The organism is Thermoactinospora rubra, assembly GCF_002093975.1.
In the GTDB taxonomy this organism is placed as follows: domain Bacteria; phylum Actinomycetota; class Actinomycetes; order Streptosporangiales; family Streptosporangiaceae; genus Nonomuraea; species Nonomuraea rubra_A.
In genome coordinates, this window is the sequence record NZ_KZ084329.1 from 166,854 (window position 1) to 268,172 (window position 101,319).

The following is a 101,319-nucleotide window of genomic DNA, read 5'->3' on the forward strand; positions in this document are numbered from 1 at the left end:
GACGACCCGGCCGCGCGCGAGCACGTCGCCGCCGTGTGGGGCGTGCGCCCCGAGGACCTGCCCGGCCCCGGCCGCTCGGCCTACGAGCTGCTCCAGGCCCTCGGCACCCCCGAAGGCCCCCGCGCGCTGCTGCTGTTCGGCTCCAACCCCGTCGTCTCCGCGCCCCGCTCGCTGGCCGTGGCCGAGCGGCTGAGGTCCCTGGACCTGCTGGTCGTCTCCGACCTGGTGATGTCGGAGACCGCGGCCCTGGCCGACGTGGTGCTGCCCACCACCCAGTGGGCCGAGGAGACCGGCACCATGACCAACCTGGAGGGCCGGGTGCTGCTGCGCCGCAAGGCCGCCGAGCCTCCGCCCGGCGTCCGCTCGGACCTGCAGATCATCCAGGGCCTGGCCGTACGGCTGGGCCACCGCTTCGCCGCCGAGCCGCGCGAGGTCTTCGACGAGCTGCGCCGCGCCAGCGCCGGCGGCATCGCCGACTACTCCGGCATCACGTACGAGCGGATCGAGGCCGAGACGGGCGTGTTCTGGCCCTGCCCCTCTCCCGGCCACCCGGGCACGCCCCGGCCGTTCCTGGACTCCTTCGCCACACCCGACGGACGCGCCCGGTTCGTTCCCGTCGAGCACCGCGCCCCCGCCGAGGAGACTTCGGAGGACTACCCCGTGTACCTGACCACCGGCCGCGTCCTGGCCCAGTACCAGAGCGGCGCGCAGACCCGCAGGATCGGCCCGCTGGTGGAGGCGGCGCCCGAGTCCTTCGTGGAGCTGCACCCCTCGCTCGCCGCCCACCTGGAGATCGACGCCGGCGACCGGGTGCGGGTGACCAGCCGCCGGGGCAGCGCCGAGGGCGTCGCCAGGATCACCGACGCCATCCGGCCCGACACCGTCTTCATGCCCTTCCACTGGGAGGGCGCCAACCGCCTGACCAACCCCGCGCTCGACCCCACCTCCCGCATGCCCGAGTTCAAGGTGTGCGCCGTGCGCCTGGAGGCCGTCCGATGAGGATCGTCGTGGTCGGGAACGGCATGGCCGGGTCCCGCTTCGTCAGCGAGGTGCGCGCCCGCTCGAAGGAGGCGCGGATCACCGTCTTCGGCGCCGAGCCGTGGCAGCCCTACAACCGGGTGCTGCTGTCCAACGTCCTGGCCGGGAGTTCGGGGCCCGACCAGGTGCGGCTGCTCGACCCGGCCTGGTACGCCGAGCACGGAGTGCGGGCCGTGCTCGGCTGCCGGGTCGAGCAGATCGACCGCGACACCCAGGCGGTCATCACCGAGGACGGGCGGCGGGAGCCGTACGACGTGCTGGTCCTGGCCACCGGCAGCGACCCCATCGTGCCGCCGATCCCGGGCGTGGAGCGGGCCGTCCCGTTCCGCACGCTCGACGACTGCCGGCGGATCCTCGCCGCCGCCGAGAACGGCTCGCGGGCCGTGGTCGTCGGCGGCGGCCTGCTGGGCGTGGAGGCGGCGCGCGGGCTGGCCGGGCGCGGCCTGCCGGTGACGCTGCTGCACCTGGCCGGGCACCTGATGGAACGCCAGCTCGATCCCGAGGCCGGGCTGGTGCTCAGCGAGACGCTGGCCGGGCTGGGCATCGAGGTCCGCACCGGCGTGCAGGTCAGCGAGGTCCTGCCCGCCGGGGTACGGCTGGCCGGCGGCGAGGTCGTCGGCGGCGACCTGGTCGTCCTGGCCTGCGGCGTGCGCCCGGTGACCGCCCTGGCCGCCCAGGCCGGCCTGGAGGTACGGCAGGGCGTCGTCGTCGACGACGAGATGCGCACCGACGACCCGTCGATCTTCGCGATCGGGGAGTGCGCCGAGCACGACGGCACCGTCTACGGCCTGGTCGCCCCCGCCTGGGAGCAGGCCGAGGTGGCCGCCACGGTCATCACCGGCGGCAAGGCCCTCTACCGCGGCTCCCGCCTGGTCACCAGGCTCAAGGCGCGCAGCGTCGAGCTGGCCGCCATGGGCGAGACCCACCTGACCGAGGAGCAGGCCGAGGTGGTGCGCTTCAGCCACCGCGCCCGCGGCACCTACCGCAAGCTCGTCATCAGGGACGGCCGCCTGGTGGGCGCGATCCTGCTCGGCGAGAGCGACGTGGTCGGCACGCTCACCCACCTGTTCGACCGCGGCGGGCCGCTGCCGGGCGACCGGGCGGACCTGCTGTTCCCCGGCCTTGCGGGCCGGGCGGTGGCCGACAGCCCCGTGCGCATGCCCGACTCGGCCAAGGTCTGCCACTGCAACAACGTCACCAAGGGACAGATCAGGGCCTGCTGGGAGGCCGGCGCGCGGGACGTCGCGGGCGTCGCCGCCGCCACCCGCGCCACCACCGGCTGCGGCACGTGCAAGGACGCGGTCGAGGGGATCGTCGGCTGGCTGTGCGAACAGGAAGGGGTTTCAGCGTGAGGGTTGTCGTCGCCGGGTACGGGCCCTCGGCCCACCGCCTGATCGAGACGCTGGTGACGCGCGGCTTCGACGGGGAGATCGTGGTCGTCGGCGAGGAGCCGCGCCCCGCCTACGACCGGGTCCACCTGACCTCCTACCTCACCGAGGGCGCCGACCTGGGCTACCCGGTGCCGCCGGGCGTCACCACTTTGCTGGGCGCCCGCGTCACCGGGATCGACCGGGACGGCAAGGCCGTCGTCACCGACGACGGGCGGCGGGAGCCGTACGACGTGCTGGTGCTGGCCACCGGCTCGGCGCCGTTCGTGCCGCCGGTGCCGGGGGCCGAGCGGGCCTTCGTGTACCGCACCATCGAGGACCTGGAGGCCATCCGGAAGGCGGCCGAGTCCGCCCGCCACGGCGTGGTGGTGGGCGGCGGCCTGCTCGGCCTGGAGGCCGCCGACGCCCTGCGCGGCCTCGGGCTGAGCACCGCCATCGTGGAGATCGCCCCCTGGCTGATGCCCCGGCAGGTCGACGAGGGCGGCGGCGCCGTGCTCAAGGGCCACATCGAGGCGCTGGGCCTGGGCGTCCACACCGGCGTCATGCTGGAGCGCGTCGAGGACGGCCGGGTGGTGCTCAAGGACGGCGGCGAGATCCCGGCCGAGGTCGTGGTGTTCTCCGCCGGCATCCGGCCCCGCGACGAGCTGGCCCGCGCCGCCGGGCTGGAGGTCGGCGAGCGCGGCGGCATCGTCGTCGATGCGGGCATGCGCACATCCGACCCGTCGATCTACGCGATCGGCGAGTGCGCCCTGGCCGGGGGCATGGTGTACGGCCTGGTCGGGCCGTGCAACACCCAGGCGGAGGTGGCCGCCGACCGCATCATGGGCGGCGAGTCCTCCTTCGGCGGCGCCGACATGTCCACCAAGCTCAAGCTGCTCGGCGTCGAGGTCGCCCAGTTCGGGGCGATGGGCGGGGCGCTCGACGTCACCTACATGGACCCCGTCGGCGGCGTCTACAAGCGGCTGTTCATCAGCGACGACGCCCAGACCCTGCTCGGCGGCATCTGCGTGGGCGACGCCACGCCGTACACCAACCTGAAGGGGTTCGTCGGCAAGCCGCTGCCGGCCGCGCCCGCCGACCTGCTGTTCACCGGCTCGGGCGTGCAGCTGGACCTGCCCGACGACGCGCAGGTCTGCTCCTGCAACAACGTCTGCGCCGGCGAGATCCGCGAGGCCATCGCCGTCCAGGGCCTCACCGACGTCGGCGGGATCAAGAGCTGCACCCGCGCCGGGACCACGTGCGGCTCCTGCGTGCCGATGCTCAAGCAGCTGCTGGTCAAGTCCGGCGTGGAGGTCAGCAAGGCGCTGTGCGAGCACTTCGACCAGAGCCGGGCCGAGCTGTTCGACATCGTGCGGGTGCGCGGCATCACGACCTTCTCCCAGCTCATCGCCGAGCACGGGCGGGGCCGCGGCTGCGACATCTGCAAGCCCGCGGTCGCCTCCATCCTGGCCTCCCTGCACAACCAGCACGTGCTGGACGGCGAGCTGGCCGCGCTGCAGGACACCAACGACCACTTCCTGGCCAACATCCAGAAGAACGGCACCTACTCGGTCGTCCCACGCATCCCGGGCGGCGAGATCACCCCGGACAAGCTCATCGTCATCGGCGAGGTGGCGCGCGACTTCGGGCTCTACACCAAGATCACCGGCGGGCAGCGGATCGACCTGTTCGGCGCCCGCGTCGAGCAGCTGCCGCAGATCTGGAAGCGGCTGGTGGACGCCGGGTTCGAGTCCGGCCACGCGTACGGCAAGGCGCTGCGCACGGTCAAGTCGTGCGTGGGCTCGACCTGGTGCCGGTACGGCGTGCAGGACTCCGTCGGCCTGGCCATCGCGCTGGAGCTGCGCTACCGGGGCCTGCGCTCGCCGCACAAGCTCAAGGCCGCGGTGTCCGGCTGCGCCCGCGAGTGCGCCGAGGCCCGCTCCAAGGACTTCGGCATCATCGCCACCGAACAGGGCTGGAACCTCTACGTCTGCGGCAACGGCGGCTTCAAGCCCCGCCACGCCGACCTGCTGGTGTCGGACGTGCCCACCGACGAGCTCATCAAGATCATCGATCGGTTCCTCATGTTCTACATCCGCACGGCCGACCGCCTGCAGCGCACGGCCGCCTGGCTGGAGTCGCTGGAGGGCGGCCTGGACTACCTGCGGCAGGTCGTGGTCGAGGACTCGCTGGGCATCTGCGCCGACCTCGAGGCCCAGATGGAGCGGCACGTGGCCACCTACTTCGACGAATGGCGGGCCGTACTGGAGGACCCCGACAAGCTGCGCCGCTTCACCAGCTTCGTCAACGCCCCCGGCGTGCCCGACCCGTCGATCGTCTTCGAGACCGAACGCGACCAGATCAAGCCCGTCCTCGTCCCTCTGGAGGTGGTGCGCAAATGACCGAGCTTCTGATCGACCGGCCCATCGGCACGTGGGTCCCGGTGTGCTCCTACGCCGAGCTGATCCCCGAGCGGGGGGTGTGCGTGCTGGTCTCCGGGCGGCAGATCGCGATATTCCGGGACTTCGGCGGCCGCCTGTACGCCGTCGGCAACCTCGACCCCTTCAGCGGCGCCCACGTCCTCTCGCGCGGGATCGTGGGCACCCGCGGCAGCGAGCCGACCGTGGCCTCGCCGATGCACAAGCAGGTGTTCTCCCTGGTCACCGGCGTCTGCCTGGACGACCCGGCGGTGTCCGTCCCGACCTACCCCGTCCGCGTGCGCGAGGGACGGGTGGAGGTGTCGGCATGAGCGCACTGGCGGCCGAGACGCCCGCCACGCCCGAGACGGCCCCGGACGCGCTGGCCGGGTTCACCGTCGGGGTGACCGCCACCCGGCGCCGCGAGGAGTTCCGCGCGCTGCTCGAACGCCGCGGCGCCCGGGTGGTCAGCGCGCCCGCGATCCGCCTGGTGCCGCTGCCGGAGGACGCCGAGCTGCTGGCGGCCACCCGCCGGTGCCTGGCCGCCCCCGTGGACGACGTCGTGGTCACCACGGGGGTGGGCCTGCGCGGCTGGGTGGCCGCCGCCGAGGGCTGGGGCCTGTCCGCCCAGCTGCTGGAGCACCTGGGCGCGGCGCGCATCCTGTCGCGGGGGCCCAAGGCGCGCGGCGCGGTCAAGGCGGCCGGGCTGACCGACCACTGGACCGCCCCCTCCGAGTCGTGCGCCGAGGTCCACGACTACCTGATGGGCCAGGACCTGGCCGGGCGGCGCATCGTGGTCCAGCTGCACGGCGAGCCGCTGACGGAGTTCGTGGCCTCGCTGCGGGAGGCCGGGGCGGAGGTGATCGAGGTGCCGGTGTACCGGTGGCTGCCCTGCCGCGACCCCTCGCCGCTGCGCCGCCTCATCACCCAGACCATCGCCGGCGGCGTGGACGCCGTGGCCTTCACCAGCGCCCCGGCCGTCCTGGCCATGCTGGGCGCGGCCCGCTCCGAAGGCGTGGAGGAGGAACTGCTGGCCGCCTTCCGCGGGGGCGTCGCCGCGGCCTGCGTCGGGCCCATCACCGCCCAGCCGCTGGTCGCCCGCGACGTGCCGGTCATCCAGCCGGAACGCTCCAGGCTCGGCGCGCTGGCCCGCACGCTCGCCCGGCACCTGCCCGAGCACGGCGTCACCCGGCTGGTGGCCGGCGGGCACCGGCTGGAGATCCGCGGGCACGCCGTCGTCGTGGACGGCGAGCTGCGCCCGCTGCCCCCCGCGCCGATGGCGGTGCTCAAGCGCCTGGCCGACAAGCCCGGCCACGTCGTGCACCGGGCCGAGCTGCGCACGGTCCTGCCGGGCAGCCACACGCGCGACTCCGCCGAGCACGCCGTCGAGATGGCCGTCACGCGGCTGCGGCGGGCGCTCGGACCGGCGGGAATCGTCGAGACCGTGGTCAAGCGCGGCTACCGGCTCGCCACGGACCGGGACGGCGACCTGTGACGGCCTTCCCGCCGGCGCCGCCGTACGGGCCGCGAAGAGGACCGGCCCGGCCCGGCACGGCGGCGGGGCCGGTGCTCGTCCTGGCCGCGCACGGCACGCGCAGCCGGGCGGGGGAGCAGACCCTGGAACGGCTGGCCGGCGCCGTGCGCGCCCAGCGGCCGGGATACCGGGTCGAGCTGGCCTACCTGGAGATCAGCAGGCCCCTCCTCGCCGACCTGCTGCCCACGCTCCACGGGCCGGTCACGGTCGTGCCGCTGCTGCTGGCCGGGGGCTACCACGTCCACATCGACCTGCCGGCCGTCGTCGCCCGCACCCGGCCCGGCGCCGTCGTCACCCGCCACCTGGGGCCGCACTACCTGCTGGCCGAGTCGCTGGCGCGCCGCCTGGCCGGGGCCGGGCTGCGCCCCCACCAGCCGGTGGTGCTCGGCGCCGCCGGATCGGCCGACCCCGCGGCGCTCGCCGAGGTCCGCGCCACGGCCCGCCTGCTGGCCGCGCGCCTGGCCCGCCCGGTGACCGCCGCCTTCGCCGCCTCCGGGACGCCCGCCGTCGGGGACGTCGTCACCCCGGAGACGGCCGTGGCCTCCTACCTGCTGGCGCCGGGCTTCTTCCACGACCGGCTGCTGGCCGCGGGCGCCGGCCTGGTGACCGAGCCGCTGGGGGAGGAGGCGGCCTCGCTCGTGTGGATCCGCCACGACGCGGCTCACCGGGCCGGTCACCGGGCCAGGAAGTGCCAGCCCGCCCACCACCACGCCAGCACCACCAGCACCCGCCCCGCCGGGTGACCCATCGCCCAGGCCAGGCACTCGCCCGCCGTGGGCAGCGCCGAACCGGGCCGCCGGGCCAGCGCCTCCAGGACGATCAGCCCGCCTACGGCCAGGCCGTACGCCACCGCCATCGTCACCGGCGCACCACCCCCCACCCGGCCAGCAGCCACACGCCCCAGGCGAGCCCGCGCCACACCGGCTCGGCCAGGACCGGGTCCATGAGGTCGCTCACCGTCGGCTGCGCGGGATCCAGCAGCGCCCACGCCTCCAGCCCGGCGAACGCCGCGCAGGCGACCGCCCAGGGCCACCACAGGGCCGGCCTCTCGCGTGCCCGCGCGGTCCTGACGTGGGTACGGCAGGCCGCGCCGAGCACCACGACGCCGACCGCGATCACGGCGGCGTAGGTCGCGGGGGCGAACGACGGCAGGCCGGCGCCGGCGACGGCCGCGGCGGCGAGGAGGGCGGCGAGCAGGCCGCGCCGCGGCCACCCGCCCCGCGCCTGCTCGCGCCGCCCGGCCAGGCCTCCCGTGGGCTCTTCCATCCCGTGCCTCCGGCCGCCAGCGTATCGCCGCCCCCCGCACCGGGCCAGGCACCGGGCCAGGCACTGGGTCGTGTGCCCGACCATGCATCCGACCGAGGCCCCGCCCAGGCACACGGGCATGCGCTGCACCATGCGCCGACGTGTCGCCGTGGCCGGGCCGCGGGCGCCCTGGCGGCATCGCCCGGACCGCCCCTCGCGCGGCTGCGCGGCCGGCGTCTGCGCAGCCGCGCGAGGGGCGGAAATCGGGAACGCGGTCAGCCGCGGAAGAACTCCGTCACCGCGGCGGCGACGGCCTCGTCGTCGGCGCCGTGCCAGCCGCCGGGCAGGCTGCGCCGTACGCCGTGGGGGAGCGCCGCGGCGATCGCGGCGGTGCCGCCGGTGAGGTCGTCGGAGCTGCCCTGGCTGTCGAGCACCAAGGCCGGGACCCGCACCTCGCGGAGGAGGGCGTGGGTGGTGGCGTTGGAGATCTCGCAGTCGTAGACCAGGGTGTGGGCGACCGCCTCCAGCGCCGGGAGGGTGGGACCGAGCTCGGCCATCATCTCGGGCGGCACGCCGGTGGAGGTCAGGAACTCCCGGACCGCCTCGGCGCGTCGGCCGGCGGCCACCAGCTCGGCGATCCGCGCGGTGAAGGCGAGGTCCGGCGGCTCGTCCTCGCCTCGCACGGGCGGTTCGAACAGGGCGAGCCTGGTGATGGGCAGCCCGCCGGCCGCCGCGTGCAGGGCCAGCAGCCCGCCGGAGGAGAACCCGTAGACGCAGGCCGAGCCGCCCGCCTCGGCGATCACCGCGGCCAGGTCCTCGACCTCGCGCTGGACGGCGTAGGGCGGGGTGTCGCCGCTGGCGCCCCGGCCGCGCCGGTCGTAGGTGTGGACGGTGAAGTGGTCGGCGAGCAGGGAGCCCAGGCGCCGGATGGTGTCGAATCCGGAGTAGCCCCCGGCGGGATCCACCATCACCACCGCGGGCCCGCTGCCGGAGCGTTCGAAGGCGATCGGTGTGCCGTCGGCCGACTTGGCGACGTCCTGAGACGTGTGCATGACCTCCTCCTGGAGATGTGCGGCGTCCGATGCTGCCGTATAGACCGTGCGGCGGGCCGGAACTCATCGCCGCCCTGGAGGGCGGGCGTGACGGCGGGGAGGCGAGGCGCGGCCGGCCCGCCGGAACCGCTGGCCTTGCCCGCCGGCGGCTAATACGCTCCCAGCCTGTCAGCACAGCCGACCTGGCAGCAGGAGGGACCGGCAGCCATGCCCGACGAGGCGCACCAGCGGAGAGGAGTGCCCCTGTGACTGTCCGAGCGACGGGCCGGTTCGAGGTGAAGTGGGACGAGCAGCCCGCCTACGACGAGCGGGAGGGCGCCACGCTGTCCCGCGCCACCGTCACCAAGAGCTTCACCGGCGACATCGAGGGCTCCAGCGTCGCGGAGGTGACCAAGGCCGTCACCGGCGTGCCGGGCTCGGCCGGATACGTGGCGGTCGAGCGGCTGGAAGGCTCCGTCCACGGCCGCTCCGGCAGCTTCGTGCTGCTCCACACCGGCCTGATGGACCGGGGCGACGCCTCGCTGACCGTCAGCGTGGTGCCCGACTCCGGCACCGGCGAGCTGACCGGCATCCGCGGCCAGATGGTCATCGACGTGGCCGACGGGCGGCACTCCTACACCTTCGACTACACCCTCGGCGGCTGAGCCGTGGAGCGGTACGCGGCGCTGCTGCGCGGGATCAACCTGGGCAGCAGGATGCGCATGTCCATGGCCGACCTGCGGGACCTGCTGGCCGGCCTCGGCTACACCGACGTGGCCACCCACCTGCAAAGCGGCAACGCCGTGTTCACCGGCACGGGCGGCGAGCAGGAGGTGGCCGCCCGCATCGAGGCGGCCATCCGGGAACGGCTCGGCATGCCGGTGCGCTGCCTGGTGCGCGGGCGGCGGGAGCTGGCCGACGTGGTCGCCCGCGACCCGCTGCGGGAGGCCGTCACCGACCCGGCGCGCTACCTGGTCACCTTCCTGTCGGACAAGCCCGACCCCGGCCGGTACGCCGACCTGGACCCCGCCCGGTTCGCGCCGGAGACCTACGTCGTCGGCGAGCGCGAGATCTACGTGTGGCACCCGGACGGCATGCGCAACAGCAAGCTGACGCACGCCTTCTGGGAGAAGCGCCTGGGCCTGGTCGCCACCTCGCGCAACTGGAACACCGTCACCAAGCTGCTGTCCATGCTGGACTGAGCCCGGAGCCGCCGGCCTGGCGCGGGGTGACGGCGGAACGTTCCCGCGGTCACCCCTTCTCCCTCGACTTCTCCCTCAACGGCGGCCGCGCGGACGTGCTCGACGCGACCTCGAGGCCGTCACGGAGAGCCGACCTCCACCGGCTCCACCCGCAGCTCCCGCACGATCTGCGCCGCCGCCTCGTCGCGGCCGGGACCGAAGTCCTCGCCCACGAACATCTCGTTGTAGGCGTGCTGGAAGCAGCCGGCCAGCAGCAGCCGGGCGGTGGCCTGCGGGTCGACCTGGGGCGAGACGCGGCCCAGCCGCTGCTCGGCCTCCAGGTAGGCGGCCAGCGGCACGATCTCGGCCATGGGGCCCAGGCCGTTGTCTCGCACGGCCTGGCGGAAGCGGACGGTCACCGCGGGTTCGGTGAAGGCGGGCAGCGCCGCCGACTGGATCTCGGAGTAGTAATCGATGCCCGCACGGGCGACGAATATGAGGTTCTCCCGCACCTCGCCCCTGCCCGGGGTGAGGTTGTGGAGGATGCGGAGCCATAGGGGGAGCCGGTCCTGGAGAAGGGCGAGGAAATGATCCACCGGCCCGCCCGTGCGGTCCTCCCGCAGCGAGAGGGCCATCTCCAGCACTCGTCGTCTGGTGTCCTGACTTCTTTGGTGCGGATCTACATGGGAAGTCACCATGGTAGGCCTAACGTGCGCAGTCACAGGGGCATGATTCGACGTGGCACCGTTGGTTGTCGCCGAAGTTTGCAGAGCCGTGCTTCTCCTGGTTGTCCAATCGTTGCAAGCTGGGATCCCAACTTGGTGCAGATTTGTATGAACTTCGTGGGTCCCCGATTATTCCGCGAAACCGGTGCGAATACGCTGAAAATTAGCTGTCAGTGTTGTTGTTGCGGCGCCGGAGGTAACGCTCGAACTCCGCGGCGATCGCGTCGCCGCTGGCCTCGGGCAGCTCGGCGGCGTCCTTGCGCTCCTCGAGCTCCTTGACGTACTCGGCCACCTCGCTGTCCTGGGAGGCCAGCTCGTCGACCCCGCGCTCCCAGGCGCGGGCCTCCTCCTCCAGGTCGCCCAGCGGCATGGCGATGTCGAGCAGGTCCTCGATGCGGCGCAGCAGCGCCAGCGTGGCCTTGGGGTTGGGCGGCTGGGCCACGTAGTGGGGCACCGACGCCCACAGCGAGACCGCCTGCAGCCCGGCCTGGCCGAAGGCGTTCTGCAGCACGCCGACGATGCCGGTCGGCCCCTCGTAGCGGCTCAGCTCCAGGTTGATCGAGCGGGCCAGGCCCTCGTCGGTCGCCGCGCCGATGACCGGCACCGGACGGGTGTGGGGCGAGTCGTTCAGCAGCGCGCCCAGCATGACCGCCAGCTCGACGCCCAGCTCGCGGCACAGCTCGATGATCTCCTCGCAGAACGACCGCCAGCGCATGTTGGGCTCGATCCCGCGCAGCAGCACGACGTCGCGCGAGGACCCCGGCGGCCGGGCGTAGGACAGCCGCGTCGTGGGCCAGATGATGGCCCTGGTGTGGCCCTCGCCCATCTCGACGATCGGCCGGGTGACCTGGAAGTCGTAGTAGTCCTCGGGGTCGATGGCCGCCAGCGGCTTGGCCTGCCAGGCGCTCTCGAGGTGGGCGATCACGCCGCTCGACGCCTCGCCCGCGTCGTTCCAGCCCTCGAACGCGGCGATCAGCACCGGGTCGACGAGCTCGGGGAGCCCTTCGAGCTCGATCACGCGCCCTCCTCTCGCTGGTGTCTGGTTAAGCCTATGCGGTGCAACGGCCGGAGCGTCACGGTCCGCTTCGATCATCTTGTCCGCACGCCGGGTGGCGCGCCACCCGCCCAGGTCACCGGCGACAGAGGCGGCCGCTCAGCCCCGGCCGCCCGGAGTGGTGTGCACGATGAGCACGTCGCACCCCGCCCGGTGGGTGACGGTCGACGGCACCGAGCCCAGCAGCCGCCCGGCCAGGCTGTTGAGCCCCCTGTTGCCCACCACCAGCAGGTCGGCCCCGTGGGCGGCGGCCAGCGAGACCAGCACGTCGGCCGCGTCGCCCTCCTCGGCGGCCAGCACGACGTCGGCGGCCCCGGCCGCGACGGCGTGCTCGCGGGCGGCCCGCAGGGCGTCCTCGGCCGGGGTGGAGCCGCTCACCTTGTAGGCCAGCTCGCCCAGCCGGTCGGCGGCCGCGGCCCGCTCCCGCTCGCGCATGGGCAGGTAGGCGCAGGCCAGCACGAGCCTGGCGCCCGTGGCATGGGCGAGCGCGCCCGCGGCGGACACGGCGCGGAAGGAGGAGGGGGAGCCGTCGGTGCCCACGAGGATGGTGCGGTAGGCCATCGGAACCTCTCATTGGACGGAAGGTTCAATTACGGGGATGACTAAGCTTAGGGTCATGAGCCACTCGCCGTCCTTCCGTGATGTCCTGTCCCAGCGCGTCATGGTGGCCGACGGGGCCATGGGGACGATGCTGCAGTCCTACGACCCGTCGCTGGACGACTTCGAGGGGCACGAGGGCTGCAACGAGGTGCTCAACGTGACCCGGCCCGACATCGTGCGAGCCGTCCACGACGCCTACTTCGAGGCGGGCGTCGACTGCGTGGAGACCAACACCTTCGGCGCCAACTACGCGGCGCTGGGCGAGTACGGCATCAGCGACCGGATCTTCGAGTACTCCGAGGCCGGGGCCAGGATCGCCCGCGAGGCGGCCGACCGCTGGAGCACGCCCGAGCACCCACGGTTCGTCCTGGGCTCGATCGGGCCCGGCACCAAGCTGCCGACGCTGGGGCACCTGCCGTACTCCACGCTGCGCGACGCCTACCGCGACAACGCCGCCGGGCTCGTCGCGGGCGGCGCCGACGCCCTCATCATCGAGACCTGCCAGGACCTGCTCCAGCTCAAGGCCGCCGTCGTGGGCGCCAAGCGGGCCATCGAGGCGGCGGGGAAGGACGTGCCGATCATCGCCCAGGTCACCATCGAGACCAACGGGGCGATGCTGCTGGGCTCGGAGATCGGCGCGGCGCTGACCGCCATCGAGCCGCTCGGCGTCGACGTGGTCGGCCTCAACTGCGCCACCGGCCCGGCCGAGATGAGCGAGCACCTGCGCTACCTGGCCAGGCACAGCCGCCTGAAGCTGTCGTGCATGCCCAACGCCGGCCTGCCGGTGCTGACCGCCGACGGCGCCTACTACCCGCTGCGGCCCGAGGAGCTGGCCGACGCCCACGAGGCCTTCACCCGCGACTACGGCCTGGCGCTGGTGGGCGGCTGCTGCGGCACCACCCCCGAGCACCTGCGCCAGGTCGTCGAGCGCGTCCGCGGCCGGCAGCCCGCCCCGCGCAGGCCCCACCCCGAGCCGGGCGCCTCCTCCCTCTACCAGAGCGTGCCGTTCCGGCAGGACACCTCCTACCTGGCCATCGGCGAGCGCTGCAACACCAACGGCTCCAAGGCCTTCCGCGAGGCGATGCTGGCCGGCCGCTGGGACGACTGCGTCGAGATGGCCCGCGAGCAGGCCCGCGACGGCGCCCACATGCTCGACCTGTGCGTCGACTACGTCGGCCGCGACGGCGTGGCCGACATGAAGGAGCTGGCCTTCCGCTTCGCCACCGCCTCCACCCTGCCGATCATGCTCGACTCCACCGAGCCGGCGGTCATCCAGGCCGGGCTGGAGATGCTGGGCGGGCGCGCGGTGGTCAACTCGGTGAACTACGAGGACGGCGACGGCCCCGACTCGCGCTTCCAGAAGATCATGCGGCTGGTCCGCGAGCACGGCGCCGCCGTGGTCGCCCTCACCATCGACGAGGAGGGCCAGGCCCGCACCGCCGAGTGGAAGGTCCGCGTCGCCACCCGCCTGATCGAGGACCTGGTGACCAACTGGGGCATGCGGGTCGAGGACATCATCGTCGACTGCCTGACCTTCCCCATCGCCACCGGCCAGGAGGAGACCCGGCGCGACGCGCTGGAGACCATCGAGGCCATCCGCGAGCTCAAGCGCCGCTACCCGGGCGTGCAGACCACCCTGGGCGTCTCCAACGTCTCCTTCGGCCTCAACCCCGCGGCCCGGATGGTGCTCAACTCGGTCTTCCTCAACGAGTGCGTCAAGGCCGGGCTCGACTCGGCCATCGTGCACGCCTCCAAGATCCTGCCGATGGCGCGCATCCCCGACGAGCAGCGCCAGGTCGCCCTCGACATGATCTACGACAGGCGGCGCGAGGGCTACGACCCGCTGCAGCGGTTCATGGAGCTGTTCGCCGGCGTCGACGCCTCCTCCATGCGGGCGGGCAAGGCCGAGGAGCTGGCCGCCCTGCCGCTGTGGGAGCGGCTCAAGCGGCGCATCGTCGACGGCGAGCGCAAGGGCCTGGAGGCCGACCTCGACGAGGCCCTCGCCCAGCGGCCCGCCCTGGAGATCATCAACGACGTGCTGCTCGACGGCATGAAGACCGTCGGCGACCTGTTCGGCTCCGGCCAGATGCAGCTGCCGTTCGTCCTGCAGTCGGCCGAGGTGATGAAGGCCGCCGTCGCCTACCTCGAGCCGCACATGGAGCGCGTGGAGGGCGAGACCAAGGGCCGCATCGTGCTGGCGACCGTCAAGGGCGACGTGCACGACATCGGCAAGAACCTCGTCGACATCATCTTGTCCAACAACGGCTACGAGGTGATCAACCTCGGCATCAAGCAGCCGGTCAGCGCCATCCTGGAGGCAGCCGAGGAGAAGCAGGCCGACGTCATCGGCATGTCCGGGCTGCTGGTGAAGTCCACGGTGGTGATGAAGGAGAACCTCGAGGAGATGAACGCCCGCGGCCTGGCCCGCCGCTACCCGGTCCTCCTCGGCGGCGCCGCCCTCACCCGCGCCTACGTGGAGCAGGACCTGGCCTCGCTGTTCGAGGGCGAGGTCCGCTACGCCCGCGACGCCTTCGAGGGCCTGCGGCTGATGGACGCCTTCATGGCCGTCAAGCGCGGCGTGGCGGGCGCCCAGCTGCCGCCGCTGCGCGAGCGGCGCGTCAAGTCCGGCGCCGTACTGCAGCGCACCCCCGTCGAGGAGCTGCCCGCCCGCTCCGACGTGGCCACCGACAACCCGGTGCCCGCCGCGCCCTTCCACGGCGACCGCATCGTCAAGGGCATCCCGCTGGCCGACTACGCCGCCTTCCTCGACGAGCGCGCCCTGTTCCTCGGCCAGTGGGGGCTCAAGCCCACCCGCGGCGGCGAGGGCCCCGGCTACGAGGAGCTGGTGGAGACCGAGGGCCGCCCGCGGCTGCGCATGTGGCTGGACCGCATCCAGACCGAGGGCCTGCTGGAGGCGGCCGTCGTCTACGGCTACTTCCCGTGCGTCAGCGAGGGCGACTCGCTGGTCATCCTCGACGGCGACGGCGACGAGCGCACCCGCTTCACCTTCCCGCGCCAGCGCCGCGACCGCCACCTGTGCCTGTCGGACTTCTTCCGCCCCCGCGAGTCCGGCGAGACCGACGTGGTCGCCTTCCAGGTGGTCACCATGGGCTCGCGCATCGCCGAGGCCACCGCCGAGCTGTTCGCCAAGGACGCCTACCGCGACTACCTGGAGCTGCACGGCCTGTCGGTGCAGCTGACCGAGGCGCTGGCCGAGTACTGGCACGCGAGGGTCCGCTCCGAGCTGGGCATCGGCGGCGAGGAGTCGCTGGAGGACATGCTCAAGGTCAACATCCAGGGCTGCCGCTACTCCTTCGGCTACCCCGCCTGCCCCAACCTGGAGGACCAGCGGCAGCTGTTCGAGCTGCTCAGGCCCGAGCGCATCGGCGTCGCCCTGTCGGAGGAGTTCCAGCTCCACCCCGAGCAGTCCACCTCCGCCCTCGTGGCGCACCACCCGGAGGCCAAGTACTTCAACGTCTGAAGTCCCTGACGCAGCGGGAGAACCCCGTTACGGTCGGTGTCCGTGATGGTTGTCTCCTTCCAGAGCGTGGCCGAGGAGGCCGTCTCCCGGGCCAGGTACGACTGCGGCAACGTCCGGGACCTGGCCGCCCTGTTCACCCCCGACAAGCTCGCTGTGCTGCGCGAACAGGTCGGCGTGTGCTGCTTCCTGGCCTTCCACGCCCGCGGCGACCGGGAGATCGCCGGCTACGTCCGCTCCGGGACCATCGCCGACGACAGCGGGCCCGACATCCTGGTGCTGTTCGCCCTCGACGAGCCCGCCCCGATCGCCGTGCCGCTCGGCGGCGGCTCCTTCGAGCGGTGGGGCGAGGCCCAGCGGAGCGTGCACCCGGCCTACCGGCTGGTGCGGATGCTGTTCGACGGTGCCGCGCCGCCGCTGCCGGGGCTGGTGGTCTTCGGCGACATCGCCGCCGACACCGACGCGGTGTACCTGCCGCTGGGCCACCTGGCCGACGAACAGGAGGTGCGCACCCACCTGCGGCAGGTGTTCGCCGACATCGCCCACGCCCACGCGGCGGCCAGGTCCGGCAGGTTCCTCGACGACCTGGGAGTGGCGTGGACACGGCGCGGCCTGGCCTACGAGCGGACCGACCGCAGGCCCATGCGCGAGTGGCTGATCGAGGGCTTCCGCGTCGTGCGGGAGAACTACGGCGACATCGTCACCACCCTCGGGCTGCTGTGATGACGCTGTGATGTTCGTGACGACGATCCAGGTCGCGGGCGGTGACGTGCTCGTGGAGCTGACGGCGTCCCTGGTGCGCGAGGCGGCCCTGGCGAGCGCGGCCGACTCCACCGGCTGCGGCCTGTTCGCGGGGCGGATCCGTCTGCACGGCACGCTCGTGCGTGACGCCGAAGCCCTGGAGCGCGCCCTCGGGCTGCGCTTCGGGCCCGTGGAGCTGCCCTACCTGCTCCTGGTACGGCGGGGCAGCGATCGCCTCAACGGCTACCTCACCCCTGCCCACCCGCCACGCGATCGCGCTGCTGCTGCGCCGCGACCCCGGAGGCGCTGGTGCGGCTGTTCTTCGGCGCCGGGCTGCACCCGGCCGTCAAGGCGGTGTGCGGCCAGCTGGCCGAGATCGACGCCGACTACCACGCCGTCGCCGCGGTGCTCCGGCTGGGCGGCGCGCCCGTGATGACCTCCGTCCTGCGCGGCCAGCGGGACAGGCGGGAAACCTTCCGTCGCGCCGGGGACGTCTGCGGCGACCGGTTCGCGCGCGAACGCATGCTCGGCCCCCGCCACCTCCTCGACCACCGGGGCGAGCTGCCGCCCCCGTGGCGCGGTCCCGGCCGGCGGACCGCCTCGCTGTGGCCGCGCATGGGCCTCCCGTACGGCCTGCCGCCGCACCACGCCCTGGTCGTCTCGCCCACCGACCCCGGCCTGTGGCGTGACCTCGCGCGACACCTCCGCGACACGGGCGCCGCCCGGTCAGCCGCTCTGGCCGATCACATGGCTATGCTGACCGCCTCCGGCTGAAACGCCGCCGGGCAGGAATCTCCTCGCGCTCCGAGCCGTTGAATCCTGCCCACGACCGACACGAAACGGGGAGTCATGGAAGCGGTCTTCTTCGACATGGACGGCCTTCTCGTCGACACCGAGAAGGTGTGGCTGGAGCTGGAGACCGAGGTGATGGCGCAGCTGGGCGGCCAGTGGACGCCCGAGCACCAGGCGCACCTCGTCGGCGGCTCGATGGAGCGGACCGTCTCCTACATGCTGGCCGTCTCCGGCTCCGACGTGCCGCCGCAGACCCTGCGCCGCTGGATGGTCGACGGCATGGTGGCCAAGCTCGCCGGCGGGGTGACCCCCATGCCCGGGGCGCTGGAGCTGCTGGAGGACCTGCGCGGCGAGGGCGTGCCCGTGGGCCTGGTGACCTCGTCGCTGAAGGAGATCGCCGAGGCCGTGCTGACCTTCGTCGGGCGGGACCGGTTCGACGCCGTGGTCACCGCCGACGACGTGGCCAGGACCAAGCCGGACCCCGAGCCCTACCTGACCGCCACCCGCCTGCTGGGCGTCGAGCCGGTGCGGTGCGTGGTGCTGGAGGACTCGCCCAACGGCGTGGCCGCCGCGACCGCGGCCGGCTGCGCGGTCGTGGCGGTGCCCAGCCTGCTGCCGATCGAGCCCGCCCCCGGGCGGCTCGTGGTCTCCTCGCTGACCGAGGTCACCCCGGACGACCTGCGCGCCCTCCTGTGAGGGGAGTCCCCGGCCGCGGCGCCGCCGTCCCCTAGGGGATGATCCCTCCTGGCGGAGGAGCGCCGCCGGCGTACCCGCGTGCCAGGATGGAGAGGTACCGACACGAGGGGCGGCCGAGATGCTCAATCAGATCCCGTGGTTGCTGGTGTGCGGCGGGCTGACCGCCGCGGGGCTGGTGCTCACGATCCTGACCTTCCGCCGCAGGGGAGCGGCGCCCGCCATGCGGCTGGCGGCCTGGTCCCTGCTCCCCATGGCGGCCTACCTCACCGGCGCGATCGGCGCCCTGTGGACGATCGGCGCCACGGCGGTCGGGTTCGTGACCAACCTGGTGCTCAACCCCCTGGTCTGGGCCGGGGTGGCGCTCGCGGGCGTGTCGCTGGTCCTGTTCGTGGCCTCCGGCGTTCTACGCTCCAAGAAGATCGCCCAAGCCGGCGGGCGGCCGGCCAAGCCGAAGGCGGCTCAGGCCGCGCCTGACAGGCCTGCCGTACCGCAGAAAACGCAGAAGACCACGGAGGACGATTTTTCCGACATCGAGGAGATTCTGCGCCGTCGTGGCATCGGCTAGTGCTATGTCACAGTTCTGAGACGCAACCTAGACGGCGTGTTGACATTCCATCCAAGATCGATACGAATGCGTTTCGCGTCAATCACAGTTGAGCCACATCGGCGTCTGGGGGACTGGTCATACCAGCTCAGCGCATAGATTCTGCCTCCGGGGGTCGCGACAACGCGATCCGTGCAAGCATCACGTGAGTCCCGAACGGACAACGTCGTCTGGAAGCCCGGGGAGCCCAACATGCGCGAGCGCAGTCGATGCGGGGCGAGCCAGAGGAGGCACTATGGCTACGCCGCTTGACGCGCAAGGCACCACAGCGGAGGCGCAGCCGGAAGCGATCGTCTCAGGGGTCGACAAGAAGGCCATCCAGGGCCGTTCCCTCGGACAGATCGCCTGGATGCGCCTCAAGCGCGACAAGGTCGCCATGACCGGCGGCGCGGTGATCGTCTTCCTGATCCTGATGGCCATCTTCGGCCCGATGGTGATCCGCGCGATGGGCTTCGACCCGCTGGAGTTCCACCAGGACCTCATCGACCCCTCGACGCTGGCCCCCAAAGGCACCTTCGGCGGCATGAGCATCGAGCACCCCTTCGGCATCGAGCCGGTCAACGGGCGCGACATCTTCAGCCGCATCGTCGAGGGCGCCTGGATCTCCCTGCTGATCGCCTTCCTGTCGACCCTGCTGTCGGTGGTGATCGGCACCATCCTGGGCATGACGGCCGGCTACGTCGGCGGCTGGGTCGACACGCTGATCAGCCGCACGATGGACATCTTCCTGGCCTTCCCGCTGCTGGTCTTCGCGATCGCGCTGGTGGGCGTGGTGAGCCAGTTCGAAGCCGACCTGGACATCAAGGGCAACACGCTGCGCATCGCCCTGCTGATCTTCATCATCGGCTTCTTCAACTGGCCCTACATCGGCCGCATCATCCGCGGCCAGACGCTGTCGCTGCGCGAGCGCGAGTTCGTCGACGCCTCCCGCAGCCTGGGCGCCACGCCGTGGTACATCGTCTTCCGCGAGCTGCTGCCCAACCTGATCGCGCCGATCCTGGTCTACTCGACGCTGCTGATCCCCAGCAACATCCTGTTCGAGGCGGCGCTGTCCTTCCTCGGCGTGGGCGTCAGCCCGCCCACCCCCACCTGGGGTGGCATGCTGTCGGAGGCGGTGAAGTTCTACACCATGCCGCACTTCGCGCTCTACCCCGGTCTGGCGATCTTCATCACGGTGCTGGCCTTCAACCTGTTCGGCGACGGCCTGCGCGACGCCTTCGACCCCAAGGCCCGATGACTGCGTGACCCGCTCCGGGGCGACACATCCCGGCTCCCACCACAACAAGGAGTGGACAAGTTAGATGAAGAAATCCACCATCGCCACGGCGGCGGTCAGCGCCGCGCTGGCACTGGGTCTGGCGGCCTGCGGTGGCCCGACCCAGACCCAGACGGGCGGCACCGGTCAGCAGACCGGCGGCCAGGCCGCGGCCCAGGACGCCTTCAACGCCGCCAACAGCGGCAAGGTCTTCAACCCCTCCACCAAGAAGGGCGGCACCCTCAAGTTCGCCAACTCCGGTGACTGGGACTCCCTCGACCCGGCCAACACCTACTACGGCTACGCCTGGAACTTCGGCCGGCTGTACTACCGGACGCTGACCGTCTACAAGACGGCCCCCGGCGCCGAGGGCAACGAGGTGGTCCCCGACCTCGCCGAGAGCCTCGGCAAGCCGAGCGACGGCGGCAAGACCTACACCTACACGCTCAAGCAGGGCCTGAAGTTCGAGGACGGCACGCCGATCACCTCCAAGGACGTGGCCTACGGCGTGATGCGCTCCTTCGACAAGGAGACCTTCCCCAACGGCCCGACCTACCTCAATGACCTGCTGGACTGGCCGAAGGACTACAAGGGCCCCTACAAGACGCCCGACATGGACGTCAGCTCGGCCATCGAGACGCCGGACGACCGCACGATCGTCTTCCACTTCAAGCAGCCGTTCGCCAGCGTTGACTACCTGATGCAGATGTCGCCGACGGCGCCCGTGCCCAAGGCCAAGGACACCGGCACCAAGTACCGCGAGCACGTCATCTCCTCGGGCCCGTACATGTTCGAGGGCGAGGCCCCGGCGGGCAAGAACTTCGCGCTGGTGCGCAACCCGCACTGGGACCCGGCCACCGACCCCAACCGGCCGGCGCTGCCCGACCGCATCGAGGTCTCCGTCAACGTCGAGGCCAACGACCTGGACAACCGTCTCATCAACGGCGACATCCACATCGACATCGCCGGCAGCGGCATGCAGCCGGCCTCGCTCAGCAAGGTGCTGACCGACCCGGCGCTGAAGGCCCGCACGGACAACCCGACGCTGTCGCGCCTGTGGTACGTGTCGATCCCGACCACGGTCAAGCCGCTGGACAACATCGAGTGCCGCAAGGCGGTCATGTACGCGGCCGACCTGACCGGCTACCAGACCGCCTACGGCGGCCCGGTCAACGGCGGCGACATCGCCACCAACCTGCTGCCGCCCACGATCCCCGGCCACAAGAAGATCGAGCTGTACCAGACGCCGGGCTACAAGGGCGATGTGGAGAAGGCCAAGCAGCACCTGCAGGCCTGCGGCCAGCCCAACGGTTTCGAGACCAACATCGCCTACCGCGCCGAGCGGCCCAAGGAGAAGGCGACCGCCGAGTCGCTGCAGCAGTCGCTGGCCCGCGTCGGCATCAAGCTGACGCTCAAGCCGTACCCGCAGGGCGAGTACTTCGCCCAGTACGCCGGCAACCCCAAGTTCGTCAGGGAGAACAACATCGGCCTGGCGGTCAACGGCTGGGGCTCTGACTGGAACGACGGCTACGGCTTCCTGCAGCAGATCGTCGACAGCCGCGTCATCCGCGAGACCGGCGGCTCCTCCAACATCTCCGTCCGCATCCCGGATGTGGACAAGCTGCTGGACCAGGCCGCCAGCGAGACCGACGCGGCCAAGCGTGAGGCGATCTGGTCGCAGATCGACCAGCGCGTGATGGAGGAGGCCGTCGTCCTGCCGGGCGTGTGGGCCAAGTCCCTGCTCATGCGCGGCAAGGGCCTGACCAACGTCTTCATCAGCGACTCGCAGCAGATGTACGACTACGTCGCCCTCGGCGTGGCCCAGCCGTAAGTCTCCCGGTAATCACGATAGGCAGGTGAAGGCGAGCGGGGCCGGCCCGACCGGCCGGCCCCGGAGCCGAGAACTGTGATCACATTCATCATTCGGCGCCTTCTGGCATCCGTGCTGATGCTCGTGATTGTCAGCATGGTGACGTTCGCGATCTTCTTCCTCGTTCCGCGGCTCGTGGGCGCCACCCCTGAGACGATCGCCACCCGATACGTCGGCCGCACCGCCACCGCCGAGACGGTCAAGGACGTCGCCAGCAAACTCGGCTTCTACGACCCCTTCATCGTCCAGTACGGCCGCTTCCTCAAGGGCGTGGTGGCCGGCGCCGACTACAGCACCGGCCCGTCCGTTGAGTACTGCGCGCCGCCCTGCTTCGGCTACTCCTTCCTCACCCAGCGGCCGGTGTGGCCGGAGATCCTCGACCGCTTCCCCGTCACCTTCTCCCTGGCGATCGGCGCGGCCCTCATCTGGCTGCTGTCCGGAGTCGCGGTCGGGGTGCTGTCGGCCCTGCGAAAAGGGTCCCTGTTCGACCGCGCGGCCATGGGCGTGGCCCTGGCCGGCGTCTCGCTGCCGATCTTCTGGACCGGCCTGATGTCGCTGGTCATCTTCAGCTACGGCCTGCACATCACCGCCCCCGGCGGCAGCTACGTCCCGATCAACGTCAACCCCGGCCAGTGGGCCTACAGCCTGCTGCTGCCGTGGATCACGCTGGCGCTGCTGTTCGCCGCCGGTTACGCGCGGCTCACCAGAGCGGGCATGCTGGAGACGATGAACGAGGACTACATCCGCACCGCCCGCGCCAAGGGCCTGCGCGAGCGGGTCGTGGTCACCAAGCACGGCCTGCGCGGCGCCCTCACCCCCATCGTCACCATCTTCGGCCTGGACCTGGGCCTGCTGCTCGGCGGCGCCGTGCTGACCGAGACCGCGTTCTCCCTGCCCGGCCTGGGCCGCTACGCCATCCAGGCCATCACCGACAACGACCTGCCCAAGGTCATGGGCGTCACCATGGTGGCCGCCTTCTTCGTGGTGATGGCGAACCTGATCGTCGACGTCCTGTACGCGGTCGTCGACCCGAGGGTGAGGCTCGGATGAGTTTCCTTGAGGTCAAGGATCTGCGGATCCACTTCCCGACCGACGACGGCCTGGTCAAGTCCGTCGACGGGCTGTCGTTCTCCCTGGAGCGCGGCAAGACGCTCGGCATCGTCGGCGAGTCCGGCTCCGGCAAGAGCGTCACCAGCCTGGGCATCCTGGGCCTGCACAAGGGCGGCAACGCCCGCATCGGCGGCGAGATCTGGCTGGACGGCGAGGAGCTCGTCGGCGCCTCCGCCGAGCACGTGCGCGGGCTGCGCGGCAAGAAGATGGCGATGATCTTCCAGGATCCGCTGTCGGCCATGCACCCCTACTACACGGTCGGCGACCAGATCATCGAGGCCTACCGGATCCACCACGACGTCACCAAGAAGGTCGCCCGCAAGCATGCCATCGACATGCTCGCCCGGGTCGGCATCCCCCAGCCCGACAGGCGCGTGGACGACTACCCCCACCAGTTCTCCGGCGGCATGCGCCAGCGCGCCATGATCGCCATGGCGCTGTCGTGCGACCCCGAGCTGCTGATCGCCGACGAGCCCACCACCGCCCTGGACGTGACGGTCCAGGCCCAGATCCTCGACCTGATGCGTGACCTGCAGCGCGAGTTCAACTCCGCGCTCATCATCATCACCCACGACCTGGGCGTGGTGGCCGAGCTGTCGGACGACATCCTGGTCATGTACGCCGGCAAGTGCGTGGAGTACGGCACGGCCCAGGACATCTTCTACCGGCCCGAGCACCCCTACACCTGGGGCCTGCTGGGCTCCATGCCGCGCCTGGACCGCGAGCCCACCGAACGGCTGCTGCCCATCAAGGGCTCGCCCCCGTCCCTGATCAACGTTCCGCCCGGCTGCGCGTTCCACCCCCGCTGCCCCTACCTCGACCGCACCGACGGCAAGGGCGACACCGTCGTGCCCGAGCTGGTGCCCACCGAGCGCGGTCACCTCGTGCGCTGCCACATGCCCGCCGAGGAGCGGCGGAGCCTGTGGGAAAACGAGATCAAGCCAGCCCTGGAGACCCAGTGAACCCTCAAGAGCCGCTCCTTTCCGTCACGGACCTGCAAAAGCACTTCCCGGTGACCAAGGGCCTGTTCAAGAGGCAGGTCGGCGCCGTGAAGGCGGTCGACGGCATCAGCTTCGAGGTCTTCAAGGGCGAGACGCTGGGCCTGGTGGGCGAGTCGGGCTGCGGCAAGTCCACCACCGGCCGCCTGGTCACCCGGCTGCTGGAGCCCACCGGCGGCAAGATCGTCTTCGAGGGGCAGGACATCACCCACATGTCGCAGAGCAGGCTGCGCCCGCTCCGCCGCGACATGCAGATGATCTTCCAGGACCCCTACTCCTCCCTCAACCCCCGCCACACGGTCGGCGCCATCGTCGGCGCGCCCTTCCGCATCCAGGGCATCAAGACCGAGCAGGGGATCAAGAAGGAGGTCCAGGACATCCTCGCGATGGTCGGCCTCAACCCGGAGCACTACAACCGCTACCCGCACGAGTTCTCCGGCGGCCAGCGCCAGCGCATCGGCATCGCCCGCACGCTCGCGCTCAAGCCCAAGCTGATCATCGCCGACGAGCCGGTGTCCGCCCTGGACGTCTCCATCCAGGCCCAGGTCGTCAACCTGCTGGAGGACCTGCAGAACGAGCTGGACCTCACCTACGTGGTCATCGCGCACGACCTGTCGGTGGTGCGGCACATCAGCGACCGCGTCGCGGTCATGTACCTCGGCAAGATCGTCGAGATCGGCGACCGCAAGTCGCTGTACAGCTCGCCGATGCACCCCTACACCAACGCGCTGCTGTCGGCGGTGCCCATCCCCGACCCGGCCGCCCGCACCGAACGCGAGCGCATCCGCCTGGTCGGCGACGTCCCCTCGCCGCTCAACCCGCCGCCGGCCTGCCGCTTCCACACCCGCTGCTGGAAGGCCCAGGAGATCTGCAAGACGGTCGAGCCCCCGCTGGAGGAGCTGGCCAGCGGCCACCGGGTGGCCTGCCACTTCCCGGAGAACACCCCGGCGGTGCCCGCCCCCGCCGGCGACGCCGTCACCGCCTGACCGCCTTCTCGCCCTTTCGGCCGGCGTACGGCGCAGCCGCCCGCCCGGGCACCTCCCGGGCGGGCGGTGACGCCTGCCGTACGGCAGGCCCGGGCGGGACGCGGCGCCTTTTCCGGTCCCAGGCGCCTTTCCGGTCCCGGACGGCTTTCCGGTCACGGCGGCCCGGACCCCCGGGCGGTGCGCGAGGGGGCGGCTGGTAGCGTGACCTCCGGACAAGTCCCAGGTGGAGGCCCGATGACAGCCGATCGCCCCTCGCCGCGGCGCGAGCGCCTCAGCGCGGAGGAGGCCCTCCGGATCGCCGGCGGCGCGCCCGGCAGCACCGGCTTCTTCTTCGACTTCGACGGCGTCCTCGCGCCCATCCAGGCCGACCCCGCCGCCGTGCGGCCCACCCCCGGCGTGGTCGAACGGCTCGCGGACCTGGTCCGGCTCACCGCGAGGGTCGGGGTCATCTCGGCCCGCCCGGTGTCCTTCCTGCGCGACCGCCTCGGCGGCGTCCCCGGCCTGTCGCTCTACGGCCTCTACGGCCTGGAGAGCGCCCGGAACGGCGCCGAGATCGCCGTCGACCCCGAGGCCGAGCCCTGGATCCCGGCCGTCCGCCAGGCCGTCGACCGCGCCCACCGCGAGCTGCCCTCCGACGTCCTCGTGGAGGACAAGCACCTGGCCGTCGCCCTCCACTACCGGACCGCCCCCCACCACGCCCGCGAGGTCGCCGGCTGGGCGGCCGCCGTGACCGCCGAGCTCGGCCTGGCCGTCCAGGAGGGCCGCATGGTCGTGGAGCTCAAGCCCCCGGTCGCCCGCGACAAGGGCACCACCATCCGCCGCGAGATCGGCGACCTGGACGGCGCCTGGTACTTCGGCGACGACGTGTCCGACGCCCGCGCCTTCCAGGCGCTGGCCGACCGGGAGGCCGAGCGGCGCGGCTTCGTCGGCGTGCGGGTGGCCGTGGCCAACGACGAGACGGGCCAGGCGCTGAAGGACCTGGCCGACTTCGTCCTGGACTCCCCGGCGGCCACCCCGGCCTTCCTCGGCGACGTCGTCGCCCGCCTCACCTGAGCCGCCACGCAGGCGACGGCTACGGCAGCGCCCCCGGCGTGATCAGGCCGGTCTCGTAGGCCAGCACCACCGCCTGGACCCGGTCGCGCAGCCCCAGCTTGGTCAGCACGTTGCCGACGTGGGTCTTCACCGTGGTCTCGCTCACCACGAGCTTGGCCGCGATCTCGGCGTTGGACATGCCGCGCGCGATCAGCCGCAGCACCTCCAGCTCCCGCTCGGTGAGCCGCTCCAGCCGGGCGGGGGTGGCCTGCTCGTGGGCGGGCGGCAGCTTGGCGGCGAACCTGTCCAGCAGCCGCCGCGTCACGCTCGGCGCGACGATGGCGTCCCCGGCGGCCACCACGCGGATCGCCTGCACCAGCTCGTCGGGCGGCACGTCCTTGAGCAGGAAGCCCGACGCCCCGGCGCGCAACGCCTCCACGATGTACTCGTCCAGGTCGAACGTCGTGAGCACCAGCACCTTCGGCACGTGCGGCCCGGCCGCGCCCTCGCGCACGATGCGCCTGGTGGCCTCGATGCCGTCGATGCCGGGCATGCGGATGTCCATGAGCACCACGTCCGGCAGCAGCGCCCTGGTCTGGTCCAGCGCGTCCTTGCCGTCGCCGGCCTGGCCGACCACCGTGATGTCGGACTCGGCCTCGAGGATGAGCCGGAACCCGGTGCGCAGCAACGGCTGGTCGTCCACCAGCAGCACCCTGATCGTCATGCGGTCATGCTCCGCCCTCCGCGCGCCCAGACGGCCGCAACGGGAACCTCGCCTGGATCTCGAAACCGCCGCCCGGTCGCGGCCCGACGCTCAGAATTCCACCATAGAGAGCGACGCGCTCGCGAATGCCGACCAGGCCGTGCCCGCCGCCCTCGACCTCGCCGTTGCGGGCGCCCCTGCCGTCGTCCAGGACGGCGACCTCCAGCTCGGCGGGCGCATGCCGTACCGTCACCGTGGCCTGCGCGCCCGCGCCCGCGTGCCGCAGGGTGTTGGTCAGGCCCTCCTGGATGAGCCGGTAGGCGGCCAGGTCCACCCCGGCGGGCAGCGGGACGGGATCGCCTTCGACCTCCAGCCGCGTGGGCAGCCCGGCCTCCCGCATCTGCTCCACCAGCGTCGGCAGGGCGTCCATGCCCGGCTGGGGGCCGCGCTCGGCGGGGGTGCGCAGCAGGCCGACCAGCTCGCGCATCTCGCGCATGGCGATCCTGCCGGTGGTCTCGATCGCCGTGAGGGCCTCGCGGGCCTGCTCGGGGTCCTCGGCGAGCACGCGGCGGGCGGCGGCGGCCTGGACGGTCATGACGCTGACGTGGTGGGCGACGACGTCGTGCAGCTCGCGGGCGATGCGGGAGCGCTCCTCGGCACGGGCGGCGCGCGTGTCGGCCTCCCGGGCGGCCTCCAGGCGGGCGGCGCGCTCCTGCAGCTCGCGCAGGTAGGCGCGGCGCAGCCGGGCGGCGCGGCCCGCCGCCCACATGGCCAGCAGCAGGACGACCCACACCAGGGCGCCGTTCCAGGTGACGGGCAGCGGCCACAGCGTCACCGTGGCGAGCGTGGCCAGCAGGGCGCAGGCCAGCCCGAGCAGCGCCACGGCCAGGCCCCGGCCGCCGGCCACCGAGTAGGCCAGCACCAGCCCCGCGGCGCCGGGGAAGCCCCACAGGTAGCCCAGCACCGCCAGCACGAGATGGGGCACCGTCGAGGCGCACAGCGCCGCCAGCGGCCACCTGCGGCGCGCCGCCACGGGCAGGCAGCCGAGCCCCACGAGGACAGCGCCCAGGACGTCCGGCCCCCGGACGCCCGCCGTGCCCTGCCAGGCCCCGGCCGCGACCGGGTCGGTCAGCCAGAACGCGGCGACCGAGGCGGCCGCCACCATCGCGGCCAGCACCGAGTCGAGGAGCAGGGCCCGGCGGTTGCGCACGCCTTCACTGTAGGCGCAGGTGGAAGGGCTGCTCCTCCTCCCGTGGGAGGATCCGGCCGTCGGCCGTTCCGGGGGGTGCGCGCCCGTGCTCGGCGGCGCCGGAGGTCAGCGGGACGCCCGGCTCACAGCTCGTCGGTCGCGGAGCGCCGGTTGCTGCGCAGCGTGTCGCCCGGCTGGCGGTCGGGCACGGGCGGGGGAGTGCCGCCGAACTCGGGGCACAGCGCCTGGTGGTCGCACCAGTCGCACAGGCGGGAGGGCCGGGCCCGCCACTCGCCCGACTCCAGCGCCCGCTGGATGGCCTGCCACAGCGCCTGCACCTTCCGCTCGGTGGCCCGCAGGTCGGCCTCGTCGGGCGCATAGCGCAGCACCTCGCCCTGCCCGCCCAGGTAGACCAGCTGCAGCAGCCGCGGCACCCGCCCGTGGAGCCGCCACAGCACCAGCGCGTAGAACTTCATCTGGAACAGCGCCTTGGCCTCGAACTCCGGCCCCGGCGCGCTGCCGGTCTTGTAGTCGACCACGCGCACCTCGCCCGTGGGCGCCACATCCAGCCGGTCGACGTAGCCGCGCAGCAGCAGCCCGCTGTCGAGCACCGCCTCCACATACAGCTCCCGCTCGGCCGGCTCCAGCCGGGTGGGGTCCTCCAGCGTGAAGTAGCGCTCCAGCATGGCGCGCGCCTCGGCCAGCCAGGCGGCCTGGTCCTCCTCGCCGGCGAACATCTCCGCCAGCGCGGGATCCTCCTCCATCAGCCTGCGCCACTGCGGCTCCACCAGCTCCAGGGCCGCCCGCACCGAGCGGGCCGGGGCCGGCAGGTCGAACAGCCGCTCCAGCACCGCGTGGACCAGCGTGCCGCGCACCGCGGCCGGGGACGGCTTCTCCGGCAGCTGGTCGATGACGCGGAAGCGGTACAGCAGCGGACACGTCATGAAGTCGCCCGCCCGCGAGGGGGAGAGGGCTCCGATGATCACGGGCTCGGTCAACGTCATGCTCCGCACTGTAGGCCAGGACCCCGACAGATTCGCCCCCCGATCCCCGGCGCGCCATCGGGTCCGCCCGCCGGGGCGCGTAGCATCGAGGCAACAGCGGCCCCGACGATCAGATGGAGTTGGTGACAGCCGGTGAGCGAGCAGAGCCAGCGGCAGGAGTTCTCCGGTATTCCCATGGGCAGGCCCTTCGGCATTCCAATCTACGTCTCCTGGACCTGGTTCATCGTCGCCGCCGTCATCACCGTGTGGTTCGCCGAGGACTTCCGTGTCTGGGCGCCGCACCTGAGCGTGGTCGGGTCCTACCTGGTCGCCTTCGCCTTCGCGGTCCTGCTGTATGTGTCGGTCCTGCTGCACGAGCTGGCCCACAGCGTGGCGGCCAAGCTGTACGGCCTGCGCGTGCGCCGCATCACCCTCTACCTGCTGGGCGGGGTGTCGGAGATCGAGAGCGAGCCCAGGTCGCCGGGCCGGGAGTTCGTCATCGCGGCCGTGGGCCCCCTGCTGTCGCTCGGCCTGGCCGGGATCGGCTTCGTGGCCGACGCGGCCGTGTTCGACGGCGGCGGCATCGCCGAGCTGCTGGTGCGCCAGCTGTGGCTGGCCAACCTCATCGTCGGCGTGTTCAACCTGCTGCCCGGGCTGCCCCTGGACGGCGGGCGCATGCTCCGCGCCGGGGTGTGGAAGGTCAGCGGCGACCCCGCAGCCGGCACGACGGCGGCCGCCTGGGTGGGCAGGGCGCTGGCGGTGGTGCTGGTGGTGGGCCCGTTCGCGCTGTCCACGATGAGCGGCCAGCCGCTGGACATGCGGTTCGTGTGGTCGCTGATCCTCGGCGCCTTCATCTGGATGGGCGCCGGCCAGGCGCTGCGCGTGGCCCGCGTGCGGGCCCGCATCCCGCAGGTCAACGCCCGCGCTCTGGCGCGCAGGGCGATCCCGGTGACCGCCGACGTGCCGCTGTCGGAGGCGCTGCGGCGGGCGGCCGAGCAGCGCGCGGGCGCCGTCGTCGTGGTCGACCACGAGGGCCGCCCGATCGCCATCCTCAACGAGGCGGCCGTCGAGGCCACCCCCGAGCACCGCCGCCCGTGGGTGAGCGCCGGCTCGCTGGCCCGCACGCTGGAGCCGTCCATGGTGCTGGCCGCCGACCTGGCCGGCGAGCCGCTGCTGGAGGCCATGCGCCAGGCGCCCTCGGCCGAGTACCTGCTGGTGGAGCACGGCGGGGAGGTCTACGGCGTGCTGTCCACCTCCGACGTCAACCGCGTCTTCACCGGCGTGTGACGGCCGGGGCGGGCCTTTGGGATCGTGGCGGGGATCATGGCGGGACCGCGTCTGCGATCAAGCCCCTACCGGCGCGCTGACCATTGCCGATAGGGTTGTCGCGGGTCCTTGGGGTTCACCGAAACGAGACCGTCCGTGGGCGTCACGTGACCTGCGGTTTGGGTATGCGTAAGGCTGTGGTCCGCGGGACCTGGTTGCCGTGGTGTGCCGCGGCGGGTGCTGTTGCGGGGAGGAGACTTCAGTGACCGACCAGGGCTTCGGGGTGGTGCGACCGCTCCCGGGCAACGGGCTGGTCGCCCACATGGGTGGCCTGCTGCTGGTGTGCGACGCGACCGAGGCGGCAGGCGAGGAGCTGCTCCAGGCGCTGCGCGAGACGGCCGCCTCCGGCGGCGACGGCAGGGCGCTGGCCCGCCGCGCCGCGCAGGTCCTGGCACGCTCGATGACCGGCGACCCCGCGACCTGCGCGGTGGCCGGCCCCGGCGGCGAGGGCACGGTGGCCGTGCTGGTCAGCGGCGCGGCCTCGGCCCTGGTCCGCACCGGCGACGGCGAGCAGCGCCTGTCCGGCAGCGACGCGCTCACCTGGACCGACCGGCTCATCAAGGGGCCGGTGCTGCGCGTGGAGCTGAGCCTGCCCGGCGCCGGTCCCGCCCATCCGGCCGTCCGGCTGGACGGCGGCGTGGTCGTCGGCGGCGGTGTGGTGCTCGACCTCACCGAGCAGGGGCCGGGCCTGCCGGTCCCGCCGCCGCCCGCGCCTTCCCGGCCGCTGACCGCCGAGCTGCCCAACACCGCCTACCACGTCGAGCCCGACCTGCTGCCGCCGCGCGAGAGCCGCCCGGAGCCGCAGGCGCCCGGGCCGATGTCCGGCCCCCAGCTCGCCGGGCCGCCGTTCCCCGGCGCCGAACGGCAGGAGCAGCCGCCCCCCGACCGGCCGCCGGTGCAGATGGCGCCCTACCCCCTGCAGGGCCCCTCCCAGCCGCAGGAGGTGCCGCCGCCCCCGCCGGAGCGGCAGCCGCCCTCCGGCCCGGCCGTCCCGGGGCCGCCCTCCGGGCCGATGCCGCCCCAGGGCCCGCCGTCGGGCCCCGTGCCGCAGCAGGGCCCCCCGCCGGGCCCGATGCACGGCGCCCCGCCGTTCGAGGAGCCGCGCGAGGCCACCGCTCCCGAGGCTCCCCAGCCCCAGCCGCAGGAGGAGCCGCAGGGCGAGGGCCCGCCCCTGGTCTACGGCGTGGACTGCAAGAACGACCACTTCAACGACCCGCGGCTGCCGTACTGCGCGATCTGCGGGGTGGCGCTGGTGCAGCGCACCCTGGTGCCCTACAAGGCCCCGCGGCCGCAGCTGGGCACGCTGGTGCTCGACGACGGGACCGCGTTGCCGCTCGACGGCGACTACCTGCTCGGGCGCGACCCGGAGCGGGCGCCGGAGGTCTCCGGCGGCGCCGCCCGGCCGGCCAAGGTCACCAGCCCCGACGGGTCGGTGTCGCGGCGGCACCTGCGGGTGGCGCTCGACGGCTGGGACGTCAACCTCGTCGACCTGGGCTCGGTCAACGGCACGCAGATCCAGCCGCCCAACGACCCCAACTTCTACGACATCCCGCCGAACGAGCCGGTGACCATCACCCCGGGCACCACGGTGCGGATCGGCGTGTCGCGGACCATGCGGTTCGAGCCGCGCAGGGGCTGACAGGCTTCGGCGGAGCCTCAGCGGAAGGCCTGGACGCCGCGCAGCATCCGCACGGCGGCCTCCAGGCCCCTGGCCGCCTCCAGCGCCCGCCCGGCGGCGGTGGCGAAGCGGCCCAGCAGGTGCTCGTCGGCGTCGTCGAAGCTCCGCCCGGCCGCCCACACGTACGCCTGCTCGAAGGTGGCCAGCGGCACGGGCACGGCCAGGAAGCCCGGCTCGCCCGCCGCCGCGTCGCCCGCCAGCCGGATCGGGCCGCGCCCGGCCGCCAGCACCTTCAGCACGCTCGAGTCGCGCAGCCAGGCGCGGATCCGCAGCGGGTCGCCGGGCGGCACGTGCACCCGCACGGGCCGGGCCAGCTCCTGCCGCACGTCGACCTCCACCAGCCCCGCGCAGCCGGTCCCGGCCACGGCCGCGGCGGTCAGGGCCAGCCGGTCGAGCACCTCCTCGGCGTCCACCCGGGAGAAGACGACGATGAGCTCCCGCAAGGCAGACGGCACGGTTCGTGTGGTCACGGGCGATCCTCTCGGCGCACGCCGGTTGATCACGAAAACGTCATGGGCGGTGACTCAGAGTCTCACTCCTGCGGCGGCCGTTGGCCAGACCCGAACGGGAAATCGCGGATTCCTCTCCCGCCCCTCCTCACGAGGCCCGCAGGCGCAGCCACACCAGCTCGTCGGAGCGCTCGCCGCCGGGCCGCGGGAACAGCTCCCGCTCCCGGTGGTGCAGCGTGAACCCGGCCCGCTCCAGCACCCGCTGGGAGGCGGCGTTGTCCACGTCCGTGCCCGCCAGCAGGCGGTGCAGCGGGGTGTGCTCGAAGGCCCAGTCCGCCAGCAGCCGCACCGCCCGCGTCATCAGCCCCCGGCCGCGGAAGCGCGGCAGCAGCGAGTACCCGACCATCGCCTGGTCCAGCTCCTTGACCACCTGCACCAGCTGCAGGTGCCCGGCGAACTCGTCCGTGGCCGCGTCCCTGACGGCCAGCTCGATCCGCTGGCCGGTCGCCCACCAGAAGCCGGTGTAGCGGCAGCGGCGGGCGATGTCCTCCAGCGAGGTCTCGCCGATCATGGACCAGCGGGCGGTGCTCGGCTCGGTCACGGTCTCGTGCAGGCGGGGCGCGTCCTCCTCGGCCAGCGGCGTCAGCCGTACCACGCCGTCGGTCAGTTCGGAGAAGAACGGCAGGTACGGCACGGCGGCCCGGCCGGCGTCGCGCGGCAGCCGGGCGAAGCGCACCCAGTCCGCCCTGCGCCCGTCGCGCAGCGTCTTGGCCTCGCGCTCCACGCCCTCCTGGGTGAACCCGGCGGCCAGCGCCACCTTCACGCTCGCGACGTTCTCCACCTCCGCCAGCAGCACCACCCGGGGCACGCCGCGGTCCAGCGCCCACTCCGTCACCGCCCGCGCGGCCCGGGAGGCCACGCCGCGCCCGCGCGCCCACGGCGCCACCCAGTAGCCGATCTCGTGCGCGCCCCACACGTCCGGAGCCGACAGGCCCACCACGCCCACCAGCTCCCCGTCGCGGGTGATCGCGAACTCCGCGCCGCCCTCGCCCCACCGGGTCTCGGCCTGGCCGATGTAGGATAGGGCGTCCTGCACGGTGTACGGCTGGGGCAGCCGGGACAGGAATCGGGCGGTCACCGGGTCGCCGGCCGCCCGGGCGATCATCTGGGCGTCGCCGAGGGCGGGCGGGCGCAGGACCAGGGGACCGGTGGAGATCACGTCACGGGAGAGCATGAGGGCACCTTAGCCCCGGCCGCGACCCAGTAGCCTTTGGCCATGGGTTTCCGCAGGCACGGGCCGTTCCAGCCCGGGGATCAGGTGCAGCTGACCGATCCCAAGAACAAGCGCCACACGATCACGCTGAAGGAGGGCGGGGTCTTCCACACCCACAAGGGCGCCATCCCGCACAGCGACCTGATCGGCCGGCCGGAGGGCTCGGTGGTGCGCTCCTCGGGCGGCACGCCGTACCTGGCCTTCCGCCACCTGCTGCAGGACTACGTGCTGTCCATGCCGCGCGGCGCGGCCGTGATCTATCCCAAGGACGCGGCGCAGATCGTCGGCATGGCCGACATCTTCCCCGGGGCCCGCGTGGTCGAGGCGGGGGTGGGGTCGGGCGCGCTGACCTGCTACCTGCTGCGCGCGGTCGGCTCGGAGGGCCAGGTGATCTCCTACGAGCGGCGCGAGGACTTCGCCGAGGTCGCGCGCAAGAACGTGGAGCGGTTCTACGGCGGCCCGATGGACAACTGGCGCCTGGTCGTGGGGGACCTGGTGGCCTCCATCGACGAGATCGACGTCGACCGGGTGATCCTCGACATGCTGGCGCCGTGGGAGTGCGTCGACGCCGCCGCCAAGGCCCTCACGCCGGGCGGGGTGATCTGCGTCTACGTGGCCACCACCACCCAGCTGTCCAAGACGGTGGAGGCCATCCGGGATCATGGAAGTTTCACCGAGCCCCATGCGTGGGAGACCCTGTCACGCGACTGGCATGTCGAGGGACTGGCCGTGCGGCCCGACCACCGGATGGTCGGCCACACCGGGTTCCTGGTCATCGCCCGCCGCATGGCGGAGGGGGTGCTCCCGCCGCCGAGACGCCGACGTCCGAAGGGGACCATCGAGGAAATATGACAATTCGGCTACGAGAGTGCTTCGATCCGCGTTGAGGGAACAGATCACTTCCCCGCTACGCTGCTACGACTAAACGCTCAAATGAGGACGTATTACCGAATACATACTGTCACTGGACGAATACGGCCCGGCCAGGTTACGGAAAGGCCCGAGATAGGTAAGGTCCTTAGTAGTCGCCCTCGACTGGGAAGGAGGTGACGGGGCGTGGCAGCTCGCGATGAGGAAGCTCGGCACGCGGCGCGTGATCGAGAGGTCGCCGAACTCACAACACAGGTCTCCTTCCTCCAGGAAGAGATCACCGCGCTGAGGCGGAAGCTGGCGGAATCTCCCCGTCAAGCCAGGGTTCTCGAAGAGCGCCTCCATGAGGCACAGGCCAACCTCGCGGCCGTCACCGCGCAGAACGAGCGCCTGGTCTCGACGCTCAAGGAGGCCAGAGACCAGATCGTCGCCCTCAAGGAGGAAGTCGACCGGCTGGCCCAGCCGCCGTCGGGTTTCGGCGTCTTCCTCGAGGCCCGGGAAGACGGCACGGTGGAGGTGTTCACCGGGGGCCGCAAGCTCCGCGTGAACGTCAGCCCTTCCGTTGACGTCGAGAGCCTCAAGCGTGGCCAGGAGGTCATGCTGAACGAGGCGCTCAACGTGGTCGAGGCGCTCGGCTACGAAGAGGTCGGCGAGATCGTGATGCTCAAGGAGCTGCTGGAGGACGGACAGCGCGCCCTGGTCATCTCCCACGCCGACGAGGAGCGTGTGGTGCGCCTGGCCGAGTCGCTGCTCGACCAGCCCATCCGCGCCGGCGACTCGCTGCTGATGGAGCCGCGCTCCGGCTACGTCTACGAGCGCATTCCCAAGTCCGAGGTCGAAGAGCTCGTCCTGGAAGAGGTCCCCGACATCTCCTACGAGGAGATCGGCGGCCTGTCCCGGCAGATCGAGCAGATCAGGGACGCCGTCGAGCTTCCCTACCTGCACTCGGACCTGTTCAGGGAGCACAAGCTCCGCCCGCCCAAGGGCGTGCTGCTGTACGGCCCGCCCGGCTGCGGCAAGACGCTCATCGCCAAGGCCGTCGCCAACTCGCTGGCCAAGCAGGTCGCCGAGCGCACCGGCCAGGAGGGCAAGAGCTTCTTCCTCAACATCAAGGGCCCGGAGCTGCTCAACAAGTACGTGGGCGAGACCGAGCGGCACATCCGCCTGGTCTTCCAGCGGGCCCGCGAGAAGGCCTCCGAGGGCACCCCGGTGATCGTGTTCTTCGACGAGATGGACTCGATCTTCCGCACCCGAGGCTCCGGCGTCTCCTCCGACGTGGAGAACACCATCGTCCCGCAGCTGCTCAGCGAGATCGACGGTGTCGAGGGCCTGGAGAACGTCATCGTCATCGGCGCCTCCAACCGCGAGGACATGATCGACCCGGCGATCCTGCGGCCCGGCCGCCTGGACGTCAAGATCAAGATCGAGCGGCCGGACGCCGAGGCGGCCAAGGACATCTTCTCCAAGTACCTCGTGCCCGACCTGCCCCTGCACCCCGACGACCTGGCCGAGCACGGCGGCGACCGCGAGGCCACCATCGCCGGGATGATCCAGAGCGCGGTCGAGCGGATGTACGCCGAGACCGAGGAGAACCGCTTCCTGGAGGTCACCTACGCCAACGGCGACAAGGAGGTCCTGTACTTCAAGGACTTCAACTCCGGCGCGATGATCCAGAACATCGTCGACCGGGCCAAGAAGATGGCGATCAAGCAGTTCCTGGAGAACGGCCAGAAGGGCCTGCGGGTGCAGCACCTGCTCACCGCCTGCGTCGATGAGTTCTCCGAGAACGAGGACCTGCCTAACACCACCAACCCCGACGACTGGGCCCGCATCTCCGGCAAGAAGGGCGAGCGGATCGTCTACATCCGCACCCTGGTGTCCGGCAAGCAGGGCTCCGAGGCCGGACGGTCCATCGACACGGTGGCCAACACCGGTCAGTACCTGTAGGGGAATTCGAGGGCGACGTACGGGGCCCGCGCGGCATGTGCCACGCGGGCCCTGTGCTGTCCCGGCCCCGAGGAGCGTGCTCAGCGGCAACAGGCTCCACGTCCCGCTCGAGGTGTTCCACGCCGGCGGCATCGCCGACGCCGCCCTGGGCGCTCAGGCTCTCCCCGGCTACCGGCTTGCCGTCGCTCGCCGCCCCGACGTCGCACTCGACCTGGTGGAGCACCGGCCGTACGAGCTGCCGGTGCCGCCGGCCGGGCACCGCGACGCGCGGCCCCGGGTACGGCTGGCCGACCCGGCCCGGCGAGCCGAGGACCACCGCCTTCGGGCCGAGCACCCGGCCTCCATCCGGAGCGCACCGGCGATCCGGTGCCGCAGCGACCCTGACGAGGTGACGATCCGCCTGGTTCGGGCCGGGCTTGGCGTCGCCCTGGCACCCAGCCCCGGGGTGCAGGGCGCCACCGGGGTGCACACCGTACGGCTGCGCACCCCCAGGCTGTTTCGCCGCATCTTCGCCGCATCTTCGCCGCATCGGGGCGGCCAGGCGCCCCGCCGCCCCACCCGGCCGCCCGCTCGTTCGCCGCCTACCAGCGCAGCGCCGTCGCCCAGCTGCTCAACCCCATGGGGCCAGAGCTGCGACGACCGTCCCGGCCTGCCGTACGGCGCGGGCCAGCCGGTCCTCCGACCCCGGCGGGCCGGCGGCGAGCACCGCGTAGGCGAGTCCCCCCGCGGCGCCGCCCATGATCCCCACGTCGGCCCGCACCCCGGCGTCCACGCCGGTCTTGTTGGCCAGCCAGCCGCCTTCCGGGTCGTGCCTGACCAGGGCGGGCACCAGGCTGTGGTCGGTGTTGGCGGTCATCCACCCCCGCAGGCGCGCCTGCCAGGCCCCGCCGGAGGCCACCAGCGCCGCCAGCCCGGCCAGCTCGCCGGCCGTGCCGAGGGCGAACGCCGGCGGATGCTCGGGCAGCCGCGGCTCCCGGATACGGTCCAGCAGGCGCGTACGGGTCAGGCCGATCGCCGCGGCGGCGGCGTTGACCCGGCCGAGCCCGACCGTGCGCAACAGCGCGTTGGTGGCGGTGTTGTCGCTCACCGCCGCCGTCAGCAGCGCCAGGTCGCCCACGCTCCAGCGGCGCGCGGACAACCCGACCGGCCCGGCCAGCAGGCCGGACCCGCCGCAGTAGTCCTCCTCCAGCAGCTCGACCGGCTCGCCCGCGTCGAGGACGCCGCCCTCGACGCCCATCGCCACCTCGGCCAGCAGCAGCAGCTTGCCCACGCTGGCCAGCGGCAGCTCCACGGCGGCGTTGAGCGACAGGACCGGCTCGCCGCCGAGGCGCGCCTCCACGGCGAGCGTCCCCGGACACTCGGCGGCGATCTTCTCCAGCGTCTCCAGCTCGGTCACAGCGTGACGATCCCTCCCCGTCGGGTCCCGGCCAGCGCTCCGTCGCACGCCACCACCTCGCCACCGGGGGCGGGGGATCGGCGAGGGCAGCGGCACCGCCCACCGTACCGGGGCCGAACACCACCAGGTCCGTGTGGGCGGGTTCGCGATGCGGGTCTGGTGGGGAAGGTCCGCGAGTGCGGGTCTCGTGGGGCGGGTCGCGTGGGGCGGGTCTGCGTGGGCGCCGTCGCGCAGCACGCCCCGCCTCGCCCCACCCTGCCCGCCCGGACCGTCGCCATGCCGGTCATCCCCTGCGCCGCCCGCTCGAGCGTGAGCAGCCCTTCTCACGGGCGTGGCGGTCCGGCTCGACGTGGTGGAAGAGCGGGTCGCCGTCGAGGCATCTCCTCGCGGACGGGCGGTCCGGCTCCCCGTGGGAAGGTTCCGGCGACGAGCGCGTACGGCCGCCCGGGGTACGGCCCGCCCGGGCTACGGCACGCCGTCCGAGCCGATCACTGCGCCGACCTGTACGGCGCGCCGTACACCGCCGCCCTGGTCCCGCGCCGCCCCCACGCCACTGCCCGCCCCGTCACCGTCGTCGGCGGGCGCTGCGAGAACGGCGACCTGCGCCGTGCGGCGGGCGGGCGCGCGTCGTCGTCCGGCGTGAGACCGAGGAGGACCCGCTGCGCCCGTACCCTCGACCGTCACCGCAGCACGGCCGCCGCCGGATGCATGAAGCTGTTGCTGACCATGAGCAGTTCCTCGCCGGTGAAGGTCAGCTGGCTGGTGTAGGGCATGAAGATCAGGTCACGGGGGTAGGGCGGCCCCATCGGCGTCGCCCTACCGTCCGACACCCGCATGCGGAACGCCTGGGGCGGCTCCTCCGCCGTCCCCGTGCGCATCGCGATCACCGTGTCGCCGTCGACGCCGACCGGGACCGCGGTGTTCTTCTCGCCCAGCGACCCGGCCCAGCGCACCTTTCCGGAACGCAGGTCGAAGGCCACCACCTGGTTGGTGTCGCGGATCTCGGTGACCTGGCGCTTGCGCGTCACCCCGACGAGCACGTCGCCGGAGACGGCCAGATGGTGGCGGGGGTAGTCCTGCGAGGTCACGCCGATCCCCGACAGGTCCAGCTCGCCGAAGTCACCCTTGGCGGGGATGACGTGCCGGACCTGGCCCGTCTCGCCGAGCGTGATCAGCCGTGCCCCGCCCTCCAGGGAGGAGTTCACCACCACCGGCGGATCGGCGGACAACAGGCGCAGGTTGACGCCGGAGTCGTCGCCCACGGTGTCCTCCGGCAGGTACACGCGCCACCGCTGCCGGCCCGAGGCCGGGTCGAGGGCGTACACCCCGAGCGGGTACGGCTCCTCGCACGCGGCCAGCAGCACGGCGGCGTCGGCCCGCGGCATCACGTCGACGAACGTGCAGCTGGAGTCGCCGTTCTTGGCGGGGACGTCCTTGACCTCCCACGCCCGCCCGCCGTCCGCGGCGTCCAGACCCACCACGCTCCAGCCGTAGGCGACCACCACCGTGTCACCGGCGCGCGACAGCGCGACCTGCTTGGGCGGCGAGCTGCCGATGCGGCGCAGCGTCCTGACGTTGAAGGTCTGCTCCAGGGACGCCTTCCAGCGCATGCGGCCCGTGGCCGGGTCGAGCATGGCCACGAACAGGCAGTCCTGGTGCTTGAACGCCGGATTCACGGTCGAGGCCCGCACCGGGCCGTAGGCCACGGCGATGCCGCCGTCCGCGTCTTCGCGGGTGACGCCGCAGAACCGGCCGCCGCCGGGCGGCCGCGTCTGCCACAGCGGCCTGCCCGAGGCGCGGTCGTAGGCGCGTACCGCCAGCTCGTCGGCCCTGACCACGGCCCGGTCGGTGAGCCAGCCGTGCAGAAGGGTCTCGACCGGCGAGCCGCCGCGGGGCGACTTGGGCAACTGCCAGGCGACCTTTCCCGACAGCTCGCCGGTGTCCTTCTCGCCGCCCTCGCCGTCGCCCGTGCCGTCCGAGGTCTCGCCGGTCTCGCCCTGCTCGCGGCCGGCCTGGACGCCGCCGGGGGAGTCCTTGCCCGGCAGGAAGACGACCAGGGCCGCCACGAGGGCCGCGACCAGCAGGCCGCTGACGACCGCCACGGGGATCAGCCAGCCGCGTGACCCCGCGGGCCGCCGCCCAGGTGGGGGCGGGCCGCCGGGTCCTGGATACAGCCCGCCGGGACCTGGATACGGGCCGCCGGGACCCGGGTACGGCCCGCCTGGGCCGCCTGTGCCGCCCGGCCATGGCGCTCCCGCTGGTGGCCGGCCTGGATGCGGACCTCCCGGGTGGGCGGGGCCGGGATGCGGGCCGCCTCCCGGATGAGGCGGCCCGGCCGGAGGACGCGGCTGCCACGGCGCCCCCTCCGGCGGCGGGCCGTACCCTTGCCCCTCCGATGGCGTGCCCTGCCCCCAGCCGGGCGGGCCGTACGGTCCCCCCGGCTGAGATCGCCGATCCTGCGCGTCGGTCACGTAGAACCCCCGTGGTGCCTCTGGTGCAGATGGAACCAATGTGACATATGTGGCGTCCAATGTGCGTGCACAAGCCCCTCCCCCCGGAGCGCCCGTGACGGCCCGGCACGCACGCGGCGACGGACGCCTCGCCGAGCTCGACCTCCTTCGTTTCCTCGCAGCCCTGCTGGTGCTGGCCTTCCACTACCTGGTCGCCTTCGCGTCCGTCTGGGGCGAGCGGCCCTCGGAGCTGTTCCCCGCCCTCGCGCCGCTGGCCGGGCTGGGCATCCTCGGCGTCGAGCTGTTCTTCATGATCAGCGGCTTCGTCATCCTCATGACCGTGTGGGGGAGGGGCCTCGGCTCCTTCGCCTGGTCCCGGTTCGTCCGCTTGTATCCCGCCTACTGGCTCAGCCTCGCCGCCGTCGTCGCCGTCACCGCCCTGGCCGCCGTCAAGGGCCCGGACGCCAGGCTCGACGCGGGGGAGTACGCGGTCAACGCCACCATGGTCCAGCGCCTGTTCGGCGTCCCCGACGCCAACGGCGTCTACTGGTCCCTGTGGGCCGAGCTGCGCTTCTACCTGCTCATGGCCCTGATGGTGCTGGTCGGCATCACCTACCGCCGCATCCTGGCCTTCATGGCCTGCTGGCTGGCCGCCGCCGCCGTCGTCGAGTGGAGTCCCCAGCTCGGCTCGCTCCTCGGCCTGGAGTGGCTGGCCGGCCTGGAGACGACCAAGCTCGTCACCGAGGCCGTCATGCCGCGCTACGCGCCCTACTTCGTCGCCGGCATGGCCCTCTACCTCATCCGCAGGCACGGCTCGGCCTGGCTGCCCTGGCTCATGGTCGTGGCCGGCTGGGTCATGGCCCTGCACGCGGCGCTCGAACGGGTCGGCGGCCGCATCGCCAAGGCGGGCTTCAAGGCCATGCCCGTCACCGACGCCGGCGTGATCGTCACCATCACCCTGATCTTCGCGGTCATGTCCCTCGTCGCCCTCGGACTGCTGCGGCTGCCCGCCTCCAGGGCGCTCACCGGGCTGGGCGGCACCACCTACCCGCTGTACCTGTTCCACACGCCGGTCGCGGTGGCCCTCATCCCGGCCCTCCGTGACGCGATGCCCCCCTGGCTCCTCGCCACCCTCACCACCCTGGCCGCGATAGGACTGTCCTATCTCGTCTACGCCTGCGTCGAACGCCCGATCCAGCGGCTGCTGCGGCCCCGCCGTACGCCCACGCCTCCCGTGGTGACGCGGGAAAAGGCTGCGGTGCCATAACTCTGTGGCCTCGGGGCACTGTGAAGGGCATAGGCTCGGGCATATAAACGGCGGAAAGACAGCTCAGGTGAGCTTCCGGTCGAACGGATGAGGGTGCGCATGACGGTGCGTCGGGTGATGGGCATCGAGACCGAGTACGGAATCTCCGTACCTGGCCAGCCAGGCGCCAACGCGATGGTCACCTCCTCCCAGGTGGTGAACGCCTACCTGGCGGCCTCCGCCGCCAGGGCGCGCAGGGCGCGATGGGACTTCGAGGAGGAGAACCCTCTGCGCGACGCGCGGGGCTTCGATCTGGCCCGCGAGGTCGCCGACCCCAGTCAGCTCACCGACGAGGACCTGGGGCTGGCCAACGTCATCCTCACCAACGGGGCGCGGCTGTACGTCGACCACGCCCACCCGGAGTACTCCACGCCGGAGTGCACCAACCCCCGCGCGGCGGTCATCTGGGACAAGGCGGGGGAGCGGGTGATGTACGACGCGGCCACCCGGGCCTCGGCCATCCCCACCAACGCGCCCATCCAGCTCTACAAGAACAACACCGACGCCAAGGGCGCCTCCTACGGCTGCCACGAGAACTACCTCATGCGCCGCGCCACGCCGTTCGCGGACATCGTGCGGCACCTGACGCCGTTCTTCGTCTCCCGCCAGGTCGTCGTCGGCGCGGGCAAGGTCGGCATCGGCCAGGACTCGCGCGGCGAGGGCTTCCAGATCAGCCAGCGGGCCGACTTCTTCGAGGTCGAGGTGGGCCTGGAGACCACGCTCAAGCGGCCGATCATCAACACCCGGGACGAGCCGCACGCCGATCCGGAGAAGTACCGCCGGCTGCACGTGATCATCGGCGACGCCAACATGTCGGAAATTTCGACATATCTGAAGCTGGGGACCACGGCCCTCGTGCTCGCCATGATCGAGGACAACTTCCTCACCCGCGACCTCACCGTCGACAACCCCGTCCAGGCGCTGCGGGCCGTCTCCCACGACCCCACGTGCCGCTACCAGGTCCCCATGCGCGACGGGCGCAAGCTCACCGCCATCCAGATCCAGATGGAGTACCTGGAGCAGGCCCGCAAGTACGTCGAGGAACGCGGCACCGCCAACGAGGAGATGACCAAGGACGTCCTGGACCGCTGGGAGTCCGTCCTCGCCCGCCTGGCCGACGACCCCATGCAGCTGTCCCGCGAGCTGGACTGGGTCGCCAAGCTCGAACTCCTCGAGGGCTACCGCAGCCGCGACGGCCTGGCCTGGTCCCACCCGCGGCTGCAACTGGTCGACCTGCAGTACTCCGACATCCGCCCCGACCGCGGGCTGTACAACCGGCTGGTCGCCCGCGGCCGCATGCAGCGGCTGGTCACCGAGGAAGAGGTCCAGCGCGCGGTGGAGAACCCGCCCACCGACACCCGCGCCTACTTCCGCGGCCGCTGCCTGGCCCAGTACAGCGACTCGGTGGCCGCCGCCTCCTGGGACTCGGTCATCTTCGACATCCCGGGCCGGGAATCCCTCCAGCGGGTCCCGACCCTCGAACCGCTGCGAGGCACCAAGGCCCACGTGGGCGAGCTGTTCGACCGCTGCCGCACCGCCGCCGAGCTGGTGGCCGCGCTGACCGGCGGCGAGTAGCCCCGGCCGCTCGATCCGGTACGGCGGGGCGATGCCGTACCGGATATGAATCTACAAAGTAAAGGCGTTCGGTTCAGAGCAAACCGATGCCGAGAAGCACCGTGCCCACCGCCAGGCAGGCGCCGCCGGCGAAGGTCAGCCAGATCAACCGGTTCGGCTTGGTGTCGACCGGGCGGACGACCGACAGGAAGAAGCCCAGCGGCATCAGGATCGGCGCGGCCACGATGAGGGTCCGCACCAGCGCCCGCATGCCGTCGGACAGGTCGGCCTGGTCGACGTACAGCATCGCCACCAGGCTGAACAGCACCAGCACGCCGGCGTGCGCGTGCCCGGCGCGCCACAGCCCGCGCCGCACGGGGTTGTCGCGGTAGCCGGGCACGTTGCGCATGAGGAACGTCAGCAGGGTGACACCGCCGTAGGCGATGCCGGGGACCGTGATGAGGAGCACGCCTGCGGTGCTCAGCGACGAGGGGGACATCTCGCACCTCCGCGTCCCAGTATTGGATAGTATAGCTATCCAGTCAAGTGAGGAAGATCGCGAGCCCGGCGACGCGAAACTGTCGTTAGGTTGGGGAAGATATCTGTGAGAAGCAGTCCCCCAAGCGGAGGTGGCAGACATGGCGACCAAGGACACCGGCGGCCAGAAGCAGGCCGGGCGGCGCGAGGGCGAGGTCGAGGAGACCGAGGCGACGGCGGCGGCCGATGTGCAGGAGCGGCACGAGAAGCTGACCGACGACGTCGACGCAATTCTGGACGAAATCGACGAAGTTCTCGAAGAGAACGCAGAGGAATTTGTCAGGAGCTATGTCCAAAAAGGCGGCCAATAGGGGAAATCGGACACACGAAGGGAGGTAAACCGGGTGGAAACACCGGAGGCTCTAAAGTGCTGCCCGGACTGCGGTGAGGAAAAACCTGTATCGGAGTTCGGGCTAAATAGGCGGATGGCCGATGGACGCGCTCGCTACTGCAAGGCCTGCTTCCGGCTGCGGTCCCAGTGCAGCTATCGCAAGCGCAAGGCGGAGCAGGGCAAGAAAGTGCGTGAGCGTGTAGAGGTTCCACCTGGACACAAATATTGTCCGCGCTGCAGGGAAATAAAGCTGCGCGATGAATTCGGCCGGAACAGGGCGCAGAAAGATGGGTTGGCGGCCTACTGCAAGCCCTGCCATACTATCGTGATGCGGGAAAACAAGATAAAGAAGTACGGGAGCGAGCGAAATTACATGCTCCAGTACCGCTATGGCATTACCGAGGACGATTTCCAGCGCATGCTCGCCCAGCAGGGCGGGCTGTGCGCCATCTGCCGCGACGTGGAGGCGACGCACGTCGACCACTGCCACGACACCGGGCAGGTGCGCGGCCTGCTGTGTTTCAACTGCAACAACGCGCTGGGGCACTTCCGCGACTGCGTGGCCACCATGACGTTGGCGGCGCTGTATCTGGAGGGCTACGACTACTGGCCGGACTTCGTGGTGCTGCCGAAGCAGCGCTCCAGGTCCACAGCCCGGACCCGGACGTATCACCTGACCCGGCGGTATCGGCTCCGTGAGGAGGACGTGGAGCGGATGATCGAGGATCAGCTTGGCCTGTGTGCCGTCTGCTGGTCGAATCCTCCCGAGCACGTCGACCACTGCCACGAGTCCGGCCTCGTCCGCAAGGCTCTGTGCCTGCCGTGCAACTCCGGTATCGGGCAGTTCAGGGACGATGCGCGGAACGCCTGGCAGGCCGTCTCGTATGTGGAGGGGCCGCCGCGGGAGGAGCTGGAGCTGTCGGAGGAGGAACTGGTCCGGGCCGCCGACGAGGAGCTGGTGAGGGTGCTCGATCACCTGTCCGAGGCGACGATGGTGTGACGGGCGGCTTTCCGGCCGACTGTGCGGGGGCGGTGGGGCGGGTCGGCGGTGGGGCGTGAGTTCGGTCCTTGCGGTGGGTCAGTTCTTGGGCTCGTATTCCACGCCGACGCCGATCAGCCGTACCGGCCTGGTGAGGTCGAAGCGGTCCAGGATGGCCACGGCCGTGGTGTCGACGGCGTCGGGGTCGGTGGTGGGGGAGGGGAGCTTGGTCTGACGGGTGAGGGTGTCGAACGGCCTGAAGCGGATCTTGACAGTGACGCGGACGATCCGGCGGCCCGCGTCGTCGGCCTCTGCGGCCAGGCGGCGCGCGAAGGCCGACACGTGGGCGGAGATTTCCTCCGGTGAGGTGAGGTCCTGGGTGAAGGTGGCCTCGCGGCTGTGGCCGCGGGGGATCCATGGGGTGTCGCTGACGGTGGCCTCGCCCTTGCCGAGCGCGAGGTAGCGCAGCCATGGCCCGTTGGTGGGGCCGAAGCGTTCGGCGAGGTCGGCGGGGTCGGCGGCGGCCAGCTGGTTGACGGTGTGGATGCCCATGGCGGCGAGTTTGGCGGCGGTCTTGTCGCCGATGCCCCACAGGGCGGTGGTGGGGCGTTCGCCCATGACGGCCGTCCAGTCGTCGCCGGTCAGGCGCGCGACTCCGGCGGGTTTGCGGAATCCGGCGGCGAGCTTGGCCTGGTGCTTGTTGTCGCCGATGCCGATGGAGCAGGTCAGGCCGGTGCGTTCGTGGACGGCGCGCTGGATGTCGCGGGCCAGCGCCTCGGGGTCGTCGGTGCGGCAGCCGAGGAAGGCCTCGTCCAGGCCCCAGACCTCCACGACGACGGGGAAGGTGCGCAGGACGTCCATGACCTGGGCGGAGACGGTTTCGTAGGCGGGCAGGTCGACCGGCAGGAAGATCGCGTCGGGGCATTTGCGGTGGGCGGTGCGCATGGGCATGCCGGAGTGCACGCCGTACTGCCTGGCCTCGTAGGAGGCGGTGGACACGACGGTGCGGGGGCGGGTGGGGTCGCCGTCGGCGCCGACGATCACGGGCCGGCCGCGGAGTTCGGGGTTGCGCAGGGTCTCGACGGCCGCCATGAAGGAGTCGAGGTCGACGTGGAGGATCCAGTTCCTCATGGCTCCCAGTGTTCAGCAAACCGGTCGTCGATGGAGACCAGGGCGCGGGTACGGCGTGGCACGGCCCGGGCGTGGGTGTAGCCGTCCGGGCCGGTGAGGCGGGGCCGGCCGGGTGGGGTACGGCGGCGCCGGCGGGGCCGGCCGGGTCAGCCCGCGACGTTGGCCGCGCCGCCGACGAGCCCTTCGAGCTTGGCCTGGTAGGCCGAGGCGGCCTCGTCGGGCGGGGTGCCGGAGACGACCGCCGCCGTGGCCTCCTGCACGGCGACCGACACCTGCGGGTAGACCGCCAGCGGCGGCCGGTAGGCGGTGATCGGCAGCACCTCGTCGGCGATGAACTTCAGCATCGGGTCCGCGCCCAGCACCTCGTCGTTGACGTCCTTGCGGGCGCTGATGCGGACCTGCCCGGCCAGCTCGGCCTTGGTGGCCTCCTTGGAGTGCATGAAGCTCAGCAGCTCCCAGGCGAGCTTGCCGTTCTTGGTGAAGGGGTTGAGCACCCGCACCGCGCCGCCGGACATGGACACGAAGTCCTGTCCCCGGATCCCGGCGCCGGGCTGCTTGGCCGGGATCTTGGCGTAGCCGACGACCTGATCGCGGTCGGCCATCTTGGCGATGCCCGCCTGCGGCTCGACGACGGAGCGCCAGAAGTAGTCGCTCTCGGCCAGGATGCCGATCTTGCCCTCGGCGAACTGGGCGAAGGACTTGTCGCGCCCCTTGGCCTCCTGCTGGAGCTTGGGGTCGCCCAGGCCGCTGCCGCCGTACAGCTGCCGGTAGAAGGCCAGGACGTCCTTCATGGCCTGGGAGGCGCCGGTCCACTTGCGGTCGGCGTAGATCTCCGCGCCCGCCCCGGCCAGCAGCGGCAGCACGCCCTGCATGGTGGTCGCCTCGCCCATGGCGGTGCCGGCGTTGATCTGGACGGGCACGGGCACGCCGGCGTCCTTGAGCCTGCGGCCGGCGTCCAGGATGTCCTGCCAGCTCGTGGGCTGCCACGTCTCGGGCAGCCCGGCCTTTCTGAACAGGGCCTTGTTGTAGAACAGCACCCGCCCGTCGGTGCCGAGCGGCAGGCCGTACTTCTTGCCCTCGAAGACACCCAGGCCCTGGACGGCCTGCGGGATCTGCGTCCAGCCCTCCCAGGAGTCGACGCCGGGGCCGCCCACCTCGGCCAGCGGCTTGAGGTAGCCGGCCTGGGCGAACTCGCCGACCCAGATGCCGTCGACGGCGATGACGTCGGCGCCGCGCCGCGACTTCAGGTCCAGGGCCAGCCTGGTCTTGTACTGCTCGTCGTCCACGCCGCTGGGCTGGAAGAGCACCTTGACGTTGCGATGGGTGCTCTCGAACCGGGGGATGACCCAGTTCTTGATCCAGTCGGCGCCCTCGGCGTTCTTGCCGCCGGAGATGGCGTTGGCGGTGATCGTCAGCGTCACGGTCTCCGGTCCGGCCGGTCCGCCGGTGCCGCAGGCCGGCAGCGCGAGGACCAGGGCGAGGGGCACGGCCACGGGCAGCGGTCTCACAGCGGCCTCCAGCGTGGGATGGACGTGCAGACATACCGACAATCGCACGGGCCCCCGCGGGCGTAAAGAAACGATCTGGTGAACACAGCCGGTTCGCCGCCAGCTGATCGAGACGAGTGCAAGCGGGGGCAGAAGATGAGTAGGGTCAAGCCTGTCGACGTATCGTTGGGAGGGAGTCGCGTGGCACCGCACAGGGATCTGCCCGCCGGATTGATGCACAACCTTTTCCAGAACACCGGCAACTCCTCGTTCACCGATTTTCTCGGGCACTACGCGCCCGAGCTGCTGCAGCGGCGGACGGAGCGGCTGGCGGCACCCATCGGCGACCAGGTCCCGCACGCCACCACGATCGCGGCGGCGACGTTCGCGGGCGGCGTGGTCATGGCGGGGGACCGCAGGTCGACCTCGGGGAACATCATTGCGCAGCGTGACATCGAGAAGGTGTTCCGCGCCGACGACTACTCGTGCATGGGCATCGCGGGCACGGCCAGCACCGGCATCGAGATGGCCCGGCTGTTCCGCGTGGAGCTTGAGCACTACGAGAAGATGGAGGGCCGCACGCTGTCGGTGGCCGGCAAGGCCAACCGGCTGGCCACGATGATCCGCGGCAACCTCGGCATGGCGATGCAGGGGCTGGTGGTGGTGCCGCTGTTCGCCGCCTACGACCCCGACCGCGACGCGGGGCGGATCTTCAGCTACGACGTGGCCGGCGGGCCGTACGAGAAGGACCGCTACGACGCGATCGGGTCGGGCTCGATCTTCGCCAAGGGCGCGCTGAAGAAGCTCTACCGCGACGACGCCGGCGCCGACGACACGGTGACGATGCTCATCCAGGCGCTCTACGACGCCGCCGACGACGACTCGGCCACCGGCGGCCCCGACGTGACCAGGAAGATCTGGCCGGTCGTGGCGGTGATCGACGACAACGGCTTCCGCCGCCTGGGCGACGAGGAGGTCGCCGAGGTCGTCCAGCACATGCTGGATGAGCGGATGATCTCCCCCGACGGCCCCATCGCCCCGCTGCGCTAGAAAGGATCACCTCCGGTGACCATGCCTTTTGGATACGCGTCCCCTGAGCAGATCATGCGGGACAAGGCGGACTACGCGCGCAAGGGCATCGCGCGTGGCCGCAGCGTCGTGGTGCTGCAGTACCAGGACGGCATCCTGTTCGTGGCGCCCAATCCGTCGCGGGCGCTGCACAAGATCAGCGAGATCTACGACCGCATCGGCTTCGCGGCGGTCGGGCGCTACAACGAGTTCGAGGAGCTGCGGCTGGGCGGCATCCGCTACGCCGACGTCAACGGCTACACCTACGACCGCTCCGACGTGACCGGCCGGGGGCTGGCCAACCTGTACGCCTCCTTCCTCGGCAAGGCCTTCACCGAGCAGATCAAGTCGCTGGAGGTGGAGGTGGTGGTGGCCGAGGTGGGCGAGACGCCCGACCGCGACGCCATCTACCGGCTGACCTTCGACGGCTCGGTGTTCGACGAGCACGGTTTCACGGCGATGGGCGGCCAGGCCGAGGCGGTGGCCTCGCGGCTGAAGGAGCGCTACCGGGAGGGCATGCCGCTCGCGGAGGCGCTGGAGGTCGCGCTGGCGGCGCTGACCGAGCCGGGCGGGGAGCGTCCGGCGGTGGGGCAGCTGGAGGTGGCGGTGCTCGACCGCAACCGGGAGCACCGCAAGTTCCAGCGCCTGGTGGGGCCGCGGCTGGAGCGGCTGCTGGCGCGCCCGGCGGGCCAGCAGCAGGCCCAGCAGCAGGCCCAGGAGCAAGCCCAGGAGCCTTCGCAGGAGCAGCCCGCTCAGCAGGAGGGCGGCCAGCCGCCGACCGCGCCCGAGGGGCCGCTGGACGACGGCTCGGGCGGCTGAGGGCCTGTCCGCGCAGGGAAAGGGGCCGTCCCCGTCGGTGGGGCGGCCCCTTTCGCGTGCGCCGGTGACGGGCTCGCGGGAGCCGTATGGCATGCCGCCGGAGGGGCGTGCCGAGCGCGGGCGGGAGCCGTACCGGAAAACCGGCGGAAAGAAAACCCGCGCCAAGATCTCTCCCGCCCGCCGATTCGGGGAACTAGTGTGAGGTGATGGATCGTCGCATCTTCGGGCTGGAGAACGAGTACGGCGTGACGTGCACCTTCCGGGGGCAGCGCAGGCTGTCGCCGGACGAGGTCGCGCGGTACCTGTTCCGGCGAGTGGTGTCCTGGGGCCGATCGAGCAACGTCTTTCTCCGCAACGGCGCGCGCCTGTACCTGGACGTGGGCAGCCATCCGGAGTACGCGACCCCCGAGTGTGACAACGTCGTCGAGCTCGTCACCCACGACAAGGCCGGCGAGCGCATCCTCGAGGGTCTGCTGGTGGACGCCGAGAAGCGGCTGCGCGAGGAGGGCATCGCCGGCGACATCTACCTGTTCAAGAACAACACCGACTCGGCCGGCAACTCCTACGGCTGCCACGAGAACTACCTCGTGGGCCGGCACGGGGAGTTCGGGCGCCTGGCCGATGTGCTGATACCTTTCCTGGTCACCCGGCAGATCATCTGCGGCGCCGGCAAGGTGCTGCAGACCCCGCGCGGGGCGGTGTACTGCGTCTCGCAGCGGGCCGAGCACATCTGGGAGGGCGTCTCGAGCGCCACCACGCGCAGCAGGCCGATCATCAACACGCGGGACGAGCCGCACGCCGACGCCGAGCGGTTCCGGCGGCTGCACGTCATCGTGGGCGACTCCAACATGAGCGAGACCACGATGCTGCTGAAGGTGGGCGCGACCGACCTGGTGCTGCGCATGATCGAGGCGGGCACGGTGATGCGGGACCTGAGCCTGGAGAACCCGATCCGGGCGATCCGGGAGGTCTCGCACGACATGACGGGCCGCCGGCGGGTACGGCTGGCCAACGGCCGGGAGGCCTCGAGCCTGGAGATCCAGCAGGAGTACCTGTCCAAGGCCAAGGACTTCGTCGACCGGCGCGGCGGCGACGCGATCACGACGCGGGTGCTGGACCTGTGGGAGCGGACGCTGCGGGCGGTGGAGACGGGCAACCTCGACCTGGTCAGCCGCGAGATCGACTGGGTGACCAAGTACCAGCTGATCGAGCGCTACCGCCGCAAGTACGACCTGCCGCTGTCCAGCCCCCGGGTGGCCCAGCTGGACCTGGCCTACCACGACGTGCACCGGCGGCGCGGCCTGTACTACCTGCTGCAGAAGCGCGACGCGGTGGAGCGGGTGGCCTCCGACGTGAAGATCTTCGAGGCCAAGTCGGTGCCGCCGCAGACGACGCGGGCGCGGCTGCGCGGGGAGTTCATCAGGAAGGCCCAGGAGAAGCGGCGCGACTTCACCGTCGACTGGGTGCACCTGAAGCTGAACGACCAGGCGCAGCGCACGGTGCTGTGCAAGGATCCGTTCCGCAGCGTGGACGAGCGGGTGGACAAGCTCATCGCCGGGATGTAGCCGCGCCCGTTTACCCCGGGCCTACGCGGAAGTCGGGTAGGGTGGCGCGGTCCGCATCGAGAGTCTGCCGAGGAATTCGTCATGCGCCGCGCTTTGGCCGTTGTGGCCGCCCTGCCACTGTTGTTCGCCGCCGCCTGCGGTTCGGGAGCGCCCGAGGCGCTGCAGGTGACGGGGAAGGTGGGGGCCAAGCCCGAGGCCACCTTCCCCACCGGCGCCCCCGCGAAGGTGTCCTCCTACCAGGTGCTGGACCCGGGCAAGGGGGCCCCGCTCGCCAAGGGCGAGACGGTCATGACCCACTACACGATCTGGACGTGGGACGGCAAGGACAACAAGGAGGAGATCTCCTCCTACACCGCCGACAACCCCGCCCCCATCAAGATCGACGACACGTTGCCGAAGGTCCTGGTGGAGGGCTTCACCAAGACGAAGATGGGCGGCCGGTTCATGGCCGTGGTCGCGCCCGACGCCCTCACCAAGGAGGAGGCCGAGCGGGTCAAGAAGCAGGGCCAGGACCCGAACAAGACCCAGGTGTTCGTCATGGACCCCATCTCGCTCATGCCGAAGGCCGCGCAGGGCAAGGAGACCGGCGAGACGGTCGAGGGGGTCAAGGTCGTCAACCCCGGCGGGGACAAGGCGCCCACGCTGACCACCAAGACCGATCTCAAGCCGCCGAAGGAGCTCGTGGTCAAGACCCTCATCCAGGGCACGGGCCCGAAGGTCGTGGCCACCGACACGGTCATCGCCCACTACACCGGCAAGATCTGGGGCACCGACAAGCAGTTCGACTCCAGCTGGAGCAGGGGCGAGGCGGCGACCTTCAGCCTGGACGGCGTGATCGCCGGGTGGCGTGAGGGGCTGACCGGGATCCCGCGGGGCAGCCGCGTGCTGCTGGTGATCCCGCCGGACAAGGGCTACGGCGACGAGGCCCAGAACGGCATCCCCGCCAAGAGCACGCTGGTGTTCGTGGTCGACGTCCTCTACGCGGGCTGACAATCCGTCCAATAGCGCTGTCCGTGGGCGGGGTCGCGCCGGTAGCATCACGGGGCATGCGCCGCTGGCTCGTGCTGCTGTCGCTGCTTGCCGCGTGCGGGTGCGCCCCGGGCGGCCAGGAGAAGGAGCTGAGGGTGGGCGGGGCGTTCGGCGCCAGGCCCACCGTCGTGTTCCCCTCGGGCGAGCCCGCGGGCAGGCTGCAGGTCGACCAGCTCGCCGAGGGCCGCGGGCCCGTGGTGCGGCAGGGCGACCTGGCGATCGTCCACTACACCGCCCACGTGTGGGACGGCCGGGACAACCGGCTGGTCGACTCCAGCTTCGCCCGGGGCGGCCCGGCCGCCTTCCCGGTCGGCAAGCTGCTGCCGGGGCTGGACCGGGCGCTGCGGGGCCGCAGGGTCGGCAGCCGCGTCGTCGCCGCCATCCCGCCCGCCGAGGGGTTCGGCGCGAACCCGCCGCGGGGCGTCGGGCCCGGCGACGACCTGCTCTACGTGATCGACATCCTGGGGACGCACGGCAAGGGCGTGCCGGGGAAGGCCGCGCGTTCCGGCGTGCTGGCCGGGGTGCGGATCAGCGGCGGGGCTCCCCCGCGGGTCGTCGTCCCGCGCGGGGAAGCGCCGGCCAGGTTCGCCGCCAAGGTGCTGGCCAGGGGCCGCGGGCCGAAGGTCGAGGCCGGGCGGCTCGTCGTCACCCAGTACGTGGGCGTGGTGTGGGCGGGCGGCCGGGTGTTCGACACGACCTGGCGGGACGGCCGGCCCAAGGCGTTCACCGTCGGCGACGGCGCCGTGATCAAGGGCTGGGACCGCGCGCTGGTGGGCGTCCCGGCCGGCAGCCGCGTGGCGATGGTGGTGCCGCCCGCTCTGGGGTACGGCAAGGCGGGCCTGCCCGCGGCGGGCATCCGCGGCGGCGACACGCTCGTGTTCGTGGTCGACGTGCTGGCCGCCTACTGACCGGTCGCGGGCGGGCGGGGGCGTCTGCCTCGGCATGCCGTACCGTGCCGGGACCGTCCTAGACTCGCCACGTGAGCCCTGAGGACCTCGACGCGCTGGCCTCCCTCCACGACCCGGTACGGCGCAGCCTGTATGAGCTGGTGTCCGCCGCCGGCGAGATCGGCAGGGCGCAGGCCGCCGAGGCGGTGGGGATCTCCCGCACGCTCGCCGCCTTCCACCTCGACAGGCTCGTCGAGGCCGGCCTGCTCGAAAGCGGGTTCAAGTCCCCCGCCCGCAAGGGCCCGGGCAGCGGCCGGCCCGCCAAGGTGTACCGCAGGGCCAAGGCCGAGCGGGTGGTGAGCCTGCCGCCGCGCGACTACGGGGAGCTGGCGGCGGTGCTGGCCGAGGTGGTGGAGGCGCTGGGCGCCGACGAGCGGGCCGAGGAGGCCGCCAGGCGGGCGGGTGAGCGCCTGGGCAGGCGACGCCGCGGCGAGCCCGTCACCGACGTGCTCAGGGCCCGCGGCTACGAACCCTACGCCGAGGGCGAGTCCGTGCGGCTGCGCAACTGCCCGTTCCACGCGCTGGCCGAGCGCCACCCGGTGCTCGTGTGCTCGATGAACCTGGCGCTGTGCCGGGGCCTGCTGGAGGGCCTGGGCCAGGACCCGGAGGCGGCCGTGATGGACCCCAGACCCGGGGAGTGCTGCGTGGCCCTTTCTAAAACAAACGAAAATTGACATAGTGGTGCCATGCATCTCGCCCAGCTGAACGTGGCGCGCCTGCGCGCCCCCATCGACAGCCCCACCCTCGCCGAGTTCGTCGCCAATCTGGAGCCGATCAACAAGCTGTCCGACGCCGCGCCCGGCTTCGTGTGGCGGCTGAAGGAGAGCGAGGAGGACCCCACCCTCACCGTCCGGCACGACTACGGCGACGACCTGCTGATCAACTTCTCGGTGTGGGAGTCGCGCGAGACCCTGTGGAACTTCGTCTACAAGTCGCGCCACCTGGAGTTCCTGCGGCGCCGCCGCGAGTGGTTCCGCCACATGGCCGAGCCGTACACGGTGATGTGGTGGATCCCGCAGGGCGTGATCCCCACGCTGGCGGAGGGGATGGAGCGGCTGGCGCGCCTGCGCGAGCACGGCCCCACCCCGCACGCCTTCACCTTCAGGGACTTCTACGAGCCGGCCGAGGTCGCCGGGGAGGCCACCGCGACGCCCAGGCACATCTCGTCCTGGGTGCCCTCGCCCCAGACCACGTAGCGGGGCGGCAGGTCGCGCAGCAGCGGCAGTTGCGCGCGCAGCGAGGCGTCGTGGGTGCAGGTGACCCTGATGACGTCGCCCCGCTTGACCTGGACCGGTTCGGCCAGCGGCCGCAGCGTCTGGTTGTCGAAGTCGTAGTCCGGCACCTCCAGCAGCTTCTTCGCGCCGGGCTTGCCGGGGTTGAGCTCCATGGAGATCGAGCGGCCCAGCAGGTGCATGTGGCCCAGCACCGCGTGGATGGTGGCGGGCTGCTCGACCGGGATGTCGCAGTGCTGGGTGTCGCCGGGGACCGGCTTGCCGCCGGAGCACAGCTGCGCCAGCTGGTCGGCGGCCTGGCCGGCCTCGGCGCCGAAGCGCTTGGCGACGTCGGCGATCGCGGCCGGCCGCTCGCACAGCGGGCCCTTCTCCTGCGGCGTGCAGGGCAGCTCGATGGGCGCCGGGAAGGTGGCGGTGCGCAGCGGCGTCAGCTTCCCCGAGGCCAGGCGCAGCCGCACGCTGGACTGGTCGGCGCCGGCCGGGCGGTCGCCCAGCGCGAGCGTGCTGTAGTGGATCTGCATCACCAGCGCGCTGCCGGCCGGCATCGGGTAGCCGAGCTTGGGGTCCAGCAGCACCTCGGCCACGCCGGGCGCCCACTGGCCGATCCACTCGCCCTCCTCGACCCCGGCGTCACCGAAGCACGTCCAGCCCTCGCCGGGGGAGGCGGCGTCCATCCGCCGCGCCTCGCCGGTCCTGTCGGCGTCCAGGCGGAACAGGATGGCGTGGTGCACCACCTCGGTGTTGCGCGGCTGGAACTGCGCGCCGGTGAGGAAGGTGTCCTCGCCGCTCAGCTTGGGGTCCAGCAGGAAGCAGCGGTACTCGTCGGTGCCGCCGGCCGGGGGCTTGGGGGTGTAGGCGGCGGGCATCGTCAGCGTGGCGAAGCGCTCGCCCGGCCGCAGTGGCTGGGCGGCCGGCGTGGTGGCGGCATGGTGCATCCCCTGGGAGGCGCTGGGGGCGGGGCTGGCCGCCGCGTGGGGGGAGGAAGACGCGTGATGGGAGGGCGTGCGCGTGGCGCCGCAGGCTGCCAGCGCGGGCAGCACGGCCAGGGCGGCCAGGGCGGCGGCGACCCGGAGGGACGTCCTTGTCATGCCTCCACGCTGCCGCGCGGGCGGCCGCGGCGGCGTCCTCCCTGGGGATGGACCGCCTCCGCCGTTCGGATGATCCCGTGAGGCCGCCGGTCGTAGCAGGGGCGGGCGGTCCCGTCAGCCGGCCGGGCGCAGCAGGCTCGCGGCGTGCCGCCCGGCCGCGGCCGAGGCCAGGAACGCGGCCGGGTCCTCCTCCAGCCCGCGTCCCATGGTCGACAGCCGCACGGGCGAGCCGGCCAGCGCCTCGCGCAGCCCGTCGACGGGCACGTGGACCAGCTCGTGCCGGCCGGCCAGCGCCTGGGCCTGCTCGCGCACCCGCGCGCCGAACTCGCCGGGCAGCTCGGGCACCACCACCTGGGCGCGGGCCAGCGCCACGCGGCCGTAGGCGGTCAGGGAGTGGTGGGAGACGCCCCGGTGCCGCTCGCGGGCGTCGCCCTCGCTGACGCGCAGCGCCGCCACCGGGCGCCCGCCCAGGACCGCGGCGGCGTTGACCGCCTCGCCCGCCGACACGCCGGAGAACCCCCACCGGGTGCCGGTGCCCAGGTTGCCCGGCCCCTGGGCGACGATCGCCACGTCCGCCTCCAGCACGTGCCGGGCGGCCAGCAGCCCGGTGTGGGTGGTCACCGCCTCCACGTCGCCGCCGAAGGCCTGCCCGACCGTCACCACCCCGGCCAGCCAGCCGGTCTCGCGCAGCCGGGAGCACGACATGGAGAACCACGCCGGCAGCGCGCCGCCGTCGAGCATGACGTAGACGGCGCGAGCCGTACGGGGCAGGCCGCACAGGATGGCCGGCAGTGCCGAGTGCAGGTCGGCCACCACCACCGGCATGCCGTCCAGGGAGTCGGCCTCGCGCAGCACCTCGTGGTACGGCGAGCCCTGCTCGTCGGCGCCCAGCACCGTGGCCTGCAGCGGCGTGTAGCGGGCCTTCACCAGGTGCCCGGGGCCTTGCGGATCTTCCGGCAAACGGTTCGGCACGGCCACCACCATGGCGTAGCCTCCCGTACCGAGACCCATCGCGAGCGCGGTCGTGTTGAGCAGCACCTCGTCACCGGGTTCTGGCCGGCCCACCAGCGCCGGGTAGGCCAGCGCGCGGACCTGGCCCCCGTCGGCGGGGACGGCGACGTCCAGCTCGACCGCTCCGTGCCACTCGCGCCGGATCCGCGCGACCTGCCCTGTGCGCCATCTGATCACGCAAGGCAGGGTAGCGTCGCTTTAGACAAGGAGGGGGCAGATGTCGCGCCGTAAGACCGAGCGGTTGCTGAACCTGGTGATCTGCCTGCTCGCCACCCGGCGTCCGCTGTCGGCCGAGCAGATCCGCCACGCGGTGCCCGGCTACGACCGCGAGAGCGACGAGGCCTTCCAGCGGATGTTCGAGCGCGACAAGAACGAGCTGCGCGAGATCGGCATCCCCATCGACGTGGTGCGCGATCCGTGGGAGGACGAGCCGGGCTACCGCATCGAGCGGCAGTCCTACGAGCTGCCGGAGATCACCCTGGAGCCCGACGAGGCCGCGGTGCTGGGGCTGGCGGCCCAGGTGTGGCAGCGGGCCAGCCTGGCGGAGGCGGCCTCGGGGGCGTTGCTGAAGCTGCGCGCGGGCGGGGTGGAGGCCGACGCCGCGCTGGGCGGGGTGCTGGAGCTGCGCGTCGACAGCAAGGACCCGGCCTTCCCGCCGCTGTGGGAGGCGGTGCGCGACCGGCGCGTGGTCCGCTTCGACTACCGTGGCGCCGGCAGCGAGAACGTCCGCACCCGCACGGTGGAGCCGTGGGGGGTGGTGAGCCGGCGGGGCCGCTGGTACCTGGTGGGCTTCGACCGCGACCGCGAGGCGCCGCGGGCCTTCCGGCTGTCGCGCATCGTCGGCCAGGTCGACACGGTGGGCAGGCCGGGCGCGGTGACGGTGCCCGAGGGGGTGGACCTGCGCGCCATGGTCGGCTACCCCGAGGAGCCGATGGAGGCCCGCACCGCCGTGGTGGCCGTGCGGAAGGGATCGTGCGAGGGGCTGCGCCAGGTGGCCGGGGCCGTGCATGCCGGGGAGGGGGAGTGGGACAGGGCCGAGCTGTCCTTCGCCGACCCCGAGCGGCTGGCGGGCTGGCTGGCCAGCCTGGGCGCGGACGTGCAGGTGGTCGAGCCGCCCGACGCCCGCGAAGCGGTGATCCGACGCCTGAAGGGGGCCCTGACGTGAAGGAGCAGCCATGAGCGCCGCCGCCGACCGGCTGCCGAGGTTGCTGGCGCTGGTGCCGTACCTGATGTCGCACCCGGGCGCGCGGGTGGACGAGGTGGCCCGCGTGTTCGGGCTGAGCGAGAAGCAGCTCATCGACGACCTGCAGCTGGTGTGGATGTGCGGGCTGCCCGGCCACACCCCCGGCGACCTGATCGACGTGTCGTGGGACGGCGGCGAGATCCTCATCGACAACGCCGACACCATCGCCCGGCCGCTGCGGCTGGGCATCGACGAGGCCAGCGCCCTGCTGGTGGCGCTGCGGATGATCGCGGCCATGCCGGAGCTGGCCGGGGCCGTGCAGGGCGACGCGCTGCCGCGCGTGGTGGCCAAGCTGGAGCAGGCGGCGGGCGCGGGCGCGGCGGCCGTCAGCAGCCAGGTGGCCGTCGACGTGGAGGCCGCCCCCGACGCGCTGCCCCGGGTGCGCGAGGGGCTGCTCAAGGGGCGGCGGCTGTCGCTGCGCTACTACGTGCCGGGCCGCGACGAGGTCACCCCGCGCGAGGTGGACCCCACCCGGCTGGTGGTCGCCGACGGCCGCACCTACCTGGAGGGCTGGTGCTACCGGGCCGAGGCGATGCGGCTGTTCCGGCTGGACCGCATGCTGAGCGTGGAGGTGCTGGACGTCCCGGCCGACCCGCCCGAGGAGGCCGAGCCGATCGACGTGACCCAGGGCGTCTTCCGGCCCTCGCCCACCGACGAGCTGGTGGAGCTGGAGGTCACCCCGGCCGGGCGGTGGGTGGCCGAGTACTACCCGTGCGAGCAGGTCACCGAGCTGGGGGAGGGCCGCCTGCGCATCGCGCTGCGGGCCCGCGACGAGGACTGGGTGCTCAAGCTGGCGCTGCGGCTGGGCGACACCGGGCGGATCGTCTCCCCGCGGCGCCTGGCCGAGCGGGTGCGCGGGGAGGCCGAGCGGGCGCTGGCGCTGTACTCTTCTGGCCCATGACGTGGATCTTCGCCGCCGCCGTGGTCCTCGCGGGCGTGGCCGTTCTGGGCTGGCTGGGCGTGCGTGTCCTGCTGGCGGCCCGTGAACTGCGGGCGGAAATCGCCCGTACGGCGGCGCACATTCGGGCAAATGGGGTCGTGGAGGGATGAGTCTGTGCCCGGCACGGCGTACGATCGTGCGTGAGACAGCATCGCGCTCGGTAGTAAGGAAGTTCGCATGAACCTGGGGCCCACGGAAATCATCCTGATCCTGCTGGTTCTGGTGCTGCTGTTCGGCGCCAAGAAGCTGCCGGATCTGGCCAGGGGAGTCGGCCGGTCCCTGCGCATCTTCAAGGCCGAGACCAGCGGGCTGGTCTCCGACGACGACAAGCCCTCCACCGTGGTGCAGGCCCAGCCCGTGCCGCCCCAGCAGGCCCAGCAGCCGCAGATCCCCGCCGCCGCCGTCTCGCCCGAGGAGCAGGCGCGCCGGCTGGAGGAGGAGGCGGCCCGGCTGCGCGCCCGCGCCAAGGCCGACAACCAGGGTTAACACAGGGCTTTAGGGACTGCCTCGATGGCGCTGCTGAAACGGTCCGGCAAGGAGCGCGCGCCCCGCGACCCCGAGGGGCGCATGCCGCTGATCGAGCACCTGCGCGAGCTGCGCAACCGGCTGCTCATCTCACTGGCCGCCGTCCTCGTGGGCGTCGTCGTCGGCTGGATCTTCTTCGACCCGCTGTGGGCGGTGCTGAAGGAGCCCTACTGCTCCACGCCGCAGGCGCACCAGCTCAAGGGCCAGTGCGCGCTGACCTACTCGGGCATCTTCCAGTCGTTCTTTATCACGCTGAAGGTCTCGGCCATGGCCGGCCTGGTGCTGGCCTCGCCGGTGTGGCTGTACCAGCTGTGGGCGTTCGTCACCCCGGCGCTGTACCGCAACGAGAAGCGGTACGCGGTGACGTTCCTGGCGCTGGCGGTGCCGCTGTTCGCAGGCGGCGCGTTCGTGGCCTACTTCATCATGGACACGAGCCTGGCGTTCCTGCTGAGCTTCAACCTCGACGACACCGTGGCCACCATCGGCATCGACGACTACCTCGACTACGTGCTCGTCATGCTCGTGATCTTCGGGGTGTCGTTCGAGCTGCCGCTGCTGCTGATCTTCCTGAACATCATCGGGGTGCTGCAGCGGGCGACGGTCGCCAAGCACCGCCGCATGATCATCTTCTTGATGTTCGTGTTCGGCGCGATCGTCACGCCCGGCGGCGACCCGCTGGCCATGCTGGCGCTGGCCGCCCCGATGATCCTCCTGTTCGCCGGGGCCGAGCTGTTCATGTACCTGCGCGAGAGGCGGCTGCCCAAGACCGAGGAGTGGTCGCACGTGCCGGACGACGAGGCCTCACCCCTGGATCTGGACGCCGATTCCCGGTAGGTTCCGGGCGTGCCGCCCCATCTCGCCCTCCTGGTCAACCCCTCGGCGCGCAACGGCAGCGCGTTGCGCCGGATGGAGCCGGTGGTCCGGCGCCTGCGCTCCGGGGGCGCCGACGTCACCGTGATCGTCGGCGCCGACGCCGCCGACGCCCTGGCACGGGCCTGTACGGCTGTCGCCGAGCGGCCGGACGCGCTGGTGGCCTTCGGCGGCGACGGGCTGGTCCACCTGGCGGTCCAGGCGGTGGCCGGGACCGACGTGCCGCTGGGCGTCATCCCGGCCGGGACGGGCAACGACATCGCCGCCGCGCTCGGCCTGCCCTGCCGCGACCCGCTGGCCGCCGCCGAGGTGGTGCTGGGCATGCGGCCCCGCGTGGTCGACGCGGCCAGGGCGGGACAGGAGTGGTTCGCCGGGGTGGTGTGCTGCGGGTTCGACTCGCGGGTCAACGAGCGCGCCAACCGGCTGGCCTGGCCGCGCGGCACGGCCAAGTACCTGGTGGCGCTGGCGCAGGAGCTGCGCTCCTTCCGGCCCGTGCCGTTCCGGCTGACCCTGGACGGCGAGGTCGTCGAGCAGGAGGCGATGCTGGTCGCGGTGGGCAACACGCGCTCCTACGGGGCGGGGATGCGGATCTGTCCCGGCGCCCGGCCCGATGACGGGCTGCTGGACGTGACCGTGCTGGGGGCCGTGCCCACGGGGCAGTTCCTGCGGACCTTCCCGCGCGTGTACCGGGGGACCCACGTCACGCACCCCCGGGTGATGACGCGCAGGGTCAGGAGCGTGCGGCTGGAGGCGCCCGACGTGGTCGCCTACGCCGACGGGGAGCGGCTGGGGCCGCTGCCGCTGTCGTGCGAGGTCGTGCCGGGCGCGCTCACCGTCCTCAACTGATCTACTTTGTAAAGGCGCGTGGCGAGGAGCATCGCCGCCAGCATGGTCGCTCCGGCCGCGAAGAACACCGCGTCGACCCCGGCGACGAAGCCGTGGGCGGCGGCCACGCGGTTGAGGAGCACGCCGAAGATCGCGCTGCCGACGGCGGTGCCGAGGATCTGGACGAAGCGCACCGCCGTGGTGGCGGTGCCCAGCTGGTGGACCGGCACGCCGTCCATCACCAGGAACATGACCGGGCCCAGCGCCTGGCCGAAGCCCAGCCCGAGCAGGCCCAGCCCGGCCAGCACCAGCCAGGCGGGGGTGTCGGCGCGCAGGAAGCCGAACAGGGTCAGGGCGAGCGTGATGGTGGCCAGGCCGGTCACGAGCGAGGAGCGGCGCTGGGACAGCAGCGCGCCGGAGGCGACCATGCCGATGGCCGCGGGCAGCAGGTACAGGCTGGAGGCCGTGGGCGTGACGTGCTGGGCGACCTGCAGGTAGACGACCATGTAGAAGATGCCGCCGGCCAGGCCGAAGCCCAGGAGCAGCTGCACCGGCAGGGCGATGCGCAGCACCGGGTTGCGCAGCAGGTCGGGCGGCAGGATGGGTTCGGCGGCGGTGAGCTGGCGGCGGGCGAAGGCGGCGCTCAGGGCGAGGCCGGCGGCGATCATGCCGAGGATGAGCGGCGAGGTCCAGGGGTGGGTGCGTCCGCCCCATTCGGCCACGAGGACCAGCAGGCAGCCGGCGGCGGCCAGCAGGGCGGCCCCGGCGTAGTCGACGCGGTGTTCGCGGCGGCCGTCGTTCAGGCGCAGGACGAGGCAGGTGGCCAGGACGGCCAGGCTCAGGGGCAGGTTGATGAGGAAGATCCAGCGCCAGCTGAGCGTCTCGGTGAACAGCCCGCCGACCAGGGGGCCGGCGACCATGCCGACCCCGGCGATGAGGCCTCCGGCCGCGCCGGCCGAGCCGCGCTTGCCGGGCGGGGACAGGTGGGCGGCCACGACCATGGTGACGCTCATGAGCCCGCCGCCGCCCAAGCCCTGGAGGGCGCGGAAGGCGATGAGCTGGGTCATGTCCTGGGCGAGGCCGCACAGGGCGGAGCCGAGGGCGAACACGCCGACCGCGGCGAGGTAGACCCGTTTGGCGCCGTGGATGTCGCACAGCTTGCCGTACAGGGGGAGGACGGCGGTGGCGGCCAGGGCGTAGGCGGTGACGAGCCAGGGCAGGCGCTCCAGGCCGTGGGCGGGGTCGAGGTCGCGGACGATGGGCCAGGAGGCGGTGGTGACGATGTTCTGGTCCAGGACGGCGAGGATGAGCGTGATCGCGACGCCGATTCCGGCCAGCAGGCGTTGCTTGTCGGTCATGACGGCTTATACTGAGTCAAAATTTTGATTCAGTCAATGTCGTTAGGCTGAGGGTGTGACGTTGCGGGAGCGCAAGAAGGCGGCGACGCGGCAGGCGATCCGGGAGGCGGCCCTGCAGCTGTTCGCCGAGCGCGGATTCGCCGAGGTGTCGGTGAACGACATCGCCGACAAGGCGGGCGTGTCCCGGATGACGGTGTTCAACTACTTCCCGACCAAGGAGGACATCGTCGTCGCGCCCCTGGAGGAGGAGCTGGAGGAGATCCCGGCCTTCCTGCGGGAGTGCGCGGCGGGCGAGCCGCTGGTGGCGGCGGCGCGCCGCCACTTCCTGGAGCGGCTGGCCGCCCACGCCCCCGAGACGGGCCTGGACGACGGCCCGGAGTACCGGCGGGTGCTGGATCTGATACGGGCCACGCCGTCGCTGATGGCCAGGGTCATGATGTTCCAGGTCAGGGTCGAGCAGGCCCTCGCCAGGGCGCTGGAGGAGATCACGCCGGGCGACCCGCGCGTGCCGTACGTCGCCGGGCAGCTGCACTCCCTGTTCCGCACGCTGGCGCAGCACAACACCGCGCTCATCTACAAGGGGATGAGCGCCGAGGAGGCCTACCCGCAGGCGGTGGAGGCCGCGCGGATCGGGTTCGGCCTGCTGGAGCGGGGGCTGGGCGGCTACCCGGCCTGACCGGAACGGCCGTTTCTGTAGGCTGAAGGTTATGACAACGCCAGCGGAACGCTATGCGGCCTTCCGTGACAAGTACGGGGACGACGGCGCCGCACTGAGATCGTTCCGGGGGCTGTACGACTTCGAGCTGGACGATTTCCAGCTCGATGCCTGCCGGGCGCTGGAGGCCGGAGACGGGGTGCTGGTGGCCGCGCCCACCGGGTCGGGCAAGACGGTGGTGGGGGAGTTCGCCGTCCACCTGGCCCTGGAGCAGCGCCGCAAGTGCTTCTACACCACCCCCATCAAGGCGCTGTCCAACCAGAAGTACAACGACCTGGTCAAGCGGTACGGCACGGCCAAGGTCGGGCTGCTGACCGGCGACAACAGCATCAACGGCGACGCGCCGATCGTGGTGATGACCACCGAGGTGCTGCGCAACATGCTGTATGCCGGGTCGGCGACGCTGACGGGCCTGGCGTTCGTGGTGATGGACGAGGTCCACTACCTGGCCGACCGCTTCCGCGGCGCGGTGTGGGAAGAGGTCATCATCCACCTGCCCGAGTCGGTGCGGATCGTGGCGCTGTCGGCGACGGTCAGCAACGCCGAGGAGTTCGGCGAGTGGCTCGGCACCGTGCGCGGCGAGACCACGGTGATCGTGGACGAGCACCGGCCGGTGCCGCTGTGGCAGCACATGATGGTCGGCAACCGCATCTACGACCTGTTCACCGCCGACGTCACCGACGGGCTCAAGCACATCAACCCGACGCTCATGCGCATCGCCCGCGACGAGGAGCGGCTGGCGGGCCGGGGCCGGCGGGGGTACGGCAGGCCGATGCGCAACCGGCCGCCGGACCGGGCGCAGATCATCGCCAAGCTCGACGCCGAGGGGCTGCTGCCGGCCATCACGTTCATCTTCTCGCGGGCGGGCTGCGACGCGGCGGTCATGCAGTGCCTGTATGCCGGGATCCGGCTGACCACCGACCGGGAGCGGCACGAGATCCGCCAGATCGTCGACGAGCGCACCGCCCACCTGCCGGATGAGGACCTGGCGGTGCTGGGGTTCCTGGAGTGGCGCGAGTGCCTGGAGCGGGGGCTGGCCGCCCACCACGCGGGCATGCTGCCGACCTTCAAGGAGGTCGTGGAGGAGCTGTTCACCCGCGGCCTGGTCAAGGCGGTCTTCGCCACCGAGACGCTGGCGCTGGGCATCAACATGCCCGCCCGCACGGTGGTCATCGAGAAGCTGGACAAGTGGAACGGCGAGGTGCACGCCGACCTGACGCCGGGGGAGTACACCCAGCTGACCGGGCGGGCCGGGCGGCGCGGCATCGACGTGGAGGGCCACGCGGTGGTGCTGTGGCAGCCGGGCATGGACCCGCTGGCGGTGGGCGGCCTGGCCGGCACCCGCACCTACCCGCTGCGCTCCAGCTTCCAGCCCTCCTACAACATGGCGGTCAACCTGGTGGGGCAGTTCGGCCGGGAGCGGACCAGGGCGCTGCTGGAGGCCTCCTTCGCCCAGTTCCAGGCCGACCGGGCGGTGGTGGGGCTGGCCCGGCAGCTGCGCAAGCAGGAGGAGGCCCTGGCCGGCTACAAGGAGGCGATGACCTGCCACCTGGGCGACTTCGGCGAATACGCGGCGCTGCGCAGGAGACTGTCGGACCGGGAGGCGGAGCTGTCCCGGCAGCGGGGAGCGGCCCGGCGGGCCGCGGCGCTGCGGTCGCTGGAGGCGCTCAAGCCGGGCGACGTCATCCGCGTGCCGGGCGGGCGCCGGGCGGGGCTGGCCATCGTGCTGGATCCGGGGCTGACGCCGCGCGGCGACGGGCCGCGCCCGCTGGTGCTCACCATCGGCAAGCAGGTCAAGAAGCTGGACGCCGGCGACTTCCCGGTGCCGGTGGAGCCGGTGGAGACGCTGCGCATCCCCAAGAACTTCAACTCCCGCAGCCCCAAGGAGCGGGCCAACCTGGTCTCCACGCTGCTGGCCAAGATCGGCGACCGTGACCTCGGCAAGCCGCCGCGCGCCCGCGACCACGCCGCGGAGGACGAGGAGATCCTGCGGCTGCGGCGGCAGCTGCGCCAGCACCCCTGTCACGGCTGCGACGACCGGGAGGATCACGCCCGCTGGGCCGAGCGGTACCACAAGCTGCTGCGCGAGACCGAGGGGCTGCGCCGCCGGGTCGAGGGCCGCTCCCACGTCATCGCCCGCACCTTCGACAAGGTCTGCGGGGTGCTGGAGCAGCTGGGCTATCTGGAGGGCGAGACCGTCACCGCCCACGGCCGGCGGCTGGGCCGCCTGTACACCGAGCTGGATCTGCTGACGGCCGAGTGCCTGCGGGCCGGGCTGTGGGAGAAGCTGGAGCCGGCCGAGCTGGCGGCGTGCGTGTCGGCGCTGGTGTTCGAGTCGCGGCAGTCGGATGACGCGCGCCGGCCCAAGATCCCCGCGGGGCGGGCGCAGGAGGCCCTGACGGCGATGATCCGGCTGTGGGGGGACCTGGAGGGGATCGAGCGCGACCACGGGCTGGCGACCATCCGGGAGCCGGACATGGGGTTCGCGTGGGCGGCCTTCCGGTGGACCAAGGGCCACAGCCTGGACGCGGTGCTCATGGACGGGGTCAACGGGGCCGAGCTGGCGGCCGGCGACTTCGTGCGGTGGATCAAGCAGCTGATGGACCTGCTGAGCCAGCTGGGCGACGCGGCGCCGCCGGGCAGCGCGGTCAGGCAGACCGCGTCCAAGGCCATCGACGCCATGCGGCGCGGCGTGGTCGCCTACTCCTCGCTGGTGTGATAGGGGCTGACCGGGCGGTCAATGTCGTGTGGTCGGCGGTTCACCCATCGTCACCTCCCGGTCAGTTTCCTGTTTGATCTCAGCGGCAATCCCCATGTCGCAAGCAAGCCTCGGACGCCCCCCGCTGCAGGCCCGCCCCCCACGCGGATCGCGACGTCCGGCCAGTCCGCCCGGAGGTTTCCATGTTCGCTCTCCTCGCCGCCCTGCTGTTCGTCCTCGCCCTCATCTTCGAGATCGCCGGCGTGGCCGTCGGCGACGTCGTCACGGTCACCACGCTGGGCACCGCCGGTCTGCTGTGCGTCGCGCTCCACCTCATGGGGATCGGCGCGGGCTGGTCGCCGCTGAAGAGATAGCGCCGCCCGCCGTCGAAGGCCGCGCCGGCCTGGCGCGGCCTCTTTCCGTGCGGTGTACGGCGCTCAGGCCACGGTGAAGCGGACCTCCCGGGTGGCGGGGTCGGCCTGGGCGAGGCGGACGGCGATGCGGGCGCCGAGCGGCAGGTCCGCGCCGTCGCAGCGCGCGATCACCGCCGGGTCCAGCAGCTGCACCAGCCCGCCGGAGCGCCGCTCGTCCACGTCGATCACGGCGGCCTGGAAGGTGTCGCCGATCCGGTCCCGCAGCAGGAACGCCTCCACCAGGTCCACGCAGGCCCGCTCCACCGCGCCGGCCCGCCGCCCGGACACCGACATGATCTCCGGCAGCGCGGGCAGCGCCTGCTGCACCTCCTCCGGCACCGGCTCGCCGGCCGCGATGGCCAGGCACACCTCGGTGGCGTAGCGGTCGGCCAGGCGCCGCAGGGGAGCGGTGACGTGCGCGTACGGCGCGGCCACCGCGAAGTGGTCGGCCAGCGGCGGAGGCTCGCCGGCGAAGGCGACGTAGCCCGAGCCGCGCAGCAGCACCCGCGACTCGTGCAGGAAGGCGGCCTGGCGGGGCCCGGAGGGGTCCAGGTCGTGCACGACCGACCCGTAGGTGGCGCCCTGCGGCCAGGGCACCTCCAGCGCGGCGGCGACCCGGCGCACCTTGGCCAGGTCGCCGGGGCGGGGCGGCGGCAGGACGCGCAGGACGCCCAGCTCGGCGTCGAGCATCATGGCGGCCGCCGCCATGCCGACAAGCAGCGAGATCTGCGCGTTCCACGCCTCGGCGGGCAGCGGCGTGCGGTACTCCACCCGGTAGCCGCCCTGCGGCGCGGGCGTGATCTCCTGGTCGGGCGTGGGCAGGGTGACGCCGCCGCGCTCGCGTTCCAGGGCCAGCCGCAGCCGGCCGACCTCGGCCAGCAGCCCCAGCGTGCCGTCGGCGGTGCCGGTGTCGACGGCGGCCTGGACGTAGTCGTAGTCGAGCCGCTCGCGGCTGCGCACCAGCGCCCGCTGGACGTCGGCGCCGATCGTGCGGCCCTCGGCGTCCAGGTCGACGCGCCACAGGGCGGCCGGGCGGTCGGCGCCGGGCAGCAGGCTGGCCGCGCCCTCCGACAGCACGGGCGGGTGGAGGGGGATCTTCCCGTCGGGCATGTAGACGGTCTCGCCGCGGGCGCGGGCCTCGGCGTCGACGGCGCCGCCGGGCCGGACGAAGGCCCCCACGTCGGCGATGGCGTACCAGACCCGGTAGCCGGTGCCCTGCCGTTCGATGCACACGGCCTGGTCCAGGTCCATGGCGCCGGGCGGGTCGATGGTCACCAGCGGCAGGTCGGTGTGGTCCTTGCCGGCGTGGGCGGGCGACTGGGCCATCCAGTCGGCCTCGTCCAGCACGGCCCGCGGGAAGGCGGCGGGCAGCTGGTGCTCGCGCCTGATCCGGTCGAAGCCGCCGGCCAGCCGGCGGTCGGTCTCGGCCGGCACCCGGAGTCTGGTGTGGGGCACGGGGTTCAACCTATCGGGTCCGGCCCGCCGGCCCGGGCGGGCGATCGGCTGCGGGGCCGTCAGGGGCGGCTCTCAGCGGGTGAGCGCGGCCAGCAGGCGGTTGAGCGGGCCGTCCAGGCCGTAGCGGTCGGCCAGCCGTACCAGCGCCTCGGGGTCGCGGGGGGCGGCGGGCAGGGTGAGGTCGGCGGGCGGCAGCGGGGCGTCGGGGGCGACCCTGACCACGGCCGGGGCGACGGCGAGGTAGTCGCGGGCGGCGGCCAGCTTGGCACGTGCCCCGGCCGGCAGGCCCTCGGTGACGCCGGCCTCCAGCGCCTGCAGCAGCCCCTCCAGGGAGCCGAAGCGGCTGATGAGGGCGGCGGCGGTCTTCTCCCCGACCCCCGGCACGCCGGGCAGGCCGTCGCTGGGGTCGCCGCGCAGGACGGCGAAGTCGGCGTAGGCGCGGCCGGGGATGCCGTACTTCTCCCGGACGAACGCCTCGTCGACGACCTGCAGGTTGCGGATGCCGCGCCCGGTGTACAGCACGCGCACCCGCCGCGTGTCGTCGACGAGCTGGAACAGGTCGCGGTCGCCGGTGACGATGTCGACGGGCCCGCCGGCCTGGGCGGTGAGGGTGCCGATGACGTCGTCGGCCTCATAGCCGGGGCACTGCGGGCGGGCGATGCCGACCGCGTCGAGGACCTGCTCGATGACGGGGATCTGCGGGGCCAGCGTGTCGGGCACCTGCTCCTGGTCTCCCTGGGCGACGCGGTGCGCCTTGTAGGAGGGGATGGCCCGCACGCGGAAGGCGGGCCGCCAGTCGGCGTCCATGGTGGCGGCCAGCTCCTTGGGGGCGTGGTCGCGCACCAGCGTGGCGATCATGTCGATGAGCCCGCGCACGGCGTTGACGGGCATGCCGTCGGGCGCGGTGATCGACTCGGGCACGCCGTAGAAGGCGCGGAAGTACAGGGACGGGGTGTCCAGGAGCATGCGCACTAGCCCAGTATGCCGACTGCCAGCAGGCAGGCGTCGTCTTCGGGGTTGGGGCCGCCGATGCCCTCCAGCAGGCGGTCGAGCGCGGCGTCCAGGTCGCGGGGCGGCAGGCCGCGGGCGGCGCGCAGGGCGGCGTCCAGGCCCTCGTCCAGGTCCTGGGCCCGGCGTTCCACCAGGCCGTCGGTGAACAGCAGCAGCACGTCACCCGGGCGCAGCGGGGTGGCGGCCAGGTCGTAGGGCTGGTCGCCGGCCACGCCCAGCAGCAGGCCGCAGGGCGGGGCGAGCTGGCGGGCGGCGCCGTCGCGGATGAGGATGGGCGCCAGGTGCCCGGCCCGGGCCCAGGCGAAGACCCGGGTGCGGGGGTCGAGGTGGCCGATCACGGCGGTGGCGGTGGTCTCGGGCAGCCGGTGCACGACCAGCTCGTTCAGCCAGGCCAGCAGCCGGTCGGCGGGCCGGCCGGTCATGGCCAGGCCGAGCAGGGCGTGGCGCAGCTGGGCCATGTGGGCGATCGCGGGCAGGCCGTGGCCGGACACGTCGCCGATGGCCAGCAGCGCCCGCCCGTCGGGCAGCGCGGCGGCCTCGAACCAGTCGCCGCCGAGGTTGGCGGCCTGCTCGGCGGGGACGTAGCGGACGGCGACGCGGGCGCCGGGCAGCTCCAGGGCGGCGTGCGCGGGCAGGATGGCCTCGCGCAGCGTGAGCATGACCGTGCGGTCCTCGGCGGCCCGGGCGCGCTGCTCGGACATGATGCGCTCGGCGCGGCGGCGCCCGGTGATGTCCTGGATGACGCCGTGCACTCCGGCAGGCCCGTCGGGCTCCGGCAGCGGCTCCAGGACCATCCGGAGGTTGCGCAGCTCCCCGTCGCGGCGGATGCGCAGCTCGGCGTGGGCGGGGGCGGCCTGGTCGGCCACGGCGCGCAGCAGCTCCTCCAGCACGGCCTCGTCGCCGGGTTCGAGGTAGCGGGCCAGGTCGGCCAGGGCGGCGGGGCCGGCTCCCGGATCGCGGCCGAAGATGACGTAGACGTGGTCGGACCACAGCGCCTCGCCGGTGCGCAGGTCCCACTGGGCCCAGCCCATGTTGCCCAGGCGCTGGGCGTGCGCGAGCTGGGCGGCCAGCAGGGCGGCGTCGCGCCCGGCGGGCCGGCGGCCGGTGAGCTGGCGGAGGAGCTCGGCCGCGGTGACGGGACGGCGGTCCTGCGAGGGGGAGACGGGGCCGGCCATGGAATCCACTCTCGGAGCAACGGTGAAACATGGGGCAATTGCCCCAACGGTAGGTGATCGCCCTTGAACGGAGTGTAGCGATGAGTTGCCGGGCTGTAAGCCTCTTTCGGGGATTTTGCCGAGTAGATTGACTGCTGTGACGACGACCTCGGATCTGTACCCCGTCTCCCGCCTCGCCGCCGTCCAGCAGGCCACCGCCGCGGCCGGCATCGACGCGCTGCTGCTGACCCCCGGCCCCGACCTGCGCTACGTCAGCGGGTATGAGGCGCTGCCGCTGGAGCGGCTGACGTGCCTGGTGGTGCCGGCCTCCGGCGAGCCGTTCATGATGGTGCCGCGGCTGGAGCTGCCGGCGGCGCAGGCCTCGCCCGCCGCGCGCCTGGGCCTGGAGTTCGTGGCCTGGGACGAGACCGACGACCCCTACGCGATGGTGGCCGCGCGCCTGGGCGCGGTGCGCACGGTGGGGCTGGCCGACCGGATGTGGGCGCTGGCCTCGCTGCGTTTCCGCGCCGCCATGCCGGGCGCCGAGCAGGTGCTGGCCGGCAGCGTGCTGCGGCGGCTGCGCATGCGCAAGTCGCCCGCCGAGGTCGCCGCGCTGCGCGAGGCCGGGCAGGCCATCGACACGGTGCACCGGCAGGTGCCGGCCCTGCTGAAGGCCGGGCGGACCGAGCGCGAGGTCGGCCGCGACCTCCACGACGCGATCCTGGCCGCCGGCCACACCACGGTGGACTTCGTCATCGTGGGCTCCGGGCCCAACGGCGCCAGCCCCCACCACGAGCTGTCCGACCGCGTCATCCAGGCCGGCGAGCCGGTCGTGGTCGACATCGGCGGGCAGCTGCCCAGCGGCTACTGCTCCGACTCCACCCGCACCTACTGCGTGGGCGAGCCGCCGGCCGACTTCGCCGCCTACTACGCCGTCCTCCAGCGCGCCCAGGAGGCCGCCTGCGCCGCCGTACGGCCCGGCGTGCCGTGCGAGGCGGTCGACGCGGCGGCCCGCGAGGTGATCGCGCAGGCCGGCTACGGCGAGTACTTCATCCACCGCACCGGGCACGGCATCGGCATCGAGACGCACGAGGAGCCCTACATCGTGGCCGGCAACGCCGAGCCGCTGGAGCCGGGCATGGCCTTCTCCGTGGAGCCGGGCATCTACCTGCCGGGCCGGCACGGGGCGCGCATCGAGGACATCGTCGTGTGCACCGAGGGCGGCGGGGAGCGGCTCAACGCCGTGCCGCGGGAGCTCATCATTATCTGACACAAGTCCTGACATGTCGTGATAAGGGGCTGCTGGACAGACTTGGGTCTTGAGGGGCTTTTGAGGTGTTGTTAGAGTCCTGACACGACTCTTGACTAGGGCACGAGGCGGTGCTGCATGGATCGCTGGCGGCTGCCGGTGGCGATCACCGTGGTGATCGCGGGAGGCGGCGGCGCGGGCAAGACCACCCTGGTGCGCGCGGTCTCCGGCGCCCGCCCGCTGCGCACCGAGGAACCCTCGCCCGGCGGCGACGGCTGGACCAGCGTGCCGGTGGACGTGGGCCGGCTGACCATCGGCGACCAGTACACGGTCTACCTGCTCGACACCCCGGGCCCGGTGTGGGACCAGGTGGCCGGGGGCGCCACCGGCGCGCTGGTGGTGGCCGACGGCCGCCGCCCCGAGGGCTGCCGGCCCGCCGTGGAGTACTTCACTGCCCGCCACACGCCCTTCGTGGTCGCGGTCAACTGCTTCGAGGGCGCCCGCCGGCCCGCTGAGGAGGAGGTACGGCAGGCGCTCGGCCTGGCGGCGGGCGTGCCGGTCATGGCCTGCGACGCCCGCCGCCGCGCCTCGGGCACCCAGGTCCTCATCGCCCTGCTGGAGCACGCCCTGGCCCGTGCGGCGACACCGGCCTGACGGCGCTACCTTTGTCCGATGGAGGAGATCGACCGCCGCATCGTCACGCTGCTGGCCAGGGATGGCCGGATGAGCTTCACCGACCTTGCCAAGGAGACCGGCCTGTCCGTCTCCGCCGTGCACCAGCGGGTGCGCCGCCTGGAAAAGCGCGGCGTGCTGCGCGGTTACACCGCGGTCATCGACCACGACGCCGTCGGCCTGCCGCTGACCGCGTTCGTGTCCATCAAGCCGATCGACCCGGCCGCCCCCGACGACGCCCCCGAGCGCCTGGCGCACCTGGCGGAGATCGAGGCCTGCCACAGCGTGGCGGGGGAGGAGAGCTACATCCTCAAGGTCCGCGTCGCCTCCCCGCGCGACCTGGAGGACCTGCTGCAGCGCATCCGCGCGGCCGCCAACGTCTCCACGCGCACCACCGTCGTGCTCAGCACGCCGTATGAGTACCGCCCGCCGGAGCTGGGCGGCGGCCTGACCGAGACGGCCCCCTGACGTGTGCATACTGGAGAGTTGACACCTGGAGCACTGGAGCCGTCCCATCACCGACAAGACCGAACTCGCCAAGGAGCAGGAGTACCTCTCCCGCCTCTACCACCGGCTCGACGAGCTGCGTGAGCGCACCCAGCGCCAGCTCAAGGAGGTCCTGGCCGCCGGCGCCGTGGGCACCCAGCAGAACAGGTCCGAGCGCGACACCTTCGCCGGGATGTACGCCGCGCGCCTGGCCCGCCTGTGGGCGGTCGAGCGCGGCCTGGCCTTCGGCCGCCTGGACCAGGCCGACGGGCAGCGCTTCTACATCGGCAAGATCGGCATGACCGACGACGAGCAGAACCGCCTGCTCATCGACTGGCGCGCCCCGGTCGCCCAGCCGTTCTACCGCGCCACCCCCGCCCGCCCCATGGGTGTCACCCGGCGGCGCCACCTGCAGACCAGGGGCCGCACGGTGATCGGCGTCGAGGACGACCTGCTCGACCTCGACGCCATGAGCGAGGCCGACCGGGTCACCCTGAGCGGCGAGGCCGCGCTGCTGGCCGCGCTGGACGAGGAGCGCACCGGCCGCATGCGCGACATCGTCGCCACCATCCAGGCCGAGCAGGACCGCGTCATCCGCGCCGACCTGAGCGGCGTGCTGGTGGTGCAGGGCGGCCCCGGCACCGGCAAGACCGTCGTGGCCCTGCACCGGGCCGCCTACCTGCTGTACTCCCACCGCGAGCGGCTGGAGCGGCGCGGCGTGCTCATCCTCGGCCCCAACCCCACGTTCCTGCGCTACATCGAGCAGGTCCTGCCCTCCCTCGGCGAGACCGACGCGCTGCTGTCGACCGTGGGCGAGCTGTATCCGGGCATCACCGCCACCAGGCGCGACCGGCCCGAGGTCGCCGCGCTCAAGGGCGACCCGCGCATGGCCGAGGTGCTGGCGCGAGCCGTACGAGACCGGCAACGGGTGCCGCGCCGCCCCATCGAGCTGCCGCTGGGCCGCTACACCCTCACCATCGACGGGCGCATGCTCGACTCGGCGCGCAGCAAGGCGGTCAAGTCGCGCCGCCCCCACAACGCCGCCCGCGCGATCTTCGTCCGCTCGCTGCTGAACGCGCTGGCCCGGCAGGCGGCCAGGAAGCTCGGCAAGGGCCTCATCGACGAGGAGGAGCTGGCCGACCTGCGCGAGGACCTGCGCACCGAGCCCGTGGTCAAGGCCGCGCTCAACCGGCTGTGGCCGTACCTGACGCCGCAGCGGCTCCTGCTGGGCCTGTACGGCTCGGCCGAACGGCTGGAGTACGCGGCCGGCGAGCTGCTGACGCCGCGGGAGCGGGAGCTGCTGCGGCGCGAGGGCGGGGAGTGGACCGACTCGGACGTGCCGCTGCTGGATGAGGCCGCCGAGCTGCTGGGGGAGATCGACGAGCAGGTGCTGCGCGCCTCGGCCGCCCACGCCGAGGAGGAGCTGGCCGCCGCCCGGCTGGCCGAGCAGCGCGAGCGCGAGTCGGAGCTGGCCTACGCCCGCGAGGTGCTGGAGCTGACCGGGCTGTCGGACGTCATGGAGGCCGAGCGCCTGGCCGAACGGCAGCGCGACGAGGGCCCGCACCTGACCACCGCCGAACGCGCCGCCGCCGACCGCACCTGGGCCTACGGGCACGTGATCGTGGACGAGGCCCAGGAGCTGACCCCCATGGCCTGGCGGGCCGTCATGCGGCGCATCCCGTCCAGGTCCATGACCATCGTGGGCGACATCGCCCAGACCGGCGCGAGCGGCGGGGCCCGCTCCTGGGCGGCGGTGCTCGACCCGTATGTGGCCGGCCGCTGGCGGCAGGAGACGCTGACGGTCAACTACCGCACGCCGGTGGAGCTGATGGAGGTGGCGGCCGACGTCCTGCACGCCATCGACCCGTCGCTGGAGCCTCCCCGGTCGGTACGGCACAGCGGCGCCCGGCCGTGGGCGGCGCCCCTGGGGGAGCTGGCCTCGCTGGCCAAGGCGTCGGCGGAGGCGGGCGGCAAGACCGCGGTGCTCGCCCCGGAGTCCATGCTGGAGGAGGTCGGGGCCACGGTGACGGCGGCGGTAGGCGGGGCGGTGCTCGTCCGGCCCGGCGTGCGGGCCGGGGCCGAGGCGCTGGACGCGCCGGTGGCGATCATGGGGGTGACCGACGCCAAGGGGCTGGAGTTCGACTCGGTGATCGTCGTGGAGCCGGCGCGGATCGCGGGCGAGTCGCCCCGGGGGCTGAGCGACCTGTACGTCGCGCTCACCCGGGCCACGCAGCGGCTGGGCGTGGTGCACGATCTGCCGCTTCCCGCATACCTGCGGCGCCTGTCCCCGTGCCCGAATATCTAGCCCTATGGCGCAGTGCGTCCGGGCTGCGAAAACATAGGCCCCCGCTGATCAGGACACGGTTGACATCATCGCCGAAGGCGGTAGTTTGCTGCGCAGTCCAGCACGGGACTTGGCCGGTTGGCCGTCTCTGACATCGCGGATCCTGCGTCCGTGACGGAGCCGCTTCTCGAGGGGCGCAGCTTTCGTCCACACAGCCAGGTGCAGGGCCGTCGGTCCGTCGAGTCGGGGCACCCCAACCGGGCGGGGGGTTGGACCCGGGACGGGCCCGGATGCCCAGTAGACAACGGAACTCCGCGCTCGCCGCCGACGGGACGGATCCGGTCCGAAGGGTTTCCGGGCCCTCTTCCGTTCCCGTGCCCACGGACTCGCCGCGAGAGCGCCGGGTGATCCTTTCCTCAAGGGGTCATCCGGCCTGCCCTCGTCCGCGCCGAGGCGTGCGGGGCGGTAGCGTTGCTGCACAGGCAGCCCTTTCATCCGTCCGTCGCGAGGAGACCGAGGCAGTGGCGCAGGACCTCACAGGCCACCCCGAGGCCGACCCCTCCTCCCCGATCCCGGGGCCCGACGCCTCCCCGCCTCCCCTGCACGCCCCCGAGGCCTCCTCCGCTTCCTCCCGCACCGCCGAGGGCTCTTCCCCCCCTTCCGGCTCCACCACGGGGGCAGGCGCCCCGGGCGGCTCCTCGCCTTCCCTCGCCGCGGGCGGTCCTTCCCCTTCCCCCGCCACGGGTGGTTCTTCCCCTTCTTCCCGCGCCCCTGAGGTGGGTGAGCCGGGCGACGGCGGGAGGGAGGCGCCGGCGGGATTCCCGTGGACGCGATTGGCAGGGGCGGCGGCCGGGGGGCCGGCGTTGTTCCTCGCCTTCCCGCCCCTGGACTGGTGGCCATGCGCCCCCCTCGGCCTGGCCCTCCTCACCTTGAGCCTGTACGGCCTGCGCCCCCGCCGGGCCGCCTGGGTGGGCTACCTGGCCGCCCTGGTCTTCCTGCTGCCCGCCCTCGCCTGGGTGCGCCCCATCGGCTACGACGCCTGGCTCGCCCTGGTCGCCGTCGAGGCCCTCTTCTACGCCGCCTGGGCCGCCGCGACGGCCCTGGTGGTGCGCCTGCGATGGTGGCCGCTGGCCGTGGCGGCGCTGTGGGTGGCGATGGAGTGGGCCCGCTCGACCTTCCCCGTGGGCGGCTTCCCCTGGGTGCGGATCGCCTTCAGCCAGGGCGAGTCGCCGTTCACCCCCTACGCCTCCCTCGGCGGCGCGCCCCTGGTGAGCTTCGCCGTCGCCCTGTGCGGCACGCTCCTGGCCGCCGCCGTCCGCACGCTGCGGCACCCCGGGCGCCAGCACAGCCGCCACCGCGCCACCGCCGCCCTGACCGCCGGGGCGCTGGCCGTACCCCTGCTGACCCTCCTGATCCCCCGCCCGCCCGATGAGCACCGCACCGTCAACGTCGGCATCGTCCAGGGCAACGTCCCGGGGGAGGGGATCTCCGCCTTCGGCGACGAAGCCGCCGTTGTCCTGAAAAATCATGCGAACGGCACGCACGAGCTGGCGAAAGCCGTACGGGACGGAAGGCTCCCCAAGCCGGATCTCGTGGTCCTCCCGGAGAACTCCACCGACATCGACCCCTACCGAGACCCCGAGGCGTACCGGATCATCGACGGGTCGGTGCGCGACGTCGGCGTCCCGGTCCTGGTCGGCGCGGTGGTCGCGATCGGTGAGGAGCACCGCGCCACCCGCAGCCTGGTGTGGGACCCCAGCACCGGCCCCGGCGCCTACTACGACAAGCAGCACCTGGTCCCCTTCGGCGAGTACACGCCGTTCAAGGAGGTCTTCCTGACGCTGTTCGAGCGGGCCCGGCTCGTCGGCAGGCAGTCGGTGGCCGGGACCAGGCCGGGGGACCTGGTCATGGGGCCGGTGACGATCGGCGCGATCAACTGTTATGAGGTGGCCTTCGACGGCACCGTGCGCGGCACGGTCCGCGCCGGCGGCTCGCCGCTGGTGGTGCAGACCAACAACGCCACCTACGCGCTGTCCAACCTGCCGCCCCAGCAGCTGGCCATGTCCAAGCTGCGGGCCGTGGAGCACAACCGCGCCGTCCTGACCGCCGCCACCACGGGAATCTCCGCCTTCGTCACGCCAGACGGTAAGGTCTCCTGGCAGACCAGGGAGCGCGTCGCCGACCAGACCGTGGTCACCGTGCCGGTTCGCACCCGCGGCACGGTCGCCACGGCGGTGGGCCAGGCGCCGGAATGGGCATTGATAGTGATGGGAGCGGCGGCCGTCGGGGTCGCCGCACGTCGTCGGGTGAGGGACGCCAGATGATCGACACAGTCGGCCGGGTTCTCGTCATCGTGCCCACCTACAACGAGCGCGAGAACCTGCCGATGATCGCCGGCCGGGTCCGCGCCGCCGTCCCCGAGGCGCACCTGCTCGTCGTCGACGACAACAGCCCCGACGGCACCGGGCGGGTCGCCGACGAGCTGGCCGCCGCCGACGACCACGTTCACGTCCTGCACCGGGAGGCCAAGCAGGGCCTGGGCGCCGCCTACATCGCCGCCTTCCGCTGGGGCCTGGCCGAGGGCTTCGACGTGCTGGTGGAGATGGACGCCGACGGCTCCCACCAGCCCGAGGAGCTGCCCAAGCTGCTGCAGGCGCTGGAGCAGGGCGCCGACCTGGCGATCGGGTCGCGCTGGGTGCCCGGCGGCCGGGTGGTGAACTGGCCGGGCCGGCGCGAGTTCCTCTCCCGCGGCGCCAACATCTACACGCGGGTGATGCTGGGCCTGCCGGTGCGCGACGCGACGGCCGGGTTCCGCGCCTACCGGGCGGCCACGCTGGAGAAGGTGGGGCTGGCCGACGTGCAGTCGCAGGGCTACTGCTTCCAGGTCGACCTGACGCTGCGGACGGCCCGGAACGGCCTGCGCATCGTGGAGGTGCCGATCACGTTCGTGGAGCGCCAGGTGGGCAGGAGCAAGATGGGCCGCGACATCGTCACCGAGGCGTTCTGGCGGGTGACCGTGTGGGGCGTGAAGGGCCTGCCGCGCCGGCTGCGCCGCGGCCGCGCCTGAGGAACGTCCGCCGCGGCCCGGACGTTGAGAAGAGGGAGTACGGCTCCCGCGCCCGAGTGAGGAAACCATGCGCCTGCTGCTCTTCTTGGCCTTCCTGGTGGTCCCGGTGCTGGAGATCTGGCTGCTCATCCAGGTGGGGCAGGCCATCGGCGGCTGGACCACGGTCGCGCTGCTGATCGCCGACAGCCTGCTGGGCGCCTGGCTGGTGCGGCGGGAGGGCCGGCGGGCCTGGCGCGCGCTGCAGGCGGCGCTGCAGTCGGGCCGCATGCCCGACCGGGAGCTGGCCGACGGGGGGCTCATCCTGGTGGGCGGCGCGCTGCTGCTGACCCCGGGCTTCCTGACCGACGTGCTGGGCTTCGCCTGCGTGGTGCCGTTCACGCGGCCGCTGATGCGGCGCCTGGCCGGGTGGTTCTTCGCGCGCAAGGTCAAGAGCATGGCGGCGGCTTCGCCGTACGCGCGGCTGGTCTACCAGGACGACGACCTGGGCCGGCAGAGCCAGCCGGGGGACCGGACGGGCCGGCCGGGCAAGGTCGTGCACGGCGAGGTCATCGACGAGGACCGCTGACGGGCGTGCGGACATGCCGCATCACATGCCAAACCCCGGGCCGCGGCGGCCCGGGGTTTCGCTCACCGTGGTGCGGTCAGGCGCTCTTGCGCCGCTGCGCCCGCAGGATGGCCAGCCGCTCGTTGAGCACCTCTTCGAGGTCTTCGATGGAGCGGCGCTCCAGGAGCATGTCCCAGTGCGTCCGCGGCGGCTTGGACTTCTTGGCCTCGGGCAGCTCGCCGTCGACCCGCCAGGCGGTCGCGCCGCACATGCGGCACTCCCACGTCGGCGGGACCTCGGCCTCGGCGGCAAGCGGGACCTCGAAGCGATGGCCCTTGGCGCAGGTGTAGGACACGTCCTGGCGCGGAGCCAGATCCGTGTTACGGTCGTTCTCGTAGCTGGTTGCCCCGAGCCGGGTGCCACGAAGCGCGCGCTCGCCCATGTCTCAATGCCTCCTACAGGACCCCGTGTCCGAGGGGTCTGTCTCCCACGGTGTGTCTAACGCTTGATACCGTGTTGGGATTCCCACTGGGCGGGTGATCCAATCGCGCTTTTGCTCCTTTCCCTCGCTATCTCCCGGTCACCACGGGCACCAGGCGGCGGTCGCCCAGGTCGGTGGCGAGCACGAGGGGAGCGGTGAGCGGGCCGAGCAGGCGGGCCAGCGCGGGGCGTCCCTTCCGGCGGGCCAGGGCCGGGCCCAGGGCGGCCATGAGCTTGGTGAGCGCCGGCAGCGGGCGCACCCACAGCGTGAGCTCGGCGATGCGGGCCTGCTCGTCCAGCCGGAGCAGCACGCTCTCCTCCAGCTCGGTGCCGTCCAGGCGGCCCGTCGCCGCGAGCATGCGGGTGCGCTCGTCGCCGACGTCGGTGTGGTAGCGCACGTCGCTCACCACCGACAGGGCGGCGGAGAGCACCTCCTCCACCTGCCGCGCGCCGTGGAAGCGGGCCCGGGAGCTGAGCGGGGAGCGCAGCACGGCGTCGGGGGCGAGCGTCGTCGTCAGCAGGGCGATGTCCTTGGTCTCGCTCGCCTGCCGGTAGCGTCTGGCCGTGTCCTCGGCGGCAGTCGTCATGAGGCCTCCCGGTTAGTCCTGATTCTGAACTTAGAAGGAGTGGGTTCAGATAGTCAACCCACTATGCTGGCGGCATGAACAGGTTCGGGGAGATGCACTGCTCGATCGCCCAGGCGGTGAGCGTGGTGGGGGAGCCGTGGACGCCGCTCATCCTGCGCGACCTGTTCCTGGGCGTGCGGCGCTTCGACGACCTGGCCCGCGACCTGGGCGTGTCCCGCAACCTGCTCACCCAGCGCCTGGAGCGGCTGATGGCGGCCGGCGTGGTGAGCAGACGGCCCTACCAGGAGCGGCCCGTGCGCTACGAGTACCACCTGACGGAGGCGGGGCTCGACATCGTGCCGGCGCTCATGGTGATCATGGCGTGGGGTGACAAGTGGGCCACGCCCCCCGGCGGGCCGCCGGCGGTGCTGGTGCATTCCTGCGGCCGGCCGTTCACCCCGGTGGTGGCCTGCCCCCACTGCGGCGGCCCGGTCACGGCCGACACGGTGACGGCCACGGCCGGACCCGGCGCGGCGCCCGGCCCGGGCACGTGGGTGCTGGCCGGGGGCCTGGCGCCGGGGTGATCAGATCTTCTCGGGCACCTGGTTGCCGGCCGCGCGGATGGCCTTGGGCATGTTGACGAGGGCCAGCAGCACGCCGCCGAGGACGAAGAAGGCGATGAGCGAGACGATGGCCAGCCGGTAGCTGTTGGTCAGCTGCAGGGCCAGGGAGAGGGTGTAGGAGCCCAGGAAGGTCGAGCCCTTGTCGCTGATCTCGTACAGGCTGTAGTACTCCGCCTCCTTGCCCTTGGGGATGACGTGGGAGAACAGCGAGCGCGACAGCGCCTGGGTGCCGCCCATGACGATGGCGATGGCGAAGCCCATGGCGAAGAAGGCCACCGCCGAGCCCCGGGGCAGGAAGTAGGCGACGCTGACCACGGCGGTCCAGGCCACCAGGGCGGCCAGCACGACCCGCTTGGCGCCGTAGGAGCGGGCCAGGCGGCCCAGCAGCAGCGCGCCGAAGAAGGCCACCAGCTGGACCATGAGGATGGCGCTGATCTGGATGTCGCGGCCCAGGCCGAGCTCCTCGCTGGCGTAGGTGGCCGAGAAGGAGATGACGGTCTGCACGCCGTCGTTGTAGATGAGGTAGGCGACCAGGAAGGCCAGCGTGAGCGGGTACAGGCGCAGCTCGCGGATGGTGCGCCCGAGCTGGCGGAAGCTGCCGGCCACGGCCTGGCCGGCGGACTGGGCGCCGGCGGCGTGGGCGCGGCGGTTGCGCAGGCGCAGCAGGGGGATGACGGTGAAGCCGCCCCACCACACGCCGGCCGAGGCCAGCGCGAGCCGTACCGCGTCGCCCTCCGACAGGCCCAGCGCCCCGTGGCCGAGGTACATGCCCAGGTTGACGGCCAGCAGCAGGAAGCCGCCCAGGTAGCCGAAGCCCCAGCCGCGCGCGGAGACCCTGTCGCGCTCGTCGGCGGTGGCGATGTCGGGCAGGAAGGAGTTGTAGATGATGAAGGCGCAGGCGAAGGAGAGGCTGGCCACCAGGTAGAGCAGGCCGCCCAGCAGGTAGCGGCCGTCGGCGACGAACCACATGGCCAGCGTGGCCAGGGCGCCGAGGTAGGCGAAGAAGCCCATGAGCTCCTTCTTGCGGCCGGTGTGGTCGGCCAGGGCGCCGGCGATGGGCATGAGGATGATCTGCAGGACCGCGGCGGTGCCGACCACGAAGGGGTAGAAGGCGCTGGGCCGCATGTCCATCCACAGCACCTCGACGTAGCCGAGCCCGGGGTTGGCGCGGGCCAGCTGGTCGAAGGTGTCCATACAGGTGGCGGCGGCCACGCCGGCGAAGTCCTTGGCGCAGGCCGCCGACTCGGCGATGGAGGTCAGGTAGGGGCCGAGGAAGACGGTCAGGACGGTGGTGGGGAAGGCGGAGTTGGCCCAGTCGTAGAAGTACCAGCCTCGTTGCTCGCGCCGGCGGGCGGCGGGGGACTCGTCGAAGACCGCGGGGGGTGCGGGGGATGTCATGCGGCGACTCCGTGGGGGTGCCAGAGCCCGCGCCTGTCGAGCACCTCGCGCAGGCCGGTGATGTTGTCGGTCATGATGCCGTCGACGCCGAGGTCGAGCAGCTGCTCCATGCGGAGCGGGTCGTTGATCGTCCACACGTGGACGTGCATGCCCAGGGCGTGGGCGGTGCGGACCAGGGCGTGGGTGGTGACGCGCAGGCCGCGGAAGCCCAGGGGGATCTGGGCGCAGGGGATGCCGGCGCGCGACAGGCGGGCGAACAGCCTGCCGTACCCGGAGGTGGCCGCGGCGGCGCGCAGAGTGGCCACGCCGCGCGGGCCGAGCGCGGAGCAGACCTCGCGGCCGAGGGCGGCCTTGGCGCGGGCCAGGCGCTCGTCGGAGAAGGAGGTCAGGCAGATGCGGTCGTAGGCGTTGGTGCGCCTGATCGCCTCGGCGAGGGGGAGGATGGCGGCGGCCTCCTTGACGTCGATGTTGAAGCGGGCCTCCGGCCAGGTGCCCAGCAGGTCCTCCAGCAGGGGGATCTCGTGGACGCCGCCGATGCGGGCCTGCCGTACGACGGAGTAGGGCAGCTCGGCGATGCGACCGCGCCGATCGGTCACCCGGTCGAGGGTGTGGTCGTGGAAGGCCACCAGGACGCCGTCGGCGGTGGCGTGGGCGTCGGTCTCCAGGTAGCGGTAGCCCAGCCGGACGGCCCACTCGAAGGCCGGGAAGGTGTTCTCCGCGCCCTCCAGGGCGCCGCCGCGGTGGGCGAAGGCCAGCGGGCCGGGGTGGTCGAGGAAGGCGAAGCGGCGGCTGAGCACGTCGGAAGTATGCCCTTCGTGAGCAAAACTTTGGGTTACAGATCGGAGAGGTTCTGCCATTCCTGGCGGCGGGCCTCGGCCAGGGCGATGGCGGCGGCGACGGCGACGTTGAAGGAGCCGACGCGGCCCACCTGGGGGATGTAGCAGGCGCCGTCGGCGGCGGCGAGGGCGGCGGGGGAGCAGCCGTGGTCCTCGCTGCCGACCAGCAGGCACACGTCGCGGTCGAGGCGGGCCTTGTGCAGGGGTACGGCGTCGGCCGTCAGCTCCAGGGCCAGCACGGCGTAGCCGTCGTCGCGGGCCTCCTGGACGGCTTGCAGCACGGGCACGGAGTCCTTCCAGGCGACCAGCCGGTCGGTGCCCAGGGCGGTCTTGCCGGCCTTGGGGTTGGTGGGCGGGGTGGTGTTGCCGGCCAGCCAGATGCGCTCGACGCCGAAGGCGGCGGCGCTGCGGAAGATCGAGCCGACGTTGAACGGCCCGGTCACCGACTCCACGATCAGGGCGACGCGGTTGGCGGTGTTGCGGCGCCAGGTGCGGTTGAGCCGCTTGACGTCGGTCGGGCGCAACTGCTTGCTCATGGTCGGGTCACCTTCAGGATGCGGTAGGCGGCGCGGGAGGCCGCGCGGGTGGCCTGCCAGCCCTGCTCGGCGAGCCAGCGCTGCAGGGAGTCGGAGCCGAGGTGCTTTTGGACCACCAGGTAGGCGACCCCGTCGCCGGTCAGGCGGGACAGCCAGCGGGTGAGCATGGCGTGCAGGGCCGGTTTGCCGATGCGGATGGCCGGGTTGGACCAGATGGCGCGGAAGCGCACGTCGGCGGGCACCTCGTCGACGTGGACGGGTCTTACTTTGTAAAGGCGGGCGGCTTGGGCGTTACGCTCCGTAAGCTCCAGGCTACGGCGGTTGACGTCGACAGCCCAGACCGTCGCCTGCGGCGCGCGCGCGGCCATGGTCAGCGCGATGGGGCCGTAGCCGCAGCCGAGGTCGAGCAGGTCGCCTTCCTGGGGCGGCGGGGGGAGGGTCTCCAGCAGGATGCGGGTGCCCAGGTCGATCCGGTCGGGGGAGAACACGCCCCGGTCGGTCTCCAGCTTCAGGTGCAGGTCGGGCAGGATGAGGTCGACCGCGCCCGGGCGGCTGGCGGCTTGTGGCTGCTCCTGGAAGTAGTGGCCCACATGGGGAAACGTTACGGGATGCGGGAGCCCAGCAGGACCGCCGCCGTGGCGACCAGCAGGCCGGCGGCGATGGCGGCGACGATGAACCACTGGGTGATCTCCTGGTTGACCAGCTTGAACCCCAGTGAGGTGCCGATCTGCTCGTAGACCTCGCGCAGTTCGGTGCCGGATTCGGCGCTGTAGGCGCGTCCGCCGGTGCCGTCGGCCAGGGATTGCAGGGTGGCCTTGTTGACCGGGACGTTGACCGGGCGGCCGTCGATCTGGACGGTGCCTTCCTGCGTGCCGTAGGCGATGGTGGAGACCGGGACGCGGGCCTGCATGGCGGCTTCGATGGCCTCGGCGACGGCGCGGCCGGAGGTGTTGTCGCCGTCGGACAGCAGGACGATGGCGGCCGGCGGGGGGTCGGTGGCGGCGCGCTGGTCGAAGGCGCGGATGGCGTCGAGGGAGTTGAAGACGGCTTCGCCGATGGCGGTGCCGGGGCGGGTGTCGAGGGTGTTGATGGCGGTGGCGACGGCCTGGTGGTCGGTGGTGGGGGAGACGACGACGTTGGCGGAGCGGGCGAAGGACACCAGGCCGACGTTGAAGCGCTGGGGCAGGTCGAGGGCGAACTGCTGGGCGGCTTTCTGGGCGGCGGTGATGCGGTTGGGCGGGACGTCGTCGGCTTCCATGGACAGGGAGACGTCCAGGGCGATCATGATGGTGGCCCGGTCGCGGGGGACGCGCACCTGGTCGGCGGGGCGGGCGGCGCCGATGACCAGCAGGCTCATCATGATGAGGAACAGCAGGGGGGCGATGTGGCGGCGCCAGCCGGGGGCGGCGGGCATGACGAGGTCGAGCAGGGCCAGGTTGGTGAAGCGGACGGTGTAGCGGCGACGGGCGAGCTGGGCGGCGATGTAGGCGGCGGCGAGGAGTGCCACCAGGGCGAACAGCCACAGCCACGCGGGCGCCAGGAAGGTCACCGGAGCCTCCTGCGCTGGCGGAGGGTCCATTGGGCGATGTCGTGCACCCAGTCGCGGTCGGTGCGCAGCACGAGGTGGGCGGCGCCGGCGCGGCGGAGAGCGAGGCGGGTGCCCTCGCGCTGGAGGGCGGCGGCTTCGGCGTAGGCGTGCCGAATCTTGGGAGAAAGGTGCACTTCGCGTACTTTCCCGGTCTCGGGGTCGCTGAACGCCACGCGGCCGACGGCGGGCAGTTCCAGTTCGCGGGGGTCGATGATTTCCACGGCGAGGACCTGGTGGCGGGCGGCCAGGCGGCGCATGGGCCGTTCCCAGGGGCGTTCGGCGTCGGGGTCGAGGGTGGGGTGGGCGTCGAGGAAGTCGGAGACGATGACGCGCAGGCCGCGCCGGGTGCGGGTGGCGGCCAGCACGTCGAGGGCTTCGGCGAGGTCGGGGGCGTCGGGTACGGCCCGGCCGCGTGGGGCGTCCATGAGGGAGTGGAGCAGGCCGTACAGGGCGGCGCGGCCGGTGCGGGCGGGCATGCGGTGGATGTGTTCGTCGTGGAGGACCATGACGCCGAAGCGGTCGCCGACGCGGCTGGCGAGGAAGCCGATGGCGCCGATGGCGGAGACGGCCAGGTCGCGTTTGTCGGTGGCGGCGGTGCCGAAGTCCATGCTGGGGGACAGGTCGGCCAGGGCCCAGGTTTCCAGTTCGCGGTCGGCGATGAGGTCGCGGACGTGGGGGACGGTGGTGCGGGCGGTGACGGCCCAGTCCATGCGGCGCACGTCGTCCTCGCCGGGGACGTAGACGCGGCTGTCGCCGGCTTCGCTGCCGGGGCCGGGCAGCAGTCCCTGGTGCTGGCCGTGCATGAGCCCGTCGAGCTTCCTGGTGATGGTCAGCTCGAGGCGCCGGAGGACTTCCTCTGCCCTGTCGGTCACCGTTGGTTGTTCCAGACGACGAGGGGGGGTGGGACGGCGTGGAGGATCTGGCGGATGACCTGTTCGGGGTCGACGCCGTCGGCGATGGCGTCGAAGGTGAGCATGAGGCGGTGGGCCATGACGTCGACGGCGACGTCGCGCACGTCGTCGGGCAGCAGGTAGTCGCGTCCGCGCAGCAGGGCCAGGGCGCGGCCGGCGGCGACCAGGCCGAGGGTGGCGCGGGGGCTGACGCCGATCTCGATGGTGTCGTCGAGGGGGGCCAGGCCGTAGTCGGCGGGGGAGCGGGTGGCCATGACGAGGCGGACGACGTAGTCGGCGACGAGCTGGTGGACGGAGACCTGTTCGGCCTGCTGCTGGAGGGCCAGGAGGCGGTCTGGGTCGAGGATCTGGCGGGGGGTGGGCGGAGTGACGCTCATGCGCTGGAGGATTTCCATTTCCTCGTGGGCGCTGGGGTGGTGGACGCGGACGCGGAACAGGAAGCGGTCGCGCTGGACCTCGGGCAGGGGGTAGACGCCTTCGGATTCGATGGGGTTCTGGGTGGCCAGGACGATGAAGGGCTTGGGCAGGGGGTGGGTGACGCCGGCGAGGGTGACCTGGCGTTCGGCCATGACCTCCAGCAGGGCGGACTGGACTTTGGCGGGGGCGCGGTTGATTTCGTCGGCGAGCAGGAAGTTGACGAAGACGGGGCCGAGTTCGACGTCGAACTGTTCGCTGGAGGGGTGGTAGACGCGGGTGCCGACGATGTCGCTGGGCACCAGGTCGGGGGTGAACTGGATGCGGGCGAAGGTGCCGCCGACGACGGTGGCCAGGGTGGAGGCGGCCAGCGTCTTGGCGACGCCGGGGACTCCTTCCAGCAGGCAGTGCCCGCGGGCCAGGAGGGCGACGAGGAGTCGTTCGACCATGTGGTCTTGGCCGACGATGACCTTGCGGACCTCTTGGAGGGCCTCGCGCAGGGCTGCCGCGTCGGTGCCGCTGGGCAGGTCTTCGGCGACGCTCATGCTTGCCATGTTCACCAATCTTCCCCAACTTTTCCGGAAACGTGCACGGAGGCGGGTGTCGGGGAAGATTGATGCCGTGACCGTCAACGTGACCGCTCCGTTGCAGTACGGCGATCCGCCGCGGGTGGGTCCTTTCGTGGTGCAGGCGCGTTTGCATGCGGCGCCTGCGGGGTTTGTGTACCTGGGGCAGGCGGCGGACGGGCGTGCGGTGTCGATCGCGTTGCTGACCAGGGGCGCGGCGCTGGACGGGGCGGCGCGGGAGCGATTTGTCTCGGCGGTCAGGCAGGCGTCGGGGCGGCGGGGGCTGTTGTGGCGCGGGCGTGGCGCGGAGGCCGGCGGGGCGGGGGGCGTGCCGCGGGTGCTGGCGGCGGATCTGGGGCGGGCGCCGTGGGTGGCCACGCCGTACCTGCCGAACGGGCCGGGGGCTGAGCGGTTCCTGGAGCCGGTGCTGGTGGGCGGGACGCTGCTGGGGGAGCCGCACGGGCCGGACTTCGTGCCGTACTGGCTGGCGGATCGGGCGCCGGCGCTGCCGGGGGCGGGCGGCGGGCGGCTGCCGTTGACCGAGACGCGGCGGCGGGTGCTGACGGCGCTGGCGGTGCTGGCGGTGCTGTGCGTGCTGGGCGTGGTGATGGTGGTGTTGCTGGTGCGGGATCCGGATGACAGCGAGCCGGTGCGGCGGCCGTTGCCGGCGACGGTGTTCGAGCCGACGCCGCCGCCTTCGCCGGTCACGCCGCAGCCGCAGCCCAGTCCGTCGCCGAGCCCGTCGCCGAGCCGGTCGGGCCCGGCCAGCCCGGGGCCGTCGCCGGGGGATGAGGCGGATGACAGCGGGTCGATCTGAGTCGAGCTGAGTCGATCTGAGCGGCCGGGGAAATCGGCTTGAGCCTCACGTTGCGTGAGGTTCTAGCGTCGCCGGCATGGACATCGTCATTCACGACACATTGCCGGCGATGGAGCGGATGCTCCAGGGGCCGGTGGAGAAGCGGCCGGAGGCGCTGCGCGCGATGCTGGCGCCGATGCGGGAGGCCATCCCGATGCCGGGGGACCTGGTGGACATGCACCATCAGGGCGGGGGCTTCCGGGTGGACCGGGAGGACGAGCGGTACCTGCCGGCGCTGCGGTGGCTGGCGGAGACGGACCTGCCCGGGCAGATCGAGCGGCTGCTGAAGCTGTCGCTGGGTTACCTGCGCGATGCGGTTCCGGGCCTGCGTCATCCGGAGACGCTGCAGGTGATGTTCGTGCTGGGCGATCCGGACAACGAGCATCTGATGCGGACGACCGGCGGCTACTACGGGATGGGGTCGGCGCCGGGCTGGCTGTATCTGCTGGCCTGGCCGACCGAGGAGAACGTCGGCCGGATCGCGCACTGCGCGGTGCACGAGTTTCACCACCAGGTGCGCTACTCCAACGTGGCGTGGGATCCGGCGACGGTGACCGTGGGCGAGCACGTGGTGGCCGAAGGGCTGGCGGAGGCGTTCGTGCGGGAGCTGTCGGGACCGGAGGCGATGGGGCCGTGGTCGGCGATGGTGACGGGCGCGGACTTCGAGCGGGCGTACGAGAAGATCGTGGCCGACATCGACCTGCAGGGCATGCAGCACACCCCCGCCTACGTGCTGGGGGATTCGGCGATGGCCCGGTTCGGCGGGACGCCGCGCGGGATTCCGGACATGGCGGGGTACGCCGTGGGGTTGCGGCTGGTGGAGGCGCACCTGGCGGCGACGGGGATGTCGGTGGCGGCCAGCACGGTGCTGCCGGCGGCGCAGATCCTGGCCCCGGCACTGGAGGGGGCGCTGGATGGTCAGCGGGGGCGGACGAAGCCGGACTCGTAGGCGGCGATGACGGCCTGGGTGCGGTCGCGGGCGCCGAGCTTGGCCAGGACGTTGCCGACGTGGGTCTTGACGGTCTCGGCGCTGACGACGAGCCGGGCGGCGATCTCGCCGTTGGACAGGCCCTGGGCCATGAGGGTCAGGACCTCGCCCTCGCGGTCGGTGAGGCGGTCGACGCCGGGGACGGGCGTGCGGGGGCGAGCGGCGGCCAGGCGGCGGATGGCGGCGGGGAACAGCAGCGACTCGCCGGCGGCCACGAGGCGGACGGCCTGGGTCAGGTCGTCGGGCCTGGTGCGTTTGAGGAGGAAGCCGCTGGCGCCGGCGCGCAGGGCGTCGTAGACGTAGTCGTCGTTGTCGAAGGTGGTGACGACGATCACCTTCGGGGGGTGGGGGAGGGCGAGCAGGCGGGCGGTGGCGGCGATGCCGTCCAGGCCGGGCATGCGCACGTCCATGAGGACCACGTCGGGGCGTTCGCGGCGGGTCACGGTGAGGGCCTCGGCGCCGTCGGCGGCTTCGCCGACCACCTGGAGGTCGGGTTCGGCGTCGATGATGATCCGCAGGCCGGTGCGGATGAGGGCCTCGTCGTCGGCGAGGACGACCCTGAGCGTCATGGGTGACGACGGTAGCGGGTCGCCGGGCCGGGGAGGCCGGCGGGAGCCGGGGGTCACTGGGAGCCGGGGGTCAGCGGGAGCCGTACCGTGACCTGCCAGGTGCCGGCTTCGGGGCCGGCCTGCAGGGTGCCGCGCAGCAGGCGGGCGCGTTCGCGCATGCCGGCCAGGCCGCGCGCCCCGGTGGCGGCCGGCGCGGCGAGGCCGGGAGTCAGGGGGTTGGCGATCTGGAGGTGGAGGGCGTCGTCGTGGACGGCGGCGGCCAGCCGTACCGGGCCGTGGCCGTGTTTGATGGCGTTGGTCAGCGACTCCTGCAGGATCCGGTAGGCCTCGCGGGAGACCAGGGCGGGGACGGCGGTCAGGTCGCCGATGCGGGTGTGGACCTGGGCGCCGCTGGCGCGGATGAGGTCGTCCAGGTCGGCCAGGGTGGGGGTGGGCTGCCGGTCGGGGGTCTCGTCGCGCAGCAGGCCCAGGACGTGGTCGAGGTCGTCGAGCGCGGCGCGGGCGGAGTGCTCGATCGCGGCCAGGGCGGTGCGCGCGGTGGCCGGGTCGCGCTCCAGGACGCGGCCGGCGGCGGCGGCCTGGAGGGTGACGACGCTGAGGGCGTGGCCGACCGAGTCGTGCAGCTCGCGGGCGAGGCGGGCGCGTCCGGCGAGGTCTTGGGCGTGGGCCTCGGCCTGGGCGAGGCGTTCGGCCGCCGAGGGGCCGAGCAGGGCGGGCGCGAGCCTGGCCAGCAGCACGCCGGCGCCGCGGACCAGGGCGAGCAGGGCGGCCAGGCTCGCCAGCCCCAGCGGCGGCCACCAGGCGGCGCTCCAGCCCGGGCCGTAGGGCCGGCCGAGCAGGCCCAGGGGGTTGCCGACGATCGGCACCAGGAAGGTCCATACGGCGAAGGGGGCCACGGCCAGGGTGCAGCCGCTGGCGACGCCGCCGACGGCCAGGTGGACGGTGAACCAGGTGGCCGAGCGGCGGCGCTCGTCCCAGGTGCGGGGGCGGTCGCGGCGCGGCGGTTCGACGGGGGCGCCCAGCAGGTCGCGGGCGGGCGGGGCGGCGAGCTCGCGCACGGGCAGCGCCAGGCCCGTCAGGGCGACGATGGGCAGCACGGCCAGGAAGATGACCGGCTGCACGGCCAGCAGGGGGTCGCCGGGGGCGCTGGGGCCGTACAGGCTCCAGACGACCTGCCCGGCCATCATGTACGGCATCAGCAGCGCCCCGCCGAAGATCAGGCACAGCCAGTGGCGGGCGAGCACGCTCCATCTCACACGCCCCATCATATGTCGAGGGAAATTCGCGCACGGCGGATTATGCTTTTCGAGAAAATGCGCTGCCGGCGAAAAGGGCGTGAATTCGAAAATGTGGCGGGCTAGCGTCGGAGGGAGTTCGCGAGAGAAAGGAAGGCGTCATGACCGAGACCCCGACCGTGCGCTGGCCCGAGCAGCTCAACCAGCGGCTGCTGAAGGAACGCATCGTCGTGCTGGGGCAGGAGGTCGACGACGACATTTGCAACCGGCTGTGCGCCGAGCTGCTTTTGCTGGCCGCCGACGACCCCGACAGCGACATCACGCTTTACATCAATTCTCCGGGCGGCTCGGTGCACGCCGGGATGGCGCTGTATGACATGATGCAGTTCGTTCCGTGCGACGTGGCGACCGTCGCGATGGGTTTCGCGGCCTCGATGGGGCAGTTCCTGCTGTCGGCGGGCACGCCGGGCAAGCGGTACGCGCTGCCGCATGCCCGGATCGTCATGCACCAGCCGCTGGGCGGCATCCGGGGCACGGCCAGCGACATCCAGATCCAGGCCGAGAACCTGCTGTACACCAAGCGGCTGATGGCCGAGCTGATCGCCCGGCACACCGGCCAGCCGCTGGCGCGTATCCAGGAGGACTCCGACCGCGACCGGTGGTTCACCGCGCAGGAGGCGCTGGAGTACGGCTTCGTCGACCACGTGGTGCGCAGCGCCAAGGACGTGGTGGCGGGGGTGACGCCGCGATGAGCCGGTATGTGGTGCCGTCGTTCACCGAGCGGACCTCCTACGGGGTGAAGGAGTCCACGCCCTACACCCGGCTGTTTGAGGACCGGGTGGTGTTCCTGGCCACGCCGATCGACGAGACCTCGGCCAACGACGTGATGGCGCAGCTGCTGACGCTGGAGTCGATGGATCCGGACGCGGACATCAACCTCTACATCAACTCGCCGGGCGGGGAGTTCACGGCGATGACGGCGATCTACGACACGATGCTGTTCATCCGGCCGCAGGTGCACACCGTCTGCATCGGGCAGGCGGCCTCGGCGGCGGCGGTGCTGCTGGCGGCCGGGTCGCCGGGCAAGCGGGCGATGCTGCCGCACGCCCGGGTTCTGCTGCACGAGCCGCACACCCAGGGCGGGTACGGCCAGTCCAGCGACATGGAGATCGCGGCGCGGGAGGTGCTGCGCATGCGGGAGCTGCAGGAGCGGCTGCTGGCGCGGCACACGGGGCGCGAGGTGGGGCAGATCCGGCGGGACCTGGCGCGTGACCGGGTGCTGACGGCCGCGGACGCCAAGGGGTACGGGCTGGTGGACGAGGTCTACACCAGCAGGAAGCGGTCCTTGGCGGCGGTGGGGTGAGGCGGGTGCCGCCTTCGTGAGGAGGCGGAGGTGGCACCCTTATTGATCTACATTGTAAAGGCACTAGGTTAGATGAGTGTCCTCCTACCTCACCTTGAAAACCAGCATCGAGCACGAGATCGAGGTGCGCCGCTCGCGGTTCGTCTGCGCGGTCGCGCCGGCGGGCAGCGTGGGGGAGGCGCAGGCGTTCATCGCCCGGCGGCGGGCTTTGCATGCGGGTGCGACGCACAACTGCTCGGCGTATGTGATCGGTGAGCGGGTCGCCAAGGGTGACGACGATGGGGAGCCGGGTGGGACGGCGGGGACGCCGATGGTGCAGGCGCTGGTGGGGCGTGGGTTCAGTGATGTGGTGGCGGTGGTGACGCGGTATTTCGGGGGTGTGTTGCTGGGGGCGGGCGGGTTGGTGCGTGCTTATGGCGGGGCGGTGACCGAGACGTTGGATCGGGCGCTGGATCGGGGGGAGGTTGTGCGGATGGTGCCGGCGCGGTTGGTGCGGGTGTGGGTGTCGCACGATTTGGCGGGGCGGGTGGAGAACGGTTTGCGGGCGTCGCGGTATGCGGTGCGTGAGGTGGTTTATGGGGCGCGGGTGTGTTTGACGGTGGCGGTGGGTGCCGACGAGGTGGGGGTGTTTAGGGGGTGGGTGGCTTCGCTCACGGCGGGGCGGGTTGAGGTGAGTGAGGGTGAGTGGGTGAGTGTGCCTGGTTAGCCTTCCAGGGCGTATTGCATGACGCGGAATTTGGCTTGGGCTTCGGCGAGCTCGGCGGTGGGGTCGGAGTCGCCCATGATGCCGCATCCGGCGAACAGGCGGGCGCGGGTGCCGTCGATGATGGCGGAGCGCAGGGCGATGCCCCATTCGCCGTCGCCGTTGGCGTCGATCCAGCCGACGGGTCCGGCGTAGCCGGCGCGGTCCATGCCTTCGAGGGTGCGGATGAGGTCGACGGCGGTGTGGGTGGGGGTGCCGCCGACGGCGGCGGTGGGGTGGAGGGCGGCGACGACGTCGAGGACGGTGGCGCCGTCGGTGAGGTGGCCGGTGACGTGGCTGGCGAGGTGTTGGACGTTGGGGAGGGTGAGGAGCTGGGGTTGGTCGGGGGTGTGGAGGGTGGAGCACAGGGGGGCCAGGGCTCGGCGGACGGAGGCGATGGCGCATTCGTGCTCGTGGCGGTCTTTGGGGGAGGTGAGGAGGGCGGCGCCGCGGGCGAGGTCGTCGGCGGGGTTGGTGCCGCGTGGGGTGGTGCCGGCCAGGACGAGGGATTCGATGTGGGGGCCGGTGCGGCGGATGAGGAGTTCGGGGGTGGCTCCGATGAGGCCGTCGACGGAGAAGGTGTAGCAGTCGGGGTAGCGGGTGGCCAGGCGGGTGAGCAGGACGCGGGTGTCGATGGGGTATTGGGTGGTGGCGAGCAGGTCGCGGGCGAGGACGACTTTTTCGAGGTGGCCGTGGCGGATGTGGGTGGCGGCTTGGGTGACGATGTGTTGCCAGGCGGGGGCGGTGAGGGTGCCGTCGCCGTAGCTGACGTGGCCGGGGTCGCGGAGGGGGGTGGCGGGGCGGGGGTCGGGGTCGCCGATGGTGGTCAGGTGGGTTTGGCCGTTGCGGCGGGTGAGGATGGTTTGGGGGATGACGAGGACGGAGCCGGGTGAGTTTTCGTCGAAGGTGAAGCTGCCGAAGGCGATGGGTCCGGGCTGGTGGGTGTGGGCGAACAGCTCGGTGAGCCATTGGCGGGCCCAGGTGAAGCGGTTGGGGCCGGGTGGGATGTGGGCGCGGGCGGCCTGTCCCCAGCCGATGATGCCTTCGCCGTGCCTGATCCAGGCATAGGGGGCGGTGTCGGGGAGGGTGGGGAGGGTGCGGGTCAGGTGGCCGGGGTCGCGGACCAGGGTGGTGCGGACCGGCAGTGGGCGGGTGGTTCCCAGTGCGACGCTCACTCGAGACACTCTATGCGGTAGTTGAACGTGTTCGACTTGGGCCCCCCGGGTGGGTGTCAAGGGGTCATATGGACTCGGTTGGGTGGGGGCGGTGGTCGTGCGGGGTGGTGGGGTTGGTCTTTACGGTCGGGTCATGGTGGTTCGTGGGGTTGTGGTTGTGGCGTTGTCGGCTGGTTTGGTGTCGGGTACGGCGGAGCCGCCGCGGGTGATGGCGGCGTTGGGGGATTCGATTTCGACGGGGTTCAACGCGTGTGGGTGGTATGTGTCGTGTGTGTCGCGGTCGTGGGCGGTGGGGGAGGATCGGGAGGTGGGGAGCCATTATGTGCGGCTGGGGATGCGGGGTGGGAATCGGGTGTTCGCCGAGCCGGGGGCCAGTAGTGCGGATTTGGTGGGGCAGGCGCGGCGGGCGGTGGCGGCGCGGGCGGAGTATGTGACGGTCTTGGTGGGGGCGCAGGATGCGTGCCGGTCGAGTGAGCGGGCGATGACGCCGGTGGGGGTGTATCGGGAGCGGGTGGCGCGGGCGTTGGGGGTGTTGCGGGAGGGGGTGCCGGGGGTTCGGGTGTTCGTGGCGAGTGTTCCGGATCTTTGGCGGTTGTGGCGGGTGGGGAGGGGGAATCCGTTCGCGCGGGTGTTTTGGGCGTTGGGGAGGGTTTGCCCGTCGATGTTGGCGGAGCCGTCGTCGATGGATCGTGCGGATGTGGCGCGCCGGGTGCGGGTGCGGGCTCGGGTGATGGCGTACAACCGGGTGCTGGCGGAGGTGTGTGCGCGGTTCGGGCCGTCGTGCCGGACGGATGGCGGGGCGGTGTTCGCGTATCCGTTCACGTTGGATCATGTGAGTAAGTGGGATTTCTTTCATCCGAATGTGTGGGGGCAGCGGGTTTTGGCGGAGATCACGTTCAAGCACGGTTTCGGGGTATGACGAGCATGCGAACGAGAAGTCCCGTTAGCGGGATGCCCTCGGCCAACTATTTGATCTTCCGCTCGTCCTGCTTGCCTGACCTGCACTGATGCGGGCAGGTTCCGTTTGTTGATCACTTCCGCTACGGTTCGTACGGTCCTGACCGGGTTGCGGTGTGGAGGTGGTCGATGTCGACCCGGATGTTCTCCGAGGACCAGCTGGAGCGGCTGCGCTCGTACCCCGACATCAGCCGTGAGGATCTGATCCGGTACTTCACCCTGACGCCCGCCGACGTCGCCTTCATCGACCCGGGTCGCGGCCGTGGCCCGGGTGATCGATTAGGGCTTGCCGTCCAGCTCGCCACGTTGCCCTGGCTGGGGTTCGTGCCGGACGAGGTGAGCTCGGCGCCGCCGGTGGCCATTGATCGGCTGGCCGAGCGGCTGCGGATCGATCCGGACGTTCTGGCCGAGTACGGTCAGCGGGAGCAGACACGCAGCGATCATCTGCGGTTGGTGGCTGGCTATCTGGGCTGGAAGAGTGCCCCGGCCGGCAGCACCGCGATGAAGGAACTGGAACAGTTCCTGCTGGACCGGGCCATGGAACACGACTCGCCCGCGCTGCTGTTCAATCTGGCCACCGAGTACCTCATGGCGGCCAAGACGATCCGGCCGGGTGTGACGACGCTGGCCAAGATGGTGGCCACCGCCCGGACCAGCGCCACCGCGCTGACCTGGGAGAAGGTGGCGCACCTGCTGACCGATCAGCTGCGCGCGGACCTGGACCGGTTGCTGGTCTATGACGCCGGGCTGAGGATGACCCGGCTGGCCTGGCTGATCAAAGCGGCCACCGACGCCAGCGCGGCCTCGGTGAAGAACGCCATCGACAAGCTGCTCTACCTGCGCAACATGGACGCCCACACCCTGGACGTGTCGGAGCTGGCGGCCGAGCGGCGCCGCTTTTTGGCCTCGGTGGGCCGCCGCTCGACCAATCAGGCGGTGGAGCGCCGCGAGCCGCAGCGCCGTTATCCGATCTTGCTGGCCGTGGTCGCGCAGTCCGCCGTGGAACAGGTCGACGAGGTGGTGATGCTGTTCGACCGGGCCGTGTCCGCGCGGGAGTCGCGGGCCAAGTCCAAGACCGACGAGGCGCTGATCGAGCGGGCCAAGGCGGGTGAGGCCCGTCAGCTGCTTGGGCAAGTGGTCGGCCGCCTCCCGGCAGAACACCCTGGCCGGCGCCGCACTGCAGGAGCTCGTGCGCTTCGTCGGGGTGCATGCCGTCGGCCGCGTGCTGGCCGAGACCGCGTTTGACCGGCACGGTGACCGCGTGGGGCGCCAGGGCGCTGAATTCGGCGCAGGCCGGGTCGTCGCCGCTGGCCAGGACGACGGGCAGGCCGTACGAGGCGGCCAGCAGGGTGTTGATGCCGATTTCGCCGTGGGAAGCGCCGTTGATGCGGACGTCGAGGACGGTGTCGGCCATGGTGTGGGCGAGCACCCCGGCGGCGCCGGCGCGGGCGTGGTAGCCGACGAACATCGCCACCTGGGCGCCGGCCTGCAGGCAGGCCATCATGCCCAGTTCGCGGGGCTTGCCGCGGATCAGCCGGGCCCGCCGGGCCAGGTCCCCGGGCAGGATGTTGCGGTAGGGGCCGTGCGCGTCGGCCACCAGCACCAGTCGGATCTCGATCGCGCGTACCCGTCCCGCGGGGGCCCAGTTCGGCGGCGTGCAGGGTGAGGGTGTCGTTCACGACGCCGGCACCCTGGAAGTTGTAGAGCTTGACCTCGCCCGCCTGGACCCAGCCCATGCGCATCCGGTTGGAGATCGAGTAGTGCGGCATGGTGTTGCGGCTGCCGGCCATCATGTCCCTGCCGTCGACTCGGCCGCCGCCGCGAGGGGGTCATCGGGGAAGTCCGGCGGGGACCAGGCGAGGACGCCCGGCGATCGACGCCACCGGCGCTGCGCGGTGACGTCGGTGGGGCGGACCACCTATCGGGTGTTCCCGCCGTGCTTGCGGGCGACGGTAAGGAGAGTCTGGACGAAGGCGCTCACCTTGGGGGTCTGTCCGGTGGCCGGCCACAGGAGTGCGTACTCGAAGGGTGGGGCGTCGCGGAAGGGAACGAAGGCGAGGTCGGGCCGGGAGTAGTAGTCGGCGGCGAGGGCGGAGGTAGGGCAGACGCCTTTGCCTGCGCTCACCAGTGAGAGGACTTCTTGCCAGGCGACGGTTGCCGGGCCTCGGGGGATGGGGTTGCCCGCGGGGGTGTGGGTGGGGAGGTGGTGGTCCAGCCAGTACTGCGGCGGGCCGGTGATCGTGATCAGCTGGACGTCCGCGAGGTCTTCGAGCGAGATGGACGGGCGGGCGGCGAAGGGATGACCGGCCGGGACGACGAGGGCACGTGGCAGGGAGAAGATCGTGGGCCCGGTGGTGATGTCAGGCTCGTCGACCGGGAGCTCGGTGAGCTGGAGATCGAGTTCACGGGCGCGCAGCAGCGCGAACCTGTCGCTGAGCGGCAGCTCCTGGATGTGGATGTCGCAGCCGGGGTGGCGGGCGTTGAACGCGTCGGCGGCCTTGACGATGAGGTTGCCGCACCAGGCGGCGGAAAATCCCACCCGCAGCGTACCGGTGATGCCACGGCCGACCGCGGCGGCCTTGGCGATCGCGTCCTGGATCTGCCGGTAGCCGGGGAGCAGGTCGTCGCGGAACTGCCGTCCGGCCGGGGTGAGGCGCACCTGACGGCTGGTGCGCTCGAACAGCGCGGCGCCGAGGGCGCGTTCCTGCTTCTTGATGGCTTGGCTGATGCGTGCTGGGGACACGTGGAGCCGCTCGGCGGTGCGGGCGAAATGGAGCTCCTCAGCCAAGGTCAGGAAGATCTCGATGTCGCGCAGTTCCACCCTGGCCCCTCGATCGTAAACCTCTGGGTTAACCAAGCTTACGGGATCTCCCGTTGTTCTGGTCCCTGGCCAGGGCGAATGCTTGACCTCGTCGCCGGTGTGGTCTCGACCAGTGACGCCGGTGGAGTACATCGAAGGGCGGTCCTAGCATGATCTTTGTTCGCATCGCAGTACGGCGGCGGCCGTGGCCTCGCGCGCAAGCGCCGATGACCGAGCCCGTGATGACGTCATGAACGTCACCGCCACCACCGTGTCGTTGAGCGTCGCCGACGTCCCGGCCGCCAGTCGGTTCTTCGCCACCCACCTCGGCTTCCGGGAGCTCGTGGTCGCCGAGGGCATCGTCTGCCTCTGCCGGGACGACGCCGCGGCCGACATCGTCCTGCTGCCGCGAAGGGACGAGCCGCCCAGTCCGGAGAAGCCGGCGGAGGTGATCGTGTCCTTCACCGTCTCCGGCATCGCCGCCGAGCAGGAGCGGCTGCGCCGCGAAGGCGCCACCATCACCGAGCCGTTGCGACTGGAGCCGTGGGGTGAGTGGGTGCTGCGGCTCACGGACCCCAACGGCGTCGTGATCCAGCTCGTCGAGTGGCAGCCCCCGGCGGGCGCCTGATCCCCGGGCCGGCCTTCGCCCCGCCTGCGTGCATGGCCGGTATTCGTACTTGCACCCGGCTTTCACCCCGAGCGCGCATTGCGCACCGTAATGAAGGGACTTCGATGGAATCAAGACAGCAGCGTCACCCGCGCCGGTGGCTGATTCTGGTGGTGCTGTGCTTGAGCACGTTGGTGCTGGTGATCGACAACATGGTGCTCACGGTGGCGATCCCGCCGCTGGCCGCCGATCTCGGCGCGAGCGCCCAGGACACCCAGTGGATCTTGGAGTCCTATGTGCTGGTGTTCGCCGGCTTGCTGCTGACGGCGGGCGGTTTGTCGGACCGGTACGGCCGACGCCGGGTCATGGTCATCGGGCTGGCGGTGTTCGGGGTCGCCTCGCTGGCCGCCGCCTATGCCGGCGACCCGATTCAGCTCATCGCCGCCCGCGCGCTCATGGGGGTCGGCGGCGCGCTGATCATGCCGAGCACGTTGTCCATCCTGATCACCGTGTTCGACGACACCGAGCGGCGTAAGGCGATGGCCGCCTGGAGCGCGGTCGCGATGGTGGGGCTGATCGGCGGCCCGGTGCTGGGCGGGGTGCTGATCGCCTGGTTCTGGTGGGGTGCGGTGTTCCTGATCAACGTGCCGATCGCGGTGCTGGCCATCGTCGCCGCGCTGACGCTGATGCCGGAGTCCAAGGGCCCGTGGCGCAAGCCCGACCCGCTGGGCGCGGTCCTGTCGGTGGTCGGCATGACCGCTCTGGTCTGGACCATCATCGAACTGCCGGCTCACGGGCTCGCTCACCCGGTCACGGCCGTCGCCGCGGTGCTCGCCGTACTCGCGCTGACCGGCTTCGTGGCGTGGGAGCTGCGTACGGCGCATCCGATGGTGCCGCTCAGCCTGTTTCGTAACCGTACCTTCAGCGGCGGCAATTTCTCGCTGACCCTGGTGCAGATCGGCAATGGCGGCCTGCTGCTGGTGCTCACCCAGTACCTGCAGTACGTGCTCGGCTACACACCCACCCAGGCCGGTCTGGCCTTCATCCCGATGGCGATCGCCTCGCTGTCGTTCAACACGCTGGGCGCCACCCTCGGCTCCAAGATCGGCAACCGGACTCTCATCGTCTTCGGGCTGACCGTGAGCGCCTGCGGATTCGGCCTGCTGTCCGCGGCCTCCGCCGAGTACGGCTTCGTCCTGCCGGCCGCCGCCCTGCTCCTGCTCGGCGCCGGCGGCGGTCTGGCGATGCCCGCCGCCGTCTCCGCCCTGATGAGCACCGTTCCCACCGAGCAGGCGGGCGTCGGCTCCGCCCTCAACGACACCATCCAGCAGATGGGCGCCGCCCTCGGCATCGCGGTGCTGGGCAGCGTCCTGGCCGGCGGCTACACCACCGCGATGCCGTCAACCGCCCCCGAGCCGGCCCGCCGCTCGATCGCCGACGCCCTCACCACCGCGAGCGCCTCCGGGGACGCGACGTTGGCGCAGGCCGCTCGCGAAGCCCTCACCACGGCCATGTCGTCGGCGTTCACGATCAGCGCCGCCGGAGTTCTGGCGGCGGCCGTCCTGGCGTTCATCGTGCTGCGCCGTACGGAGACCGGGACGCCCCCACCTGCGGCCTTCGAGAGCGCGCCGGAGCGCGAACCCGCTACGGCCACCCACTCCTGACCCGGCCTTCCCCCCTTCGACAACCTTCTTTCGACAACCATTGAGGAGAGACAGATGACCACGGAACTGAACTGGACCAGCGACGGCGCCTGGAGCGCGCACAGCGACTGGGGCATGCGCGACACGGCCGGCCGCCGTTTCGAGCGCGAGCGCTGGCAGGCCCGCCTGGACGAGCTGCGCGCCGCCCACCACGTGCCCGGCGCCCAGCTGGCCGTGCTGGTCAACGGGCAGGTGCACGAGCTGGCCAGCGGGGTGCTGCACCGCGGCACGGGGGTGGCGGTGACGACGGACTCGGTGTTCCTGTCCGGCTCGATCGCCAAGGTCTACACCGCCACGCTGGTCATGCGGCTGATCGACGAAGGCAAGCTCGACCTGGACACCCGGGTCGTGGACGTACTACCGGAGTTCGCCACCCCCGACCCGCGGGCCACCGCCCAGATCACCGTCCGGCAGCTCCTGTCGCACACCGGCGGCGTCACCAACGACTTCAACCACGACAGCGGCCGCGGTGACGACTGCCTGGCCAAGTACGTCCAGGCCGCCGGAGACGTGCCGCTGGACTGCCCGCCCGGCACCGCGATCTCCTACGGCGGGCTCGGCTACGTCGTGCTGGGGCGCCTCATCGAGGTGCTCACCGGCCGCGTCTGGGACCAGGCGCTCAAGGACCTGCTGTTCACCCCGCTCGGCTTGGAGCATTCCATGACGCTGCCGGAGGAGGCGCTGCGCTTCCGGGTGGCGATGAGCCATCTGGGCGAGCCCGGCGCCGACCCCGACCCGGCTCCGGCCTGGGACCTGATGCCGCGCTCGGCCGGGCCGTACGGCCGCGTCATCACCTCCGCAGGCGACATGGCCCGCCTCGCCGCCCTCCACCTCGACGGCGGCCTCGCCCCCGACGGCACCCGCGTGCTGTCGGCGCAGGCGGTAGCCACGATGCAGCGCCGCGAGACCGACGTGCCCGACAAGTGGACGGTCTCCGCCGACGGCTGGGGCCTGGGCTGGACCCTGTACGACTGGGACGGTGTCGCCGGCTACGGCCACGACGGCGCGGCCATCGGCCAGTACGCCTACCTGCGGGTCGTCCCGCACGCCGGGCTCGCTCTGGTGCTGATGACCAACGGGGGCAGCGCCCGTCTGCTGTACGCCGACCTGTTCAAGCAACTGCTCGCCGAGCTGGCCGGGGTCACGATGCCCGCCCCGTTCGGGCCACCCGCCCAGCCGCCCACCGTCGATCTCGCCCCGCTGCTCGGCACCTACCGGCGCGAAGGCGTCGTCATCACGGTCGGCGTCGGCGCGGACGGCGGCGCGCGCATGCGCTACGAGTTCGTCGACGGCATGAAGGACATGTCACCGCCCCTGGACATGGACCTCACCCCGGTCACCGAAACCGTGTTCGCCGCCACCGGCGCGGGCGCCTCTTTCAGCGAGGACTACATGCCCGTCGTCTTCTCCACCCTGTCCAACGGCACCGCCTGCGTGTACGTCGGCATGCGCGCCACCCCCAAGATCGGCTGACCCGCCGGCAGTACCCCTCCGGTCGGCGGCTGAGCACACCCCTCACGGCACGCACTCAGCCGCCGACCAGCCCTGGATCCGGATCGCGCCGAAGTCGCTGCACGAAAGGTGGTTGGGCTTCCCCAGCGCATCGATCCGGCCGACGACAGCCTGCCAGCGTGGACAGAGCGCTACCTCGATCTGGCCGTGCGCGGAGTCCGCTCGGCGGAGGTCGCGGCCAAGATCTCCCGGCATCTCCAGCGCTTCGCCGCCTGGATCACCGACGGCCTCGGCCACGACCGGCTCTCGGCCGTCACCCCGCGCGAGGTGAGCGCCTGGCGCGACCACCTGGCCGCCGCCAGCACTTCGCCGGCCGCGCTGTTCCTGGCGGCCGCCTCGATCGGTGCCCGCCGCCCCGGCGGCCGGCTGTCACCCGCTCGATCAACACCATCGTCGGCGAGATCGGCCACCTGCGCGACGCCCAGATGCCCGACCCCGACCGCAAGCTCGGCACCCTGCGCCCGCACGACGCCCCGCCACACCTTCGCCTTCCAGCTCTCCCAGTCCTCCGGCCACAACCGCGCCGAACTCGAGCGCCGTCTCGGCCACGCCAACGACCGCTACCTGCGGCTGTACACCAACCCGCCCGACGACATCGCCGCCCGGCTATATCGAGGATCTCTGACCCGATGCCCTCGCGCCCAGCCGCGCACTACGGTGCTGGCATGGTGATGCGGTTGCTGCTGGAGCCCCTGCCCGCGTCGTGGCCGGCACCGCCACCCCCGCGTCCGACGGGACTGCGCGGCCTGCTCACCCGATTGCGGGAGATGGCCGACGCGGTGCGGAACCCAGGCAACCTCAACGACCTCGAAGGGCACCTGCGGCGGGCAGCCACGCAGGCGATCGTGCGGGAGGCCTACTACCGGACCGTGGGCGAACAGGACGACGAACAGCGCAGGCCTGCCGCGTTCGCCGAAGCGTGGAAGAGCCACCTGGCCGCGCTGCTGGCCCAAGACACGGTGAAGCTATCGGGCCGGTCTCCGATCATCGCTGCCGGTCGCGACACCGACCTGGCGTGGAAGCTGTGTGATGCCGCCAGCCGCATCAGAGCGGACGCGATCACGCACGCCACCGCCACGCCCAGCAAACGTGAGCCCTCCAGCCCGCCAACCGCGTGGTACCGATTCTCGATCACCGCCGGGGAAGACTACCCGACGCTCACGTGGCCGGACGCTCCGAGCCGGTCCGCATCGACGGCTTCGCCGGCACCACGCCAGCGAAGATCCTCAACGAGATGACTCAGAGCCTGCTGACAAAGGCTTAAGTCCTGGTGGGGATGGGCC

98 protein-coding genes and 1 pseudogene (1 of these 99 cut by a window edge) are annotated in these 101,319 nt (G+C 72.2%); 63 read left to right on the forward strand and 36 right to left on the reverse strand.

Annotation, left to right across the window (positions count from 1 at the left end):
• The 6 genes in view from BSB02_RS09335 to BSB02_RS09360 are tightly spaced (each overlapping or abutting the next) and all read left to right on the forward strand, a layout consistent with a single transcriptional unit that may run on beyond the window.
• Positions 1–999 carry the 3' portion of a molybdopterin oxidoreductase family protein gene (locus BSB02_RS09335; protein WP_206184600.1) on the forward strand. It extends 972 nt beyond the left edge of the window, so 999 of the gene's 1,971 nt are visible here — the last part of the coding sequence; its start codon lies beyond the left edge, outside the window; the stop codon is at positions 997–999.
• Positions 996–2,390 (forward strand): FAD-dependent oxidoreductase, encoded by a 1,395-nt coding sequence (locus BSB02_RS09340; protein WP_084958306.1) that lies wholly within the window; start codon positions 996–998, stop codon positions 2,388–2,390. Before BSB02_RS09335 ends, BSB02_RS09340 begins: the two co-directional genes overlap by 4 nt.
• Positions 2,387–4,807, forward strand: a complete 2,421-nt coding sequence (gene nirB / locus BSB02_RS09345) for a nitrite reductase large subunit NirB (RefSeq protein ID WP_084958307.1) — start codon at positions 2,387–2,389, stop codon at positions 4,805–4,807. Before BSB02_RS09340 ends, nirB begins: the two co-directional genes overlap by 4 nt.
• The gene (gene nirD, locus BSB02_RS09350; protein WP_084958308.1) at positions 4,804–5,154 is read left to right on the forward strand and encodes a nitrite reductase small subunit NirD; all 351 of its coding nucleotides are present in this window, start codon (positions 4,804–4,806) and stop codon (positions 5,152–5,154) included. Before nirB ends, nirD begins: the two co-directional genes overlap by 4 nt.
• On the forward strand, positions 5,151–6,317 hold the full coding sequence (locus BSB02_RS09355; RefSeq protein ID WP_084958309.1) for a uroporphyrinogen-III synthase: 1,167 nt from the start codon (positions 5,151–5,153) through the stop codon (positions 6,315–6,317). Before nirD ends, BSB02_RS09355 begins: the two co-directional genes overlap by 4 nt.
• Entirely contained in the window at positions 6,314–7,099 is a 786-nt protein-coding gene (locus BSB02_RS09360; protein WP_240506298.1) for a sirohydrochlorin chelatase, read from the forward strand. Before BSB02_RS09355 ends, BSB02_RS09360 begins: the two co-directional genes overlap by 4 nt.
• Here the strand turns inward: BSB02_RS09360 and BSB02_RS09365 are convergent.
• From BSB02_RS09365 to BSB02_RS09375, 3 genes are all read right to left on the reverse strand, one after another.
• Positions 7,030–7,212, reverse strand: coding sequence for a DUF6186 family protein (locus BSB02_RS09365; RefSeq protein ID WP_084958311.1), 183 nt, complete (start codon positions 7,210–7,212; stop codon positions 7,030–7,032). The two genes, BSB02_RS09360 and BSB02_RS09365, sit on opposite strands and share 70 nt — an antisense overlap.
• A 2-nt stretch (positions 7,213–7,214) precedes the next feature.
• Positions 7,215–7,622, reverse strand: a complete 408-nt coding sequence (locus BSB02_RS09370; protein WP_084958312.1) for a hypothetical protein — start codon at positions 7,620–7,622, stop codon at positions 7,215–7,217.
• Between the two features lie 254 nt (positions 7,623–7,876).
• Positions 7,877–8,653, reverse strand: a complete 777-nt coding sequence (locus BSB02_RS09375) for an alpha/beta fold hydrolase (protein WP_084958313.1) — start codon at positions 8,651–8,653, stop codon at positions 7,877–7,879.
• Between the two features lie 245 nt (positions 8,654–8,898).
• Here BSB02_RS09375 and BSB02_RS42070 point away from each other — a divergent pair, with 245 nt between their 5' ends.
• Both BSB02_RS42070 and BSB02_RS09385 read left to right on the forward strand, forming a co-directional pair.
• Positions 8,899–9,297: a DUF3224 domain-containing protein gene (locus BSB02_RS42070; protein ID WP_143590407.1), complete on the forward strand. Its 399-nt coding sequence runs from the start codon at positions 8,899–8,901 to the stop codon at positions 9,295–9,297.
• Between the two features lie 3 nt (positions 9,298–9,300).
• Positions 9,301–9,834 (forward strand): DUF1697 domain-containing protein, encoded by a 534-nt coding sequence (locus BSB02_RS09385; protein ID WP_084958315.1) that lies wholly within the window; start codon positions 9,301–9,303, stop codon positions 9,832–9,834.
• A 119-nt stretch (positions 9,835–9,953) separates the two neighbouring features.
• On the opposite strand, the gene BSB02_RS09390 is transcribed toward BSB02_RS09385, so the two are convergent.
• The 3 genes from BSB02_RS09390 to BSB02_RS09400 all read right to left on the reverse strand — a co-directional run bounded on the left by BSB02_RS09390 (position 9,954) and on the right by BSB02_RS09400 (position 12,153).
• Positions 9,954–10,448, reverse strand: a complete 495-nt coding sequence (locus BSB02_RS09390; RefSeq protein WP_143590409.1) for a hypothetical protein — start codon at positions 10,446–10,448, stop codon at positions 9,954–9,956.
• 253 nt (positions 10,449–10,701) lie between these two features.
• Complete coding sequence (locus BSB02_RS09395; protein WP_084958317.1) at positions 10,702–11,556, reverse strand: PAC2 family protein; 855 nt, start codon at positions 11,554–11,556, stop codon at positions 10,702–10,704.
• 135 nt (positions 11,557–11,691) lie between these two features.
• Entirely contained in the window at positions 11,692–12,153 is a 462-nt protein-coding gene (locus BSB02_RS09400; RefSeq protein WP_084958318.1) for a universal stress protein, read from the reverse strand.
• Between the two features lie 55 nt (positions 12,154–12,208).
• Here BSB02_RS09400 and metH point away from each other — a divergent pair, with 55 nt between their 5' ends.
• From metH to otsB, 11 genes are all read left to right on the forward strand, one after another.
• Positions 12,209–15,673 carry a methionine synthase gene (gene metH / locus BSB02_RS09405; protein ID WP_084958319.1) on the forward strand — a complete coding sequence of 1,155 codons (3,465 nt, stop codon included), beginning with the start codon at positions 12,209–12,211 and terminating at the stop codon, positions 15,671–15,673.
• 42 nt (positions 15,674–15,715) lie between these two features.
• Positions 15,716–16,393: a hypothetical protein gene (locus tag BSB02_RS09410; protein WP_143590411.1), complete on the forward strand. Its 678-nt coding sequence runs from the start codon at positions 15,716–15,718 to the stop codon at positions 16,391–16,393.
• Between the two features lie 327 nt (positions 16,394–16,720).
• Entirely contained in the window at positions 16,721–17,185 is a 465-nt protein-coding gene (locus tag BSB02_RS09420) for a hypothetical protein (RefSeq protein WP_084958322.1), read from the forward strand.
• Between the two features lie 75 nt (positions 17,186–17,260).
• Positions 17,261–17,899 carry an HAD family hydrolase gene (locus BSB02_RS09425; RefSeq protein ID WP_084958323.1) on the forward strand — a complete coding sequence of 213 codons (639 nt, stop codon included), beginning with the start codon at positions 17,261–17,263 and terminating at the stop codon, positions 17,897–17,899.
• 118 nt (positions 17,900–18,017) lie between these two features.
• On the forward strand, positions 18,018–18,464 hold the full coding sequence (locus BSB02_RS09430) for a cellulose synthase (protein WP_084958324.1): 447 nt from the start codon (positions 18,018–18,020) through the stop codon (positions 18,462–18,464).
• Between the two features lie 274 nt (positions 18,465–18,738).
• Entirely contained in the window at positions 18,739–19,740 is a 1,002-nt protein-coding gene (locus BSB02_RS09435; RefSeq protein WP_084958325.1) for an ABC transporter permease, read from the forward strand.
• 64 nt (positions 19,741–19,804) lie between these two features.
• The gene (locus BSB02_RS09440; RefSeq protein ID WP_084958326.1) at positions 19,805–21,589 is read left to right on the forward strand and encodes an ABC transporter substrate-binding protein; all 1,785 of its coding nucleotides are present in this window, start codon (positions 19,805–19,807) and stop codon (positions 21,587–21,589) included.
• 75 nt (positions 21,590–21,664) lie between these two features.
• A complete protein-coding gene (locus tag BSB02_RS09445; protein WP_084958327.1) occupies positions 21,665–22,678 on the forward strand; it encodes an ABC transporter permease in 1,014 nt (337 codons plus the stop codon).
• Positions 22,675–23,700 (forward strand): ABC transporter ATP-binding protein, encoded by a 1,026-nt coding sequence (locus BSB02_RS09450; protein WP_084958328.1) that lies wholly within the window; start codon positions 22,675–22,677, stop codon positions 23,698–23,700. The genes BSB02_RS09445 and BSB02_RS09450 overlap by 4 nt, the downstream gene beginning before the upstream one ends.
• Complete coding sequence (locus BSB02_RS09455; RefSeq protein WP_143590413.1) at positions 23,697–24,722, forward strand: ABC transporter ATP-binding protein; 1,026 nt, start codon at positions 23,697–23,699, stop codon at positions 24,720–24,722. Before BSB02_RS09450 ends, BSB02_RS09455 begins: the two co-directional genes overlap by 4 nt.
• A 234-nt stretch (positions 24,723–24,956) precedes the next feature.
• Entirely contained in the window at positions 24,957–25,775 is an 819-nt protein-coding gene (gene otsB, locus BSB02_RS09460; protein WP_084958330.1) for a trehalose-phosphatase, read from the forward strand.
• A 19-nt stretch (positions 25,776–25,794) separates the two neighbouring features.
• On the opposite strand, the gene BSB02_RS09465 is transcribed toward otsB, so the two are convergent.
• The 3 genes from BSB02_RS09465 to BSB02_RS09475 form a co-directional block, all read right to left on the reverse strand.
• The gene (locus BSB02_RS09465; RefSeq protein WP_084958331.1) at positions 25,795–26,478 is read right to left on the reverse strand and encodes a response regulator; all 684 of its coding nucleotides are present in this window, start codon (positions 26,476–26,478) and stop codon (positions 25,795–25,797) included.
• Between the two features lie 4 nt (positions 26,479–26,482).
• Positions 26,483–27,667, reverse strand: a complete 1,185-nt coding sequence (locus BSB02_RS09470) for a sensor histidine kinase (RefSeq protein WP_084958332.1) — start codon at positions 27,665–27,667, stop codon at positions 26,483–26,485.
• 122 nt (positions 27,668–27,789) lie between these two features.
• Positions 27,790–28,650 (reverse strand): RecB family exonuclease, encoded by an 861-nt coding sequence (locus BSB02_RS09475; RefSeq protein ID WP_084958333.1) that lies wholly within the window; start codon positions 28,648–28,650, stop codon positions 27,790–27,792.
• A 132-nt stretch (positions 28,651–28,782) separates the two neighbouring features.
• On the opposite strand from BSB02_RS09475, the gene BSB02_RS09480 reads away from it, so the two are divergent.
• Together BSB02_RS09480 and BSB02_RS09485 are read left to right on the forward strand one after the other, a co-directional pair.
• On the forward strand, positions 28,783–29,916 hold the full coding sequence (locus tag BSB02_RS09480) for a site-2 protease family protein (RefSeq protein WP_338064333.1): 1,134 nt from the start codon (positions 28,783–28,785) through the stop codon (positions 29,914–29,916).
• Positions 29,917–30,157: 241 nt separating this feature from the next.
• Positions 30,158–31,594, forward strand: a complete 1,437-nt coding sequence (locus tag BSB02_RS09485; protein WP_084958335.1) for an FHA domain-containing protein — start codon at positions 30,158–30,160, stop codon at positions 31,592–31,594.
• Between the two features lie 17 nt (positions 31,595–31,611).
• On the opposite strand, the gene BSB02_RS09490 is transcribed toward BSB02_RS09485, so the two are convergent.
• Together BSB02_RS09490 and BSB02_RS09495 are read right to left on the reverse strand one after the other, a co-directional pair.
• On the reverse strand, positions 31,612–32,103 hold the full coding sequence (locus tag BSB02_RS09490; RefSeq protein ID WP_143590415.1) for a hypothetical protein: 492 nt from the start codon (positions 32,101–32,103) through the stop codon (positions 31,612–31,614).
• 127 nt (positions 32,104–32,230) lie between these two features.
• Positions 32,231–33,316, reverse strand: a complete 1,086-nt coding sequence (locus tag BSB02_RS09495; RefSeq protein ID WP_084958337.1) for a GNAT family N-acetyltransferase — start codon at positions 33,314–33,316, stop codon at positions 32,231–32,233.
• 42 nt (positions 33,317–33,358) lie between these two features.
• Here BSB02_RS09495 and BSB02_RS09500 point away from each other — a divergent pair, with 42 nt between their 5' ends.
• Positions 33,359–34,207: a tRNA (adenine-N1)-methyltransferase gene (locus tag BSB02_RS09500; RefSeq protein WP_084958411.1), complete on the forward strand. Its 849-nt coding sequence runs from the start codon at positions 33,359–33,361 to the stop codon at positions 34,205–34,207.
• Positions 34,208–34,411: 204 nt separating this feature from the next.
• Positions 34,412–36,172, forward strand: coding sequence for a proteasome ATPase (gene arc / locus BSB02_RS09505; RefSeq protein WP_084958338.1), 1,761 nt, complete (start codon positions 34,412–34,414; stop codon positions 36,170–36,172).
• Between the two features lie 610 nt (positions 36,173–36,782).
• Here arc and BSB02_RS09510 read toward each other — a convergent pair.
• Together BSB02_RS09510 and BSB02_RS09515 are read right to left on the reverse strand one after the other, a co-directional pair.
• Positions 36,783–37,568, reverse strand: a complete 786-nt coding sequence (locus tag BSB02_RS09510) for a serine hydrolase (protein WP_084958339.1) — start codon at positions 37,566–37,568, stop codon at positions 36,783–36,785.
• 680 nt (positions 37,569–38,248) lie between these two features.
• The gene (locus tag BSB02_RS09515) at positions 38,249–39,670 is read right to left on the reverse strand and encodes an outer membrane protein assembly factor BamB family protein (RefSeq protein ID WP_084958340.1); all 1,422 of its coding nucleotides are present in this window, start codon (positions 39,668–39,670) and stop codon (positions 38,249–38,251) included.
• A gap of 463 nt (positions 39,671–40,133) precedes the next feature.
• On the opposite strand from BSB02_RS09515, the gene BSB02_RS09520 reads away from it, so the two are divergent.
• Together BSB02_RS09520 and dop are read left to right on the forward strand one after the other, a co-directional pair.
• Positions 40,134–41,285 carry an acyltransferase family protein gene (locus BSB02_RS09520; RefSeq protein WP_084958341.1) on the forward strand — a complete coding sequence of 384 codons (1,152 nt, stop codon included), beginning with the start codon at positions 40,134–40,136 and terminating at the stop codon, positions 41,283–41,285.
• Between the two features lie 99 nt (positions 41,286–41,384).
• Entirely contained in the window at positions 41,385–42,899 is a 1,515-nt protein-coding gene (gene dop / locus BSB02_RS09525) for a depupylase/deamidase Dop (RefSeq protein ID WP_084958342.1), read from the forward strand.
• A gap of 73 nt (positions 42,900–42,972) precedes the next feature.
• On the opposite strand, the gene BSB02_RS09530 is transcribed toward dop, so the two are convergent.
• Positions 42,973–43,377 (reverse strand): hypothetical protein, encoded by a 405-nt coding sequence (locus BSB02_RS09530; protein ID WP_084958343.1) that lies wholly within the window; start codon positions 43,375–43,377, stop codon positions 42,973–42,975.
• A gap of 139 nt (positions 43,378–43,516) precedes the next feature.
• On the opposite strand from BSB02_RS09530, the gene BSB02_RS09535 reads away from it, so the two are divergent.
• Together BSB02_RS09535 and BSB02_RS09540 are read left to right on the forward strand one after the other, a co-directional pair.
• Positions 43,517–43,726, forward strand: coding sequence for a ubiquitin-like protein Pup (locus BSB02_RS09535; protein ID WP_084958344.1), 210 nt, complete (start codon positions 43,517–43,519; stop codon positions 43,724–43,726).
• A gap of 348 nt (positions 43,727–44,074) precedes the next feature.
• Positions 44,075–44,746 (forward strand): endonuclease domain-containing protein, encoded by a 672-nt coding sequence (locus BSB02_RS09540; RefSeq protein WP_158088591.1) that lies wholly within the window; start codon positions 44,075–44,077, stop codon positions 44,744–44,746.
• 78 nt (positions 44,747–44,824) lie between these two features.
• Here BSB02_RS09540 and BSB02_RS09545 read toward each other — a convergent pair whose 3' ends face one another.
• Positions 44,825–45,856, reverse strand: a complete 1,032-nt coding sequence (locus BSB02_RS09545) for a DNA polymerase IV (protein ID WP_084958346.1) — start codon at positions 45,854–45,856, stop codon at positions 44,825–44,827.
• A 146-nt stretch (positions 45,857–46,002) separates the two neighbouring features.
• Entirely contained in the window at positions 46,003–47,364 is a 1,362-nt protein-coding gene (locus tag BSB02_RS09550) for an extracellular solute-binding protein (protein ID WP_240506299.1), read from the reverse strand.
• 180 nt (positions 47,365–47,544) lie between these two features.
• On the opposite strand from BSB02_RS09550, the gene prcB reads away from it, so the two are divergent.
• The 7 genes from prcB (at position 47,545) to BSB02_RS09585 (ending at position 53,967) form a co-directional block, all read left to right on the forward strand.
• A complete protein-coding gene (prcB, locus tag BSB02_RS09555; protein WP_420855839.1) occupies positions 47,545–48,393 on the forward strand; it encodes a proteasome subunit beta in 849 nt (282 codons plus the stop codon).
• Between the two features lie 21 nt (positions 48,394–48,414).
• Positions 48,415–49,230, forward strand: coding sequence for a proteasome subunit alpha (gene prcA / locus BSB02_RS09560; protein WP_084958413.1), 816 nt, complete (start codon positions 48,415–48,417; stop codon positions 49,228–49,230).
• Between the two features lie 206 nt (positions 49,231–49,436).
• Entirely contained in the window at positions 49,437–50,795 is a 1,359-nt protein-coding gene (gene pafA, locus BSB02_RS09565) for a Pup--protein ligase (RefSeq protein ID WP_084958348.1), read from the forward strand.
• A gap of 81 nt (positions 50,796–50,876) precedes the next feature.
• Positions 50,877–51,785: an FKBP-type peptidyl-prolyl cis-trans isomerase gene (locus BSB02_RS41330; RefSeq protein WP_084958349.1), complete on the forward strand. Its 909-nt coding sequence runs from the start codon at positions 50,877–50,879 to the stop codon at positions 51,783–51,785.
• A gap of 56 nt (positions 51,786–51,841) precedes the next feature.
• Positions 51,842–52,732: an FKBP-type peptidyl-prolyl cis-trans isomerase gene (locus BSB02_RS09575; RefSeq protein ID WP_084958350.1), complete on the forward strand. Its 891-nt coding sequence runs from the start codon at positions 51,842–51,844 to the stop codon at positions 52,730–52,732.
• A 71-nt stretch (positions 52,733–52,803) separates the two neighbouring features.
• Positions 52,804–53,445: a helix-turn-helix transcriptional regulator gene (locus BSB02_RS09580; RefSeq protein ID WP_084958351.1), complete on the forward strand. Its 642-nt coding sequence runs from the start codon at positions 52,804–52,806 to the stop codon at positions 53,443–53,445.
• A gap of 12 nt (positions 53,446–53,457) precedes the next feature.
• Positions 53,458–53,967 carry a DUF3291 domain-containing protein gene (locus BSB02_RS09585; RefSeq protein WP_084958352.1) on the forward strand — a complete coding sequence of 170 codons (510 nt, stop codon included), beginning with the start codon at positions 53,458–53,460 and terminating at the stop codon, positions 53,965–53,967.
• On the opposite strand, the gene BSB02_RS09590 is transcribed toward BSB02_RS09585, so the two are convergent.
• On the reverse strand, positions 53,883–55,091 hold the full coding sequence (locus tag BSB02_RS09590; protein ID WP_084958353.1) for a monooxygenase: 1,209 nt from the start codon (positions 55,089–55,091) through the stop codon (positions 53,883–53,885). The two genes, BSB02_RS09585 and BSB02_RS09590, sit on opposite strands and share 85 nt — an antisense overlap.
• Positions 55,092–55,205: 114 nt before the next feature.
• Positions 55,206–56,279, reverse strand: coding sequence for a DUF3866 family protein (locus BSB02_RS09595; protein ID WP_084958354.1), 1,074 nt, complete (start codon positions 56,277–56,279; stop codon positions 55,206–55,208).
• Positions 56,280–56,319: 40 nt separating this feature from the next.
• Here BSB02_RS09595 and BSB02_RS09600 point away from each other — a divergent pair, with 40 nt between their 5' ends.
• From BSB02_RS09600 to BSB02_RS09620, 6 genes are all read left to right on the forward strand, one after another.
• Positions 56,320–57,267 carry a helix-turn-helix transcriptional regulator gene (locus BSB02_RS09600; RefSeq protein ID WP_084958355.1) on the forward strand — a complete coding sequence of 316 codons (948 nt, stop codon included), beginning with the start codon at positions 56,320–56,322 and terminating at the stop codon, positions 57,265–57,267.
• Positions 57,268–57,277: 10 nt separating this feature from the next.
• Positions 57,278–58,246 carry a helix-turn-helix transcriptional regulator gene (locus BSB02_RS09605; RefSeq protein WP_084958356.1) on the forward strand — a complete coding sequence of 323 codons (969 nt, stop codon included), beginning with the start codon at positions 57,278–57,280 and terminating at the stop codon, positions 58,244–58,246.
• A complete protein-coding gene (locus BSB02_RS40530; protein ID WP_158088592.1) occupies positions 58,243–58,395 on the forward strand; it encodes a hypothetical protein in 153 nt (50 codons plus the stop codon). Before BSB02_RS09605 ends, BSB02_RS40530 begins: the two co-directional genes overlap by 4 nt.
• A 67-nt stretch (positions 58,396–58,462) precedes the next feature.
• Positions 58,463–58,771: a Sec-independent protein translocase subunit TatA gene (gene tatA, locus BSB02_RS09610; protein ID WP_084958357.1), complete on the forward strand. Its 309-nt coding sequence runs from the start codon at positions 58,463–58,465 to the stop codon at positions 58,769–58,771.
• A gap of 24 nt (positions 58,772–58,795) precedes the next feature.
• Positions 58,796–59,644, forward strand: a complete 849-nt coding sequence (gene tatC, locus BSB02_RS09615; protein ID WP_084958358.1) for a twin-arginine translocase subunit TatC — start codon at positions 58,796–58,798, stop codon at positions 59,642–59,644.
• Between the two features lie 9 nt (positions 59,645–59,653).
• Positions 59,654–60,526, forward strand: a complete 873-nt coding sequence (locus tag BSB02_RS09620) for a diacylglycerol kinase (protein ID WP_084958359.1) — start codon at positions 59,654–59,656, stop codon at positions 60,524–60,526.
• Here the strand turns inward: BSB02_RS09620 and BSB02_RS09625 are convergent.
• A complete protein-coding gene (locus tag BSB02_RS09625; protein ID WP_084958360.1) occupies positions 60,448–61,863 on the reverse strand; it encodes an MFS transporter in 1,416 nt (471 codons plus the stop codon). The genes BSB02_RS09620 and BSB02_RS09625 overlap by 79 nt on opposite strands.
• Positions 61,864–61,918: 55 nt before the next feature.
• Between BSB02_RS09625 and BSB02_RS09630 the strand changes: the two genes are divergently transcribed.
• From BSB02_RS09630 to BSB02_RS41060, 3 genes are all read left to right on the forward strand, one after another.
• Positions 61,919–62,539 carry a TetR family transcriptional regulator gene (locus tag BSB02_RS09630; RefSeq protein ID WP_084958361.1) on the forward strand — a complete coding sequence of 207 codons (621 nt, stop codon included), beginning with the start codon at positions 61,919–61,921 and terminating at the stop codon, positions 62,537–62,539.
• Between the two features lie 31 nt (positions 62,540–62,570).
• Positions 62,571–65,297: a DEAD/DEAH box helicase gene (locus BSB02_RS09635; RefSeq protein ID WP_084958362.1), complete on the forward strand. Its 2,727-nt coding sequence runs from the start codon at positions 62,571–62,573 to the stop codon at positions 65,295–65,297.
• 182 nt (positions 65,298–65,479) lie between these two features.
• A complete protein-coding gene (locus BSB02_RS41060) occupies positions 65,480–65,650 on the forward strand; it encodes a hypothetical protein (protein WP_169729373.1) in 171 nt (56 codons plus the stop codon).
• A 63-nt stretch (positions 65,651–65,713) separates the two neighbouring features.
• On the opposite strand, the gene BSB02_RS09640 is transcribed toward BSB02_RS41060, so the two are convergent.
• The 3 genes from BSB02_RS09640 to BSB02_RS09650 form a co-directional block, all read right to left on the reverse strand.
• Positions 65,714–67,144 carry an RNB domain-containing ribonuclease gene (locus BSB02_RS09640; protein ID WP_084958363.1) on the reverse strand — a complete coding sequence of 477 codons (1,431 nt, stop codon included), beginning with the start codon at positions 67,142–67,144 and terminating at the stop codon, positions 65,714–65,716.
• A 72-nt stretch (positions 67,145–67,216) separates the two neighbouring features.
• Entirely contained in the window at positions 67,217–68,110 is an 894-nt protein-coding gene (locus BSB02_RS09645; RefSeq protein WP_084958414.1) for a 5'-3' exonuclease, read from the reverse strand.
• A gap of 5 nt (positions 68,111–68,115) precedes the next feature.
• Positions 68,116–69,330 (reverse strand): PP2C family protein-serine/threonine phosphatase, encoded by a 1,215-nt coding sequence (locus tag BSB02_RS09650; protein WP_084958364.1) that lies wholly within the window; start codon positions 69,328–69,330, stop codon positions 68,116–68,118.
• Positions 69,331–69,466: 136 nt separating this feature from the next.
• On the opposite strand from BSB02_RS09650, the gene BSB02_RS09655 reads away from it, so the two are divergent.
• The 7 genes from BSB02_RS09655 (at position 69,467) to BSB02_RS09685 (ending at position 77,632) form a co-directional block, all read left to right on the forward strand.
• Positions 69,467–70,579: a M24 family metallopeptidase gene (locus BSB02_RS09655; protein WP_420855840.1), complete on the forward strand. Its 1,113-nt coding sequence runs from the start codon at positions 69,467–69,469 to the stop codon at positions 70,577–70,579.
• 117 nt (positions 70,580–70,696) lie between these two features.
• Positions 70,697–71,212, forward strand: coding sequence for a GTP-binding protein (locus tag BSB02_RS09660; protein WP_084958365.1), 516 nt, complete (start codon positions 70,697–70,699; stop codon positions 71,210–71,212).
• An 18-nt stretch (positions 71,213–71,230) separates the two neighbouring features.
• Positions 71,231–71,698 (forward strand): Lrp/AsnC family transcriptional regulator, encoded by a 468-nt coding sequence (locus tag BSB02_RS09665; protein WP_084958366.1) that lies wholly within the window; start codon positions 71,231–71,233, stop codon positions 71,696–71,698.
• 166 nt (positions 71,699–71,864) lie between these two features.
• The gene (locus BSB02_RS09670) at positions 71,865–74,021 is read left to right on the forward strand and encodes a HelD family protein (RefSeq protein WP_240506300.1); all 2,157 of its coding nucleotides are present in this window, start codon (positions 71,865–71,867) and stop codon (positions 74,019–74,021) included.
• 842 nt (positions 74,022–74,863) lie between these two features.
• Complete coding sequence (gene lnt, locus BSB02_RS09675) at positions 74,864–76,324, forward strand: apolipoprotein N-acyltransferase (RefSeq protein ID WP_240506301.1); 1,461 nt, start codon at positions 74,864–74,866, stop codon at positions 76,322–76,324.
• Positions 76,321–77,067 (forward strand): polyprenol monophosphomannose synthase, encoded by a 747-nt coding sequence (locus tag BSB02_RS09680; RefSeq protein WP_084958369.1) that lies wholly within the window; start codon positions 76,321–76,323, stop codon positions 77,065–77,067. The genes lnt and BSB02_RS09680 overlap by 4 nt, the downstream gene beginning before the upstream one ends.
• A 67-nt stretch (positions 77,068–77,134) precedes the next feature.
• On the forward strand, positions 77,135–77,632 hold the full coding sequence (locus BSB02_RS09685) for an FxsA family protein (protein ID WP_084958370.1): 498 nt from the start codon (positions 77,135–77,137) through the stop codon (positions 77,630–77,632).
• A 76-nt stretch (positions 77,633–77,708) separates the two neighbouring features.
• On the opposite strand, the gene BSB02_RS09690 is transcribed toward BSB02_RS09685, so the two are convergent.
• Positions 77,709–78,053 carry an RNA polymerase-binding protein RbpA gene (locus BSB02_RS09690; protein WP_084958371.1) on the reverse strand — a complete coding sequence of 115 codons (345 nt, stop codon included), beginning with the start codon at positions 78,051–78,053 and terminating at the stop codon, positions 77,709–77,711.
• Between the two features lie 127 nt (positions 78,054–78,180).
• On the reverse strand, positions 78,181–78,678 hold the full coding sequence (locus BSB02_RS09695) for a nuclear transport factor 2-like protein (protein WP_084958372.1): 498 nt from the start codon (positions 78,676–78,678) through the stop codon (positions 78,181–78,183).
• Positions 78,679–78,752: 74 nt separating this feature from the next.
• On the opposite strand from BSB02_RS09695, the gene BSB02_RS09700 reads away from it, so the two are divergent.
• Entirely contained in the window at positions 78,753–79,241 is a 489-nt protein-coding gene (locus BSB02_RS09700) for a winged helix-turn-helix transcriptional regulator (protein WP_206184596.1), read from the forward strand.
• Here the strand turns inward: BSB02_RS09700 and BSB02_RS09705 are convergent, their stop codons facing one another.
• The 7 genes from BSB02_RS09705 to BSB02_RS09735 are packed head-to-tail and all read right to left on the reverse strand — an operon-like array spanning position 79,242 to position 85,508.
• Positions 79,242–80,678 carry an MFS transporter gene (locus BSB02_RS09705; protein ID WP_084958373.1) on the reverse strand — a complete coding sequence of 479 codons (1,437 nt, stop codon included), beginning with the start codon at positions 80,676–80,678 and terminating at the stop codon, positions 79,242–79,244.
• Positions 80,675–81,475, reverse strand: coding sequence for a glycerophosphodiester phosphodiesterase family protein (locus BSB02_RS09710; protein WP_240506302.1), 801 nt, complete (start codon positions 81,473–81,475; stop codon positions 80,675–80,677). Before BSB02_RS09710 ends, BSB02_RS09705 begins: the two co-directional genes overlap by 4 nt.
• Positions 81,476–81,510: 35 nt before the next feature.
• The gene (locus BSB02_RS09715; RefSeq protein ID WP_084958375.1) at positions 81,511–82,050 is read right to left on the reverse strand and encodes a TrmH family RNA methyltransferase; all 540 of its coding nucleotides are present in this window, start codon (positions 82,048–82,050) and stop codon (positions 81,511–81,513) included.
• Positions 82,047–82,640 carry a class I SAM-dependent methyltransferase gene (locus BSB02_RS09720; RefSeq protein ID WP_084958376.1) on the reverse strand — a complete coding sequence of 198 codons (594 nt, stop codon included), beginning with the start codon at positions 82,638–82,640 and terminating at the stop codon, positions 82,047–82,049. Before BSB02_RS09720 ends, BSB02_RS09715 begins: the two co-directional genes overlap by 4 nt.
• Before the next feature lie 11 nt (positions 82,641–82,651).
• Positions 82,652–83,599: a VWA domain-containing protein gene (locus tag BSB02_RS09725; RefSeq protein ID WP_084958377.1), complete on the reverse strand. Its 948-nt coding sequence runs from the start codon at positions 83,597–83,599 to the stop codon at positions 82,652–82,654.
• Positions 83,596–84,510, reverse strand: coding sequence for a DUF58 domain-containing protein (locus BSB02_RS09730; RefSeq protein WP_240506303.1), 915 nt, complete (start codon positions 84,508–84,510; stop codon positions 83,596–83,598). The genes BSB02_RS09725 and BSB02_RS09730 overlap by 4 nt, the downstream gene beginning before the upstream one ends.
• On the reverse strand, positions 84,507–85,508 hold the full coding sequence (locus BSB02_RS09735; RefSeq protein WP_084958378.1) for an AAA family ATPase: 1,002 nt from the start codon (positions 85,506–85,508) through the stop codon (positions 84,507–84,509). Before BSB02_RS09735 ends, BSB02_RS09730 begins: the two co-directional genes overlap by 4 nt.
• Before the next feature lie 76 nt (positions 85,509–85,584).
• Between BSB02_RS09735 and BSB02_RS09740 the strand changes: the two genes are divergently transcribed.
• Positions 85,585–86,346 (forward strand): hypothetical protein, encoded by a 762-nt coding sequence (locus tag BSB02_RS09740; protein WP_240506304.1) that lies wholly within the window; start codon positions 85,585–85,587, stop codon positions 86,344–86,346.
• Positions 86,347–86,422: 76 nt separating this feature from the next.
• Entirely contained in the window at positions 86,423–87,334 is a 912-nt protein-coding gene (locus BSB02_RS09745) for a DUF2268 domain-containing putative Zn-dependent protease (protein WP_084958379.1), read from the forward strand.
• On the opposite strand, the gene BSB02_RS09750 is transcribed toward BSB02_RS09745, so the two are convergent.
• Together BSB02_RS09750 and BSB02_RS09755 are read right to left on the reverse strand one after the other, a co-directional pair.
• Positions 87,304–87,942: a response regulator transcription factor gene (locus BSB02_RS09750; protein ID WP_084958380.1), complete on the reverse strand. Its 639-nt coding sequence runs from the start codon at positions 87,940–87,942 to the stop codon at positions 87,304–87,306. The two genes, BSB02_RS09745 and BSB02_RS09750, sit on opposite strands and share 31 nt — an antisense overlap.
• Before the next feature lie 53 nt (positions 87,943–87,995).
• Positions 87,996–89,207, reverse strand: a complete 1,212-nt coding sequence (locus BSB02_RS09755; protein ID WP_084958381.1) for a sensor histidine kinase — start codon at positions 89,205–89,207, stop codon at positions 87,996–87,998.
• Between the two features lie 131 nt (positions 89,208–89,338).
• Here BSB02_RS09755 and BSB02_RS09760 point away from each other — a divergent pair, with 131 nt between their 5' ends.
• The 3 genes from BSB02_RS09760 to BSB02_RS09770 all read left to right on the forward strand — a co-directional run bounded on the left by BSB02_RS09760 (position 89,339) and on the right by BSB02_RS09770 (position 91,246).
• Positions 89,339–89,929, forward strand: coding sequence for a ClpP family protease (locus tag BSB02_RS09760; RefSeq protein WP_084958382.1), 591 nt, complete (start codon positions 89,339–89,341; stop codon positions 89,927–89,929).
• Positions 89,926–90,540: an ATP-dependent Clp protease proteolytic subunit gene (locus BSB02_RS09765; protein ID WP_084958383.1), complete on the forward strand. Its 615-nt coding sequence runs from the start codon at positions 89,926–89,928 to the stop codon at positions 90,538–90,540. The genes BSB02_RS09760 and BSB02_RS09765 overlap by 4 nt, the downstream gene beginning before the upstream one ends.
• Positions 90,541–90,616: 76 nt before the next feature.
• The gene (locus BSB02_RS09770) at positions 90,617–91,246 is read left to right on the forward strand and encodes an IMPACT family protein (protein ID WP_084958384.1); all 630 of its coding nucleotides are present in this window, start codon (positions 90,617–90,619) and stop codon (positions 91,244–91,246) included.
• On the opposite strand, the gene BSB02_RS09775 is transcribed toward BSB02_RS09770, so the two are convergent.
• Positions 91,243–92,457: an isochorismate synthase gene (locus BSB02_RS09775; RefSeq protein ID WP_084958385.1), complete on the reverse strand. Its 1,215-nt coding sequence runs from the start codon at positions 92,455–92,457 to the stop codon at positions 91,243–91,245. The genes BSB02_RS09770 and BSB02_RS09775 overlap by 4 nt on opposite strands.
• A gap of 208 nt (positions 92,458–92,665) precedes the next feature.
• Here BSB02_RS09775 and BSB02_RS09780 point away from each other — a divergent pair, with 208 nt between their 5' ends.
• Entirely contained in the window at positions 92,666–93,376 is a 711-nt protein-coding gene (locus BSB02_RS09780; protein ID WP_240506313.1) for a GDSL-type esterase/lipase family protein, read from the forward strand.
• A gap of 179 nt (positions 93,377–93,555) precedes the next feature.
• Entirely contained in the window at positions 93,556–94,659 is a 1,104-nt protein-coding gene (locus BSB02_RS42075; protein WP_420855841.1) for a DUF4158 domain-containing protein, read from the forward strand.
• On the opposite strand, the pseudogene BSB02_RS43430 reads toward BSB02_RS42075, so the two are convergent.
• Both BSB02_RS43430 and BSB02_RS09795 read right to left on the reverse strand, forming a co-directional pair.
• Positions 94,637–95,017 (reverse strand): annotated as a pseudogene (locus BSB02_RS43430) (M55 family metallopeptidase); the annotation flags it as partial. The gene BSB02_RS42075 and the pseudogene BSB02_RS43430 overlap by 23 nt on opposite strands.
• 315 nt (positions 95,018–95,332) lie before the next feature.
• Positions 95,333–96,235: a LysR family transcriptional regulator gene (locus tag BSB02_RS09795; protein WP_084958388.1), complete on the reverse strand. Its 903-nt coding sequence runs from the start codon at positions 96,233–96,235 to the stop codon at positions 95,333–95,335.
• A gap of 229 nt (positions 96,236–96,464) precedes the next feature.
• On the opposite strand from BSB02_RS09795, the gene BSB02_RS09800 reads away from it, so the two are divergent.
• The 5 genes from BSB02_RS09800 to BSB02_RS09820 all read left to right on the forward strand — a co-directional run bounded on the left by BSB02_RS09800 (position 96,465) and on the right by BSB02_RS09820 (position 101,274).
• Positions 96,465–96,842 (forward strand): VOC family protein, encoded by a 378-nt coding sequence (locus BSB02_RS09800; RefSeq protein WP_084958389.1) that lies wholly within the window; start codon positions 96,465–96,467, stop codon positions 96,840–96,842.
• 104 nt (positions 96,843–96,946) lie between these two features.
• Positions 96,947–98,485: an MFS transporter gene (locus BSB02_RS09805; protein WP_084958390.1), complete on the forward strand. Its 1,539-nt coding sequence runs from the start codon at positions 96,947–96,949 to the stop codon at positions 98,483–98,485.
• Positions 98,486–98,539: 54 nt separating this feature from the next.
• Positions 98,540–99,997: a serine hydrolase domain-containing protein gene (locus tag BSB02_RS09810; RefSeq protein ID WP_084958391.1), complete on the forward strand. Its 1,458-nt coding sequence runs from the start codon at positions 98,540–98,542 to the stop codon at positions 99,995–99,997.
• 108 nt (positions 99,998–100,105) lie between these two features.
• On the forward strand, positions 100,106–100,708 hold the full coding sequence (locus tag BSB02_RS09815; protein WP_084958392.1) for a hypothetical protein: 603 nt from the start codon (positions 100,106–100,108) through the stop codon (positions 100,706–100,708).
• Positions 100,702–101,274: a hypothetical protein gene (locus tag BSB02_RS09820; protein WP_143590426.1), complete on the forward strand. Its 573-nt coding sequence runs from the start codon at positions 100,702–100,704 to the stop codon at positions 101,272–101,274. The genes BSB02_RS09815 and BSB02_RS09820 overlap by 7 nt, the downstream gene beginning before the upstream one ends.
• Positions 101,275–101,319: the final 45 nt, after the last annotated feature.

Bases quoted from the DNA above. Each gene is read 5' to 3' on its own strand.
- BSB02_RS09340 (WP_084958306.1), top strand. From the start codon at position 996: ATGAGGATCGTCGTGGTCGGGAACGGCATGGCCGGGTCCCGCTTCGTC.
- nirD (WP_084958308.1), top strand. From the start codon at position 4,804: ATGACCGAGCTTCTGATCGACCGGCCCATCGGCACGTGGGTCCCGGTG.
- BSB02_RS09355 (WP_084958309.1), top strand. From the start codon at position 5,151: ATGAGCGCACTGGCGGCCGAGACGCCCGCCACGCCCGAGACGGCCCCG.
- BSB02_RS09365 (WP_084958311.1), bottom strand. From the start codon at position 7,212: ATGGCGGTGGCGTACGGCCTGGCCGTAGGCGGGCTGATCGTCCTGGAG.
- BSB02_RS09370 (WP_084958312.1), bottom strand. From the start codon at position 7,622: ATGGAAGAGCCCACGGGAGGCCTGGCCGGGCGGCGCGAGCAGGCGCGG.
- BSB02_RS09375 (WP_084958313.1), bottom strand. From the start codon at position 8,653: ATGCACACGTCTCAGGACGTCGCCAAGTCGGCCGACGGCACACCGATC.
- BSB02_RS09390 (WP_143590409.1), bottom strand. From the start codon at position 10,448: ATGGCCCTCTCGCTGCGGGAGGACCGCACGGGCGGGCCGGTGGATCAT.
- BSB02_RS09400 (WP_084958318.1), bottom strand. From the start codon at position 12,153: ATGGCCTACCGCACCATCCTCGTGGGCACCGACGGCTCCCCCTCCTCC.
- metH (WP_084958319.1), top strand. From the start codon at position 12,209: ATGAGCCACTCGCCGTCCTTCCGTGATGTCCTGTCCCAGCGCGTCATG.
- BSB02_RS09425 (WP_084958323.1), top strand. From the start codon at position 17,261: ATGGAAGCGGTCTTCTTCGACATGGACGGCCTTCTCGTCGACACCGAG.
- BSB02_RS09430 (WP_084958324.1), top strand. From the start codon at position 18,018: ATGCTCAATCAGATCCCGTGGTTGCTGGTGTGCGGCGGGCTGACCGCC.
- BSB02_RS09435 (WP_084958325.1), top strand. From the start codon at position 18,739: ATGGCTACGCCGCTTGACGCGCAAGGCACCACAGCGGAGGCGCAGCCG.
- BSB02_RS09440 (WP_084958326.1), top strand. From the start codon at position 19,805: ATGAAGAAATCCACCATCGCCACGGCGGCGGTCAGCGCCGCGCTGGCA.
- BSB02_RS09450 (WP_084958328.1), top strand. From the start codon at position 22,675: ATGAGTTTCCTTGAGGTCAAGGATCTGCGGATCCACTTCCCGACCGAC.
- otsB (WP_084958330.1), top strand. From the start codon at position 24,957: ATGACAGCCGATCGCCCCTCGCCGCGGCGCGAGCGCCTCAGCGCGGAG.
- BSB02_RS09465 (WP_084958331.1), bottom strand. From the start codon at position 26,478: ATGACGATCAGGGTGCTGCTGGTGGACGACCAGCCGTTGCTGCGCACC.
- BSB02_RS09475 (WP_084958333.1), bottom strand. From the start codon at position 28,650: ATGACGTTGACCGAGCCCGTGATCATCGGAGCCCTCTCCCCCTCGCGG.
- BSB02_RS09495 (WP_084958337.1), bottom strand. From the start codon at position 33,316: ATGCTCTCCCGTGACGTGATCTCCACCGGTCCCCTGGTCCTGCGCCCG.
- BSB02_RS09500 (WP_084958411.1), top strand. From the start codon at position 33,359: ATGGGTTTCCGCAGGCACGGGCCGTTCCAGCCCGGGGATCAGGTGCAG.
- dop (WP_084958342.1), top strand. From the start codon at position 41,385: ATGACGGTGCGTCGGGTGATGGGCATCGAGACCGAGTACGGAATCTCC.
- BSB02_RS09530 (WP_084958343.1), bottom strand. From the start codon at position 43,377: ATGTCCCCCTCGTCGCTGAGCACCGCAGGCGTGCTCCTCATCACGGTC.
- BSB02_RS09535 (WP_084958344.1), top strand. From the start codon at position 43,517: ATGGCGACCAAGGACACCGGCGGCCAGAAGCAGGCCGGGCGGCGCGAG.
- BSB02_RS09540 (WP_158088591.1), top strand. From the start codon at position 44,075: ATGCGGGAAAACAAGATAAAGAAGTACGGGAGCGAGCGAAATTACATG.
- BSB02_RS09545 (WP_084958346.1), bottom strand. From the start codon at position 45,856: ATGAGGAACTGGATCCTCCACGTCGACCTCGACTCCTTCATGGCGGCC.
- prcA (WP_084958413.1), top strand. From the start codon at position 48,415: ATGCCTTTTGGATACGCGTCCCCTGAGCAGATCATGCGGGACAAGGCG.
- pafA (WP_084958348.1), top strand. From the start codon at position 49,437: ATGGATCGTCGCATCTTCGGGCTGGAGAACGAGTACGGCGTGACGTGC.
- BSB02_RS41330 (WP_084958349.1), top strand. From the start codon at position 50,877: ATGCGCCGCGCTTTGGCCGTTGTGGCCGCCCTGCCACTGTTGTTCGCC.
- BSB02_RS09575 (WP_084958350.1), top strand. From the start codon at position 51,842: ATGCGCCGCTGGCTCGTGCTGCTGTCGCTGCTTGCCGCGTGCGGGTGC.
- BSB02_RS09585 (WP_084958352.1), top strand. From the start codon at position 53,458: ATGCATCTCGCCCAGCTGAACGTGGCGCGCCTGCGCGCCCCCATCGAC.
- BSB02_RS09590 (WP_084958353.1), bottom strand. From the start codon at position 55,091: ATGACAAGGACGTCCCTCCGGGTCGCCGCCGCCCTGGCCGCCCTGGCC.
- BSB02_RS09600 (WP_084958355.1), top strand. From the start codon at position 56,320: ATGTCGCGCCGTAAGACCGAGCGGTTGCTGAACCTGGTGATCTGCCTG.
- BSB02_RS09605 (WP_084958356.1), top strand. From the start codon at position 57,278: ATGAGCGCCGCCGCCGACCGGCTGCCGAGGTTGCTGGCGCTGGTGCCG.
- BSB02_RS40530 (WP_158088592.1), top strand. From the start codon at position 58,243: ATGACGTGGATCTTCGCCGCCGCCGTGGTCCTCGCGGGCGTGGCCGTT.
- tatA (WP_084958357.1), top strand. From the start codon at position 58,463: ATGAACCTGGGGCCCACGGAAATCATCCTGATCCTGCTGGTTCTGGTG.
- tatC (WP_084958358.1), top strand. From the start codon at position 58,796: ATGGCGCTGCTGAAACGGTCCGGCAAGGAGCGCGCGCCCCGCGACCCC.
- BSB02_RS09625 (WP_084958360.1), bottom strand. From the start codon at position 61,863: ATGACCGACAAGCAACGCCTGCTGGCCGGAATCGGCGTCGCGATCACG.
- BSB02_RS09635 (WP_084958362.1), top strand. From the start codon at position 62,571: ATGACAACGCCAGCGGAACGCTATGCGGCCTTCCGTGACAAGTACGGG.
- BSB02_RS41060 (WP_169729373.1), top strand. From the start codon at position 65,480: ATGTTCGCTCTCCTCGCCGCCCTGCTGTTCGTCCTCGCCCTCATCTTC.
- BSB02_RS09645 (WP_084958414.1), bottom strand. From the start codon at position 68,110: ATGCTCCTGGACACCCCGTCCCTGTACTTCCGCGCCTTCTACGGCGTG.
- BSB02_RS09650 (WP_084958364.1), bottom strand. From the start codon at position 69,330: ATGGCCGGCCCCGTCTCCCCCTCGCAGGACCGCCGTCCCGTCACCGCG.
- BSB02_RS09660 (WP_084958365.1), top strand. From the start codon at position 70,697: ATGGATCGCTGGCGGCTGCCGGTGGCGATCACCGTGGTGATCGCGGGA.
- BSB02_RS09665 (WP_084958366.1), top strand. From the start codon at position 71,231: ATGGAGGAGATCGACCGCCGCATCGTCACGCTGCTGGCCAGGGATGGC.
- BSB02_RS09680 (WP_084958369.1), top strand. From the start codon at position 76,321: ATGATCGACACAGTCGGCCGGGTTCTCGTCATCGTGCCCACCTACAAC.
- BSB02_RS09685 (WP_084958370.1), top strand. From the start codon at position 77,135: ATGCGCCTGCTGCTCTTCTTGGCCTTCCTGGTGGTCCCGGTGCTGGAG.
- BSB02_RS09690 (WP_084958371.1), bottom strand. From the start codon at position 78,053: ATGGGCGAGCGCGCGCTTCGTGGCACCCGGCTCGGGGCAACCAGCTAC.
- BSB02_RS09695 (WP_084958372.1), bottom strand. From the start codon at position 78,678: ATGACGACTGCCGCCGAGGACACGGCCAGACGCTACCGGCAGGCGAGC.
- BSB02_RS09700 (WP_206184596.1), top strand. From the start codon at position 78,753: ATGAACAGGTTCGGGGAGATGCACTGCTCGATCGCCCAGGCGGTGAGC.
- BSB02_RS09705 (WP_084958373.1), bottom strand. From the start codon at position 80,678: ATGACATCCCCCGCACCCCCCGCGGTCTTCGACGAGTCCCCCGCCGCC.
- BSB02_RS09715 (WP_084958375.1), bottom strand. From the start codon at position 82,050: ATGAGCAAGCAGTTGCGCCCGACCGACGTCAAGCGGCTCAACCGCACC.
- BSB02_RS09735 (WP_084958378.1), bottom strand. From the start codon at position 85,508: ATGAGCGTCGCCGAAGACCTGCCCAGCGGCACCGACGCGGCAGCCCTG.
- BSB02_RS09745 (WP_084958379.1), top strand. From the start codon at position 86,423: ATGGACATCGTCATTCACGACACATTGCCGGCGATGGAGCGGATGCTC.
- BSB02_RS09750 (WP_084958380.1), bottom strand. From the start codon at position 87,942: ATGACGCTCAGGGTCGTCCTCGCCGACGACGAGGCCCTCATCCGCACC.
- BSB02_RS09755 (WP_084958381.1), bottom strand. From the start codon at position 89,207: ATGGGGCGTGTGAGATGGAGCGTGCTCGCCCGCCACTGGCTGTGCCTG.
- BSB02_RS09760 (WP_084958382.1), top strand. From the start codon at position 89,339: ATGACCGAGACCCCGACCGTGCGCTGGCCCGAGCAGCTCAACCAGCGG.
- BSB02_RS09765 (WP_084958383.1), top strand. From the start codon at position 89,926: ATGAGCCGGTATGTGGTGCCGTCGTTCACCGAGCGGACCTCCTACGGG.
- BSB02_RS09780 (WP_240506313.1), top strand. From the start codon at position 92,666: ATGGCGGCGTTGGGGGATTCGATTTCGACGGGGTTCAACGCGTGTGGG.
- BSB02_RS42075 (WP_420855841.1), top strand. From the start codon at position 93,556: ATGTTCTCCGAGGACCAGCTGGAGCGGCTGCGCTCGTACCCCGACATC.
- BSB02_RS09800 (WP_084958389.1), top strand. From the start codon at position 96,465: ATGAACGTCACCGCCACCACCGTGTCGTTGAGCGTCGCCGACGTCCCG.
- BSB02_RS09805 (WP_084958390.1), top strand. From the start codon at position 96,947: ATGGAATCAAGACAGCAGCGTCACCCGCGCCGGTGGCTGATTCTGGTG.
- BSB02_RS09810 (WP_084958391.1), top strand. From the start codon at position 98,540: ATGACCACGGAACTGAACTGGACCAGCGACGGCGCCTGGAGCGCGCAC.
- BSB02_RS09820 (WP_143590426.1), top strand. From the start codon at position 100,702: ATGGTGATGCGGTTGCTGCTGGAGCCCCTGCCCGCGTCGTGGCCGGCA.